Source organism: Streptomyces sp. NPDC040622 (genome assembly GCF_055593965.1).
On sequence record NZ_JBVIXD010000007.1, the window covers coordinates 242,296 to 354,876 of the forward strand.

General features: G+C 71.5%; 101 protein-coding genes and 3 pseudogenes (1 of these 104 only partly in view). 36 read left to right on the top strand and 68 right to left on the bottom strand.

From position 1 onward, the window contains the following. Positions 1-255, bottom strand: a 255-nt coding sequence (locus ACZ592_RS21645) for an SDR family oxidoreductase (RefSeq protein WP_471583500.1), incomplete at its 3' end; no start/stop codon positions are given. Between the two features lie 99 nt (positions 256-354). Here ACZ592_RS21645 and ACZ592_RS21650 point away from each other — a divergent pair. The 3 genes from ACZ592_RS21650 to ACZ592_RS21660 all read left to right on the top strand — a co-directional run bounded on the left by ACZ592_RS21650 (position 355) and on the right by ACZ592_RS21660 (position 2,351). Then, positions 355-828, top strand: coding sequence for a carboxymuconolactone decarboxylase family protein (locus ACZ592_RS21650; protein ID WP_471583213.1), 474 nt, complete (start codon positions 355-357; stop codon positions 826-828). A 67-nt stretch (positions 829-895) separates the two neighbouring features. Next, the gene (locus ACZ592_RS21655) at positions 896-1,840 is read left to right on the top strand and encodes an RNA polymerase sigma-70 factor (RefSeq protein ID WP_471583501.1); all 945 of its coding nucleotides are present in this window, start codon (positions 896-898) and stop codon (positions 1,838-1,840) included. Positions 1,841-1,889: 49 nt separating this feature from the next. Further along, positions 1,890-2,351, top strand: coding sequence for a pyridoxamine 5'-phosphate oxidase family protein (locus ACZ592_RS21660; RefSeq protein ID WP_471583214.1), 462 nt, complete (start codon positions 1,890-1,892; stop codon positions 2,349-2,351). 18 nt (positions 2,352-2,369) lie between these two features. On the opposite strand, the gene ACZ592_RS21665 is transcribed toward ACZ592_RS21660, so the two are convergent. Further along, positions 2,370-3,650, bottom strand: coding sequence for a low temperature requirement protein A (locus tag ACZ592_RS21665; protein WP_471583215.1), 1,281 nt, complete (start codon positions 3,648-3,650; stop codon positions 2,370-2,372). Positions 3,651-3,830: 180 nt separating this feature from the next. On the opposite strand from ACZ592_RS21665, the gene ACZ592_RS21670 reads away from it, so the two are divergent. Further along, the gene (locus ACZ592_RS21670) at positions 3,831-5,036 is read left to right on the top strand and encodes an epoxide hydrolase family protein (RefSeq protein ID WP_471583216.1); all 1,206 of its coding nucleotides are present in this window, start codon (positions 3,831-3,833) and stop codon (positions 5,034-5,036) included. Beyond that, positions 5,033-5,932: a chitosanase gene (locus tag ACZ592_RS21675; RefSeq protein ID WP_471583217.1), complete on the top strand. Its 900-nt coding sequence runs from the start codon at positions 5,033-5,035 to the stop codon at positions 5,930-5,932. Before ACZ592_RS21670 ends, ACZ592_RS21675 begins: the two co-directional genes overlap by 4 nt. Before the next feature lie 25 nt (positions 5,933-5,957). On the opposite strand, the pseudogene ACZ592_RS21680 reads toward ACZ592_RS21675, so the two are convergent. Both ACZ592_RS21680 and ACZ592_RS21685 read right to left on the bottom strand, forming a co-directional pair. Continuing rightward, positions 5,958-6,170, bottom strand: a pseudogene (locus ACZ592_RS21680) (alpha/beta fold hydrolase); the annotation flags it as partial. Between the two features lie 80 nt (positions 6,171-6,250). Continuing rightward, a complete protein-coding gene (locus ACZ592_RS21685; protein WP_471583218.1) occupies positions 6,251-6,667 on the bottom strand; it encodes a DUF5997 family protein in 417 nt (138 codons plus the stop codon). A gap of 57 nt (positions 6,668-6,724) precedes the next feature. On the opposite strand from ACZ592_RS21685, the gene ACZ592_RS21690 reads away from it, so the two are divergent. Beyond that, complete coding sequence (locus tag ACZ592_RS21690; RefSeq protein ID WP_471583219.1) at positions 6,725-7,498, top strand: LysR substrate-binding domain-containing protein; 774 nt, start codon at positions 6,725-6,727, stop codon at positions 7,496-7,498. A gap of 90 nt (positions 7,499-7,588) precedes the next feature. On the opposite strand, the gene ACZ592_RS21695 is transcribed toward ACZ592_RS21690, so the two are convergent. Further along, positions 7,589-9,808, bottom strand: coding sequence for an NADP-dependent isocitrate dehydrogenase (locus ACZ592_RS21695; protein WP_471583220.1), 2,220 nt, complete (start codon positions 9,806-9,808; stop codon positions 7,589-7,591). Positions 9,809-9,937: 129 nt separating this feature from the next. Here ACZ592_RS21695 and ACZ592_RS21700 point away from each other — a divergent pair, with 129 nt between their 5' ends. Further along, positions 9,938-10,546, top strand: coding sequence for a TetR/AcrR family transcriptional regulator (locus tag ACZ592_RS21700; RefSeq protein WP_471583221.1), 609 nt, complete (start codon positions 9,938-9,940; stop codon positions 10,544-10,546). Continuing rightward, positions 10,543-12,045, top strand: a complete 1,503-nt coding sequence (locus tag ACZ592_RS21705; RefSeq protein WP_471583222.1) for an MFS transporter — start codon at positions 10,543-10,545, stop codon at positions 12,043-12,045. Before ACZ592_RS21700 ends, ACZ592_RS21705 begins: the two co-directional genes overlap by 4 nt. Positions 12,046-12,066: 21 nt before the next feature. Here the strand turns inward: ACZ592_RS21705 and ACZ592_RS21710 are convergent, their stop codons facing one another. Continuing rightward, entirely contained in the window at positions 12,067-13,278 is a 1,212-nt protein-coding gene (locus ACZ592_RS21710; protein ID WP_471583223.1) for a serine hydrolase domain-containing protein, read from the bottom strand. Next, positions 13,275-14,798 carry an alpha/beta hydrolase gene (locus ACZ592_RS21715; protein WP_471583224.1) on the bottom strand — a complete coding sequence of 508 codons (1,524 nt, stop codon included), beginning with the start codon at positions 14,796-14,798 and terminating at the stop codon, positions 13,275-13,277. The genes ACZ592_RS21710 and ACZ592_RS21715 overlap by 4 nt, the downstream gene beginning before the upstream one ends. Positions 14,799-15,025: 227 nt before the next feature. Between ACZ592_RS21715 and ACZ592_RS21720 the strand changes: the two genes are divergently transcribed. After that, complete coding sequence (locus ACZ592_RS21720) at positions 15,026-16,015, top strand: aldo/keto reductase (RefSeq protein ID WP_471583225.1); 990 nt, start codon at positions 15,026-15,028, stop codon at positions 16,013-16,015. Positions 16,016-16,117: 102 nt separating this feature from the next. Next, positions 16,118-16,651, top strand: coding sequence for a DUF6314 family protein (locus ACZ592_RS21725; protein WP_471583226.1), 534 nt, complete (start codon positions 16,118-16,120; stop codon positions 16,649-16,651). On the opposite strand, the pseudogene ACZ592_RS21730 reads toward ACZ592_RS21725, so the two are convergent. From ACZ592_RS21730 to ACZ592_RS21740, 3 genes and pseudogenes are all read right to left on the bottom strand, one after another. Next, a pseudogene (locus ACZ592_RS21730) lies at positions 16,593-17,139 on the bottom strand (histidine phosphatase family protein). The gene ACZ592_RS21725 and the pseudogene ACZ592_RS21730 overlap by 59 nt on opposite strands. Positions 17,140-17,255: 116 nt before the next feature. Next, a complete protein-coding gene (locus ACZ592_RS21735; protein ID WP_471583227.1) occupies positions 17,256-17,717 on the bottom strand; it encodes a GNAT family N-acetyltransferase in 462 nt (153 codons plus the stop codon). A 108-nt stretch (positions 17,718-17,825) separates the two neighbouring features. Further along, positions 17,826-19,262 carry an aminotransferase-like domain-containing protein gene (locus ACZ592_RS21740; protein ID WP_471583228.1) on the bottom strand — a complete coding sequence of 479 codons (1,437 nt, stop codon included), beginning with the start codon at positions 19,260-19,262 and terminating at the stop codon, positions 17,826-17,828. On the opposite strand from ACZ592_RS21740, the gene ACZ592_RS21745 reads away from it, so the two are divergent. Both ACZ592_RS21745 and ACZ592_RS21750 read left to right on the top strand, forming a co-directional pair. Further along, positions 19,261-20,220 carry a DMT family transporter gene (locus ACZ592_RS21745; RefSeq protein WP_471583229.1) on the top strand — a complete coding sequence of 320 codons (960 nt, stop codon included), beginning with the start codon at positions 19,261-19,263 and terminating at the stop codon, positions 20,218-20,220. The two genes, ACZ592_RS21740 and ACZ592_RS21745, sit on opposite strands and share 2 nt — an antisense overlap. 96 nt (positions 20,221-20,316) lie before the next feature. Further along, entirely contained in the window at positions 20,317-20,508 is a 192-nt protein-coding gene (locus tag ACZ592_RS21750) for a DUF1918 domain-containing protein (protein ID WP_471583230.1), read from the top strand. A gap of 17 nt (positions 20,509-20,525) precedes the next feature. On the opposite strand, the gene ACZ592_RS21755 is transcribed toward ACZ592_RS21750, so the two are convergent. Beyond that, complete coding sequence (locus ACZ592_RS21755) at positions 20,526-21,761, bottom strand: glycoside hydrolase family 10-like protein (RefSeq protein WP_471583231.1); 1,236 nt, start codon at positions 21,759-21,761, stop codon at positions 20,526-20,528. A 182-nt stretch (positions 21,762-21,943) separates the two neighbouring features. Here ACZ592_RS21755 and ACZ592_RS21760 point away from each other — a divergent pair, with 182 nt between their 5' ends. Together ACZ592_RS21760 and ACZ592_RS21765 are read left to right on the top strand one after the other, a co-directional pair. Beyond that, complete coding sequence (locus tag ACZ592_RS21760; RefSeq protein WP_471583232.1) at positions 21,944-22,804, top strand: 3-hydroxybutyryl-CoA dehydrogenase; 861 nt, start codon at positions 21,944-21,946, stop codon at positions 22,802-22,804. 207 nt (positions 22,805-23,011) lie between these two features. Further along, entirely contained in the window at positions 23,012-23,269 is a 258-nt protein-coding gene (locus tag ACZ592_RS21765) for a hypothetical protein (protein ID WP_471583233.1), read from the top strand. Here ACZ592_RS21765 and ACZ592_RS21770 read toward each other — a convergent pair whose 3' ends face one another. From ACZ592_RS21770 to infC, 10 genes are all read right to left on the bottom strand, one after another. Beyond that, the gene (locus ACZ592_RS21770; protein ID WP_471583234.1) at positions 23,270-23,812 is read right to left on the bottom strand and encodes an NUDIX hydrolase; all 543 of its coding nucleotides are present in this window, start codon (positions 23,810-23,812) and stop codon (positions 23,270-23,272) included. It lies immediately after the preceding gene. Between the two features lie 119 nt (positions 23,813-23,931). Continuing rightward, positions 23,932-25,281, bottom strand: a complete 1,350-nt coding sequence (locus ACZ592_RS21775) for a transcriptional regulator (RefSeq protein WP_471583235.1) — start codon at positions 25,279-25,281, stop codon at positions 23,932-23,934. A 280-nt stretch (positions 25,282-25,561) separates the two neighbouring features. Next, entirely contained in the window at positions 25,562-26,707 is a 1,146-nt protein-coding gene (locus ACZ592_RS21780; protein ID WP_471583236.1) for a PP2C family protein-serine/threonine phosphatase, read from the bottom strand. 191 nt (positions 26,708-26,898) lie between these two features. Then, positions 26,899-29,427: a phenylalanine--tRNA ligase subunit beta gene (gene pheT, locus ACZ592_RS21785; RefSeq protein WP_471583237.1), complete on the bottom strand. Its 2,529-nt coding sequence runs from the start codon at positions 29,425-29,427 to the stop codon at positions 26,899-26,901. Next, positions 29,427-30,560 carry a phenylalanine--tRNA ligase subunit alpha gene (gene pheS / locus ACZ592_RS21790; protein WP_471583238.1) on the bottom strand — a complete coding sequence of 378 codons (1,134 nt, stop codon included), beginning with the start codon at positions 30,558-30,560 and terminating at the stop codon, positions 29,427-29,429. Before pheS ends, pheT begins: the two co-directional genes overlap by 1 nt. Positions 30,561-30,718: 158 nt before the next feature. Continuing rightward, a complete protein-coding gene (locus tag ACZ592_RS21795; protein WP_471583239.1) occupies positions 30,719-31,861 on the bottom strand; it encodes a sensor histidine kinase in 1,143 nt (380 codons plus the stop codon). Positions 31,862-31,994: 133 nt separating this feature from the next. Beyond that, entirely contained in the window at positions 31,995-32,840 is an 846-nt protein-coding gene (locus ACZ592_RS21800) for a TrmH family RNA methyltransferase (protein ID WP_471583240.1), read from the bottom strand. A 192-nt stretch (positions 32,841-33,032) separates the two neighbouring features. Continuing rightward, entirely contained in the window at positions 33,033-33,416 is a 384-nt protein-coding gene (rplT, locus tag ACZ592_RS21805; protein ID WP_471583241.1) for a 50S ribosomal protein L20, read from the bottom strand. A 94-nt stretch (positions 33,417-33,510) separates the two neighbouring features. Beyond that, a complete protein-coding gene (gene rpmI, locus ACZ592_RS21810) occupies positions 33,511-33,705 on the bottom strand; it encodes a 50S ribosomal protein L35 (protein WP_003947156.1) in 195 nt (64 codons plus the stop codon). Between the two features lie 108 nt (positions 33,706-33,813). Then, on the bottom strand, positions 33,814-34,479 hold the full coding sequence (infC, locus tag ACZ592_RS21815) for a translation initiation factor IF-3 (protein WP_471583502.1): 666 nt from the start codon (positions 34,477-34,479) through the stop codon (positions 33,814-33,816). Between the two features lie 392 nt (positions 34,480-34,871). Here infC and ACZ592_RS21820 point away from each other — a divergent pair, with 392 nt between their 5' ends. Then, positions 34,872-35,249 carry a DUF1844 domain-containing protein gene (locus tag ACZ592_RS21820; protein WP_471583242.1) on the top strand — a complete coding sequence of 126 codons (378 nt, stop codon included), beginning with the start codon at positions 34,872-34,874 and terminating at the stop codon, positions 35,247-35,249. A gap of 4 nt (positions 35,250-35,253) precedes the next feature. Here ACZ592_RS21820 and ACZ592_RS21825 read toward each other — a convergent pair whose 3' ends face one another. The 3 genes from ACZ592_RS21825 to ACZ592_RS21835 all read right to left on the bottom strand — a co-directional run bounded on the left by ACZ592_RS21825 (position 35,254) and on the right by ACZ592_RS21835 (position 38,933). Further along, positions 35,254-35,988 (bottom strand): SseB family protein, encoded by a 735-nt coding sequence (locus ACZ592_RS21825; protein ID WP_471583243.1) that lies wholly within the window; start codon positions 35,986-35,988, stop codon positions 35,254-35,256. 75 nt (positions 35,989-36,063) lie between these two features. Continuing rightward, positions 36,064-37,233: a type VII secretion-associated serine protease mycosin gene (gene mycP / locus ACZ592_RS21830; RefSeq protein ID WP_471583503.1), complete on the bottom strand. Its 1,170-nt coding sequence runs from the start codon at positions 37,231-37,233 to the stop codon at positions 36,064-36,066. A 38-nt stretch (positions 37,234-37,271) separates the two neighbouring features. Further along, on the bottom strand, positions 37,272-38,933 hold the full coding sequence (locus ACZ592_RS21835) for a hypothetical protein (RefSeq protein ID WP_471583244.1): 1,662 nt from the start codon (positions 38,931-38,933) through the stop codon (positions 37,272-37,274). A gap of 194 nt (positions 38,934-39,127) precedes the next feature. Between ACZ592_RS21835 and ACZ592_RS21840 the strand changes: the two genes are divergently transcribed. Next, complete coding sequence (locus ACZ592_RS21840; RefSeq protein WP_471583245.1) at positions 39,128-40,378, top strand: amino acid deaminase/aldolase; 1,251 nt, start codon at positions 39,128-39,130, stop codon at positions 40,376-40,378. 16 nt (positions 40,379-40,394) lie between these two features. Here the strand turns inward: ACZ592_RS21840 and ACZ592_RS21845 are convergent, their stop codons facing one another. The 6 genes from ACZ592_RS21845 to ACZ592_RS21870 all read right to left on the bottom strand — a co-directional run bounded on the left by ACZ592_RS21845 (position 40,395) and on the right by ACZ592_RS21870 (position 47,670). Beyond that, positions 40,395-41,345: a DUF2510 domain-containing protein gene (locus ACZ592_RS21845; protein ID WP_471583246.1), complete on the bottom strand. Its 951-nt coding sequence runs from the start codon at positions 41,343-41,345 to the stop codon at positions 40,395-40,397. A gap of 48 nt (positions 41,346-41,393) precedes the next feature. Then, positions 41,394-42,692, bottom strand: a complete 1,299-nt coding sequence (locus tag ACZ592_RS21850) for a haloacid dehalogenase-like hydrolase (RefSeq protein ID WP_471583247.1) — start codon at positions 42,690-42,692, stop codon at positions 41,394-41,396. A gap of 22 nt (positions 42,693-42,714) precedes the next feature. Further along, entirely contained in the window at positions 42,715-44,031 is a 1,317-nt protein-coding gene (locus ACZ592_RS21855; RefSeq protein WP_471583248.1) for an HAD family hydrolase, read from the bottom strand. A gap of 91 nt (positions 44,032-44,122) precedes the next feature. After that, positions 44,123-44,905 (bottom strand): 3-oxoacyl-ACP reductase, encoded by a 783-nt coding sequence (locus tag ACZ592_RS21860; protein ID WP_471583249.1) that lies wholly within the window; start codon positions 44,903-44,905, stop codon positions 44,123-44,125. A gap of 6 nt (positions 44,906-44,911) precedes the next feature. Continuing rightward, entirely contained in the window at positions 44,912-46,297 is a 1,386-nt protein-coding gene (locus ACZ592_RS21865; RefSeq protein WP_471583250.1) for an aldehyde dehydrogenase family protein, read from the bottom strand. 8 nt (positions 46,298-46,305) lie between these two features. Further along, positions 46,306-47,670, bottom strand: a complete 1,365-nt coding sequence (locus ACZ592_RS21870; RefSeq protein WP_471583251.1) for a glutamine synthetase family protein — start codon at positions 47,668-47,670, stop codon at positions 46,306-46,308. Between the two features lie 75 nt (positions 47,671-47,745). Here ACZ592_RS21870 and ACZ592_RS21875 point away from each other — a divergent pair, with 75 nt between their 5' ends. The 3 genes from ACZ592_RS21875 (at position 47,746) to ACZ592_RS21885 (ending at position 50,837) form a co-directional block, all read left to right on the top strand. After that, positions 47,746-48,528 (top strand): FadR/GntR family transcriptional regulator, encoded by a 783-nt coding sequence (locus tag ACZ592_RS21875; protein ID WP_471583252.1) that lies wholly within the window; start codon positions 47,746-47,748, stop codon positions 48,526-48,528. Positions 48,529-48,681: 153 nt separating this feature from the next. Then, positions 48,682-50,127, top strand: a complete 1,446-nt coding sequence (eat, locus tag ACZ592_RS21880; RefSeq protein ID WP_471583253.1) for an ethanolamine permease — start codon at positions 48,682-48,684, stop codon at positions 50,125-50,127. A gap of 5 nt (positions 50,128-50,132) precedes the next feature. Next, a complete protein-coding gene (locus tag ACZ592_RS21885) occupies positions 50,133-50,837 on the top strand; it encodes a gamma-glutamyl-gamma-aminobutyrate hydrolase family protein (RefSeq protein ID WP_471583254.1) in 705 nt (234 codons plus the stop codon). Here ACZ592_RS21885 and ACZ592_RS21890 read toward each other — a convergent pair. Next, positions 50,806-51,771: a phosphotransferase family protein gene (locus ACZ592_RS21890; RefSeq protein WP_471583255.1), complete on the bottom strand. Its 966-nt coding sequence runs from the start codon at positions 51,769-51,771 to the stop codon at positions 50,806-50,808. The two genes, ACZ592_RS21885 and ACZ592_RS21890, sit on opposite strands and share 32 nt — an antisense overlap. A gap of 387 nt (positions 51,772-52,158) precedes the next feature. Further along, complete coding sequence (locus ACZ592_RS21895; protein ID WP_471583256.1) at positions 52,159-53,205, bottom strand: LysR family transcriptional regulator; 1,047 nt, start codon at positions 53,203-53,205, stop codon at positions 52,159-52,161. Between the two features lie 70 nt (positions 53,206-53,275). Between ACZ592_RS21895 and ACZ592_RS21900 the strand changes: the two genes are divergently transcribed. Continuing rightward, positions 53,276-54,415, top strand: a complete 1,140-nt coding sequence (locus ACZ592_RS21900) for a TDT family transporter (RefSeq protein ID WP_471583257.1) — start codon at positions 53,276-53,278, stop codon at positions 54,413-54,415. Between the two features lie 247 nt (positions 54,416-54,662). Next, positions 54,663-55,550: a hypothetical protein gene (locus tag ACZ592_RS21905; protein WP_471583258.1), complete on the top strand. Its 888-nt coding sequence runs from the start codon at positions 54,663-54,665 to the stop codon at positions 55,548-55,550. Between the two features lie 12 nt (positions 55,551-55,562). On the opposite strand, the gene ACZ592_RS21910 is transcribed toward ACZ592_RS21905, so the two are convergent. The 5 genes from ACZ592_RS21910 to ACZ592_RS21930 all read right to left on the bottom strand — a co-directional run bounded on the left by ACZ592_RS21910 (position 55,563) and on the right by ACZ592_RS21930 (position 61,882). Continuing rightward, entirely contained in the window at positions 55,563-56,282 is a 720-nt protein-coding gene (locus tag ACZ592_RS21910; protein WP_471583504.1) for a helical backbone metal receptor, read from the bottom strand. Between the two features lie 22 nt (positions 56,283-56,304). Further along, a complete protein-coding gene (locus ACZ592_RS21915) occupies positions 56,305-56,880 on the bottom strand; it encodes a helix-turn-helix domain-containing protein (RefSeq protein ID WP_471583259.1) in 576 nt (191 codons plus the stop codon). A gap of 105 nt (positions 56,881-56,985) precedes the next feature. Then, complete coding sequence (locus tag ACZ592_RS21920) at positions 56,986-57,975, bottom strand: hypothetical protein (protein WP_471583260.1); 990 nt, start codon at positions 57,973-57,975, stop codon at positions 56,986-56,988. A 168-nt stretch (positions 57,976-58,143) separates the two neighbouring features. After that, a complete protein-coding gene (locus ACZ592_RS21925; RefSeq protein ID WP_471583261.1) occupies positions 58,144-60,753 on the bottom strand; it encodes an ABC transporter permease/substrate binding protein in 2,610 nt (869 codons plus the stop codon). Then, a complete protein-coding gene (locus ACZ592_RS21930; RefSeq protein ID WP_471583262.1) occupies positions 60,746-61,882 on the bottom strand; it encodes a quaternary amine ABC transporter ATP-binding protein in 1,137 nt (378 codons plus the stop codon). Before ACZ592_RS21930 ends, ACZ592_RS21925 begins: the two co-directional genes overlap by 8 nt. A gap of 297 nt (positions 61,883-62,179) precedes the next feature. Between ACZ592_RS21930 and ACZ592_RS21935 the strand changes: the two genes are divergently transcribed. Together ACZ592_RS21935 and ACZ592_RS21940 are read left to right on the top strand one after the other, a co-directional pair. Further along, positions 62,180-63,118 (top strand): 5'-3' exonuclease, encoded by a 939-nt coding sequence (locus ACZ592_RS21935; RefSeq protein WP_471583505.1) that lies wholly within the window; start codon positions 62,180-62,182, stop codon positions 63,116-63,118. Between the two features lie 53 nt (positions 63,119-63,171). Beyond that, positions 63,172-64,008 carry a siderophore-interacting protein gene (locus ACZ592_RS21940; protein WP_471583263.1) on the top strand — a complete coding sequence of 279 codons (837 nt, stop codon included), beginning with the start codon at positions 63,172-63,174 and terminating at the stop codon, positions 64,006-64,008. Between the two features lie 48 nt (positions 64,009-64,056). Here ACZ592_RS21940 and ACZ592_RS21945 read toward each other — a convergent pair whose 3' ends face one another. Continuing rightward, entirely contained in the window at positions 64,057-64,656 is a 600-nt protein-coding gene (locus tag ACZ592_RS21945) for a GNAT family N-acetyltransferase (protein WP_471583264.1), read from the bottom strand. 179 nt (positions 64,657-64,835) lie between these two features. Here ACZ592_RS21945 and ACZ592_RS21950 point away from each other — a divergent pair, with 179 nt between their 5' ends. Continuing rightward, positions 64,836-65,780 carry an RluA family pseudouridine synthase gene (locus ACZ592_RS21950; protein ID WP_471583265.1) on the top strand — a complete coding sequence of 315 codons (945 nt, stop codon included), beginning with the start codon at positions 64,836-64,838 and terminating at the stop codon, positions 65,778-65,780. A 3-nt stretch (positions 65,781-65,783) separates the two neighbouring features. On the opposite strand, the gene ACZ592_RS21955 is transcribed toward ACZ592_RS21950, so the two are convergent. From ACZ592_RS21955 to ACZ592_RS21975, 5 genes are all read right to left on the bottom strand, one after another. Further along, positions 65,784-67,268 (bottom strand): cytochrome P450, encoded by a 1,485-nt coding sequence (locus ACZ592_RS21955; RefSeq protein WP_471583266.1) that lies wholly within the window; start codon positions 67,266-67,268, stop codon positions 65,784-65,786. Between the two features lie 64 nt (positions 67,269-67,332). Next, entirely contained in the window at positions 67,333-67,947 is a 615-nt protein-coding gene (locus ACZ592_RS21960) for a GTP-binding protein (RefSeq protein WP_471583267.1), read from the bottom strand. Next, positions 67,928-68,341, bottom strand: a complete 414-nt coding sequence (locus tag ACZ592_RS21965) for a DUF742 domain-containing protein (protein WP_471583268.1) — start codon at positions 68,339-68,341, stop codon at positions 67,928-67,930. The genes ACZ592_RS21960 and ACZ592_RS21965 overlap by 20 nt, the downstream gene beginning before the upstream one ends. Next, entirely contained in the window at positions 68,338-68,745 is a 408-nt protein-coding gene (locus ACZ592_RS21970; RefSeq protein WP_055556816.1) for a roadblock/LC7 domain-containing protein, read from the bottom strand. The genes ACZ592_RS21965 and ACZ592_RS21970 overlap by 4 nt, the downstream gene beginning before the upstream one ends. After that, positions 68,742-70,448 (bottom strand): ATP-binding protein, encoded by a 1,707-nt coding sequence (locus tag ACZ592_RS21975; protein ID WP_471583269.1) that lies wholly within the window; start codon positions 70,446-70,448, stop codon positions 68,742-68,744. The genes ACZ592_RS21970 and ACZ592_RS21975 overlap by 4 nt, the downstream gene beginning before the upstream one ends. 485 nt (positions 70,449-70,933) lie before the next feature. Here ACZ592_RS21975 and ACZ592_RS21980 point away from each other — a divergent pair, with 485 nt between their 5' ends. Continuing rightward, positions 70,934-72,043: an LLM class flavin-dependent oxidoreductase gene (locus ACZ592_RS21980; protein ID WP_471583270.1), complete on the top strand. Its 1,110-nt coding sequence runs from the start codon at positions 70,934-70,936 to the stop codon at positions 72,041-72,043. A gap of 141 nt (positions 72,044-72,184) precedes the next feature. Here ACZ592_RS21980 and ACZ592_RS21985 read toward each other — a convergent pair whose 3' ends face one another. The 12 genes from ACZ592_RS21985 to ACZ592_RS22040 form a co-directional block, all read right to left on the bottom strand. Beyond that, the gene (locus ACZ592_RS21985) at positions 72,185-74,995 is read right to left on the bottom strand and encodes a DEAD/DEAH box helicase (RefSeq protein WP_471583271.1); all 2,811 of its coding nucleotides are present in this window, start codon (positions 74,993-74,995) and stop codon (positions 72,185-72,187) included. 110 nt (positions 74,996-75,105) lie between these two features. Further along, the gene (locus ACZ592_RS21990) at positions 75,106-76,026 is read right to left on the bottom strand and encodes a diacylglycerol kinase (protein ID WP_471583272.1); all 921 of its coding nucleotides are present in this window, start codon (positions 76,024-76,026) and stop codon (positions 75,106-75,108) included. A gap of 40 nt (positions 76,027-76,066) precedes the next feature. Then, entirely contained in the window at positions 76,067-76,960 is an 894-nt protein-coding gene (gene tatC / locus ACZ592_RS21995) for a twin-arginine translocase subunit TatC (RefSeq protein WP_471583506.1), read from the bottom strand. A 92-nt stretch (positions 76,961-77,052) separates the two neighbouring features. Further along, a complete protein-coding gene (gene tatA, locus ACZ592_RS22000; protein WP_471583273.1) occupies positions 77,053-77,337 on the bottom strand; it encodes a Sec-independent protein translocase subunit TatA in 285 nt (94 codons plus the stop codon). Between the two features lie 209 nt (positions 77,338-77,546). After that, complete coding sequence (locus ACZ592_RS22005) at positions 77,547-77,744, bottom strand: hypothetical protein (RefSeq protein WP_471583274.1); 198 nt, start codon at positions 77,742-77,744, stop codon at positions 77,547-77,549. 9 nt (positions 77,745-77,753) lie between these two features. Continuing rightward, positions 77,754-78,011: a hypothetical protein gene (locus tag ACZ592_RS22010; RefSeq protein ID WP_471583507.1), complete on the bottom strand. Its 258-nt coding sequence runs from the start codon at positions 78,009-78,011 to the stop codon at positions 77,754-77,756. 11 nt (positions 78,012-78,022) lie between these two features. Beyond that, complete coding sequence (locus ACZ592_RS22015; RefSeq protein ID WP_471583275.1) at positions 78,023-79,000, bottom strand: helix-turn-helix transcriptional regulator; 978 nt, start codon at positions 78,998-79,000, stop codon at positions 78,023-78,025. An 18-nt stretch (positions 79,001-79,018) separates the two neighbouring features. Next, on the bottom strand, positions 79,019-79,993 hold the full coding sequence (locus tag ACZ592_RS22020; RefSeq protein ID WP_471583276.1) for a helix-turn-helix transcriptional regulator: 975 nt from the start codon (positions 79,991-79,993) through the stop codon (positions 79,019-79,021). Positions 79,994-80,186: 193 nt separating this feature from the next. Continuing rightward, on the bottom strand, positions 80,187-80,561 hold the full coding sequence (locus ACZ592_RS22025; RefSeq protein WP_471583277.1) for an FKBP-type peptidyl-prolyl cis-trans isomerase: 375 nt from the start codon (positions 80,559-80,561) through the stop codon (positions 80,187-80,189). 59 nt (positions 80,562-80,620) lie between these two features. After that, positions 80,621-81,619: an FKBP-type peptidyl-prolyl cis-trans isomerase gene (locus ACZ592_RS22030; RefSeq protein ID WP_471583278.1), complete on the bottom strand. Its 999-nt coding sequence runs from the start codon at positions 81,617-81,619 to the stop codon at positions 80,621-80,623. Between the two features lie 139 nt (positions 81,620-81,758). Beyond that, complete coding sequence (pafA, locus tag ACZ592_RS22035; protein ID WP_150165878.1) at positions 81,759-83,120, bottom strand: Pup--protein ligase; 1,362 nt, start codon at positions 83,118-83,120, stop codon at positions 81,759-81,761. A 9-nt stretch (positions 83,121-83,129) separates the two neighbouring features. Next, entirely contained in the window at positions 83,130-84,389 is a 1,260-nt protein-coding gene (locus tag ACZ592_RS22040) for an MFS transporter (protein WP_471583279.1), read from the bottom strand. A gap of 69 nt (positions 84,390-84,458) precedes the next feature. Between ACZ592_RS22040 and ACZ592_RS22045 the strand changes: the two genes are divergently transcribed. Beyond that, a complete protein-coding gene (locus ACZ592_RS22045; protein ID WP_471583280.1) occupies positions 84,459-85,556 on the top strand; it encodes a LacI family DNA-binding transcriptional regulator in 1,098 nt (365 codons plus the stop codon). 76 nt (positions 85,557-85,632) lie between these two features. On the opposite strand, the gene prcA is transcribed toward ACZ592_RS22045, so the two are convergent. The 6 genes and pseudogenes from prcA to arc form a co-directional block, all read right to left on the bottom strand. Further along, a complete protein-coding gene (gene prcA, locus ACZ592_RS22050; protein WP_471583281.1) occupies positions 85,633-86,424 on the bottom strand; it encodes a proteasome subunit alpha in 792 nt (263 codons plus the stop codon). Positions 86,425-86,476: 52 nt separating this feature from the next. Next, entirely contained in the window at positions 86,477-87,322 is an 846-nt protein-coding gene (gene prcB / locus ACZ592_RS22055) for a proteasome subunit beta (RefSeq protein ID WP_471583282.1), read from the bottom strand. Then, positions 87,274-87,561: pseudogene (locus ACZ592_RS22060) on the bottom strand (endonuclease VII domain-containing protein); the annotation flags it as partial. The pseudogene ACZ592_RS22060 and the gene prcB, both read right to left, overlap by 49 nt. 89 nt (positions 87,562-87,650) lie before the next feature. Beyond that, a complete protein-coding gene (locus ACZ592_RS22065; RefSeq protein WP_055567240.1) occupies positions 87,651-87,869 on the bottom strand; it encodes a ubiquitin-like protein Pup in 219 nt (72 codons plus the stop codon). A 124-nt stretch (positions 87,870-87,993) separates the two neighbouring features. After that, positions 87,994-89,505, bottom strand: a complete 1,512-nt coding sequence (dop, locus tag ACZ592_RS22070) for a depupylase/deamidase Dop (protein WP_471583283.1) — start codon at positions 89,503-89,505, stop codon at positions 87,994-87,996. Between the two features lie 213 nt (positions 89,506-89,718). Then, positions 89,719-91,485, bottom strand: a complete 1,767-nt coding sequence (arc, locus tag ACZ592_RS22075; RefSeq protein WP_471583284.1) for a proteasome ATPase — start codon at positions 91,483-91,485, stop codon at positions 89,719-89,721. 254 nt (positions 91,486-91,739) lie between these two features. On the opposite strand from arc, the gene ACZ592_RS22080 reads away from it, so the two are divergent. Next, entirely contained in the window at positions 91,740-92,051 is a 312-nt protein-coding gene (locus ACZ592_RS22080; RefSeq protein ID WP_355810294.1) for a ferredoxin, read from the top strand. A gap of 13 nt (positions 92,052-92,064) precedes the next feature. Here the strand turns inward: ACZ592_RS22080 and ACZ592_RS22085 are convergent, their stop codons facing one another. From ACZ592_RS22085 to ACZ592_RS22095, 3 genes are all read right to left on the bottom strand, one after another. Continuing rightward, the gene (locus ACZ592_RS22085) at positions 92,065-92,652 is read right to left on the bottom strand and encodes a hypothetical protein (protein WP_471583285.1); all 588 of its coding nucleotides are present in this window, start codon (positions 92,650-92,652) and stop codon (positions 92,065-92,067) included. 216 nt (positions 92,653-92,868) lie between these two features. After that, positions 92,869-93,771, bottom strand: coding sequence for a tRNA (adenine-N1)-methyltransferase (locus tag ACZ592_RS22090; RefSeq protein WP_471583286.1), 903 nt, complete (start codon positions 93,769-93,771; stop codon positions 92,869-92,871). Between the two features lie 131 nt (positions 93,772-93,902). Further along, a complete protein-coding gene (locus ACZ592_RS22095) occupies positions 93,903-95,522 on the bottom strand; it encodes a site-2 protease family protein (protein WP_471583287.1) in 1,620 nt (539 codons plus the stop codon). A gap of 129 nt (positions 95,523-95,651) precedes the next feature. On the opposite strand from ACZ592_RS22095, the gene ACZ592_RS22100 reads away from it, so the two are divergent. Both ACZ592_RS22100 and ACZ592_RS22105 read left to right on the top strand, forming a co-directional pair. Then, positions 95,652-96,533, top strand: coding sequence for a RecB family exonuclease (locus ACZ592_RS22100; protein ID WP_471583288.1), 882 nt, complete (start codon positions 95,652-95,654; stop codon positions 96,531-96,533). A gap of 14 nt (positions 96,534-96,547) precedes the next feature. Beyond that, a complete protein-coding gene (locus ACZ592_RS22105) occupies positions 96,548-97,219 on the top strand; it encodes a response regulator (protein ID WP_098241447.1) in 672 nt (223 codons plus the stop codon). 107 nt (positions 97,220-97,326) lie between these two features. Here the strand turns inward: ACZ592_RS22105 and ACZ592_RS22110 are convergent, their stop codons facing one another. From ACZ592_RS22110 to metH, 4 genes are all read right to left on the bottom strand, one after another. Beyond that, positions 97,327-98,913 carry an ABC transporter substrate-binding protein gene (locus tag ACZ592_RS22110; protein WP_471583289.1) on the bottom strand — a complete coding sequence of 529 codons (1,587 nt, stop codon included), beginning with the start codon at positions 98,911-98,913 and terminating at the stop codon, positions 97,327-97,329. A gap of 61 nt (positions 98,914-98,974) precedes the next feature. Beyond that, positions 98,975-100,582 (bottom strand): ABC transporter substrate-binding protein, encoded by a 1,608-nt coding sequence (locus ACZ592_RS22115; protein WP_471583290.1) that lies wholly within the window; start codon positions 100,580-100,582, stop codon positions 98,975-98,977. Positions 100,583-100,958: 376 nt separating this feature from the next. Next, positions 100,959-101,654: an HAD family hydrolase gene (locus ACZ592_RS22120; protein WP_471583291.1), complete on the bottom strand. Its 696-nt coding sequence runs from the start codon at positions 101,652-101,654 to the stop codon at positions 100,959-100,961. Positions 101,655-101,754: 100 nt separating this feature from the next. After that, the gene (gene metH, locus ACZ592_RS22125; RefSeq protein WP_471583292.1) at positions 101,755-105,291 is read right to left on the bottom strand and encodes a methionine synthase; all 3,537 of its coding nucleotides are present in this window, start codon (positions 105,289-105,291) and stop codon (positions 101,755-101,757) included. Between the two features lie 269 nt (positions 105,292-105,560). On the opposite strand from metH, the gene ACZ592_RS22130 reads away from it, so the two are divergent. The 7 genes from ACZ592_RS22130 to mtnC all read left to right on the top strand — a co-directional run. Further along, on the top strand, positions 105,561-106,325 hold the full coding sequence (locus ACZ592_RS22130; protein ID WP_471583293.1) for an IclR family transcriptional regulator: 765 nt from the start codon (positions 105,561-105,563) through the stop codon (positions 106,323-106,325). 358 nt (positions 106,326-106,683) lie between these two features. Next, complete coding sequence (locus ACZ592_RS22135; protein ID WP_471583294.1) at positions 106,684-107,475, top strand: MIP/aquaporin family protein; 792 nt, start codon at positions 106,684-106,686, stop codon at positions 107,473-107,475. Between the two features lie 69 nt (positions 107,476-107,544). Then, the gene (gene glpK / locus ACZ592_RS22140; protein WP_471583295.1) at positions 107,545-109,089 is read left to right on the top strand and encodes a glycerol kinase GlpK; all 1,545 of its coding nucleotides are present in this window, start codon (positions 107,545-107,547) and stop codon (positions 109,087-109,089) included. A gap of 5 nt (positions 109,090-109,094) precedes the next feature. Next, positions 109,095-110,705, top strand: a complete 1,611-nt coding sequence (locus tag ACZ592_RS22145; RefSeq protein WP_471583296.1) for a glycerol-3-phosphate dehydrogenase/oxidase — start codon at positions 109,095-109,097, stop codon at positions 110,703-110,705. 132 nt (positions 110,706-110,837) lie between these two features. Further along, positions 110,838-111,902 (top strand): LLM class flavin-dependent oxidoreductase, encoded by a 1,065-nt coding sequence (locus ACZ592_RS22150; protein WP_471583297.1) that lies wholly within the window; start codon positions 110,838-110,840, stop codon positions 111,900-111,902. Positions 111,903-111,961: 59 nt separating this feature from the next. After that, positions 111,962-112,546, top strand: coding sequence for a 1,2-dihydroxy-3-keto-5-methylthiopentene dioxygenase (locus tag ACZ592_RS22155; protein ID WP_471583298.1), 585 nt, complete (start codon positions 111,962-111,964; stop codon positions 112,544-112,546). Continuing rightward, positions 112,543-112,581, top strand: partial view of an acireductone synthase gene (gene mtnC, locus ACZ592_RS22160; RefSeq protein ID WP_471583299.1) — the 5' end (the start) only. Its footprint extends 729 nt past the window's final position; the window shows 39 of its 768 coding nt (coding positions 1-39); its start codon is at positions 112,543-112,545; its stop codon lies beyond the right edge, outside the window. The genes ACZ592_RS22155 and mtnC overlap by 4 nt, the downstream gene beginning before the upstream one ends.

Consider the following 112,581-nt stretch of genomic DNA (forward strand, 5'->3'; position numbering starts at 1 on the left):
GTCCCTCTCTCTCTTTTTTCTTGTTTTTCCCCCCCCCCCCCCCCCCCCCCACCCCCCCCCCCCCCCCCCCCCCCCAACCCCCCCCCCCCCCCCGCCGCCGTCGATGCGGATGGACTCGCCGTTGATGTACGCGGCGTCGTCCGAGACGAGGAACCGGGCGAGCTTCCCGATCTCCTCGGTGGTGGCGTACCGACCCGCGGGGATCTTCGCCAGGAACGCCGGATCCTCGGGCCGGCTGTTCACGTAGCCGGGCATCAGCGGGGGAGACGCAGGTCACATCCGGCCGTGTCACAGGGCGGCGGGCTGCCTCGTCCCAAGGGTCGTAGGCACCGACGACCGCAGAGGAGCTCCACCATGGACGCGCGACTGAACTACTTCGCCGGACCCACCGCCCGCAGGGCGATCAAGCACTTCGTCACGGGCAGCAAGGCCCTCACGGACTCGGCGCTGCCGGCCGCGACGCGGGAACTCGTGGCGCTGCGCGTCAGCCAGATCAACGGCTGCGCGGCCTGCCTCGACATGCACACCAAGGAGGCAACCGCCGCGGGCGAGAGCGCGCTGCGGCTGAACCTGGTGGCCGCCTGGCGGGAGGCCACGGTCTACACCGAAGCCGAACGGGCCGCCCTGGCGCTCGCCGAGGAGGGCACCCGGGTCGCGGACGCGGCCGAGGGGGTCGGTGACGAGGTGTGGGCGGCTGCCGCGAAGCACTACGACGAGGAGCAGCTCACCGCTCTCGTGGTGCACATCTCGTTCATGAACATGGTGAACCGCCTGAACATCATCACCCGGCAGCCCGCGGGCGGCCACGAACCCGGACAGGCGCACTGAAGCGCCCGCCCGGTGGGGCATGATCAACCCCGCCGGGCGGGAGACGTACGCGGAGCAGGGGGTCGGCGTGAGCAAGGTCGAGGAGTTCGAGGAGCTGCGGCCACTGCTGTTCTCGGTCGCCTACCGGATCCTGGGCAGTGTGGGCGAGGCCGAGGACGCGGTGCAGGAGACCTGGCTGCGCTTCGACGCCTCGACGACCCGGCCCACCTCGGCCAAGGCCTTCCTGTCCGCGGCGGTGACCCGGATCTCGATCGACGTGCTGCGCTCCGCGCGGGTGCGCAGGGAGCGGTACGTCGGCCCCTGGTTCCCCGAACCGCTCCTGAACGATCCCTACGAGGATCCCGCGCGCTCCGTCGAGCTGGCCGATTCGGTGTCGGTGGCGGCGCTCCTGCTCCTGGAGCGGCTCAGTCCGCCGGAGCGGGCGGTGTTCGTGCTGCGTGACGTGTTCGGCTTCGAGTTCGACGAGGTCGCCGAGGCGGTGGAGCGGTCGGCGGCGGCGTGCCGGCAGTTGCTGGTGCGGGCACGGCGGCACATCCGGGACGGGCGGCCGCGCTTCGAGGCAGCCCGCGCGGAGCGGGACGAACTGGCGTCGCGCTTCTTCGCCGCCCTGCGTGAGGGCAACGTCGCGGACCTGCGCGACCTGCTCTCCGCCCAGGTGACGATGGTCGGCGACACGGGCGGCAAGGCCCCGCGGCTCGCCCGGCCCGTCGTGGGCACCGACACCGTCGCCAGGCTGCTCGCCACCGCGTTCCCCGCGCTGGACCGGACCGACGCGACGTGCGAGCCGTGTGACATCAACGGGGAGCCGGGTGCGGTCTTCCGCGACCGGGACGGCAAGGTGATCCACACCCTGGAGCTCGACATGAGCGGCGGGCTGATCCGGGTGATCCGCATGGTGGCCAACCCCGACAAGCTCGGGCACCTTGGCCCGGTGGCGGACATCTGGGCCGTCGACCGCGCGACGCGACGGGCGATGCGGTCCCCGGGAGACGGCGTCCGTCCCAGGACGTAGGTCCCGCGCCTCATGCGCGTCGCGATGCCGCTGGCTACTGTCGGCCCTCATGAAGATCACCGGAACCGCTCGCCGCGACAAGGCGGAGCGCAGGCGCGACACGCTGGAACGGCTCGGCACCGAGCGGGACGCATGGGTGTCGACGGCTCATCCCGATCGCGGCCCGCACCAGGTGCCCCTGTGGTTCGTGTGGGACGGGCGGGCGGTGTGGATGTCCACGGGCGCCGACTCCGTGACGGCACGGAACGTCCGTGCCGAGCCGCGCGTACGCCTGGCGCTGCCGGACACCTTCGACGTGGTGCTCGTCCAGGGCGAGGCGGCGAGCTTCCCCGCCGGGGAGGTGCCCGGCGGCGCCGCAGAGGCGTTCGCCGCCAAGTTCGGGTGGGACCCGCGCGCGGAGGAACGCCCCTACGTGTACCTGTGCGTGACGCCGACGGCCGTGCGCGCCTGGCGCGGCGAGCCGGAGCTGCGGGGCAGGCTCCTCATGCGCGACGGGGCGTGGCTGGACTGAGGCACACCGGGGCCGGCGTCAGCCCGCGCTGAGGTCCTGGAGCATCTGCCGCTGGTGGCGGTGGCCGACCGTCTCGTAGCCGATCACGGTGACGAAGGGGGCCAGCATCACCACGAGCAGGCACACCGCGAGGGCGACGTCGGCGAGGGCGAGGAACACCGCCACGGCGAGGACCACGAGCGTCAGCGAGATCAGCAGCAGGTGGAAGCGGTCCACCGCGGACAGCAGCATCGTGTGCAGCAGGTAGACCATCAGCAGGTAGAGGCCGACCGGCAGGGCCAGCGCGAGCACCACGGCGACCTCGCCGATCTTCGTGTGGTGCTCCAGGTAGAGGCCCGCCACGTGCAGCCCGGCGCCTGCTCCGGCGATCCCCACGAAGACCGGGATGTGTCCGTAGCCGAAGAGGTATCCGCGGCGCCTGCGGTGCACGAGGATGTCACCGAAGGGCGTGGCGAAGTAGACCCACCACATGCCGAACGTCAGGCCCACGCCGGCGATGACGACGGTGATCGCGTTCCCCGTCCAGCCCGTGCCGTCCGCGCCGCCCAGGAGGTCCCCCGACGAGGCGACGGTGCCGACCACACCCTCGCCGAGCGTGATGATCGCGAACAGGCCGTACCGCTCCGCGACGTGGTGCGGGTGCCAGGGCGTGCCGCCCGCCTCGCCCTGGGTCAGGACCGGCAGCACCAGTTCCAGGATCCCGAGGACGACGAAGGCGACGAACACGGCCACGATCGGCATGCGGACGAACCCGACCACGATCCAGCCCGCCTGAGCGATCACGGTCCACCGGATGTTCGCCATCCCCACGCGGTGGAACGCCGGGGACTCCCGGGCCGCGCGCCACCACTGCAACACCATCGCGATCCGCATCACGACGTACCCGATCACCATCGCGCGCAGTTCCAGGTGGCCGCCCGCCTCGAGCGAGTGGAACATCGCGGGCAGGCCGAGCGAGAACACGACGACGCCGATCATCTGGACCATGGTCAGCACGCGGTAGAGCCAGTCGTCGGTGCCGAAGGCGGAGGCGAACCAGCTGAAGCTGATCCACGCGACGCTGATCGCGAACATCGCCAGGACGAACGCGGTGGCCGCCTGACCCGCGTGTCCCTCGGCGACCATCTCGGCGAACTGGGAGGCGGCGGTCCCCACGGCGACCACGAAGGTCAGGTCGAACAACAGCTCAAGCGGTGTGGAGACCCTGCCGTGCTCCTGCGGGTCGCGGCCGGTCATCGGCTGGAGTCGGTGCGCCAGGCCGCTCCTGGCGGCCGCGCTCCCGCGTGCGGAGTCGCTCATGAACAGCATGATGGCGGAGGGCACGGACGGCCGCAGGTCGGAGCGACAACCGCGGCCGGGCACGCCGCCCGGCCCGGAAGGGCCATGCCGTGCCCCGGGGCACGGGCCTGCGCGGGGCTGCGCGGGCCTGCGCGGGCCTGCCGATCTTGCTCCGGGCGGCCCGGCATACCATGCGCCCCTATGACGACGACCGCGAGCGACACCGGTGTCCGCCCCTTCCGCATCGACATACCGCAGGCCGATCTGGACGATCTCCACGCGCGCCTGGACCGCACCCGCTGGCCCGACGAGCTGCCCGGGGTGGGCTGGGCGTACGGGATTCCGCGCGGTTACCTCCAGGAGCTCGTGCGGTACTGGCGGCACGTCTACGACTGGCGGGCGGCGGAGGCCGCGCTGAACGAGTGGCCGCAGTTCACCACCACGGTCGACGGCGCGAACCTGCACTTCGCCCACATCCGCTCCCCCGAGCCGGACGCGACGCCCCTGCTCATGACCCACGGCTGGCCCGGCTCGATCGTCGAGTTCAGCAACGTCGTCGGGCCGCTCACCGACCCGCGGGCGCACGGCGGCGACCCGGCCGACGCGTTCCACCTGGTGCTGCCCAGCATCCCCGGGTTCGGGCTCTCGGGGCCGACGACGGAGACCGGCTGGGAGTTCCAGCGGGTGGCCGCCGCGTCCGCCGAGCTCATGGCCCGGCTCGGGTACGAGCGCTACGGCGTCCAGGGCGGCGACTGGGGGGCGGGCATCTCGCGCGAGCACGGCCGCGTCCGGCCGGACCACGTCATCGGCGTCCACCTGAACCTGCTGCCGAACTCGGCCCCCTCCCAGGAGCCCGGCGAGGCGGAGCTCGCCGCCCTCGACGCGTCGGAGCGCGAGCGGACCCTGGCCTCCTGGGACCGCATGCGGGCGTGGCTGAAGGACCGCCAGGGGTACGCCGACCTCCAGTCCACCCGCCCCCAGACCCTGGCCTACGCTCTGACCGACTCGCCGGTGGGCCAACTGGCCTGGATCACCGAGAAGTTCAAGGAGTGGACGGACTCCGAGGACCGGCCCGAGGACGCCGTCGACCGCGACCAGATGCTCACGAACGTGATGCTGTACTGGCTGACCGGCACGGCCGGTTCGTCCGCCCGCATCTACTACGAGCGGGCACACGCCGACTACTGGGGCACGCCGCCCGCCCCCTCCTCGACGCCGACCGCGCTGGCCGACTTCCCCCGCGACAACTTCATCCCCCTGCGCCACATCGCGGACCGCACCAACAACATCGTGCAGTGGACGACGTACGACCGGGGCGGCCACTTCGCGGCGATGGAGCAGCCGGAGCTGCTCGTGGCCGACGTGCGCAGGTTCTTCCGTACGCTCCGAGAGAGCGCCGGTCGATGACTCTCGCGCCGAGGCCCGCCACCGCGCCCCTGCGCCGGCTCGTCCGGTCCGGCACGGTGCTGGCCACCGCCGCGGCCCTCGGTCTCGGCCTCACCGGCTGCGGCGCCGGGGAGGGCGGGGGCGATTCACCCGCGGACGGCGGCCTCACGGCCGAACAGCGGCGCCGGGCCGACCAGTTGGTGAGCGTCTTCGAGAACGGCACCACCAGGATCCAGTACGCGTACGCGGAGAACCTCGACGACGGGCGGGGCGTCACCGCGGGCCGGGCGGGCTTCACCACGAACGACGGCGACGCGCTCGAAGTGATCCGCGCCTACACCGACCGGGTGCCGGACAACCCGCTCGCCCGCTTCGTGCCCCCGCTGGAGCGCCACACGGACGGGGCGGGCGGGGAGGAGGACGCAGAGGGCGAGGAGGACGAGGAGGACACCGGCGCCGTGCCCGACGCCGAGTACATCGCCGCGTGGCAGCGGGCCGCCGCCGACCCCGTCTTCCGCGAGGTGCAGGACGACCAGGTCGACGCGCGCTACTTCGACCCGGCGGCGCGGGCGGCGAAGAAGGCCGGGCTCAGCAGCCCGCTCGCGCTCGCCGAGCTGTACGACGCCTCCATCCAGCACGGCAACGGCTCCGACGGCGACGGCCTGCCCGCCCTCGTCCGGCGGACGACGGCGAAGGCCGGCACGCCCGCCGAGGCCGGTGAGAAGGACTGGCTCGACGCCTTCTTCGACGTACGCGTCCACGACCTGAAGCATCCGGTGAACTCCGCCACCGCCGACGAGTGGCGCACGTCCGTCGACCGCGTCGAGGCGCTGCGCCGCATCGCCGCGAGCGGCAACCAGGACCTCGAAGGGCCCTTCACCGTCACGGCGTTCGGCAGTACGTACACCATCAAGTGAGGGGTGGCGCGCGAGGACGGCGGACTCAGGCGGCTGCCGACAGCTGCCCCGCGAAGCGGCGGACGGCGTCCGTGAAGGCCTCGGGAGTGTCGAAGTCGGCGAGGTGCCGCGCGCGGGGGATCAGTTCGACGCGGGCCTGCGGGTGGGCGCGGGCGAAGTCGCGTTCGCCGGAGCGGAAGACGGGGTCCTTCTCGCCGTTCAGGACGAGGACGGGCGAGCCCACGTGGCGCATCGCGCCGCCACGACTTCCCCCTGGTCGGCGCCCGTTTCCGGACGCCGACCCTGTCGCCGGGGTGGGGCGGGCGCGCGCTCAGGCCTTCAGGAGCGGGAGTCCTCGTCGCGCGCGGCGCGCTTCTCCGCCTGCTCGGCCTGCTTCTCCTTGATGCGCACGGTCTCCTTGCGGACATCGGCCTGGGTGGCGCGCTCCTGGCGCAGCCAGCCGGGCTGCTCCTCCTTCAGCGCGTCGATCTGCTCCGTGGTGAGCGCCTCGGTGACGCCGCCGCGGGCGAGGCCCGCGATGGAGACGCCGAGCTTGGCCGCGACCACGGGACGGGGGTGCGGGCCGTTGCGGCGCAGCTCCTGGAGCCACTCGGGCGGGTCGGCCTGCAGCGCGTTGAACTCGCTGCGCGAAACGACGCCCTCCTGGAACTCGGCGGGCGTGGCCTGGAGGTACACACCCAGCTTCTTCGCCGCGGTCGCGGGCTTCATGGTCTGGGTGGTCTGGTGCGACGTCATGGGACCAGGGTATCGAGCGTGTGCGCTACTCCCGACCACGCCGGGTAGCCTGGCGAGGTGACAGGCTCGGAAGTATCCCCTTCGTTCCGGCTCGCCTACGTCCCAGGGGTGACGCCCGCCAAATGGGTGCGTATCTGGAACGAGCGGCTGCCCGACGTCCCGCTGACCCTCCTCACGGTGTCCGCCGCCCAGGCGCCCGACGTGCTGCGGGCGGGCGAGGCCGACGCCGGTTTCGTACGGCTGCCCGTCGGCGACGCGGACCTCAGCGCGATCCCCCTCTACACCGAGACGACGGTCGTCATGATCCCCAAGGATCACGTCGTGGCCGCGGTCGAGGAGGTGTCCCCCGACGACCTCGCCGACGAAGTCGTCCTCCATCCCCTCGACGAGACCCTCGACTGGGAGCGGCGGCCGGGCGTGCCCGCGAACGAGCGTCCCGCCACGACCGAGGACGCCGTCGACCTGGTCGCGGCGGGCGTGGGCGTCCTCGTCGTCCCGCAGTCCCTCGCCCGGCTGCACCACCGCAAGGACCTCACCTACCGTCCGGTGACGGGCGCCCCCGAGTCGCGGGTCGCCCTGTCCTGGCCCCAGGCGGCGACCACGGATCTGGTGGAGGACTTCATCGGGATCGTCCGCGGGCGGACGGTCAACAGCTCGCGGGGCCGCGCGGGGACGCCGGCGAAGGAGCAGGCCAAGGCCAAGGCGGCGGCCCAGCAGAAGCGGAAGCCCGCACCGGGCAGGTCCGGCGCGAAGCCGGCCGGCAAGGGGCAGCGCGGCACCGCGGCCCGCCCGAAGCCCGCCAAGCGCGGCAAGCCCAAGCGCAGGTCGTAGCCGCGGAACGCAGAGGGGCCTCCCGCCGTGCCGGCGGGAGGCCCCTCTGCGTCGGTGCCGCATACCGGAGGGTCGTCCCCCGGCCCGGGGTCAGCCCAGGATCGACAGCGCCTGGTTGAGCGTGGCCGACGGGCGCATGACCGCGGAGGCCTTGGCCGCGTCCGGCTGGTAGTAGCCGCCGATGTCGGCCGGGGAGCCCTGCACCGCGACGAGCTCGTCGACGATGGTCTGCTCCTGCTCGGAGAGCGTCTTGGCCAGGGCCGCGAACGCCTCGGCGAGCTGCGCGTCGTCGGTCTGCCTGGCCAGCTCCTGCGCCCAGTACAGGCCCAGGTAGAAGTGGCTGCCGCGGTTGTCGATGCCACCGAGGCGACGGCTCGGCGACTTGTCGTTCTCCAGGAACGTGGCCGTGGCACGGTCCAGGGTGTCGGCGAGGATCTGGGCGCGCGCGTTGCCCGTGGTGGTCGCCAGGTGCTCGAAGCTGACCGCGAGGGCGAGGAACTCGCCCAGGCTGTCCCAGCGCAGGTAGTTCTCCTTGACCAGCTGCTGGACGTGCTTCGGGGCGGAGCCGCCGGCGCCGGTCTCGAAGAGGCCGCCGCCGTTCATCAGCGGGACGACCGACAGCATCTTGGCGCTGGTGCCCAGCTCCAGGATCGGGAACAGGTCGGTGAGGTAGTCGCGCAGGACGTTGCCGGTCACCGAGATGGTGTCCTCGCCGCGGCGGATGCGCTCCAGGGAGAACGCGGTGGCCTCGACCGGGGACAGCACCTGGATGTCCAGGCCCTCGGTGTCGTGGTCGGCGAGGTAGCGCTCGACCTTGCCGATGAGCACCGTGTCGTGGGCGCGGGTGTCGTCGAGCCAGAAGACGGCCGGGCTGCCGGTGGCGCGGGCGCGGGTGACGGCGAGCTTGACCCAGTCCTGGATCGGCGCGTCCTTGGTCTGGCACATGCGGAAGATGTCACCGGCGGCGACGGTCTGCTCCAGGACGACGTTGCCCGCGCCGTCGACGACGCGCACGGTGCCGGTCGTCTGGACCTCGAAGGTCTTGTCGTGGCTGCCGTACTCCTCGGCCTTCTGCGCCATCAGGCCGACGTTGGGGACGGAGCCCATCGTGGCCGGGTCGAAGGCGCCGTTGGCGCGGCAGTCGTCGAGGACGACCTGGTAGACGCCGGAGTAGCTGCTGTCCGGCAGGACGGCCAGGGTGTCGTGCTCGCCGCCGTCCGGGCCCCACATGTGGCCGGAGGTGCGGATCATGGCCGGCATCGAGGCGTCGACGATGACGTCGCTCGGGACGTGCAGGTTGGAGATGCCCTTGTCGGAGTCGACCATGGCCAGCTCGGGGCCCTCGGCCAGCTCGGCCTCGAAGGACGCCTTGATCTTCTCGCCGTCGGCCAGCGAGTCCAGGCCCTTGAAGATGCCGCCCAGACCGTCGTTCGGGGTCAGACCGGCGGCGGCGAGGACGTCGCCGTACGCGGCGAAGGTCTTCGGGAAGAAGGCGCGGACCACGTGGCCGAAGACGATCGGGTCGGAGACCTTCATCATCGTGGCCTTGAGGTGCACGGAGAAGAGCACGCCCTCGGCCTTGGCACGGGCGACCTGCTCCTTGAGGAACTCGCGCAGGGCGGCGACGCGCATCACGGAGGCGTCGACGACCTCACCGGCCAGGACCGGTACGGACTCGCGCAGGACGGTGGTGGAGCCGTCGTCACCGAGGAGTTCGATGCGCAGCGAGCCGGCCTCGTCGATCACCGCGGACTTCTCGGTGGAGCGGAAGTCGTTCTCGCCCATGGTGGCGACGTTCGTCTTCGAGTCGGCCGTCCAGGCGCCCATGCGGTGCGGGTGGGCCTTGGCGTAGTTCTTGACCGACGCGGGGGCGCGGCGGTCGGAGTTGCCCTCGCGCAGGACCGGGTTGACGGCGCTGCCCTTGACCTTGTCGTAGCGGGCGCGGATGTCGCGCTCCTCGTCGGTCTTCGGGTCGTCCGGGTAGTCGGGGAGCGCGTAGCCCTGCTCCTGCAGCTCGGCGACGGCCGCCTTGAGCTGGGGGATGGACGCCGAGATGTTCGGCAGCTTGATGATGTTCGCCCCGGGCGTCTTGGCCAGCTCGCCGAGCTCGGCGAGGGCGTCGGAGATGCGCTGGCTCTCCTGAAGACGCTCGGGGAAGCTCGCGATGATGCGCCCCGCGAGCGAGATGTCGCGGGTCTCCACGCCGACACCGGCCGTCGAGGCGTAGGCCTGGACCACCGGCAAGAACGAATGGGTCGCCAGGGCCGGGGCCTCGTCAGTGTGGGTGTAGATGATGGTCGAGTCAGTCACCGGGTGCTCCGCTCCGCGTCTGCAACATTGCTCGACATCAAGATATCTCGTACCTCCCCCCTTACGGACAGGGCCCTGGGGGTCCCGTTCTTCGTAGACACTGTCTACGCACTGTAGTAGACAGTGTCTATGAGCGAACAGGACGCCGGGCTGCGGGCCCGGCTGGTGGACGTGGGCGTGGAGCTCGTGGCGGCCGAGGGCGTGCAGGCGCTGACCCTGCGGGAGATCGCCCGCAGGGCCGGGGTCTCGCACGGGGCGCCCCGGCGCCACTTCCCCACGCACGTGGCCCTTCTCTCCGCCATCGCCCGGCGGGGCTTCGCCGAGCTGGCGGCCGAGGCGGAGCGGGCGGTGGGCGCCGGGGGGAATCAGGAAGCGGGGGCGGCGCCGCACGACGCGCGTACGCGGCTGAAGGCGCTGAGCCGCGCCTACCTCGACTTCGCGGCGGCCCACCGCGGGATGTTCGAGCTGATGTTCCGGCACGACCTGCTGGAGAGCGGTCAGCACGGCCTGCGGGAGACCAGCCTGCCCCTCTTCGACGTCTTGGTCGGGCTCGTCGCCGAGGCCCGCCCGGTCTCCGGCGCCGGGGCACGGACCGTCGCGGGCGCGCTCTGGGCGAACCTGCACGGCATCGCGCAGCTGTGGGGGTGGGGCAGCCTGCGCCTCGCCACGGGCGCGCAGGACGTGGCGCCGCTGCTCGACGCGGCGCTGGTGGCACACCTCGGGCCGGAGGACGCATGACGGCCACGGCTCCCGGCCCTGCCGGGTCCGGGCGCGGGACACCGGGACCGGCCGTCCAGCGGCGCCTCACCCTGGCCTGCAGCGTCGTCGGCGCCATGGTCGTCGCGCTGGACGGCACGGCGCTGACCGCGGTCCAGCCCGCCCTGCGGCGCGATCTGGGCGCCTCGTTCACGCAGGTGCAGTGGATGAGCACGGGCTATCTGATCGCCGTGGCGAGCCTGCTCGTCTTCGCGGGACGGCTCGGCGACCGGTACGGGCACCGGCGCCTCTTCGCTGTCGGGACGCTCGGCTTCGCGGCCGCGTCGGCGGGTGTCGCCCTCGCGCCGGGCTTCGGCCCCGTCCTCGCCCTGCGCGTCGCCCAGGGAGTCTGCGGAGCGCTGTTGCAGCCCGCCACGCTCGGGATGCTGCGGGCCGCGTACCCGCCGGACCGGCTCGGGATGCCGATCGCGGTGCGGACGAGCGCGATCGGCCTCTCGGCCGCGCTCGGTCCGGTCCTCGGCGGGGCGCTCGCCACGCACTTCGGCTGGCGCTCGGTGTTCTTCCTCAGCGTCGTGCCCGCCCTCGCGATCGGCGCGTCGGCCCTGGTCGTACGGGTACCGGCGGCGCGGGCGCAAGGTGCCGCTCCGGGGCTCGATCCGGCCGGTGCCGGGCTGCTCGCGGTGACGCTGGCGTGCCTCGTGCACACGCTGGTCACCGTGCCGGACCACGGTTGGACGGCGGCGGCCGTGGCCGGGGTCCTGGTGGCGGTGGCCGCGGGCGTCGCCTTCGCCCTGCACGAACGACGGGCGGCGAGCCCCCTGATACCGCCCCGGCTGCTCCGCTCCACCGCGGTCGGATCCGCGCTCGGCATCCTCCTCGCGGCCTCCGCAGCGATGTTCGGGACGCTCTTCGTCGCCACGTACTTCCTCCAGGACGTCCTGGACCTCGACCCGCTGGAGGGGGCCCTGAGGGCGCTGCCGCTCGCGGTGATGATGGTGGCGTGCGCGCCGCTGTCGGCCGTGGTCCTGCGCCGCCGGGGACCGCGGCGGACGATCACGACGGCGATGACGGTGCTCGCGCTCGGCGTGCTGGCCCTGTCCCGCCTGGACCGGGCGTCGGGCCCGCTGGCCACCGCAGTCGCGTTCGTGCTCGTCGGGGCGGGGTTCGGCACGGTGATGGTCGCGGCGACGGCCGTCGTCGTACGTCACGCCCCGCCGGCCGACGCGGGAGTGGCGGGCGGCCTCCAGCAGACCGCGATGAACGTGGGCCCCGCGGTCGGCATCGCCGCGGCGACCACTCTGATGACGGCCTTCGCCTCCCCCGCCGCCGGCCCCCGCGGAGGGCCGGACGGCGCGTTCCTCTCGGCGATGGCCCCCACGCTGACGGTCCTGGCCGGGGTCGCCGCGCTCGGCGCGCTGGCCGCGACGCGGCTGCCCCGACAGGTCGCCGCACACGCCGACCGCACAGCGCGGGCCGCTCCGCACCCGGCTCTCCGGGAAGGGCGCGGCACCACCCCCTGAGGAATTCCCCTGAGGCGTCCCTCAGGGGCGACGGCCCCCGGGTGCCCCGCGCAGCGCCGCATCGACCATCCGCAGCGTCGCCCGCGCCTGCCTCTCGTGGACCTCGGGGCTGTCCAGGCGCAGCGTGAAGGCCGCGCTGGTCACGGAGGTCGCACCGTCCGGGGTGACACCTGCCTCGCAGACGCAGCCGAGGCTCGTCCCGCCGTGGAACCAGAGGCCGTCCGCGCGCCCCGCGACGGGACGCCAGGCGATGCCCAGGCCGTAGCGGACGCCGTCGGCCGGGACCCAGTCCTTGACGGGCACGGTCTTCTTCATCGCGGCCAGCTGCGCCGGACGCAGCAGCCGGCCGCCGAGCAGGGCGCGCAGGAAGACGCCGTGGTCACGGGTGGTCGACAGGAGGCAGCCGTCCGCTCCGCCGCCGTAGCCGAGCGTGGTGTCGGTGGGGCGGGTCTCCCCCGGGAAGTACGTGTATCCGGTGGCCGTCGGCCGCGGCACGTACGGCGAGGTGCCGGGCGTGAAGGTGTGGCGCAGGCCGAGCGGCTCGATGATCCGCTCGTGCACCTCCTGGGCCCACGGGTGCCCGGTGACCGCCTCGACGATCAGCCCGGCGACGACGTAGTTGGTGTTGGAGTATCCCCAGCGCCGTTCCCCCACGGGGTCCTCCGCGTCGGGCAGCCACTGCGGCGGGCCGCCCAGGGCCACGGCCAGCTGTTCCTGCGGTGTCTGGGAGCGGAAGCGGTTGCGGAAGTAGGCGTCGGGGGTGAAGTCCCCGCTGTCCGCGGTGATGTAGTCGTTGAGTCCGCTGGTCTGCCGCAGCAGGTTGGCGACGGTGATGCGGCGGCCGTCGTTGCCGTGTCCGCGGACCGCGCCGGGCAGCCACCGCTCCACGGTGTCGGCGAGCTTCAGCCGTCCCTCGCCGACGAGTTGGAGGACGACGGTCGCGGTGAACGTCTTGGTGTCGCTGCCGATGCGGTAGTACGCGTCCCACGGCACCGGCTCGTCGCCCGCGCTGTCGGCGACGCCCGCGCGGGCCCTCGTGCGGCCGTGCGCCCCGCTCAGCTCGGCGACGGCGCCGCTCGCTCCGGTGGCGACGATCGCGTCGACGCCGTGCTGGAGGGTGCGGCCGTGTGGGGAGGGTGCGGCGGGGGCGGCGGACGCGGGGGTGCCGGCCGCTCCCGCGAACAGGGCGGCCGCGGCGACGGTGAGGCCCGTGCGCCTGCTGATGTCGGTCATCGGGGGTCCTCCGGCTTCGTGCGGGACGGGGTCGTCGGGCGTGCGTCGGGCTTCGCGCAGGTGAGGTCCGCGGCGGGCAGCTTGCCTTCGCGCAGGTACGTGTTGACGGCGCGGTCGGCGCACGGGACGGGGGTCAGGCCGTCCCGGCCGCGCCCGTACACGCCGTGCGCGCGGATGTCCGCCGTCAGGAGGCGCGATCCGGTGAGCTTCTCGTGCAGGGCGAGGGCGCCCTCGTAGGGGACGTTGTTGTCGTGGCGGGCCTGGAGCAGCAGGACGGGCACGTCGTTGCCGATCCTCGTGCCGGGTTCGCGGGGCTCGCTCCCCCAGAACGCGCAGGGGGCGATCATCCCGTTGACGTACGGGCCGAAGACCGGCTGCGTGGCGCGGCTGCGCTGCATGTTCTTCCAGTACGTCGCCGGGTTCTTCGGCCAGCCGCCCGCGGGCCAGCCGCCGTCGCCGCACATGAAGATCGCGCCGCCGACCATGCTGTCCGCGAGCTCGGGCGAGGAGAGAAGCTCCAGGAAACCGGTGAGCGCGGGCCCCGGCTCGAACTCCTCGCCCGCGGCGGCCTTCTTCAGGTCACCGACGACGCTGACGAGTTGAGCGTCGTTCTCCTCGTGCTGGACGAGCTGTTTGAAGATGATCCGCAGCAGCTGGGCGTCGAGGCGCCGGCCCGCGACGGGGACGGGGTGCCGCTCGGCGCGGGCGAGCAGCCGGTGGATGTCCGCCCGCACCCGCTCGTCGAGCGCCGCCTCCGCGGGCGCCCCGGACCGCCGGAACAGCTCGTACTGGGTGGCCGCCGGGTCGGTCGAGGAGTCAAGGACGATCCGGTCGGCCCTGCGCGGGAACAGCTGGGTGTAGACGGCGCCCAGGTCCGCGCCGTACGAGACGCCGTAGTACGACAGTCTGGGCTCGCCGAGCGCCGCCCGGACGGCGTCCATGTCTCGGGCGACGTTCCGCGTCGAGGCGTGCGGGAGCAACGCGGCGTTGTCGCCGTGCTCCTGGCACCGGCGGGCGGTTTCGCGCGCCGAGCGCAGCGCGCCCTCGAAGTCCCCGCGGGGAGTGGTGGTCTCGGCGGGCGGCGTCGGCCGCGGGGTCTTGCCGCAGGTGAGGGGGGTGCTCTCGCCGAGGAAGCGGGGGTCGAAGCCGATGAGGTCGTACTGGTCCGCCGCACTCTTCAACGCGGGCCTCAGGGCGAGGGTGTTGGCGAGTCCGGTGCCGCCGGGGCCACCCGGGTTGGAGAGCAGGATGCCGCGCCGCGCGCCGGGCGACTGCGCCTTGACGCGGGAGATCGCGATCGTGATCGTAGGGCCGCCGGGGTCCGCGTAGTCGAGCGGCACGGTCACGTCCGCGCACTGCGCGCCCGCCTCGTTCAGCTCCTTCTGCGCCGGGGAGCAGGGGCCCCAACTCAGCCTCTGCGCCTGCCGGTCGGAGGATGCGGGCGGATCCGCCGCGGCCACCCCGCCCGCGAGTAATCCGACGAGGCCCAGGCCCGCGGCTGCTGCTGACACGACGCGCATCGTGCTCCTTGGTCCGATGGTGCTCGGTCGACGGTGCGGCCGAGGAAGTCGATCACCACGCTAGAAACACGCGCGGCGCCGGACCATCGGGCTACCGGGCGGAACCGCCCTGGGGAAAGCCCCCGCATCCGCGCTCCGGCGCCGCGTCCGCCCCGGTCTTGACCTGGAGTCCGCTCCAGCTCCTAGGGTCGAGCCCGATCACAGGGCACACCCCAGGAGGTACCACCATGACCAGCCTTCCCGTACGCCGCCTCGGCGCCCTCACCGTCTCGGCGCAGGGCCTCGGGTGCATGGGGATGAGCCACGGCTACGGCGCGTCGAACGACACGCAGTCGGTCGCGACGCTCCACCGCGCCCTCGACCTCGGCGTCACCCTGTTCGACACCTCCGACTTCTACGGCACCGGCCACAACGAACGCCTCATCGGCCGCGCCCTCGCCGGCCGGCGCCGCGAACAGGCCGTCGTCGCCACGAAGTTCGGCTTCGCCAACCGGCTCGGCGAGCCCACCCGCATCCGCGGTGACGCGGCATACGTGCGCGAGGCCTGCGACGCCTCGCTGCGCCGCCTCGGCGTCGACCACATCGACCTGTACTACCAGCACCGCGTGGACAAGACCGTGCCGATCGAGGAGACCGTCGGCGCGATGGCCGAGCTGGTCGAGGCGGGCAAGGTGCGCCACATCGGGCTCTCCGAGGCCGGTGCCACCACGATCCGGCGGGCGCACGCCGTGCACCCCGTCGCCGCGCTGCAGAGCGAGTGGTCGCTGTGGACCAGGGACCTGGAGGAGGAGATCGTGCCGGTCTGCCGCGAGCTCGGCATCGGCCTCGTGCCGTTCTCGCCGCTCGGGCGCGGCTTCCTCACCGGCCGCTACACCTCGCTCGACGAGTTCCCGCAGGACGACGTGCGCCGCACCCAGCCCCGCTTCGCCGACGGCAACCTGGAGCGGAACCTGTCGATAGTGGAGACCCTGGACGCGCTGGCCGCCGACAAGGGCGTCACGGCCGGCCAGCTTGCGCTCGCCTGGGTGCAGCACCGCGGCGACGACGTCGTGCCGATCCCGGGCACCCGCCGCGAGAAGTACCTGGAGGAGAACCTCGGCGCCCTCGCCGTCGAGCTCTCCGCCGACGAGCTCGCCGCGATCGACGCGGCGGCGCCCGCGGACCGGGTCTCGGGCACGCGCTACGACGAGCGCAGCATGGCGGTCGTGGACCGGTAGGAAAGCGGGCGGGCGGGCGAGCGGACCAGTGGGCCAGTCGACCCGTGGGCAAGTGGGCCGGCGGGCGAGTGGCCCGGACGGCCGGCCACGTAGCCTGCGGGCATGCCCCTGCCCGATGAACACGCCGACGCCTCTCCCGTGACGGGAGCGGCCGCCCTCGACCCGGCCGGGCCCGGCACGCTGGCCTTCCTCGCGGGCGAGTGGCGCGTGGAGCGTACGGTCCGCGACCTCACGGACGGCTCCGAGGGGCACTTCACCGGTACGACACTGTTCTCGCCACTGCCCGCCCCCGACTCCGGCGGTCTCCTGCACCACGAGTCCGGCACCTTCACCTGGCACGGCACCGCCCGTCCCGCCGAGCGCACGCTCCGCTTCCTCCCCGGCGACGCGCCGGGCACCGCACGCGTGGAGTTCGCCGACGGCCGCTTCTTCCACGACCTCGACCTGCGCTCGGGGTACTGGACGACGGACCACCCCTGCGTGGACGACCTCTACCGCGGCGAGTTCGAGGTGATCGGCACGGACCGCTGGCGCACCCGTTGGCGGGTCGGCGGGCCCGCCAAGGACCTGCTGCTCGTCACGGAGTACCACCGGCCGCGTCGAACGGGAGATTCCAGCGGCCACCGTGCCGGGTGAGGGTGACGGCGGGGAGGGGACGCACATCGATGTTCCCGTTACGTCGACGGGGGCGCCTTCAGGGCGTGGGTGAGCGCGGCGCGCACCACGGCGGGCTCGGCGACGGCAAGCACACGGACCCGTTCGCCGACGCCCTCGCCGGGCGGCCGGGTGTCGAGCCGGCCGCCGACGCGCGAGCGGAACCCGAGCAGCGACTCCCCGCCGTGCGGTGCCGAGTGCGGGTCGCTGGGCCAGGTGTCGACCCCGGCCGGCTCGTGCGCCGTGACCTCGGCGAGCGTGCCGCCGCGCCGACGCCCCATGTCGCAGTCCCGCAGGGCGGGTTGGGCGAGCGGTGGCGCAGCTCGGCCGCCCCCGAGCGGCAGGAGCGCGGGGGCGGCGCGCCGGACGTCGTCCCACCCCGCCCAGTCGAGCGGCCGGTCGTCGCCGAAACGCTCCACGAGCAGCGAGCCGCTCCGGGCGGCGGCGACGAGGGTGACACGAGCGTGCATGCGGTGATCGTGAAGCGCGCAGGAGTGCGGGTCAAGGTTTCGCCGCAGGTGCGGAGCAGCTCACGTACAGCCCGTGCCGCCCGGCCGCCCCGCCCTCACCGCCGAACGCCGTCCCCTCACTGCCGGCCGCGCGCCATCCAGTTCTCCGGCGCCTCCACGGCCGCGAACCCGAACTTCTCGTAGACCCCGTGCGCGTCCCCCGTGGCGAGCAGCGTCCGGCGCACGCCGAGCGGCTCCAGGTGGGCGCAGACCGCGCCGACGAGCGCGGAGCCGAGTCCCTTGCCGCGCACATCGGGCGAGACGTACACGTCGCAGAGCCAGGCGAAGGTGGCCCGGTCGGTCACCACGCGCGCGTACGCGACCTGCTCGCCCGTCGTCCCGTCGTACATCCCGAAGTTCAGCGAACCGGCGATCGCCGCGTCCTGCTTCTCGCGCGTGCGGCCGAGGGCCCAGTACGCGTCGGTGGAGAGCCAGTGGTGGACGCGGGCGGCATCGATGCGCCCGGGGTCGGCGGACACCTGGTAGCCGTCGGGGATCATCGGGTCAGGTGCTTCGGAGGGCATGGCACTGTCAGTCATGAGCGCGAGCGTCGCAGCCCGCACCGGGCGCCGTCGAGCCGTTTACGGCCGGTGGGATCCGGATGTGCCGCCGGACCAAGCCCGCCCCGGCGGCACGTCCGGGCAGCCTCACCCCAGCACCTCGTCGCACGCCGCCCGCAGCCTGCGCACCCCCTCCGTGATCTCCCCGGCCCCGGCGACCGCGGCGAAGCTCAGCCGCACATGACCGGCGGTGGGTTCGGCGGCGAAGTACGGGCGCCCCGGGGCGACGGCCACACCCGCCCGCAGCGCGGCCGACGCCAGCGCGGTCTCGTCCGTACCGTCGGGCAGCCGCACCCACAGGTGGTAGCCGCCCGCAGGGACGTGCTCCACCGTGAGCTCGGGCACGCGCAGCCGCAGCGCCGCCGCCAACGTGTCCCTGCGCTCCTTCAGCTCGACCGCCACCGCCCGCAGATGACGTGGCCAGGCCGGTGAGCCCACCAGTTCGAGGGCCGCCTCCTGCAGCGGCCTCGGCACGAAGAAGTGGTCGACGACCTGGATGGCGCGCAGCCGCTCGAGAACCGGGCCGCGGGCCACGAGCGCGCTGACGCGGAAGCTCGGCGAGGTGGCCTTGGTGAGCGAGCAGACGTGGACGACGACGCCGTCGTGGTCGTCCGAGGAGAGCGGGCGCGGCAGCGGCCCCGCGTCCTCGTGGACGAGGCGGCGCACGAAGTCGTCCTCGACGACGAACGCCCCCGCCTCGCGGGTGATCCGCAGGACCTCGGAGCGGCGCTCGGCGGACAGCACGGCGCCGGTCGGGTTCTGGAACAGCGGCTGGCAGACGAAGACGCGGGCGCCCGTCGCCCGGAAGGCGGCCGCCAGGAGTTCGGGCCGCACCCCGTCGGTGTCGACCGGCACGGGCACCGGGCGCAGCCCCGCGGCCCGGGCGATCGCCAGCATGCCCGGGTACGTAGGTGACTCGACGAGGACCGGCGCGCCGGGCGGCGCGAGCGCCCGCAGGGCCGTCGTCAGCGCGCTCTGGCCACCCGCCGTGATCAGCACCTCGGCGGCCGTGATCGCGCCGCCGATCCCCCGCGAAAACCACTCGCGCAGCTCGGGCAGCCCGTCGACCGGCGGCCGCCCCCACGCCCCGGGCCGCCGCCCCGCCCGCGCGAGGGCCGCCGCCATGGCGCGCTCGGGCTGCAGGGCGGGATCGAGATAGCCGCCGTTGAACTCGATGACGCCCGGCGGCGGCGCGGCCAGCGTGGCGAGTACCCCTGTCGCGTCGACCGTGCGCGGCACCGGCTCGGCGGCGGCGTCGGCGCTCAGCGTCACCTCCTGCCAGGAGGTGTCCCCGGCGGGTGCCGAGGGGGCCGCCGTCTCGGCACGGAAGACCCCGGCGCCGGGCCGGGTGACGACGAGCCCCTCGGCGGCGAGCTGCGCCAGGGCCCGCGACACGGTCACCGGACTCACCCTGAACCGTTCGATCAACGCCCGGCTCGACGGCAGCTTTCCACCAGGTGAGTAGCGGTCGAGCTCGGCACGCAGGGTTTTCGCAAGATCTCCCACACTGCTACTGTCATGCATGACAGCACAGGATAGCGCTACTCGTCCGCAGCGGATAGCAGTCCCCGCCACCGCCGGCCCCGGCCCCGGCCCGGAACCAGGCACGCCGAGCCGGTTCGGCTCCCCTCGCGCGGGCACGGTGACGGCCGCCCTCGGCGTCACCGCCTTCTCCCTCACCTTCCCCGCCACCGCCTGGGGCCTCGAAGGCATCGGCCCCTGGAGCTTCGTGACCCTGCGCGGGGTGCTCGCCGCGCTGGTCGCGGGCGGCTGCCTGCTCGCCCTGCGCGTCGCACTCCCGCACCGCCGCCACTGGGCGGGGCTCGCGGTGGTCGGCGCCGGGGTCGTCGTCGGCTTCCCGCTGCTCACCACGCTCGCCCTGCAGACCTCCACCACCGCGCACGCCGCGGTGGTCGTGGGCCTGCTCCCCCTGACGACCGCCGTCTTCTCGGCGCTGCGCACCGGAGCCCGCCCCTCGCGCACCTTCTGGGGTGCCGCGCTCGCCGGGGCCGCCGCCGTCATCGCGTTCACCGTGCAGCAGAGCGGCGGCGCCCTGTCCACCGCCGACCTCTACCTCTTCGGCGCGCTGCTGATCTGCGCGGCCGGCTACACCGAGGGCGGCAGGCTGGCCCGCGAGATGCCCGGCTGGCAGGTCATCGGCTGGGCGCTGATCCTCTGCCTGCCCCTCAACGTCGTCGGCGCGCTCACGGCCCTGCCCCACGAGTCCTTCACACTCACCGGGCACAGCACGGCGGGCCTGCTGTACTCCGCGATCGGCTCGCAGTTCCTCGGCCTGGTCGTCTGGTACCGGGGCATGGCGGCGATCGGCGTCCCCAAGGCCAGCCAGCTCCAGCTCGCCCAGCCGCTGCTGACCCTGGTCTGGTCGGTGTTCCTGCTCGGCGAGCACCTCACCGTCGCCGCCCCGCTCACGGCCGCCGCCGTCCTCGTGTGCATCGCGGTCACCCAACGCTCCCGCGGCTGACCCGTTACCCGTCCGGGAGGGCCCCAACTCCCCCTACCCGTCGTACACTTGCCGCCACAGATCGCGACCGCTGAGCGGGACGAGGGGGCACTCCAGATGCGTGCAACCGTAGGCGACGAGCTGGTGGTGCACGGCAGGATCGTCGGGCAGCACGACCGGATCGCGCGGATCGTCGAAGTACTGGGCACGGAGGGCGGCCCGCCGTACCGCGTCCGCTTCGAGGACGGCCACGAGACCGTGATGTCGCCGGGCCCCGACACCGTCGTACGGCACCAGGACCCGGCGTAGGACCGGTCCCAGCGGGTTCAGCGCGGCGGCTTCGCCGGCTCCTGATAGTGGTCGGCGACCACCCGCGCCATCGCGCCGATCTTGTCGACGCCGACCTCCTTCGCCGAGAAGTAGACGTGCCCGCGCACCTCGCGGAAGCCCTCCGCGTACGTGAGGTGCCGGGACAGCTCCGCCGGGTCCTGCCACGCGGCGGGCTGCGCCGGGTCGCCGGCCTTGTAGAGGGCCTCCCCGATGTACAGGCGCACGTCCGTGCCGCGCACGACGTCGTTCCACCACGGGATCAGCTTGGCGTAGTCCGCGGCGGCGAAGCCGATGTTCCAGTACACCTGCGGGACGATGTAGTCGATCCAGCCCTTCTTCACCCAGCCCCGCGTGTCCGCGTACAGATCGTCGTACGTCTGCACGCCGGCCCGGGTGTCCGAGCCGGTCGGGTCAGTCGCGATGTTGCGCCAGACCGCGAAGGGACTGATGCCGAACTGGGTGCGCGGCCGGGCCTTCTTCACCCGGCGGGCCATCTCGCGCACCAGCCGGTCGATGTTGTCCCGCCGCCACGCGGCGCGGTCGGGGAAGCCCCCGCCGTACTGCTCGAAGGCGGCGTCGTCGTCGAAGACCTGGCCCGCGACGGGATACGGGTAGAAGTAGTCGTCCCAGTGCACCGCGTCGATCGGGTAGCGGCGCACGGCGTCGAGCATCGCGTCCTGCACGAAGCGCCGCACCGCGGGCAGGCCCGGGTTGTAGTAGAGCTTCCCGCCGTACGGCACGACCCAGTCGGGGTGCACGCGCGCCGGGTGGGTGGCGACAAGGCGCGACGGGTCGGTGTGGTTCGCGACCCGGAACGGGTTGAACCAGGCGTGCAGCTCCAGGCCCCTGCGGTGCGCCTCGTGCACGGCGGTGCCCAGCGGGTCCCAGCCCGGGTTCTTGCCCTGGACACCGGTCAGGTACTCCGACCACGGTTCGTACGGAGAGGGCCAGAGCGCGTCGGCGGTGGGCCGCACCTGGAAGACCACCGCGTTGAGTCTGCGGCTCGCCGCCGAGTCCAGGAAGGCCAGGAGCTCACTGCGTTGCCGGTCGGCCGGGAGCCCCGGCTTCGAGGGCCAGTCGCGGTTGGCCACGCTCGCCAGCCACATGCCGCGCAGCTCGCGGCCCTTCTTGTGCCGCCGGTCGGGAGCGGCGGACGCGTCCCCCGCCGTCGCAAGGCCGGCGACCGCCGCCGCGGCCACCACCGAGAAACCCCGACGTGACATACGCCTCATCTGCATGCCCCCTGAGCTCGCTGTGCACCGGCACCCCTTGCCGGTAGCGGACAGCATGCCCGACCCGGCCCCTCAAGGCGCCCTCATTGCGGAGTAACGTTCACGGCCGAGGCAGGCACCGCATCCGTACGGGGGACCTGCCGGCCCCGTTGATCAGCGAAAGGCACGAGGTGACCGACTCCATGACCGATATCGCACGCGTCGGAGTGGTGGGCTGTGGCCAGATGGGCGCCGGAATCGCAGAGGTCTGCGCCCGCTCCGGACTGGACGTGAAGGTCGCGGAGACCACCGGCGAGGCGCTGGAGATCGGCCGCACGCGGCTGTACAACTCGCTCTCCAAGGCCGCCGAGCGCGGCAAGATCTCCGACGAGGAGCGCGACGCGACGCTCGACCGTCTCAGCTTCACCACCGACCTCGGCGAGTTCTCCGACCGTGACCTGGTCATCGAGGCCGTCGTGGAGAACGAGCAGGTCAAGACAGAGATCTTCCAGGTCCTCGACCAGGTGGTGACCCGGCAGGACGCGATCCTCGCCTCCAACACCTCCTCCATCCCGCTGGTGAAGCTGGCCGTCGCGACCTCGCGCCCGGACCAGGTCATCGGCATCCACTTCTTCAACCCGGCGCCCGTGCAGCAGCTCGTCGAGCTGATCCCCGCGCTGACCACCTCCGAGGGCACCATCAGCCGTGCCCAGGCCGCGGTCGAGAAGATCCTCGGCAAGCACGCGATCCGCGCCCAGGACCGCTCGGGCTTCGTGGTCAACGCGCTGCTCATCCCCTACCTCCTCTCCGCGATCCGGATGTTCGAGTCGGGCATCGCGAGCCGCGAGGACATCGACAACGGCATGGAGATGGGCTGCGCCCACCCGATGGGCCCGCTCAAGCTCGCCGACCTGATCGGCCTGGACACGGTCGCCTCGGTCGCCGACTCCATGTACGCCGAGTACAAGGAGCCGCTGTACGCCGCTCCCCCGCTGCTGCAGCGGATGGTGGACGCGGGCCGGCTCGGCCGGAAGTCCGGCTCGGGCTTCTACACGTACGCCTGACACGTCGAGGCATTCACTCCCCGTACGAACACACTCCGTACGGACGGGCCCGGCACTCCTGCGAGTGCCGGGCCCGCGGCGTTCACACACCGTGTGCGCAGAAGGCTCGCATATGCCCATCGCACACTCTCCCGCCCTGCCCACCACGCGAGTTGACTTTCTGTGCGGATGAAGGGGGGACGCGCCACTACAGAGAGGAGTGCACTCGTGACCACCGACGGCGAGATTGCCGTGGTCCCGGAAGAACTCGCGGAGTTACGCCGTAGCCTGGACGTGGGTCTGGCCCGCGTCGACGGACGGCTGGCGTTGCTCACTCAGCACGACGAACAGACCTCCAAGAACGTGGAGACCATGGAGACCAGGGTCGCCGCACTGGAGAACACGCGCTGGCCACTGCCCACGATCGCGGCCCTGGCCGCGGTCGCGGCGATCGCCGTGGCCGTCTGGCAGGCGATCGGCCATTAGCTAGCGCGCGTCCTGGCTGAGACGCAGATGGTGGAGGAGGAGCAGTGCCGCGGCCATGTTGGCCGCCGGGACCTCCCCGCGGGCGACCATGTCGGGGACCAGCTTGAGCGGGATCCACTCACGGCGGTCCGATTCGAAGTCGTCCTCGGGATGGCCGATGTATGTCCCTTCGTCGGACCAGTAGATGTGGTGCCGGGCGTCGGTGAGCCCGTTGGACGGCTCGACGCTCAACAGGTGCCGCAGCGGCCCCGGCCGCCAGCCGGTCTCCTCCTCCATCTCGCGTGCCGCCGCGTACGCGATGTCCTCGCCGTCCTCGACGACGCCCGCCGCGAGTTCCCAGCCCCAGCTGTCGGTGATGAAGCGGTGCCGCCACAGCAGGAGCACTTCGTTGGCGTCGTTGACGACGGTGGCCACGGCGACGGGCCGCAGCCGGATGAGGAAGTGATCGAGATGCCGGCCGTCGGGTAGTTCGACGTCTGCGAGATTGACGTTGAACCATCGGTTTCCATACACAGTTTGTTCGCTCTGTTTCGTCCACTGCACGGTTCTGCCACCTTCCGCCGAATAGATGGCAATATCGCAGCAGGGAGAACGTCAGAGCAGCGTGTGCGCGGCGCGGGACGGTGTGTGCGCGGGACCGGCGGAACGGCGCCGCGAGCGCGTTACAGCGGTACGCGCAGGGCCCCGTCGATCAGTTCGGCCGCCTCGGCCGTGCCCGCGCAGTCGCTGCGGACGAGGTGCTCGCGGACGGCACGCAGCCGGTCGCGCAGCCGCTGGGACTCCATCCCCCGCGCCTGTTCTGCCATTTCCACCGCGGTGGCCACCGCCTCGTCGGTGTTTCCCTGGCGCAGCTCGATCTGGCTGAGCATCGCGAGCCGGTGCACCCGGCCCCGGTCGTGCGCCGGAGTGTCCACGGCCGCCGCGGCGTGCTCGCGGGCGCTGGCCAGATCGCCGAGGCTGAGCAGCGCCTCCGCCACTTGCACGTTGACGAGCCCGGGCTGGACATAGCCCGTCTCGTCCGGCTCACGGCCGCGCAGGATCCGGTCGGCCGCGGCCTCGGCACGCCGGATGCAGGACAGCGCGCTCCTGCCGTCGCCCAGGTGCGCGTACGCCTTGGCCTGCATCGCGTACAGGTCGGAGGCGAGCGCCGGGGTGAGGTCGCGTCCGGCGGCCCGCAGCGCGGCCTCGGCGAACGCCACCGCCTGGCGGTACTCCCGCATGAACAGCGACTGGTTGACCAGGAGCGCGATGACGTACGCGCCGAGCCCCCGGTCCCCGCTGGCCTTGGCGAGCCGCAACGCCTGGTGGAAGTAGCGCTGGGCGAGGCCGTGCGCGTCGGAGTCGTAGGCGCAGATCCCCGCGATCGCCACCAACCCGCCGGTGGAGCGGTGCAGTTGGCGGCCGGTCTCGTCGGGGTAGCTGCCCCTCAGCAGCGGCGCGGCCTCGGCGTTGAGGAAGCCGACGATGCGGCTGCGGGTCGCGATGCCGCCGGTCTTGCGGTACATCTGCTCGTAGTGGGCGCGGGCGGCCCGCATCATCTCTATGTCGGCCGTGCTGACGGGGTGCCGGCCGCCGCGGGACACATCGACGTCCTCGGGCGGGTTCTCCCACTCCCAGACGGGCATGACGGCGGGTGTTCCGGTGACCGCGGGCGCGCCGAGCAGGTGCGGGCGCTGCTGTTCGTCCGAGCGCCACAGCGCGGTGGCCCGCTCCACGAAGCCGGAGAGCGTGGAGGCCGCGGAACCGGCCCGGGCCGCGGGGACGCCGGGCAGGCCGAGGCCGATGTCGTCGAGCGTGACGGGACGGTGCAGCCGGGCCGCGAGCACCTCGCAGATCAGGTCGGGGACCTGGCCCCGCGGCCGCTGACCTTTCAACCAGCGGGAGACGGCGGTGTGTTCGTACCGCAGTGCGAGGCCTCTGGCTCTGCCCGCCTGGTTCACATGTGCGGCCAGTCCCGCGTGAGAGATGCCCGCTTCGTCGAGGATCGCGTCGAGCAGGGTGTTGGGCTGCATGGATGCCCTCCGATGGCTCGGTGCTGTTCAGCGTAGTGGAGGTCCCTTCACACGGGGTGTGAAGGGAGTGTCCGAATCCGGGGGGTGTGCGCTCTGCCGCGTGGGGTGTGGGCCCGCTTGACTGAGATGCCTCATCAGTTAAGGAGGCCGGCCGGGCCGCCGGCTCCCCCCTCTTGCAGTGCGGCGGCCCTCAGTGGCGCCGTTCGTCCCGCCGTCTGCCCGACAACTCCATGGCGGGGCGGATGGCGCATGCCGTCTCCCGGACTTCCACCCCCACGGCTCAACTCACCGTGCCGGCCCGCCACCCGGGCTCGGACTGCTGGGCGGGCACCCGCGTGCGGTCGTTGCGCAGCACGAGCAGCGCCGCGTCGTCGGACGGCAACCGGCCCGCGTGGCGCACGAGTCGGGCGTACAGCGCGCGGATCAGACCCTGCGGCGAGACCGGCTGGACCCGGGCGGCCTCGGTGAGCGCGGCCTGCAGCGGGAAGAACGCCCCCGCGGCGTCGCGCGCGTCCGTCACACCGTCCGTGTGCAGCACCAGCGCCTCGCCGGGCAGCAGCCGGCCGCAGTGCAGCACCGGCAGGTCGGCGGGGAGCGGGAAGGCGCCGAGCGGCGGCAGCGGCTCGCTGTCGGTCAGCAGCCGGGCGGGTCCGCTCAGCAGATGGGGCCAGGGGTGCCCGCAGTTGAGGGCGGAGATCTCGCCCTCCCGGCTGATCTCCAGGAGCAGGACGGTGGCGAACTCCTCGGCGAGCGGGGCCTCGGGCGCCGCGCCGCCGTTGGCCGGGTGCTCGGCGCGCGAGCGTTCCCGCAGGTGCCGTCCGAGCGCCCGCTCCAGCCTCCGCAGCACCAGGGGCAGTTCGGCCTCGTCGTGGGCGGCCTCGCGGAAGCTGCCGAGGAGGGCGGCGACGGTCCCGATCGCCGAGAGGCCGTGCCCGCGCACGTCGCCGATGACGACGCGCACCCCGTGGTCGGTGGCGGTCACCTCGTACAGATCGCCGCCGACGGACGCGCCGCGCGAGGCGGAGAGCCGCCCGGCGGCCAGCGCGAGCCCCTCCATGCGGGGCGGCAGGGGCCTCAGCAGGACGTTCTGCGCGGCGCCCGCGACCTCGCGCAGCTGCCTCAGCTCCCGCAGCAGCACCCGCCGGACATGGCATATCAGCCCGGTCCCGACCACGAAGAAGACGGCACTGCTGACGATCCGCGCCCTCATGTCCTCCTGCTGCGCGAGCGGACAGGCCAGCTTGTACGTGATCGCGACGGCGCCCCACATGGTGGGCAGGCCCAGCGTGGAAAGGCGCCGGTCCCGGGGGCACCGCACGCGGCGCAGCACCCGGGGAAGCATGCGGGTGACCCGGCGGGGACGCCGGTCGCCCCGCCCCGTGCGGAGCTCGGCCCTGCGGGGTGCCCCAGCTTTGATACCGATCATGCCGTCGGCCCCCTAGGCCCCGTTCAGCGATCAGGCCGGCCGCTACGGCCGGATTGATTCTGTCGACCGCATGGACCGATCGGGCCAGGGTGACGCCACTTGTCACCCAAACGAGTGAGGGGCTTATCCGGTGGTCCGAATAAGCCCCTCTTTGCGCCTCTTGTGCGCCTGTTGTCGCCTACGGGTGGTGACTACGCTCCGCGCAGCACCGCGCCCGTCGCCCCGGCCGCGCTCGCGACGGCCGCGTCACGGGCCGCCGACGCCTCGTCGACGGTCAGCGTGCGATCGGCCGCCCGGAAGCGCAGCGCGTACGCGAGGGACTTCTTGCCCGCGCCGATCTGCTCGCCCTCGAAGACGTCGAACAGCCGGATGGACTCAAGGAGTTCACCCGCGCCACCGCGCAGGTAGTACTCGACGACGGCGGCCGGCACCGCGGAGTCGACCACGAGGGCGACGTCCTGGGTGGCCACCGGGAAGGTCGAGATGCGCGGCGCCCGGACGACACCGTCGCGCGCCGACTCCAGGAGGTCCAGGTCGAGCTCCATCGCGCAGGTGCGCGCGGGCACGCCGAGCGCCTTCACGACGCGCGGGTGCAGCTCGCCCGCGTGGCCGACGGTGACGATCTCCTCGCCGATCAGCACCTTCAGCTCGGCGCAGCGGCCGGGGTGCCACGGGCCGTACTGGCCCTGGTCGACGATGAGCTCGACGCCCGCCTCGTGGGCGATGGTCCGCGCCGACTCGACGGCGTCGGCCCAATCGGCCGACCGGCCCTTGCCCCACCAGCCGGCCTGCTCGCGGGCGCCCGCGAGGACGACGGCGGCGTGCCGGGGCTGGTCGGGCAGCGCCTCGGTGAGGGAGGCGATCTCCTCGTCCGTGGGGCGCCGGTCGACGGGCAGGCGCCCGGCGGCCTTGAGCTCCTCACGGGGGTGGAAGACCAGGCCCGTCTCGAAGAGCGCCAGGTCGTGCGAGCCGCGTCCGTCGTTGCGGCGCAGCGCGGAGAGCAGCCCCGGCAGCAGCGTCGTGCGGAGCGCGGGCTCCTCGTCGGAGAGCGGGTTGACGAGCTTGACCACACGGCGGTTCGTGTCGTCGGCCGCCAGGCCCAGCTGGTCGAAGACGCCCTCACCGATGAAGGGGTAGCTCGGCGACTCGACATAACCGGCGCCGGCCAGCGCGCGGCCCACCCTGCGGTGCAGCCGCTGCCGGTCGGTCAGACCACGGCCGGCCGGCGGCTTGGGCAGCGTCGAGGGCAGGTTCTCGTAGCCCTCCAGGCGGATGACCTCTTCGGCGAGGTCGTTCGGCTCGGCGAGGTCGGGGCGCCACGACGGGACGGTGACGGTCAGGTCGTCCTGGCCGTAGACGTCGCAGCCGACCTCCTGGAGGCGGCGCACGACGGTCTCGCGGCCGTACGCCACACCGGCGACCTTGTCCGGGTGGTCCGCGGGCATGGTGATCGTGCGCGGCGCGGTCGGGGCGATGACCTCGGTGACCCCGGCCTCGGCGCTGCCGCCCGCGAGGAGCACGAGCAGGTCGACGGTGCGCTGCGCGGCGGCCGCGGCGGCCTGCGGGTCGACCCCGCGCTCGAAGCGCTTGGACGCCTCGGAGGCCAGCTTGTGGCGGCGCGCGGTGCGGGCGACGGACAGCGCGTCGAAGTGCGCCGCCTCGACGACGACCTCGGTGGTGCCGCTGACCCGGCCGGTCTCCGGGTCGGTGACGGAGTCGGCGATCTCGGTGTTGGCGCCGCCCATGACGCCCGCGATGCCGATGGGTCCGCGGTCGTCGGTGATGACCAGGTCCTCGGCGTCCAGGACGCGCTTGGCACCGTCGAGCGTGGTGACCTTCTCGCCCTGCTCGGCCCTGCGCACGCCGATCGTGCCCTGGATGCGGGAACGGTCGTACGCGTGCAGGGGCTGGCCGAGCTCCATCATCACGTAGTTGGTGATGTCGACGGCGAGCGAGATCGGGCGCATGCCGACCTTCTGCAGCCGGCGCCGCAGCCAGATCGGGGAGCGGGCCTCGGGCTGCAGGCCCGTGACGGTGCGCGCGGTGAAGCGGTCGCAGCCGAGCGGGTCGGAGACCTTGACCGGGTAGCCGAAGGAGTTCGGCGCGGGCACGTCGAGCAGCGCCGGGTCGCGCAGCGGCAGGCCGTACGCGGTGGCGGTCTCGCGGGCGACGCCGCGCATCGACAGCGCGTAGCCGCGGTCGGGCGTGACGGCGATGTCCAGGACCTCGTCGACCAGCTCGAGGAGCTCGATGGCGTCGGTGCCCGCCTCGTGCTCGGGGGGCAGCACGATGATGCCGCCCGAGCCGTCGTCGCCCATGCCGAGCTCGTCGCCGGAGCAGATCATGCCGTGCGAGGTCTTGCCGTACGTCTTGCGGGCGGCGATCGCGAAGTCGCCGGGCAGGACGGCGCCGGGCAGGACCACGACGACCTTGTCACCGACCCGGAAGTTCCGGGCGCCGCAGACGATCTCCTGCGGCTCGCCGGTGCCGTTGGCCGTGCCGACGTCGACGGTGCAGAAGCGGATGGGCTTCTTGAAGCCCTCCAGCTCCTCGATGGTGAGGACCTTGCCGACGACGAGCGGGCCCTTGAGGCCCGCGCCGAGCTGCTCGACGGTCTCGACCTCCAGGCCGACGTCGATCAGCTTGGCCTGCACGTCACGGCCGGTCTCGGTGGCGGGGAGGTCGACGTACTCCCGCAGCCAGGAAAGCGGGACCCGCATCAGATCTCCATCCCGAACGGCCGGGTGAACCGGATGTCACCCTCGACCATGTCTCGCATGTCTTCGACGTTGTGGCGGAACATCAGCATCCGTTCGATGCCGAACCCGAAGGCGAATCCGCTGTACTTCTGGGGGTCGACGCCGCAGGCCGTCAGGACCTTCGGGTTGACCATGCCGCAGCCGCCGAGCTCGATCCAGCCCTCGCTGCCGCAGGTGCGGCAGGGGCGGTCCGGGTTGCCGACGGACTCGCCGCGGCACACGTAGCAGACCATGTCCATCTCGGCGGACGGCTCGGTGAACGGGAAGTAGTTCGGCCGCAGGCGGGTCTTCATGTCCGGGCCGAAGAGCGACTGGACCATGTGGTCCAGGGTGCCCTTGAGGTCGGCCATGGTGAGGCCCTCGTCGACGGCGAGCAGCTCGATCTGGTGGAAGACCGGGGTGTGCGTCGCGTCGAGCTCGTCCGTGCGGTAGACGCGGCCGGGGCACACGACGTAGACCGGCGGCTCGCGGCGCTCGAGGAGCGCGCGGGCCTGCACGGGCGAGGTGTGGGTGCGCAGCACGACACCGGACTCTCCCCCGCCGTCGGTCCCGTTCGGGCCCTGGACGAAGAAGGTGTCCTGCATCTGCCGGGCCGGATGGTCGGGCGTGAAGTTGAGCGCGTCGAAGTTGAACCACTCCGCCTCGACCTCGGGGCCCTCGGCGACCTCGTAGCCCATCGAGACGAAGACGTCGGCGACGCGCTCCATCATCGTGGTCAGCGGGTGCCGGGCGCCGGCGGGCGTGCGGTCGTACGGCAGCGTGACGTCCACCGCCTCCTCGACCAGGACGCGGGCGTCGCGCTCGGCCTCGAGCTCGCTCTGACGGGCGGCCAGGGCCTTGCTCACGGCGCCGCGGGCCATGCCCACGCGCTTGCCCGCCTCGGCCTTGGCCTGCGGGGGCAGCGCGCCGATCTCGCGGTTGGCGAGGGCCAGCGGCGAGGTGCCGCCGGTGTGCGCGACCTTGGCCTCCTGGAGCGCGTCGAGGGAGTCCGCGGCCACGAAGGCGGCGAGCGCCTCGTCCCGCATGCGCTCGATCTCTTCAGGTTTCAGTGCCTCGACCTCAACAGGGTCGTACGACTTGTTCGGTGCCGACATCTCTTCCCGTGCTTCCGGTTGGCTGGCGGATGGGTCCCCGTCAACGACTCGGAGACAAGCTGTCCCAGGTGTGGGGACACAAAGTGCCAACGACCGAGTCTAACGGGGGTGCGGTGAACGAATGAGCCCGCGGGCCGCTCGGGGCGTCCTCACAGCGGTCACTGGAGATACGCCGGAGCCCCCACGGGCAACGTAAATCGGAACTGGGCGCCGCCGCCGGGCGCGCGGCCGACGGTGATCGTCCCGCCGTGCGCCTCCACGATGCCCTTCACGATGTACAACCCCAGTCCCGTCCCGCCGCGCTTGCTGCCCCGCCAGAAGCGGGTGAAGACGCGGCCCATCGACTCCTCCGGAATACCGGGACCTTCGTCGCTCACGGTCACGGCGGTCTCGGCGCCGCCCCGCTCGCGCGGCGAGGAGGAGGGCGCCACCTCGATGGTGACGGTTCCCTCGCCGTGCCGCACCGCATTTTCCAGCAGGTTGCTGAGCACCTGGTCGATCTTGTCGGGGTCCGCCCAGCAGTCCGGCAGCGGCTGCTGGACGCGGACGAGGAAGCGGTCCGCGTCCTGGCCCGCGGCGACGTGCGCCTGGATGTGCCGGCCGACGGCCGCGCCGATGTCGACGGGCTGACGGCGCAGCTCCAGGCGGCCGGAGTCGATGCGGGAGATGTCCAGGAGCTCGGCGATCAGCCGGGTGACGCGGTTCGCGTCGGCGTCGACGGTCTCCAGCATCAGCTTCTTCTGGTCGTCGGTGAACCGCTCCCACTTGGCGAGCAGGGTCGCCGTGAAGCCCTTGACGGAGGTGAGGGGCGAGCGGAGCTCGTGGGCGACCGTGGCGATCAGCTCGGCGTGGCTGCGCTCGGTGCGGCGACGGGCCTCGGTGTCCCGCAGGCAGACGACGACGCGGCGTACGGGCCCGGTGCGGGTGGTGCGCACGTAGCGGGCGGAGACGAGGACCTCACGGCCGCCGGGCAGCAGCAGATTGCGCTCGGGCTGGCCGACGCGGATGGCGAGGCCGCCGTAGGGGTCGGTCAGGGGCCACCAGCGGCGGCCTTCGAGGTCTTCTAAGGGGAGCGCGTGCTCCAGGGGGGTGCCGAGGGCGTCCGCCGCGGCGACCGCGGTGATCCGCACCGCCGCCGAGTTGAAGCAGATGACGTGGCCCGTCTCGTCCGCGACGACGAGGCCGTCGGGCAGCTCGTCGGGATCGAGTCCGAGGCCGCCGAGGTCACCGGGACCGCCGTGGTCCGCGTGAGGACGGACGACGTCCGCCACCCCCGGTGCTCCGCTCGTGCCGACACTCATTCCCCGTACCCCACCTCTCGGACTGCCGGTGGGGGGTTCCTCCCTGCTCGGAGGTCCCCGTGTCCGGGCGGAGCCGAGAACGTGGGGGACGTGCCGAGAGCCTGGAGGGAGGCCCCCCGAGCCCGTCACACTACTAGCTCGATGTGACGGAGCGGCACCCTCCAGCGGCACGCTGTGCACGGGCGGACGCATAGAGGCACACCGCGGCGGCCGTCGCGAGGTTGAGGCTCTCGGCTCTGCCGTGGATCGGAACACGCACCACCGCGTCGGCGAGTGCGCGGGTCTCCTCCGGCAGCCCCCAGGCCTCGTTGCCGAAGACCCAGGCGGTGGGGGTGCCCATGGTGCCCCTGTCGAGTTCCGTGTCGAGGTCGTCCTCGCCCGCCCCGTCGGCGGCCAGGACGCGTACGCCGACGTCCCCCAGCCTCTGGACGGCCTGCTCGACGGGGACTCCGACGGCGACGGGAAGGTGGAAGTGCGAACCGACCGACGCGCGCACCGCCTTGGGGTTGTAGAGGTCCACGGAGGCGTCCGTGAAGATCACGGCGTCGGCGCCCGCGGCGTCCGCGCAGCGCAGCACGGTCCCGGCGTTCCCGGGGTCGCGGACGTGCGCGAGGACGGCGACGAGCCGGGGCCGGGCGGCGAGGATCTCCTCGAAGGGGGTGTCCAGGAACCGGCAGACGCCGACGAGGCCCTGCGGGGTGACGGTCGTCGAGATGTCGGCGATGACGTCCTCGTCGGCGAGGTGCACGCGGGCGCCGGCCGCGCGGGCCTCCCCCACGATGTCGGCGTACCGCTCGGTGGCGTCGACGGTGGCGAACAGTTCGACGAGCGTCTGCCCGTGCCCGGCGGCCTCCCGCACGGCCTGCGGCCCCTCGGCGAGGAACAGCCGCTCCTTGCCCCGGAAGTTCCGCTTGGCCAGCCGCCGCGCGGCACTGACGCGAGGTGACTTGGGGGAGATCGGCTCAGGGGCGGCAGGCATGGACTCACCTTCGGGGAAACGGTGCGGGCGTCCCGCGGGGACAGCCCGCGGGGGCGCGGGGAACTGCGCGACCAGCCAGTCACGATCCGCGGACGGCAGACAGGAGCAGGGGGCGGACGAGAGCCCGAACAGAAGCGGACCCGCAAGCCAGGCGGCCTGCGGGTCCGACATCACGCTCAGCTCAGCGCAGCGTCACGCGGCCTTCGGCGCGTTGACGTCCGACGGCAGCGCCTTCTGCGCGACCTCGACGAGCGCGGCGAACGCGTTCTCGTCGTGGACGGCCAGCTCCGCGAGGATCTTGCGGTCCACCTCGATGTTGGCGGCCTTCAGACCCTGGATGAAGCGGTTGTAGGTGATGCCGTTGGCGCGGGCAGCGGCGTTGATGCGCTGGATCCACAGCTGACGGAAGTCGCCCTTGCGCTTCTTGCGGTCGTTGTAGTTGTAGACCAGGGAGTGGGTGACCTGCTCCTTGGCCTTGCGGTACAGGCGCGACCGCTGGCCGCGGTAGCCGCTGGCCGCTTCGAGGATCGCCCGACGCTTCTTGTGGGCGTTGACTGCCCGCTTGACGCGTGCCACTTGTTAACTCCTTGTAGCGGGGCCGTGGTTGGACTCACACGGCCCGGTATCGATTGGGTCCCGGTCAGAGTTCAGGCGCGGTGTGCGCCCGGACTCACTTGCCGAGAAGCTTCTTGATCTTCTTGGCGTCGCCCGGGGCCATCTCGGCGTTGCCGGTGAGGCGACGCGTCAGACGGGACGACTTGTGCTCGAGCAGGTGGCGCTTGCCGGCGCGCTCGCGGAGCACCTTGCCGGAGCCGGTGATCTTGAAGCGCTTGCTGGCACCGCTGTGCGACTTGTTCTTCGGCATAGCGCCGTTCTCTCCTCGTCAGTGGCACTCCGATGCCCGGTCGTGAAACCGGGCATCCGGGAGGACCCTATGTGTCAGTTGGCATCCTCTGGACTCGCGTCCAGCGGATCAGGCCTCGGCGGGGGCCTCGGCCGGGGCCTCGGCGGGAGCCTCGGAGAGCTCGTCGTCCCCCTCGGCGGAGTTCTGCGAACGGCCCGGGTTGGCCTTCGCGTCCGCCTTGCGGGCCGCCTGGGCCTCACGGGCCTCGGCCATCGCCTCGGTCTTCTTCTTGTGCGGACCGAGAACCATGATCATGTTTCGGCCGTCCTGCTTCGGGTTCGACTCGATGAACCCAAGGTCCTCGACGTCCGAAGCGAGACGCTGCAGCAGTCGGAAGCCCAGCTCGGGGCGGGACTGCTCACGACCACGGAACATGATCGTGATCTTGACCTTGTCGCCCTGCTTGAGGAACCGGACGACATGACCCTTCTTGGTGTCATAGTCGTGCGGGTCGATCTTCGGCCGGAGCTTCATCTCCTTGATGACCGTGTGCGCCTGGTTCTTGCGCGCTTCACGGGCCTTCATGGCCGACTCGTACTTGAACTTCCCGTAGTCCATGAGCTTGCACACGGGCGGACGGGCGTTCGCCGCGACCTCGACCAGGTCAAGGTCGTACTCCTGCGCAAGCTCCAGGGCCTTGGCAAGCGGAACAATCCCGACCTGCTCGCCGCTGGGACCGACAAGTCGCACCTCGGGAACGCGAATCCGGTCGTTGATGCGGGGCTCGGCGCTGATGGATCCTCCTCGGTAGCACCACGCGACCGTCTGGCGGACAGCCGCGTTACGTCTGTTATCTGGACCAACCGCGCCGGCGCACAAAAAATGCCCCGACCGATCACAGGAAGGGGCTCCACGTACTACCGGAGCACCTCCGCGGTGATCGCGGGGCGCACATCGGGCGACCCGAAGCCTCGGGGACTTCGGCCGCCTGACCGGTGACCCGCCGCTCCGGGGAGCGGTCAGGTGGGAGATCGGAGCCTCCACTTGTGGGCCGGATCCTTGCGTTGACACGCGGGCATCCAGCCGGTCGTTACACAAGGTTAGCAGCTCCCGGGGGGTGGAGCGAACCGGTGTGCACAGCCGCTCCCGCGGGTCGGGCGATCCGGGGCGCGGCTTATCGTGTGGACATGAGCGACACGACCCCCACCCCCGAGTCCCCCGCCGGCGGCTCCCCCGACTTCGACACCCTGACCCGTGACATCGCGGACGTCCCCGCGGTCGAGGTGATCACCACGGTGGCGGTCCACCTGATGAGCGCCGCCGCCGTGAACCTCGGCCTCGCCGAGGGCGGCGAGGGCCACAAGGACCTGGACGAGGCCCGCAAGCTGATCCACTCGCTGGCCGGACTGCTCGACGCGAGCGCCACGGAGGTCAGCTCGTTCCACGCGGCGCCGCTGCGTGACGGCCTGAAGTCGCTGCAGCTGGCGTTCCGCGAGGCGTCGGTGGTGGCGGACGAGCCGGGTCAGGGTCCCGGCGAGAAGTACACGGGCCCGGTCTTCGGCTGAGTCCTCACACCGTACGTACGTAGAGGGGCTCGCCCGGTGGCGTCGCCTCGGCCGGCAGGAGTGCCAGGTCGAGGCCGCGCACCAGGCGGGCCCTCAGTGTTTCGTCGGCGGCGATCCGCCGGGCCACCCGCTGGGCGGCCTGCGCGGGGTCCGCGACCGGGTCGAGGACCAGGGCGAGGGTGCCGTCCGCCTGGCCGGGGCCGAGGTGGGCGCGGAGCACGTCGGGCTCGGCGGCGACGGCCGCGCGCACCGCGTCGGTGACAGCCGGGTCGGAGAGCGGGTCGGCGCTGGCGCGGCCCTCGGCGAGGGCGAGCAGGGCGGAGCGGCCCAGCTCGTAGGGGACGGGTCCCGCGAGGTCGAGGACGATGGTGTCGGCCTGCTCGTGCGCGGCGGCCTGCAGTGCCTGGGGCAGCGGGACGGCTACCGGACGTGCGGCCGGGTCCCACAGGGCGAGGGCCTCGATGGACGTGAAGGCGGGCAGCGCCTTGCGGTCGCCCGCCTTGAGGGTGGGGACGGCCATGTCGCTGGTCTTCTCGCGGCGCAGCCCGTTCTCGTCCTCCTCGACCTCGCCGAGCACGGCGACGACGGGCACGAGGAGGCGGGCGCCGGTCAGGGCGGCCAGGACGGGACCGTGGGCCGTGCGGTCCTGCGACCAGGCGGCGAGCGCCGCGGCCAGCCGGGGGTCGGCCGTCCCGTCGTCGTCGGAGAAGCCGGGGTCGGGAATGCTCTTGTTCGCCATGTTCGCCACGGTGTCGACCCTACAGAGTGGGCCCGGCGCCGCGATCAGTCGCCCGGGGCACCGCCACCCGGCGCCTCAGCCCCGCCGGGACGTCCCCGACCTGGTCCGCCAGAGCTGGACCGCCGCCGCGAGCAGGGCCACGCCGAGGGCGCCCGCGACCGGGCCGACCCAGCCCGCGGGGCCGTCGTCGTCCATCGGCTCGTCCGGGCCGGGACCGAAGTACTCGGTGCCGTAGGCGGCCGTACGCGGCGCATCGGGCTTGAGCCGTGCGCCCCGGTCGAGCGCCGCCGCCGGGTCGATCAGGCCGAAGCCGCGGGAGTCGTCACGGCCGCCGGACGGGGCGTCGCGGGCGGTGTCCTCCAGGAGCTGCTTGATCTGTGCGGGCGTGAGGCCGGGGTGGGCCGCGCGGATCAGGGTGACGGCGCCCGAGACGAAGGCGGAGGCGGCGCTGGTGCCCCAGCCCTCGTAGTACTTGCCGTCGGGGTCGGCGATGACGATGTCGTCGCCGGGGGCGGCGACGGTGGCGTACCAGCGGCGGGTGGAGAAGGAGGCGCGGGCGCCGTTCTCGTCCACGGCCGTCGCGGCGATCACGCCGGGGTAGGCGGCCGGGTAGGAGACGTGGTCGCCGCGCTCGCCGCCGTTGCCCGCGGAGGCGACGACGGCGACGCCCTTCTTCAGGGCGTACTGCACGGCCGCGTCCTCGGCCGGTTCGGGGTGGGCGGACTTGGAGTCGTCGCCGAGGGAGAGGTTGATGACGTCGGCGCCGTGGTCGGCGGCCCAGCGGATGCCTTCGGCGAGCGCGTTGCCGCGGGTGTTGCGGGCCTTCTTGCGGGACGGGTCGCCGTCTTCGAGGATCACCCGGACCGGCAGGATCTTCGCCTCGGGCGCGATGCCGAGCACGCCGTCGCCGCGGCCTTCGCCGTGTCCGTGGCCCGCGATGATGCCGGCCATGGCGGTGCCGTGCCGGGCCCAGGGGCGGTCGCCCCTGCGGGAGCCGAAGCCGACCATGTCCTGTCCCTGGAGGACGTTGCCCTTCAGGTCCGGGTGCTCGGCGTCCACGCCGGTGTCCAGGACGGCGACGGTGATGCCCTTGCCCTGGGTGGTCTGCCAGGCCCGGCCGGTGTGCATGGCGTCCAGGGCCCACTGCTGGGCGCGGATGCCGTCGTCGGCGCGGGCGGTGGCCGCCGGGGCGAGGACGAGGGCCGCGGCCGCGACGACGGCGACGAGCGACTGACGGGCCCGCACGGCGCCACCTCCGCGGGAGCCGTCCCGCGCACGACTGTTCACGATGTCTTCTCCGCGGCCGCGATGGTCTTGCGCAGGCCGCGCTCGACGCGGTCCGCGATGCCCTTCGCCTCGTGGCCGAGGCCGGACTGGGCGGGCGCCGACGTGGTGTTGGTGCCCATCGCCTCGGTGGCGGGCTCGGGGTCGGTGACGGCGCGGCCGTCGGCGAATCCGGCGACGGCGTACGCGACGACGGGCGCGTCCGGGAGCACGGACACGGTCCAGGAGGCCCGCTGCGCGTCGCCGAAGTCCTTGGCGGCGGTGCCCCTGGCGGCGTAGGGCCGGGGCATGAGGTCGGGGCGCCGGTCGAGCCCCTCCTCCGTGAAACGGTTCCGCAGGGTCTGCATGCCGTCGGCGTCCGCCTTGGTGAACAGCAGGCCCACGGTGGTGACGTGGCTGCGCGTGGCGTCCGTGTACGTGGCACGCAGCAGCCGCAGACAGCCGGCCGGGGCGAGGGCCTTGTACAGCAGGGGGTCGAAGGCGCCCCGGCAGCCGCTGTCCGGGGCGACGGCTATCCGGGTCCAGGAGCGGTCGGCGCCGCCGGGGCCCGCGCCCTCGCCCTTGAGCTCGGGCGGGAACAGCCGGTCGACGGGGACGCTGTGCCACAGCCCGCCGGTGACCGTGTACGCGCTGCGGGCGGTACCGCCGGCCGCGGACTCGCCGGTCAGCCAACTCCCGGTCGCGGCGCCGCCGATGAGGCCGAGCCCGATGACGACACAGGCAGCGGCGGCGGCCGCGCGCGGGCGCGCCCAGGCGCCGACGGGGCGCAGCCGGGTGGTGCTGTCGTCGTACAGCGCGGGCCGCGCGAAGGACACGAAGGGCCGCCCGGCGCCGGGCGCCGGCGTCAGGTCGACGGCTCCGAGCGCGCGACGGGCGGCGGTTGTCCGGCGGGGGGCCTCCGCGGGGCGTGGGGGCGCGACCCGGGGCGGGGCCGCGGGCGCGGTCGGTGCGGTGGTGGGCGACGGCGCCTCGTCGGGTACGGGGCGCAGCCGCGTCGTGGTCTCCCCGGGCGGCACCGGCCGTTCGTCCCCGGGGGCCGGTGCCGTGGTGGGCGGGGCGGAGGGCTGCGGAGGGACGGCGGGGCGCGGGGGCAGGGACGGGCCGGCGGCGACGGAGGGAGTGGCCGTCGCCTCTTCGGATCCGGGCTCGTCCGCTTCGTCCATGACGTCCAGGTCGTCCATGACGTCCAGGTCGCCCGCACCGGCCACGTCGGCGTCCCGACCCCCGACCTCGTCGGGAACGCGCAGCGTGCCGGTGACCGCCGGCGGGGCGTCGGGCAGGCGTGCCGAGGCCGGAGGCGGCGGGGGCGGCGCGGTGGCGCCGGACGCCTCGCGCTCCGCCCTGGCCTGTTCGAAGGGCGCCATCAGGTCCTCTATGAGGGCCTCTTGAGCGGGCTCGGCGACGTGGGCGTCCGCGGGGTCGAGGGCATCTGCGCGGTCGTCGGCACGCTCGTCGGCGTCGGCGGCCTCCCGGTCCGTACGCGGGCTTTCGAGCACCCAGTCCCGGTCGACCGGCGGCCTGACGTCGGGAAATCGGGCGGACGGCACGGGCGGCGGTTCGGCCGCCGCGCCGGTCCGTTCGGCGGGGGACGGCGGCGCCGTGGGCCGGGGCGGCGTGCCGGGGCGCGGGGGGATGGGGCTGCGAGGCGCCTCCGTGCTCATGCTCCCCCGTTTCCTCGCGCTCGGCCGGCCGGAGCGCTCGGCCGGCGAGGCTCGGCGCGCGCCGCTCTGCCAGGCTCCGTGCGCGTCACTCTACGGGCAGACACACGGCGTACGGGAACTCAGTCCGCACCCCCGGGCGATCTGCCCGGATCATCCCCCTACCCTCGGGTAATCGTGTCTGGCAGGCTTCGGCCATGACTGCCCGTCCGACTCCCGGCCACCGCCCCTCGACAGGGCTCGTCGCGCCGCAGCTCGCAGCAGACCGGGCCCGCTACGACCGGGCCACCGCACATCTCGACGCCCCCGTCGCCATCGTCGACCTGGACGCCTTTGACGCCAACGCGGACGATCTCGTGCGCCGCGCCGCCGGCAAGCCGATCCGGGTCGCGAGCAAGTCCGTGCGCTGCCGCGCCCTGCTCGAACGGGTCCTCGCCCGGGACGGTTTCGCCGGGATCATGTCGTTCACGCTCGCCGAGTCGCTCTGGCTGGCCAGGTCCGGCTTCGACGACGTGCTGCTCGCCTATCCGTCGGCGGACCGCGCCTCCTTCGCCGAACTGGCCAGTGACCCCAAGCTCGCGGCCTCCGTGACGGTGATGGTCGACGATCCGGCCCAGCTGCGGCTGATCGACGAGGCCAGGGGCGGCGGTGCCGAGGAGGTGCGGGTCTGCCTGGAGCTGGACACCTCCTTCAAGGTGCTGGGCGGGCGGGTGCGGATCGGGGCGCTGCGTTCGCCGCTGCACTCCCCCACGCAGGTCGCCGCCCTGGCGCGCGCCATCGCCCGGCGGCCCGGCTTCCGGCTCGTGGGCGTCATGGCCTACGAGGGGCACGTCGCGGGGGTGGGCGACTCCGTCGAGGGGCATCCGGCGCGTTCGCGGGCGATCCGGATGATGCAGGCAGCGGCCCGCAAGGAACTCGTCGCGCGCCGGGGACAGACGATCGCCGCCGTCCGGGCGGTCGCCCCGGACCTGGAGTTCGTGAACGGCGGCGGGACCGGCAGCGTGCAGCACACCGCGGCCGAGCGCGCGGTGACCGAGATCGCCGCGGGGTCGGGGCTCTTCGTGCCGCGGCTCTTCGACAACTACACGTCGTTCAGCGGGCGTCCGTCCGCGCTGTTCGCGCAGCCCGTGGTGCGGCGGCCGGGCGTGGGGACCGTAACGGTGCTCGGCGGCGGCTATCCGGCGTCGGGGGTCGCGGGCGCCGACCGCTCTCCGGTGCCGTACCTCCCCGAAGGGCTGCGCTACGACGCACAGGAGGGCGCGGGCGAGGTGCAGACGCCGCTGCACGGTCCGCCCGCGGACGATCTGCTGATCGGCGACAAGGTGTGGTTCCGGCACGCGAAGGCCGGGGAGCTGTGCGAGCGGTTCGCGACGCTGCACCTGGTCGAGGGCGACGCGGTGACGGCGAGCGTGCCGACGTACCGGGGCGAGGGCCACACGTTCCTGTGACCCCGCGGCCGCCCCTCTAGGGCGTCGCCCCGGGGTCGTTGCCCACGCCGCCGCCCGTGGCGCTGTCCTCGACCGAACGGATCCCGTGGGTGATCTCGTCCATGACGGAGACGGGCGGCGCGTCGTCGCCCGCGCCGACGGCGAAGCGGACGGTGATCATCGACTCGGACCCGACGCTCGACGCGAACGCGAGGGACTGGACGTATCCCCCGGCGCCCTTCTCGGTGTGGACCCGCCAGCGCACGAAGTAGCCGGTGCGGCCCGCGACCGCCACCTGGCCTTCCTTGACCTTCTCGTGGCGCGTGATGCCGCCGTAGGGCTGCTGGTCCAGCTTGTCCTTGTCGTAGGCGGCGTCCGCGGCGTCCTGGATGTCGGTCAGGGCGAGGGCCTTGGGGTCCGTCTCGTCGGTGCCGGTGACGGTGCTCGACGTGACGGTGCCCTCGCGGCAGAGGCCGGAGTCCCCCGGGCAGTCGACGATGTCCGGGGTCTGGATGGTCGCGCCGCCGCCCAGGGAGTCGTCGTCCTTCTCCCAGCCCTCGGGGACGGGCAGCGTGATGCCGTTGAGGTCGTCGACGAGGGTGTCCGGGTCGGCGTCGGTGGTCGGGGACGCCGAGTCGTTCGCCGCATCGGTCGGCGAGGTGTCGGACTTCGCGGGCGTGCTGGGCGCGGGACCGCCGCCCTGCGGCTCGCCGTCGTCCCGGGTCAGGACGACGGCGCCCGCGACGATCGCCCCGAGGAGGACGACTCCGGCGGCGGCCAGCGCGGCGGCTTTCGTGCGGCCGCCGCCCCGCGACACCGGTTCCATCACGGTGGTGGTGGCCGGCGGGCCGAAGCCCTGCGTCGCCGCGGGCACTCGGGTGTGCTCGGGGCTCCGCCGGTGCTCGGTCCAGGTGGCCCCGTCCCACCAGCGCTCGACGGAGGGCTGGTGGGGGTCCGGGTACCAGCCGGGCGGCGGCGACATGCTCATCCCGGCACTCTAGGGCCTGCCTTCACACTGCTGTCGTCACCCCGGAGGTCAGTACACCGCGTCCTGCTGGTCGGGGACCACGGAGCCGTCCTCGCGCAGGACGGGGCCCTTGCTCCCGTCGTGCTCGTTGTACGCGCTCGTCGAGCACGGGTACGGGTCGCTCTTCTGCTCCAGCGGCTCGATGAACATGGGGTTCACGACCCAGCGGCCGTCCGCGTCGTCGTAGGCGCGGCACATGAACTCGCCCTTGTTGCGGTTCAGGACGAGGTGCGCGCCGGTCGCGTCGGCGACGAACGTCACGTCCGTGTCGGCGTCGCCGCCGCCGAGCGCGATGCGGTGTGTGAAGTCCTGCTGCTGCCAGGCCTTCTTGCCCTTGACGCCGAAGATCTCCTGGTTGATCCAGCAGCGCTTCCCGTCGATGTAGGGGATGGCCTCGCCCTTGTTCACGGGGACGCCGCCGCAGCCCTGGTTCCAGGGGGTGATGCGGCCCTTGCGGTCGAGCACCGAGCGGATGGCGACGGTGTGCTCGCGGTCGATGCCGACGCTCTTGGACCAGACCTCCGTCACCGGCTCCGAGCCCGCGGAGACGATGTAGACGTCGAAGCCGGCCTTCTTGAGCGTGCGGATCAGGTCGCGCTGCTGGTCGTAGTAGCGGACGTAGCCGGGGATCTCGTGGGTGCCGACGGTCTGGGTGGCACCGACCGGGGCGGCGAGGGCTTCCTTGCGGGCCTTGGCGGCGTACGACTCCAGCTCGGGGACGGTGTGCCCGGCGAAGAGCTGCGGCACCCAGGCGTACTGCGGGACGGTGTGGCGGTGGTCCCACGTGCCCGCGAAGGCCGCGTCGCCGCTCATCGTCTTCCCGTCCTCGCGGACCTCGAAGATCTCGTCGGCGCAGGCGGTGTCCCTGGACGTCGGCAGGGGCTTGCCGACGGGGACGTCGGTGCCGCAGGCCTCGGTGAGCGCGCGGTCGGCCTCGTCGGTCATCCACTTGCTGGTGGACTTCCAGCTCTTGGGGCGCAGGATCTTGTCGTGCCGCAGGGACCAGGCGATGGTCGCGTCGGTCACGTCGTTCTTGGTGACCGTGTTGTCCCAGTCGAAGGCGGCGACCGGGCGCTTCTCACCCTTGCCCAGGTGCGGGTGGGAGCAGCGGCCGCGCTCGTCGATCGTGCGCTGCAGCTTGGCGCGGTTGTGGCCGTACCAGGTCAGCTTCTTCGACAGCTGCGGGCAGTGCCCCGCAGCCGCGGGGGAGTTCGCGGGCGTGGCGGCGGCCGCGGGGAGAGCTGCCGGGACGGCCGCCAGGGCGGCGGCCGCGGCCAGGGTCAGCGCCAAAATGTTTCTGTTACGCATGTGAGTGGACCGTACATCAGTCCTACGAGGCTGACGATGCCGTCGACGCCCCGAAAATCGTGTCCTTCTGATCGGGGATCACGGAGCCGTCCGAACGCCGCACGGGGCCCTCGCCGCCGTCCCGTTCGGTGTAGCCGGTGGTGGCGCAGGGGTAGGGCGCGGCCTGCCGGCCCTTGGGCCCGATGAACATGGGGTTGACGAGCCAGCGGCCGTCGCCGTTCTCGTAGGCGCGGCACATCAGCTCGTTCTTGTTGCGGTTCAGGACGAGCCTGAGGCCGGTGGCGTCGCGCAGGAACGAGACGTCGGTGTCGGAGTCGCCGGCGGCGAACACCTGGCGGCGCGCGGCGGGTTGGACCTTCTCGGCGGCCGCGCCGCGCACGCCGAAGATCTCCTTGTTGATCCAGCAGCGCTTGCCGTCGATGTACGTGATCATCGAGTCGTCGCCGTCCGCGACGGTGCCGCAGCCCTGCAGGCGCGCGGTCAGCTTCCCGTGGGCGGTGACGTTGCGGATGCCGAGGGTGTGCCGGGCGTCGATGCCGACGGCCTTCGCCCACACCTCGGCGACCGGCTCGGGCGACGCGGAGACGATGTGGACGTCGAACCCGGCCTTCTTGAGCGTGCGGATCAGGTCGCGCTGCTGGTCGTAGTAGCGGACCCAGCCGGTGACCTTGCCGGTGCCGACCCGCTGTTCGGCGCCGACGGGCGCGGCGAGGTTCTCCTTGCGGGCCGCGGCGGCGAACTCCTTGACCTGGCGGGTGGACCAGCCGCGGGTGAGCTGGGCGAGCCAGGCGTACTGCGGTTCCATGCGGCGGTGGTCGAACCCGTCGAAGGCCGCCCGGCCCGCCGTCGTGGTGCCCTCGCTGTAGACGGAGCGGATCTCGTCGGCGCAGGCGGTGTCGGTGCGGGTGGGCAGCGTGCCGCGGGTGGCGGGGCAGGCCTTCGCCAGGGCCCTGGCCGCGGGGGCGGTCAGGTAGCGGCTCGTGGTGCGCCAGTCGCCGTGCTCGGGCGCCCGTATCCTCCCGTTGCGCAGCAGCCAGAACATGGTGGCGTCGCCGATGTCGTTCTTGATGACGGTGTTGTCCCAGTCGAAGGTGGCGACCGGCTTGGCGCCGCCCCGGTGCCGCTGGGGGCCGCAGTGGCCGTGGGTGTCGATCATCCGCTGGAGCCGCGCCCGGTTCTCGCCGTACCACCCCTGGGTGACGGCGAGGTCGGGGCAGGCCTGCCGCCGTGCGTGGGCTTCGGGCTGGGTGGCTTCCGCGGTGGCCTGGACGGTGGCGAGACCGGCTGAGGCGACGGCGAGTACGGCTGCGGCCGCGACGGCGCGGCGCTTGAAGTTCACGAACACACTCCACTTCTTACGCAGGCCGGCCGGGCGTCGTGCGACGCCCGGCTGACGGATGGGTGGCTGCTGGGTGAACTGCGTGGACGCTCTAGAGCGGCGTGACGTACGCGCCGGAGATGCCGCCGTCGACGAGGAAGTCGGTGGCGTTCACGAACGAGGAGTCGTCGCTGGCGAGGAACGCCACCGCGGCGGCGAGCTCGTCCGCCTCGGCGAAGCGGCCCACGGGGATGTGCACGAGGCGGCGCGCGGCGCGCTCGGGGTCCTTGGCGAACAGCTCCTGCAGGAGCGGGGTGTTGACCGGGCCCGGGCAGAGCGCGTTGACGCGGATGCCCTCGCGGGCGAACTGCACGCCCAGTTCGCGGGACATGGCGAGGACGCCGCCCTTGGACGCGGTGTACGAGATCTGCGAGGTGGCCGCGCCCATCCGCGCCACGAACGAGGCGGTGTTGATGATCGAGCCCTTGCCCTGGCGCCGCATGTAGGGGATGGCGGCCTTGCAGCACAGGTAGACGGAGGTGAGGTTGACCTCCTGGACGCGCTTCCAGGCCTCCAGGCCGGTGTCCAGGATGGAGTCGTCGTCGGGCGGCGAGATGCCCGCGTTGTTGAAGGCGATGTCGACGGAGCCGTAGGTGTCGTACGCGGTCTTGAAGAGCGCCTCGACCTGCTCGGCGTCGGTGACGTCGACCTTCACGAAGGTCCCGCCGACCTCCTCGGCGGCCTTCTTGCCCGCGCCCTCGTCGATGTCGCCGCAGACGACGTGGGCGCCCTCGGAGGCCAGGCGGCGCGCGGTGGCGAGGCCGATGCCGCTGCCCGCGCCGGTGATGACGGCGGTGCGGCCGACGAGGCGGCGGCAGATGTTTTCTTCGGTCATGGGTGCTCAGGCCTCCGTGCTGATGAAGACGTTCTTGGTTTCCGTGAAAGCGGCGAGCGCGTCCGGGCCGAGTTCACGGCCGAGTCCGGACTGCTTGTAACCCCCGAAGGGGGTCCAATAGCGCACGCTGGAGTGCGAGTTGACGGAGAGGTTGCCGGCCCGGACGGCCCCGGAGACGCGCAGCGCCCGGCTCACGTCCCGGGTCCAGATCGAGCCGGACAGGCCGTACTCGGTGGCGTTGGCCAGCCGGATCGCGTCGGCCTCGTCCTCGAAGGGCAGGACGACGGCGACGGGGCCGAACACCTCTTCCAGGGCCACCGGCGAGTCGGCGGCGGCGTCGGTGAGCAGCGTCGGCGGGAACCAGAAGCCGGGACCCTCGGGCGCGGAGCCGTGGATTCCGGCGCCGGTCGGCACGTAGGACCGTACGCGCTCCAGCTGGGACCTGGAGATCAGCGGGCCCATCTGGGTCTTCTCGTCGGACGGGTCGCCGACGACGATCGACTCGATGACCGGCGTCACGACCTCCAGGAAGCGCTCGTACACCGAGCGCTGCACCAGGACGCGGGTGCGGGCGCAGCAGTCCTGGCCCGAGTTGTCGAGGTACGACATGGGGGTGGCGAGCGCCGCGGCCTCCACGTCGGCGTCGGCGAAGACGATGTTCGGGCTCTTGCCGCCGAGTTCGAGGGTCAGGCGCTTCACGCGGTCGGCGCACTTGGCCATGATCTGCTTGCCGACGCGGGTGGAGCCGGTGAACACGATCTTGGCGACGCCGGGGTGCTCGACCAGGGCGTTGCCCGCGACGTCGCCGGCGCCGGGCAGGACCTGGAAGAGGCCCTCGGGAAGCCCTGCGGCCAGGGCGAGTTCGGCGAGGCGCAGTGCGGTGAGCGGGGTCGTCTCGGCGGGCTTGAGGATCACCGCGTTGCCGGCCGCGAGGGCGGGGGCCGTGCCCCAGGCCGCGATCGGCATGGGGAAGTTCCAGGGGGCGATGACGCCGACGACCCCGAGGGGTTCGAGGACGGTGACGTTCAGGCCGCCGGGGACCGGGATCTGCCGGCCGTTCAGGCGCTCCACTCCCCCGGCCGCGAAGTCCAGGAGGTCTCGGACGTTGCCGGCCTCCCAGCGGGCGTTGCCGATGAGGTGGCCCGCCTCGCGCACTTCGAGGCCGGCCAGCTCTTCGAGGTGTTCGTCGACCTGGGCGGCGAAGCGGCGCAGGAGCCGGGCGCGGTCGGCGGGGGCCGCCGCGGCCCACTCGGCCTGGGCCCGCGCGGCGCGGGCGACGGCCGCGTCGACGTCCTGCGCGGTGGCGGCGGGGACGGTCGCGACGACCTCCTCGGTCGCCGGGTTCAGCACGTGGTGCTCGTGCGGCTGCTCGGGGGCGTGCTCGTTCGACAAGAAGGACCTCACATGCGTTCGAAGGAGCGGCGGAGCTCCCAGTCGGTCACCGCGGAGTCGAAGGCGTCCAGCTCGACCCGCGCCATGTTGCGGTAGTGCGCGACCACCTCGTCGCCGAAGGCGGCCTTGGCGATGGGGCTGTTCTCCCAGAGCTCGGCGGCCTCGCGCAGGGTGGCGGGAACGTGCTCGTAGTCGCCGGTGTAGGCGTTTCCGGTGCACTCCTCGGGCAGTTCGAGCTGGTGCTCTATGCCGTACAGGCCCGCGGCGACCAGGCCCGCGACCGCGAGGTGCGGGTTCACGTCGCCGCCCGGCAGACGGTTCTCGAAGCGCATCGAGCGGCCGTGGCCGACGACGCGCAGCGCGCAGGTGCGGTTGTCGTGGCCCCAGGCGGCGGCGGTCGGCGCGAACGTGCCGGGCCTGAACCGCTTGTAGGAGTTGATGTTGGGCGCGTAGAGGAGGGAGAAGTCGCGCAGGGCCGCGAGCTGGCCCGCGAGGAAGTGACGCATGACGGGCGACATGCCGCCGGGGCCGTCACCGGCCATGACGTTGGTGCCGTCGGCGTCCTGGAGCGAGAGGTGGATGTGACAGGAGTTGCCCTCGCGCTCGTTGAACTTGGCCATGAAGGTGAGTGAGACACCCTCCTGGGACGCGATCTCCTTGGCGCCGGTCTTGTAGATGGCGTGCTGGTCGCAGGTGACGAGGGCCTCGTCGTAGCGGAACACGATCTCGTGCTGGCCCGGGTTGCACTCACCCTTGGCCGACTCGACGACGAGCCCGGCGGTGGCCATGTCGTTGCGGATGCGGCGCAGCAGGGGCTCGATCCGGCCGGTCCCGAGGACGGAGTAGTCGATGTTGTACTGGTTGGCCGGGGTGAGGTCCTTGTACCCGGCGTCCCAGGCCTGCTCGTAGGTGTCCTTGAAGACGATGAACTCGAGCTCCGTGCCCACGTGCGCGGTGAACCCGAGCTCCGCGAGGCGCTCGAGCTGGCGGCGCAGGATCTGCCGGGGCGCGGCCACGACGGGTGAGGCGTCATTCCAGGCGAGGTCCGCGATGAGCATCGCGGTGCCCTCGTTCCAGGGGACCCGGCGCAGGGTGGAGAGGTCGGCGTGCATGGCGAAGTCGCCGTAGCCGCGGTCCCAGGAGGACATCGCGTAGCCGTCGACGGTGTTCATGTCCGCGTCGACGGCGAGGAGGTAGTTGCAGCCCTCCGTGCCGTGCTCGAGGACGTCGTCGAGGAAGAAGCGGGCGGCGAACCGCTTGCCCTGGAGCCGCCCTTGCATATCGGGGAACGCCAGGACGACAGTGTCGATCTCGCCGCTCGTGACGAGGGCGCGCAGCTCCTCGACGCCGAGCGGGGGTGTGCGGTCTGCCACGGGAAAAGCCTCCTTGGGTCAGCCGGGAGCCATAAGGTATTGCGGAGAACCATTGCTTGGGAAGGGGGTACGGGCATGTCGCACACGGAAGAGAACACGGAAGAGAACGCCGCGGAGGGCACCCGGGGCGGCGTCTCGCCCGCGCAGGACGACGACCGGCTGACACCGGTACTGCGCACGGTGCGGGCGGGCAACGGCTTCGAGGAGGCTCTGGAGCAGATCCTCCAGGTCGTCCGCCTTGGCCTGGTGCCCGGCGGCGAACGCCTGCCGTCGGAAAGGGAGTTGGCCGACCGCCTCGGCATCAGCCGGGTCACCCTGCGCGAGGTCCTGAAGGTGCTGCAGGACCAGGGCCTGGTCGAGTCGCGGCGCGGACGGTACGGCGGCACCTTCGTGCGGCCGCGCCCGGAGGCGCCCGGCGAGGACGAGCTCCGCCGCCGCATCCGGGGCGTCGACGTCGAGGACGCGCTGCGCTTCCGCGAGGTCCTCGAGGTCGGCGCGGCCGGGCTCTGCGCGGCGCACGGCCTGAGCGACGAGCAGGCGGAGCGGCTGCGCACGGCCCTGGCACAGACGCACGACGCCCCCCTCTCCGCGTACCGCAGGCTGGACACCCTGCTGCATCTCACGCTCGCCGAGCTGTGCGGCTCGCCGACGCTCACCGCCCAGTACGCGGCGGTCCGGGCGACCGTCAACGATCTCCTGGACTGCATCCCGCTGTTGGTACGGAACCTGGAGCATTCGCAGCGCCAGCACACCGCACTCGTCGAGGCGGTGCTCGACGGGGACGCCGACGGAGCGCGGGAGATGATGCGCGAACACTGCGCGGGGACGGCCGCCCTGCTGCGGGGCTTTCTGACGTGAGAGGGGGCGCGGCGCCCGGTTCGGTGAGCACGCGTTAACCACGTAGTAACGCACGGGTCTTGATTTCCGCCACCCGGCACGGCAAAGGTATGGATCCGTTCCATTGAGTCACCCCGCCGCCACATCCCAGTGCCGCCGCATAGGAGCCGTGCCATGACCGTGGAGTCCAGCAAGCCGGGTACCGCCGAACCGGCGGACGACTATCTGGAGCGCAGAACGCTCCGCAGGGGCAACGCGGGCTGGGTACTGCTCACCGGCCTCGGCGTCGCCTATGTCGTCTCCGGCGACTACTCCGGCTGGAACTCGGGGCTCGCGGAGGGAGGCTTCGGCGGCCTCGGCATCGCGATGGCCCTCATGGGCGTGATGTACGCCTGCATGGTCTTCTCGCTGGCCGAACTGTCGTCCGTGCTGCCCACCGCGGGCGGCGGCTACGGCTTCGCGCGGCGGGCGCTCGGCCCGTGGGGCGGCTTCCTGACCGGCACGGCGATCCTCATCGAGTACATCCTGGCACCGGCCGCGATCTCCATCTTCATCGGCGACTACGTCGAGTCGCTCGGCCTCTTCGGCCTCACCTCGGGCTGGCCCGTCTACCTGGCCTGCTTCGTGATCTTCATAGGCATCCACCTGTGGGGCGTCGGCGAGGCCCTGCGGTTCAGCTTCGTCGTCACCGGCATCGCGGTGGTCGCGCTGCTGGTCTTCGCGGTCGGCGCGTTCATGGACTTCGACGCCTCCAAGCTCAACGACATCGCGGTCGACCACGACGCGTTCGGCGCCAACTCCTGGCTCCCGCTCGGCCTGTTGGGCATCTGGGCGGCCTTCCCGTTCGGCATGTGGTTCTTCCTGGGCGTGGAGGGCGTACCGCTGGCCGCCGAGGAGACCAGGGACCCGGCGCGCACGCTGCCGCGCGCCATCCGCTGGTCGCTGTTCATCCTGGTCGTCCTGGCCCTGCTCACCTTCTTCGCGTCGGCGGGCGCCCGCGGCTCCGCGGCCATCCAGTCGGCCGGCAACCCGCTGGTGGAGGCCCTGCAGCCGGACGGCAGGGCGACCGGCCTGAGCCGCGTCATCAACTACGCGGGCCTCGCGGGCCTGGTCGCCTCCTTCTTCTCCCTCATCTACGCGGGCTCGCGCCAGCTCTTCGCGCTCTCGCGGGCCGGCTACCTCCCCCGATTCCTCTCGCTCACCAGCAGCCGCAAGGCCCCCTACCTGGGCCTGCTCGTCCCGGGCGCGATCGGCTTCGGGCTGGCCGCGGCGACCGGTGACGGCGCCCGGATGCTGAACGTCGCCGTGTTCGGCGCGACCATCTCGTACGCCCTGATGTCGCTCTCGCACATCGTGCTGCGCCGCCGCGAGCCGGACCTGGAACGGCCCTACCGCACCCCCGGCGGCGTGCTGACCTCGTCCGTCGCGCTCGTCCTCGCCTGTGCGGCGCTGGTCGCCACCTTCCTGGTGGACGTCACGGCCGCGCTCATCGCCCTCGCCGTGTACGTGGTCGCCATCGCCTACTTCGGGATGTACAGCCGCAAGCACCTCGTGGCGCGCGCGCCGGAGGAGGAGTTCGCGGCGCTCGCGGCGGCCGAGGCAGAGTTGGCACGCGACTGATGACCATGACGAGGGAGAGCGCAGTGAGCGGCAAGCCGCTGATCGGGGTCAGCACCTACCTGGAGTCCACGGTGAGCTGGGGCGTGTGGCGGTTGCCCGCCGCCCTGCTGCCCGCCGGCTATCCGCGCCTCGTGCGGGCGGCGGGCGGCATCGCCGCGATGCTGCCGCCGGACGACCCCGCGCTCGCGGCGTCCGTCGTCGCCCGGCTCGACGCCGTGGTCGTCGCGGGCGGCCCCGACGTCGAGCCCGCGCGGTACGGCGCGGTGCGCGAGGAGCGCACCGGGCCGCCCGCACCGGAGCGGGATGCCTGGGAACTCGCCCTCATCGAAGCCGCGTTGGCGTCCGGGACGCCACTGCTCGGCATCTGCAGGGGCATGCAGCTGATGAACGTGGCACTCGGCGGGACGCTGGTCCAGCACCTGGAGGGGCACACGGAGCGGCTGGGCGTGTTCGGCACGCACGCGGTGAAGCCGGTGCCCGGCACGCTCTACGAGTCGATCGTGCCGGACGCCTCCACGGACGTCCCCGCCTACCACCACCAGGCGGTGGACCGCCTGGGCAGGGACCTGGTGGTGTCGGCGTACGCGGAGGACGGCACCGTCGAGGCGGTCGAGCTCCCCGGCCCCGCCTGGGCGCTCGGCGTGCAGTGGCACCCGGAGATGGGCGAGGACACCCGCGTCATGGCAGCACTGGTCCGAGCCGCGTCCTGAGCCAGGCCACGGCGGCGGCGCCCTGGGCGGCCTGGAAGGCGCGCAGCGTCGGCAGGCCTGCCGGGGCGGGCCGCAGGGACTGCCGCACGAAGTACCCGGCGAGCCCGGCCAGCGTCGCGGTGACGCCCCGCGGGTCGGCGTCCGCGCCCAGCCGCCGGCCGGTGAACACCTCCTCCGGGTCGGGCCCGCCCTGGGCCCGCACACACGGCAGCATGAGCAGCAGGTCGAACCAGGGGGCGGCGCGCAGGGCGTGCGGCCAGTCGACGAAGACGACCCGGCCGTCGGCCGTGAGCAGCATGTTGTCGGCGCGCAGGTCGCCGTGGGCGAGGGTGTCGCCCGAGGCGAACTCGCTCCACGGGGCGGCCAGTCGGGCGAGCGCGGGCAGATTGCGGCGGACCCAGGGATCCAGCCTGTCGTCGGCCCGCGCCCCCTGCTCGGCCAGTCGCTCCCATCCGCGGAAGATGCCCGTCACCGCTTCGGCGACGGGCGGCGCGGCGGACGGCGCGGACGTCAGGGTCCGTGCGAGCGATTCCACCGCGTCGAGCACGCGCCCGAACTCGTCGGCACGCCAGGGCACTTGGGGCTGCCTGCCGTCGATGTCCTCGAAGGCGAGGGCGACCCAGGTGCCGTCGTCGTGGGCGGCGAGCAGCCGGGGCGCGGGCACGGCGTCCGGCAGGGCGGCGGCGTTGCGCGCCTCGGCGCGGTGCAGGAGGGGGCTGCCGGGGTTGACCTCGGCACTGACGGCCTTGACGAACGCCCGCCGGCCGTCGGCGAGGCGCACCCGCGCGGCGACGCCGGGCGAGAACCCGCCGCGCTGGGTGACCGCCTCGACGACGGGCGCGCCGAGCGCGGCCTCCACCGCTCCCCGTACGTGCGCGGGGAGTTGACGCCACGGCGTCCGGACGCCGGTCGCGGGAGGCGCGGTCACGTTCATGCCCCCATGGTGGGCGGGTGCCCGGGCCGACGCCAGACACGTGCCCCCACCTCCCCGCGCGCCACTCCGCGTCGCCCGCCGTGCGCGACACCGGTCGCTCGTACCGCTGCGGGCCGCCTGCGGGGTGCCGGGCCCGATCCGCGAGGCGATCTCGGGCCAGGTCGGACCCGCCCCGCGCCCTCTGGAGGAGACCCGTCTCCAGCTCGCCCATCTCCCTCCTCCCCCGGCCAGCGGCCAGCGGCCAGCGGCAGCAGGCTCAGGGTGGCGGTGATGTTGGCGTGACCCTCCGCGGGCTCCCCCTCGACGGGCCGCGCGGCACCGCTTCGCTTACCCACCTCACTTGTCTCACCTCACCTGCCTCACCTCACTTGCCTCACGCCATGTGCCTTACGGTTCGCGTCGCCCGCTCCGCGCCCTCTCCCCCGCGCCGCCTCGGGTCCCTCCAGCGCCTCGGGTCCCCCCACCGGCTCGGGTCCCCGACCCGCTCCTGGTCAGCGCCAGCAGATCCCGGCCCGGGCCCGCGGGGCGGTGGCCCGTCGGCCAGACCGCTCGCAGCTCCCTGCGCAGCCGTACGTCCGCCAGCGGGATCTCCACCAGGCGCCGGGCCGCCAGCTCCTCGCCCACCGCGAGCTCGCTGAGGACCGAGGGGCCCGCGCCGCTGACCGCCGAGGCCTTCACCGCCGTCGTCGACGACAGCTCGATCAGGGGGCGGGCGAGGCCGCCGAGCGCCGCGTGCAGGACCTGCCGGGTGCCCGAGCCCTCCTCGCGCAGGATCAGGGGTGTCGCCGCGAGCTCCTCGGCGGCGAGCGGCTTCCTGCGCCGCGCCCACGGGTGCCCCGGCGCCGTCACGACGACCAGGCGGTCGTGGGCGACGACCACGTCGTCGAGCCCGGCGGGGACCGTGAGCCCCTCGACGAAGCCGAGGTCCGCCTCGTCGGCCAGCAGCCGGGCGGCGACGGCGGTGGAGTTGCCCGCGAGCAGCGAGACGGCCGTGTCCGGCCGCTGGGTCCGCAGGGCGATGAGCCAGCCCGGCAGCAGGTACTCGGCGATCGTCATGCTCGCCGCGACCCGGAGCCGCGAGTCCCGCCGGACGCGCAGCGCCTGCGCCCCCGCGTCGAAGGCCTCCGCCGCCTCCACGATCCGGCCCGCCCAGTCGGTGACCAGGGCGCCCGCGTCCGTGAGGCGCGAGCCCCTGGGCGACCGGTCGACCAGCGCGACGCCCAGCTGCCGCTCCATGGCGCGCACCCGGCTGCTCGCCGCGGGCTGGGTGATGCCCAGTTCCCGCGCGGCCCGCCCGAGGCTGCCGAGTCTGGCCACGGCGAGCAGCAGCTGGAGCGCGCCGAGGTCGGGCACGCGGTGCGCGAGCGATACCTCCGTGACGTCGGGAGGGGCGGTGGGTGCGGCGGGCTCCGGGGACGCGGGCGACGTACTCATAAAGTCAGCTTATGCCCCCATAGAAGAGTGCTCCCTGGTCGCGGCCCCCACCCCGGAGGACCGTGGTCTCATGGTCACCACCGCACACCCCGCGCATCCCGCACACCCCGCACCCGCCGCCACCGCCGTCGTCGCCCGCGCCCTCCCGGTCCGTCACCTCGGGCCGAACTGGTACGCCTCCGTCATGGGCACCGCCATCATCGCCAACGCGGGCGCGACGCTGCCGTACGGGTTCACGGGGCTGCGCACGGCCTGCACCGCCTTCTGGGCGCTCTCCTTCGCGATGCTCCTCGTCCTGCTCGCCGCCCGTGCCGCGCACTGGACCCACCACCGCGACCAGGCCCGCGCGCACCTCCTCGACCCCGCGGTCGCGCCCTTCTACGGCTGCCTGTCGATGGCACTGCTCGCGGTCGGGGCGGGCACGCTGACCGTCGGCAAGGACTGGATCGGCGCCCCGGCCGCCCTCGCCGTCGACCTCGTGCTGTTCGCCGCGGGCACGGCCATCGGCCTGGCGGCCGCCGTCGCCGTCCCGTACCTCATGGTGGCCAGGCACCGCATCGCCGCCGACCAGGCCTCCCCCGTGTGGCTGCTGCCCGTGGTGGCCCCCATGGTGTCGGCGGCCGTCGGCCCGCTGCTCGTCCCGCACCTGCCCGCGGGCCAGGCACAGCAGACGATGCTGTACGCCTGTTTCGCGATGTTCGGCCTGAGCCTGCTCGCGACCCTGGTGATGCTGCCGGTGATCTTCGCCCGCCTGGTGACCGCGGGCCCGCTGCCCCTGGCGCTCACCCCCACCCTGTTCCTGGTGCTCGGCCCGCTGGGCCAGTCGACGACCGCGGCCAACAAGTTCGCCGATTTCGCACCGGGCGTCGTCCCCGCCCCGCTGGAGAGCGGCTTCCTCGCCTTCGCCGTGCTCTACGGCGTACCCGTGACGGGCTTCGCCCTGATGTGGCTGGCGCTCGCCGCGGCCCTGGTGGCGCGCGCCCGGCGCCGCGGGATGGGCTTCGCGATGACCTGGTGGGCGTTCACCTTCCCCGTCGGGACCTGCGTGACGGGCGCGGAGGGCCTGGCCCTCCACACCGGCCTCGCCGTGTACGAATGGCTCGCGACGGCCCTCTTCGCCCTCCTGGTGACGGCCTGGACCGTGGCCCTGACCCACACGGCACACGGCCTCCTCACCGGGAAGCTGCTCGCAGCGCCCGCACGAAAGTAGCTTCCGTCCCTGCCGAGGCGTGACGGCTTTCGGCCACGGGACGCCGAGCCAGGTCCACGAGTGACGGTGGATGGCGCGGCTCGCGAGCACCCGGCCGTATCACGGAGGCGTTTCAGCACCCGGCTTTCGTGGCGCAGTCAGGGCTTGTGACGGCTGAAGGTTGCATTGCCCGCGCCCTTCTCACCCGATGGGATTCAGCGACCGGTCCTTTCAGCGAGGACTCGACCGCTTCTCCATGGAGGCTCACATGAAGCATGCCGAGATCTCCACACATCCGATCGCGAAAATCTTCACCAGCATTTTGATCATTCTTCTCCTGGGTGGTCTCGCTGCGATCTTCTTCTCGGTAAAAGTATGCGAGGAGCAGGTCACGAGCAGGGGTGCCGTGGTGAACGTATGCCGCCACGTCTCAAGCACCGATCCACCGGTCATGGGGATTGTGCTGGCCGCCATCGCCCTCCTCACGGGTGTCTTCTTCTCGGAGGTGTCGGTTTTCGGGATCACTTTCAAGAAACAGATAGAGCGAATACAGGAAGAGACCAGGGAGGCGAAGGAACAAGCTGAGGAGAGCGGGCGTTCGGCGGAGGAAATCCGAGAAGCACTGCACGTGACGGAGACGGACCTCTACGAGAGCGTGCAGCGCCTCCGCTCTGGGAACGCAGAAACCGAACCGGCGGCCGGCGACGTCCTGGGCCTGATGGCTCAGGAGTACAACGAGATTCGGCTTGCCATGCCGAGCGGCGTCGAGCGCACCGAGGCGATGACAGAAATCGTCAGCCGCATGAAGGCAGAGACAAGGGAACGCGCCAATTTCGATCCCGTACCTTTCCTGGAATCGACGGACCGAGGCCTCAGGCTCGTCGGCTTCGCCGCAATGTGCGTGCATTCCCACACAGATTTGATTCCCCGCCTCGTGGAGATCGCCATTCTCGAGGACAAACCGTTCGGCCAGCTCTGGGCCCTCAACGCACTGGAAAAACAGCTGACCTTCTCGCCGTTCGCCCTCGACGCCACGTCCGCAGAACGCCTGCAGAACTTCTTGACGACCCTGCCATACAGGTCCGACCGGGCGGTACGCATCCGTCACCTGCTGCAACTCTTCGCAAAACACCTCGGCATTCGGCCGGCCGAGTAGACGGCCCGGGGGCTAGCGAACCGCTGCTCGCAGCGCCGCGCTGAGAACCACGGGCGCCTCCGTCAGCGACGGCCCGTACCAGGTGAGGTGGCGGCCGCTGACGAGAGCTACCGGTGTGCGTGTCGGGAACGCCTCGGGGCCGTCGTCGCGCGTGAAGCGGTACGGCTCGTCGGGCAGCACCACCAGGTCGAGATCGGCCGAGGTCAGGTCCTCGATCGGCACGCGCGGATAGCGCTCGGCGTGAGCGGCGTACGCGTTGTCGACGCCCATGCGGGCGAGGAGGTCCGCCGCGAACGTGTCGCGTCCGAGGACCATCCAGGGCCGCCGCCAGATCGGGATCGCCGCCCGCAGCCGGACGGACGGGCAGGGCGGATCCCACCACGCCGCCTCGGCCTCCTCCAGCCACCGGGGCCGCTCGGCCCCGCACGCCGCGAGGACCCGGGTCAGCTCCCGGAAGGCCTCGGGCAGGGTGCGCACCTCGGTCACCAGGACCTGGAGGCCTGCCGCGCGCAGCGCCGCGAGGTCGGGCGCCCGGTTCTCCTCCTCGTTGGCCACGACCAGATCGGGGGCGAGGGACACGACGCGGGCCACGTCGGGGTTCTTGGTGCCGCCCACCCGCGTCACGTCCAGGTCCGCCGGGTGGCTGCACCAGTCGGTCGCCCCGACCAGCGCGCCCGGCACGGTCACGGCGACCGCCTCGGTCAGCGAGGGCACCAGCGAGACGACCCGCAGCGGGCCGCGCGCGAGCGGCACGTCAGCGCCCCTTGTCGTCGACGGCCTCGATGTGGTCCCCCACGGCGACCACCAGGACCCGGGTGTCGGGCACGGTGGCCCGCCAGCGGTGGCGCACCCCGCCCGAGAGGAAGAGGGTGTCGCCGCGCCCGAGACGGTAGGCGCGGCCCTCGGCCTCCATCTCGACCGCGCCCTCCAGCACGTACATCAACTCGTCGTTGCGGTGCTGGAACTCGCGCCCCTCGTCGTGGTCCCCGATGAACTCCAGGGCGTGCAGTTGGTGGTGCCCGCGCGCCAGCTCGCGCACGCGGGCGGCGGGCGTGGAGCCGTCCAGGTCCGTGTCGTCGCCCGCGCGGACCACCTCGACGGTGCGGGCGGGGTCGGCGGCGGCGAGGAGTTCGACGTCGGTGGTGCACAGGGCGTCGGCGACGCGCTGCAGGGAGCGCATGCTGGGGCGGGCGCGCTCGTTCTCGATCTGGCTGAGGAACGGCACCGAGAGGCCGCTGCGCCGGGCGACGACGGCGAGGGTGAGCTCCAGCTGCCGGCGGCGTCGCCGCACGGCCGAGCCCACCCGGAGGGTCTCCTTGTGCTCGTCCATCGCCCCGGCTCCCTTCAGCGCGTCGGCCCGCTCTCAACCCTGAGGGGTTTTCTGCACCCTACGCATGTTCGCCCAACGGTTTTGCCCCGTTGCCGAGACGGCCTCCTACAGCTCGTGCCAGTAGAGCAGTTGCCCGGACTCGCCGGGGGCCGAACCTTCACTCGGCACGAACAGGCTGACGAGCAGGGCGGGTTGGCCCCGCGGATCGGTCAGCAGCGTGGCCGAGGGATTGGCGAAGGCGCGGCTGCCGCCGTGCGTGCGGATGTCGAGGCGGTCCGCGCGGCCACTCGAGGGGTCGTACGCGTAGGTGGCCCAGCTGCCGAAGTCACCGCGGCGCCCCTGCCCCTCGATCAGCACCACGCGCTGCCCGCCGAGCTCGACGGGCGCCCGGTCGCCGATGTTGCCGCCGTTGCCCCGGCTCTGCACGGCGCGGTCCAGGCGCCGGTCGGGCTCGGCGTGCCAGTGCCGGAAGCCGGTGAGGGAGGCCCGCAGCTGGCGGTCGGTGTCGCAGCCCGCCCGGTAGTGCCCGGTGAGGTGGATCGTGGCGCCGCGCACGGCGGTGATGCTGGGGGTGCCCTCGGCGCAGCGCGAGAGGGTCAGGGGCGCGTCGAAGGCCCGGTGGGCGTGCCCGTGCAGGAGCGCCGCCAGGTGCGGGTAGGCGCGCACCGCGATGTGGTTGCGCGGGTCCTTCTCGTAGGCGAGGACGTATCCGCCGCGGCCGTCGTGCGCGAGGGACGCCTGGTGGGTGCCGGGCCCGAAGTCGTGGCGGCGCTGCCAGTGGCGCAGGTCGGCGGAGGTGGCGACGGCGGCGTGGAAGCGGCCGTCGGCCAGGAGCGTGTGGTAGACGGCGAGGTAGCTGCCGTCCGGGGTCTGCTGGATCTGGGCGGCGTCCATGGTGCGCCCGGTGTGGTCCCGCGTGTCGTAGCGGTGGCCGTCGGCGGCGGTGACGTCCCCTGCGAGCGCGGCGAGGCGGGCGGTGCCCGCGGAGGCGGGGTCCGCGTCCGCCCGCGCGAGCTGCGCGAGGAGCAGGGCGGCGGCCAGGGCCAGCGCGACGGCGGCGGCGAAGAGGGCCGTCCTGGGCTGCCTTGCGGTCACGGGTGGGTACTCACGTTCGGATGTCCGGGGGCCGGGGCCCGGTCGCCCGCGCCGGACGGGCGGGGTCCAGTCGAGGTTAGGCAGCGCGCGGGCCCGCCCGGAACGCCCCGAGGGGTGGGCTTCGCCACACGGCGATGCCCACCCCTCGGGGACGGTGGAGGCTGCGGCCTACTTCGTGGCCGTCATCTTCTCCTCGAAGCCCGGGTTCTTCTTCAGCCAGGCGTCGACGGCCTTGGGCTCATTGCCCTTGCCCGCCTTGTTGATCTCGTTCTCCAGACCGGCCAGCTGCTGCTCGCTCATGTGGAAGTTCTTGAGCCACTTGGTGAGCTGCGGGTACTGCTGGGGGAAGTCCTTGTTGGAGAGCGTGCGGATCGTGTCGCCCTTGCCGAAGCCACCCTTGGGGTCCTTCAGCTTGGTCAGGTCGTACTCGTTGTACGCCCAGTGCGGCGACCAGAGCAGGACCGCGACCGGCTCCTTCTTCGCGTACGCGGTCTTCAGCTCGGTGAGCATCGCCGGGGTCGAGCCCGCGGCGATCTCGTACTCCTTGTCGAGACCGTAGCCCGGCAGGACCTTGTCCTTGAGGGCCTGCATCACGCCGGTGCCCGGCTCGATGCCGATGATCTTGCCCTTGAACTTGTCGCCCTTGCCCTTGAGGTCCGCCAGGGACTTCACGTCCTTGACGTAGGACGGGACGGCGACCTCCAGGGACGTCGGGCTGTACCAGGAGCCGAGGTCCTTGAGGTTGGCCTTGTTCTTGTCCCAGTACGTCTTCTGGGCGGTGGGCAGCCACGCGTCGAGGTTGAGGTCGATGTCGCCCTGTCCGAGACCGGTGTAGGCGGGGCCCACGTCGGCCGGCGTCAGCTCCATCTTGTAGCCGCGCTTCTCCAGGACCCGCTTCCACAGGTTGGTGACGGCGATGTTCTCGTCCCACGCGAAGTAGGCGGCCTTCAGCGGGCGCTTCGACTCGCCGTTGCCCGAGTTCTTGGGCAGCGGAGCCAGCTTGTCGACCAGCTTCGGGTTCTTCTTCAGCCAGGCGCGGACGGCGTCCTGCTGCTTGCCCTTGCCCGCCTTGTTGATCTCCGCCTCAAGGCTGGTGAGCTGCTTCTCGTCCAGCTTGAAGTTCTTCAGCCACTTGCCGACCTCGGGGTTCTCCTTGGAGAAGCCCTTGCGCGCCAGCGAGTGCACGCCGTCGCCCTTGCCCCAGGCACCCTTCGGGTCCTTGAGCTTCTTCAGGTCGAAGTCGTTGTAGGCCCAGTGCGGCGACCACAGCGGGACGACGATCGGCTCCTTCTTGGCGTACGCGGCCTTCAGCTCGGCCAGCATCGCCGGCGTCGAGCCGTCGACGACCTTGTACTCCTTGTCGAGGCCGTACTCCTTGAGCACCTTGCTCTTGAGCAGCTGCATCTCGCCGGCGCTCGCCTCGATGCCGGTGATCTTGCCGTCGAACTTGCCGCCCTTGCCCTTGAGGTCGTCGAGCGAGTCGATGCCCTTCATGTACGAGGGGACGGTGAGCTCGAGGGACGTCTCGCCGTACCAGGGACCGAGGTCCTCCAGCTGCTTGCCGTACTTCTTCCAGTACGTGGCGTGCGTGGTCGGCAGCCAGGAGTCGGTCTGGAAGTCGACGTCGCCCTGCGAGAGCGCGGTGTAGAGCGGGCCCGCGTCGAGCTGGCTGGCGTTCACCTTGAACCCGCGCTGCTCCAGGATCTCCTTCCAGAGGAAGGTGGAGGCGACGCCCTCGTCCCAGGGGATGTAGCCGATCTTGAGTTCCTTGCCCTGGCCCACGTTCTTGGAATCGGCCACGGACTCGGACTTGGTGCCGCCGAAGATGCCCATGCCGCCCGCGACGAGCGCGAGGACGACGACGCCGACCATGGCGACGACGGGCCGGGGGCGGTAGTTCCAGACGTTCAGGCCCTGTGCGGCCCGCAGCTTGGCGAGCGTGCGCCGGCCCAGCGGGGAGACCTGGCCGCCCAGGCCGCTGGTGACGCGGTCCAGGTAGATGGCGAGGATCACGATGGAGACGCCCGCCTCCGCGCCGAGACCGACGTCGAGCTGGCCGATGGCCACGTTGACGTCGGCGCCCAGGCCCGGGGTGCCGACCATGCCGGTCAGGGCCGCCATGGAGAGGCCGAGCATGATGACCTGGTTGACACCGGCCATGATCGTCGGCAGCGCGAGGGGCAGCTGAACGCGCAGGAGCGTGTTGCGGGGCGTGGTGCCGAACGCGTCGGCCGCCTCGACCAGCTCCTTGTCGACCTGCCGGATGCCGAGCTCGGTCATGCGCACGCCGGGGGCGAGCGCGAAGACGAGGGTGGCGACGATGCCCGCGGGGGCGCCCATCCGGAAGAACAGCAGGGCCGGGATGAGGTAGATCATCGCGGGCAGCGTCTGCATGAAGTCCAGGACGGGCCTGACTATGCCGCTGACCGTCTTGGAGCGTGCCGCCCAGATGCCGAGCGGCACGGCGATCACCAGTGCCACGAAGGTCGAGACGAGCACCAGGGACAGCGTCATCATCGCGTTGTCCCACAGCTCCAGGGACACGATGAACGCGAAGCCCGCGAAGGCGAGCACACCGCCGACCACACCGCGCAGCCAGAACGCGATGACGGCGAGGATGCCCGCCATCAGCAGCGGCTCGGGCGCCGAGAGGACGTCGTTGACGCCGTCCCACATGTCCTGGAACACGGTCTTGATGAAGTCGAACAGCCAGTCCATGTGGGTTCTGAGCCATTCGACCGAGTCATTGACCCAGTCGCCGAAGGGAATCCTAGGCACCGCTGCTCACCTTGCCCACGTTCTTGCCGCCGTTGTCCTGCGTGCCGTCGCCCTTCGCGCCGTCCTGCGCGGGGACGGCGGCCGCGTCCTGCGGCTCCGGCTCGGAGCTCATCGGCTCGCCCAGTACGGCGAGCAGACGCGCCCGCGGCACCACACCGACGAGCTCGCCGTCGGCGTCGGTCACGGCGACCGGCACGTCACTGGTGGAGCAGGGCGTGAACAGCTCGATGATCGGGGTGTCATCGGTGACCGTGGCGGGCGCGTCGGCCCGCACGAAGCCCTGGTCGGGGTCGGCCATGATGGCGCCCGCGGTCAGGACCCGGGACCGGTCGACGTCCTGCGTGAACGAGGCCACGTAGTCGTTGGCCGGGGTGACCAGGATGTCCTGCGAGGTGCCGATCTGGACGATGCGGCCGTCGCGCATGACGGCGATCTGGTCGCCCAGGCGCATGGCCTCGTTCAGGTCGTGGGTGATGAAGACGATGGTCTTCTTCAGCCGCTTCTGGAGCACCAGGAGCTGGTCCTGCATGTCACGCCGGATCAGCGGGTCGAGGGCGCTGAACGACTCGTCCATGAGGAGCATGTCGGCGTCGGTGGCCAGCGCGCGGGCCAGGCCCACGCGCTGCTGCATGCCGCCGGACAGCTCGTCGGGCCAGGACTTCTCCCAGCCCTTGAGGCCCGCGAGCTCCAGTGCCTCGGTGGCGCGCTTCTCGCGCTCGGCGCGCGGGACGCCCTGCACCTCGAGCCCGTATCCGGCGTTCTCCAGAACGCTGCGGTGGGGGAAGAGCGCGAAGTGCTGGAAGACCATGCTGATCTTCTTGGAGCGCACCTCCCGCATCTCCTTGGCGCTCAGCTCGGTCAGGTCCTGACCGTCGAAGCGCACGTGACCGGCCGTCGGCTCCGACAGTCCGTTGAGCATGCGCAGCAACGTGGACTTGCCGGATCCGGAGAGACCCATGACGACGAAGATCTGGCCCGGCTCGACCTCGAAGGAGGCGTCGATGACGGCAGCGGTGGTGCCCTCGTCGCGCAGTTCCTCTCGGTCGGCTCCGTGGCGGAGTCGCTCCACCGCGTCATCGGGTCGTCTGCCGAACACTTTGTACAAGTGTTCGGCCTGCAGCCTGGACACATACACCTCTCGGGTTGAACCAAGACGGCCCGCCTCCCCCGCCGGCGGGCCGTGGAGCATCGCGGGGTCTGCCCACTTACCCGATCGAAATGTTGAATCCTCGACCTGGTTGGCTCCGGATGCGCGCCTTCCCGCACTTACACAGAACAAACCAAGGAGTGGCCCAGGTCACATTTGTTGCGTGCACCGGCACGGCACTGCGCGATGCGCAACGTGATCCACCCGGCGGCCCCGTGCCGCCGCTCCGCGGGTGTCGCCGTGCGCAGCGCGGCCGCACTGTCGGTGCGGTGCGGCATGATGCCCGATGTGACTCAGCGAACTCGACGGCTCATGCTCCTCGACACGGCGTCCCTCTACTTCCGGGCCTACTTCGGGGTCCCGGAATCGGTGAAGGCCCCGGACGGCACTCCGGTCAACGCCGTGCGCGGACTCCTCGACTTCATCACCCGCCTCGTCCAGGACCACCGCCCGGACGACCTGGTCGCGTGCATGGACGCGGACTGGCGCCCGCACTGGCGGGTCGAGCTCATCCCCTCCTACAAGGCGCACCGCGTCGCCGAGGAGGTCCCCCAGGGCGCGGACGCCGAGGAGATCCCGGACACGCTCTCCCCGCAGGTGCCGATCATCGAGGCCGTCCTCGACGCGCTCGGCATCGCGCGCGTGGGCGTCGAGGCGTACGAGGCCGACGACGTGATCGGCACCTTCGCGGGCCGCGCGAGCGGCCCGGTCGACATCGTCACCGGCGACCGCGACCTCTACCAGCTGGTCGACGACGAGCGCGGCATCCGCGTCCTCTATCCCCTCAAGGGCGTCGGCACCCTCCAGATGACGGACGAGGCGTGGCTGCGCGAGAAGTACGGCGTGGACGGCTCCGGCTACGTCGACCTGGCGCTGCTGCGCGGCGACCCCAGCGACGGCCTGCCGGGCGTGCCCGGCATCGGCGAGAAGACCGCCGCCAAGCTCCTGGACGCCTTCGGCGACCTGGCCGGGATCATGGCCGCGGTCGACGACCCGAAGTCGAAGCTCACCCCCTCCCAGCGCAAGCGGCTCGATGAGTCCCGCGCGTACGTGGCGGTCGCGCCGAAGGTCGTACGGGTGGCGGGCGACGTCCCCCTGCCGGAAGTGGACCTCGCTCTTCCGCGGGCGCCCCGCGATCCCGCCGCCCTCGACGGGCTCGCGGACCGCTGGGGCCTGGGCGGTTCGCTGACGCGCCTGCTCTCCACCCTCCACGAGTGAGGTGTTAGCTTAGGTAAACCTAAGTACTTGTTGGATCAGGGGAGGCCGCCGCCATGGCAGAACGTCCGGCACGCAAAGCACCGAAGGCCCACGTCGCGCAGGTCGTGCGCACGGAACGGCTGACCCCGCACATGCAGCGCGTGATCCTCGGCGGCGAGGGCCTCGCCGCGTTCACCACCGCAGGGTGCACCGACCACTACGTGAAGCTGCTCTTCGACGCCGAGGGCGTCAGCTACCCCGAGCCCTTCGACCTCCAGCGGATCCGCGAGGAGCTCCCGCGCGAGCAGTGGCCGGTGACCCGGACGTACACGGTGCGCTGGTGGGACGCCGAGACCCGTGAACTGGCCCTCGACTTCGTGATCCACGGCGACGAGGGCCTCGCGGGACCGTGGGCGCGGGACGTCGAGCCGGGCGCCACGGTGCGCTTCCAGGGTCCGGGCGGTGCGTACGCCCCGGGCGCGGACGCCGACTGGCACCTCCTCGCCGGCGACGAGAGCGCCCTGCCGGCGATCGCCGCGGCGGCCGAGGCGCTTCCCCGGGACGCCGTCGCCCACATCTTCATCGAGGTCGAGGGCGCCGAGGAGGAGCAGAAGATCGCGACGGACGCGGAGATCGTCTGGCTGCACCGCGGCGACCGCCCGGTCGGCGAACTCCTCGTCGAGGCCGTGCGCTCCCTGGAGTTCCCCGCGGGCGAGCCGCAGGCCTTCGTGCACGGCGAGGCGGGCTTCGTGAAGGAACTCCGCCGCTACCTGCGCGTGGAGCGCGAGATCCCCCGCGAGCAGCTCTCCATCTCCGGCTACTGGCGCCTCGGCCACAACGAGGACGGCTGGCAGGCCTCCAAGCGGGAGTGGAACGCCCAGGTGGAGGCGGAGCAGGAGAAGACGGCGTAACCGCGCCCGGCCACCGCGGAGGCGACCGGGCCCGCCGCCGCACCGGCGTCACGCCGACGCGGCAGGCCCGTCCTCCCTGATCCGCGCATGCAGATGCATGTCGTGCCAGCCGTCCTCGTGCAGCAGGGCGCTGCGCTTCGTGCCCTCCGCCGCGAAGCCGGTCTTCAGGGCGACGCGGCAGGACGCCTCGTTCGCCGTCGAGTGGCTCAACTCCAGGCGGTGCAGGCCCACCTCGTCGAAGGCCCACTCTGCGAGGGCGGTGACCGCGCGCGGGGCGACGCCCTTGCCGCGCGCCGACGGCATGGTCCAGTACGCGACTTCGGCCTGGCCGTCACCGAGGACGATGAAGTGCAGGGCGACCCGGCCGACCACCTCGTCCGTGTCCGCGTCGGCGACCGCCCAGTACGCGTCGCGCTCGTCCGCCCACACCGTGCGCCAGCCCTCTATCCAGCCGCGCACCTCGCTCTCCGAGTCCGCCACGCGCGCGTGCCAGCGCTGGATCACGGGATCCTGGAACGCCTCGTACACGGCCGGGGCGTCGGCGGCCTCCCAGGGGCGCAGTACCAGGCCGCCGGGGGCGGGGAGCGTCGGCTGCTGACGTCGGGCCAGGGTGCCGGACGCGACGATGTCGGAGATCTTGAAAGGCATGGGCGCATGGTGCCAGCGGGCGCATGCGCGGCGGCAGTGGTTTTCCGGGGCGCACATGAGCCTGCGGCCCCGGCGCCCGCGCGCCCGGCACACCCGCCCACCCCCCGAGGCCGGCGGAAGCTCCCGCCGCCCCCGCACCGCCCCCGATGACCTGGGGCGCCCCGTACGCTGACCCCCTGATGACACGCAAGCCCCGCATTCCCCCCGCCCCGCTCCCCCAGCGCGAAGGCGTCGACCCCGTCCGGGTCAAGCTGCCGCTCGACGGGGCGTGGCCGACCGTCCGCGACCACCTGGTGGAGCGGCTCTCGGCGGGGCCCGGCGTCGTCGACGCGATGCTGCGGGACGGCAGGATCGTCGGCGCGGACGGTGTGCCGGTGACCCCGCACACGCCCTACGCGCCGGGCGTCTTCCTCTGGTTCCACCGCGACCTCCCTGCGGAGGTCACCGTGCCGTTCCCCCTGGAGATCGTGCACCGGGACGAGCACATCGTCGTCGTGGACAAGCCGCACTTCCTCGCGACCATGCCGCGCGGCAGCCACGTCACCCAGACCGCCCTCGCCCGCCTGCGCGCCGGGCTCGGCCTCCCGGCCCTGGGCGCCGCCCACCGCCTGGACCGGCTGACCGCCGGGCTGCTCCTGTTCACCGTGCGGCCGGAGGAACGCGGTGCGTACCAGACGCTGTTCCACGACCGCCGCATCCGCAAGGAGTACGAGGCGGTGGCGCCGTACGACCCGCGGGTACCGCTCCCGAGGACCGTGCGCAGCCACATCGAGAAGGTCCGCGGGATCATCGCGGCCTACGAGGTCGAGGACGCCGAGCCGAACAGCGAGACCCGGGTCGAACTCGTCGAGCACCGCGCCGGCCTCGGCCGCTACCGCCTCACCCCGCACACCGGCCGCACCCACCAGCTCCGCGTCCACATGAACGCGTTGGGTCTGCCCCTCCTCGGCGACCCGGTCTACCCGGTGGTGACCGAACCCGTCCCGCCGGACGACTTCCGGAGGCCCCTCCAACTCCTCGCGCGGTCACTGGAGTTCACGGATCCGGTCACGGGCGTCGAGCACCGCTTCGTGAGCGGCCGGACGCTGGGCGCCTGGGCGTCGTACGACACCTGGGCGCGGTAGCCGTCAGTAGCCGCGCCACCAGGTGAGGAAGCGCTGCCAGGCACCCTTCGGGCGGTCGCTCCCGGACGGCGGGGCCGCGGCGGGCGCGGCCGACGGCGGCGCGGTCGGGGCCGCGGGCTCCGGGCGGCGCGGCGGCGGGGACGACACGTGCCAGTCCCTGCGCGGCGCGGGCATCTGCGCCGAGGGGCGCGCCATGACGTCCTGCGGCGGACGCGGCGCGAACTGCACGGGCAGCTCCACCAGGTGCCGGGACAGGATCGACGACGTCCACCGCAACTCCCGCTCGTCCACGGCCAGTTCCACGTCAGGAAGCCGCATCAAGAGCGCGTCGACGCCGGTGTCCGCGATGGCGCGGCCGATGTCCTGGCCCGGACACTCGTGCGGGCCGCCGCTGAACGCGAGGTGCGAGCGGTTGCCCTGCATGTTGGCGGTGAGGTCGGGGCGCACGACCGGGTCGACGTTGCCGGGCGCGATGCCCAGGATGAGGCCGTCGCCCGCCCGGATCCGCTGGCCGCCGAGCTGGGTGTCCTGTTTGGCGAAGTAGCCGACCATCGCGCTGAACGGCGGCTCGTCCCACAGGGACTGCTCGACCGCCTCGGGGACCGTCATCTGGCCGCCGCTGAGCTGGGCGCGGAAGCGCGGGTCGGTCAGGACCATCCGCAGGACGTTGGCGATGAGGTTGGCGGTGGCCTCGTAGGCGGCGATGAGGACCAGGCGCAGATGCGCGCCCACCTCGTCGTCGGTGAGCGCGGCGGGGTGCGCGATGAGGTTGCTGGTGAAGTCCTCCTCGGGGTTGGCCCGGCGCCGCGCCACCAGTCCCATCAGGACTTCCATCACGTACGCGTTGCTGGCGATGGCGGTCTCGGTGCCCTTGATCATGTCGCGGGCGGACTGCACCATGCGCTCGTTGTACTCCTCGGGCATGCCGAGGACGTGGCACATCACCATCATCGGCAGGTGCTCGGCGAACTGGCTGACGAGGTCGGCGCGGCCGTCCTGGCAGATGTCGTTGAGCAGGTGGTTGGTGTAGCGGTTGATGTAGCGGCGGATCCCTCGGTGGTCGATGCCCGACATGGCGCCGGTGACCGCGCCGCGCAGCCGCTGGTGCTCGTCGCCCTCGACGAAGCTGGCCATCGGCTGCCAGGTGAAGACGGGCGCGAGCGGGTGGTCCAGGCCGGCGGTGCCGTCCTGCACGGCCCGCCAGCGCCGCGAGTCGCGGTTGTACTGCGAAGGGGTGCGGACCATGTGGAGGTTCTCGCTGTGGCCGAGCACCGCCCAGATCGGCACGTCGTTGTGGATCAGCACGGGCGCGACCGGGCCGTGCTCGGCGCGCAGCTTCTCGTACAGGCCCGCCAGGTCGGCTTCCGCCTCGGGGCCGTAGAGGCGGCGCAGTCCGCCGGGGCCGAGGCCGTGGGCCGGACAGCCCGGCGGCGGCGAGGCGGTGGGGTCGTCGGTGCCGGGCCAGGAGGGGGAGGCAGGAGTCGTCACGGTCGTCGCTCCGGGTTTCGCTGAAGGGTTCCGGGTTGGTGTTCACGGGGGAATGCGGGTGCGGTCACACGCGGGCCACCGTCAGGGAGTGCAGGTAGCGCATCAGGGTCATCAGGACGTCCCTGCTGGATTCCTTGCGGCGGGCGTCGCACGCCATGATCGGCACCGCGGGCTCCAGGTCGAGGGCCCTGCGCAGGGTCTCGACGGGGTGGTGGGGCGCGTCGGGGAAGTCGTTGACGGCGACGACGAACGGCACGCCGCGCTCCTCCAGGCGGCCGATCACGTCGAAGCTGACTTCGAGGCGGCGGGTGTCGATGAGCACGACCGCGCCGAGCGCGCCTTCGAAGAGGCCGTTCCACAGGAACCAGAAGCGTTCCTGGCCGGGGGTGCCGAAGAGGTAGAGGACGAGCTCCTCGGAGATGCTGATGCGCCCGAAGTCCATCGCCACGGTGGTGGCCGTCTTGGAATCGGAGCCGTAGTTGTCGTCGACCCCGATGCCCGCCTGCGTCATCGTCTCTTCGGTGGTCAGCGGGCGGATCTCGCTCACCGAACCCACCATCGTCGTCTTGCCGACCCCGAAGCCACCCACGATCACGACCTTCACGGCGGCGGTGGCCGTGTGCGGCAGGACGTCCTCACTGCGGGGACCGGTGATCGTGTCAGAGCTTTTGAAGTCCATGCATCACCGCTTCGAGGAGGGATCGGTCGGGGAGCGCGGAGCGGACGATGGGCGCGCGCGCCTGGACGAGTTCGGACCCGAGCAGCTCCGTCAGGACGACGGTCACGACGCTGAACGGCAGGGCCATGTAGGCCGAGAGCTCGGCGACGGACAGCGGTGTCGTGCAGAGCCGCAGGACCGCGGAGTGCTCGGGCTGCGCGGTGGGCGCCGCCTCTCCCTGCGCGACGATCAGGGTCACGAGGTCGAGCGGGGCCCGCTCGGAGCCCTCACCCGTGAGGATGTACAGCCGCTCGGGGTTGTCGGGGCTGCGGCGCTCGCGCTGCGGGGGCGTACCGCGCTGCGGCGGGATGTCCCCCGGCTCCGAGCCGCGGGGGGTGTCGTGCGGAGGAGTCATACGGCCTGCCCGTCACGCCGGGGCGGGCTCGTCAGGTGCGCCCCGATGCGTACGACGAGGTCGCGCATGCGGGTGCCGATGAGGCCCGCGTCGACGGTCTCGTCGGCGAGCACGGCGAGGTAGGCGCCCGCACCGGCGGCCATCAGGTAGAAGTAGCCGCCGTTGATCTCGATGATCACCATCTTCATGCCGCCGTCGCTGTGCGGGATCTCGGTGGCCACGGCGGCCGCAAGGCTCTGCAGCCCCGCGCAGGCCGCGGCGATGCGGTCGGCCGCGTCCGGGTCGCCGCCGTAGCGGGCGATGCGCAGACCGTCGGCGGAGAGCACCACGATCTGCCGTGTCTGTGGCACCCCGTCGGCGAGCTCCTTCAGCATCCAGTCGAAATTGGCGCGTTGCTGGATCACTGCCAGTCCCTCTCGTCGGCGCTGCCGTGGTTGTTCTGGGTGGTTCCGTGCGGCGGGAAGTAGTCCTCGGCGACGGATCCGTCCGCGGCGGATCCGTGCAGAGGCACCTGGCCGGGGTCGGGGCGGCCGGAGTCGGGGCCGCCGGAGCCAGGGCCGCCGGGGTCAAGGCTGTCGGGGTCCTCGCCCTTGACGCCCTTCATGAACGCCTCGATCCACAGGCCCGGTTCGGGCTCCTCCCGCTTCGGCGCGGGCACCGGCGGGGCGGTCGCGGCCGCGTGGGCCTCGGCGATCCGCTGGGCCTCGGCCTCCTGCGCGTACCGCTCGCTGAGGGAGACCTTGACGCGGCTGCGGCGCTGCGGCAGACCGCCCGGGGTCCACTCGGTGACCTCGGGAACGTCGTCCTCCATGGCCGCGGTGAGCGGGGAGCGCAGCGGCGGTCCCGCGGTGACCACGCGCGGCTTCTTGCGGCGGATGTTGCGGGCGGGTTCCTCGATGAGGCGGCCGCCGTTGTCCACGCGCGGCACGGCGGAGGCGCCGATGCCGTGGGCGAGGCCGGGCGCGGGCCCGGTGGTGATCATCTCGCGCGGCACGATGAGGACGGCGCGGACGCCGCCGTACGCGGACTGCCGCAGCGAGACCTGCAGGTTGTACATCTGCGAGAGGCGGCCGACGACGGCCATGCCCAGCCGGGGCGTCTCGCCGAGGTCGTTGAGGTCGATGCCGGCCTGCGCCTGCTCCAGCATGCGCTCGGCACGGGCCCGCGCCTCCTCGCTGAGGCTGACGCCGCCGTCCTCGATCTCGACGGCGATGCCGGTCTGCACCTCGACGGCGGTGACGTGCACCTTGGTCTGCGGGGGCGAGTAGCGGGTGGCGTTGTCGAGGAGTTCGGCACAGGCGTGGATGAGCGGTTCGACGGACGTGCCGTGGATGGCGACGTTGGCGATCGAGTGCAGCTCGACGCGCGGGTAGTCGAGGATCCGGGACATCGCGCCGCGCAACACGCTGAACAGCGGTACGGGCTTGGGCCACTGGCGGCCGGGGCGGGCGCCGCCGAGCACTGCGATGGAGTCGGCGAGACGGCCGATCAGCGCGGTGCCGTGGTCGATGCGGAGCAGGTCGTCGAAGACCTCGGGGTTGCGGCCGTGGAACTCCTCCATGTCGCGCAGTTCCGCGGCCTGTTGGTGCACGATCGACTGGACGCGCCGGGCGATGTTGACGAAGGCGCGCTGCGCGGACTCGCGCATCGCTTCCTCGCGGTCCAGGGTGTCGAGGACGGAGCGGAGCAACTCACGCTGGGAGTCCGGGAGATCGCGGTAGGCCTCGTCCTTGTCCACGACGTTGCGGACGACTTCGACGGGCGATTCGCCCTGCCGCAGCCGCCAGAGCGCGTCGGGCAGGATCTCCCGGCCCAGGCGGACGGTCTCGTCGTCGTGGGACGCGATGCGCCGCTCGAGGAAGGCGAGTCGCTGTGCGTACTGCGCGCGCAGGCCTCGGACGGTCCGGCCGCGCCGTACCGCCTCGGCGCCGACCGCGATGATCATCAGGGTCGCGACGGCGCCGCACCAGGCGACGGCGGTCCTGGCCGGTTCCGTCACCGAGGCGACGGCGGCTCCGGTCGCCGCCGCCATCAGCATGGCGGGCAACAACAACACGCGCGCGTAAGGGACTTCTCGGCCACCGGGAGGCGATTGAACACTCACCATGTATGCCCTCTGAACACTCGGCTTGGGGGAAAGGACGTCTTTGGGGGATGACGGACCATATGCGTGGGGGTGGTGAAACGTACGATCGAAACATTTGGGAACAAGCGCGCGAATCTATCGCAACTCGTTTCAACTCAACGCGCTCCGGGCGAGCTTAGTCCGCCGAAATCATCGCCGAGTCATATTCGGCAACCCCCTGCAGCGGCCCCGCCGACAGGCATACACTCTCCCCTTTTGCACACGTGGCGATCGCTCGAACACATGGCGTGACCCCTTCGAACGGCCGTGGGGAGACCGGGAATTGCCCGGCCGGAGCCGTGGTTGACGCCTCGTATGGACGCCTGTTCCACTGAGCCCATGCGACCTCAGCTGCGGCTGGTCACCCGCGACCACATCGACTTCGGTCGAGTGTGGTCCGCCGCGTGTTGCCTCTCACGGCACCGCTGACCACTCCACGCCACCGCAGCAAGAGATGAGGCTCCGCCATGCCCGTCGAGTTCCTCGGCATCGCAGCGACCAACGAAGGCTCCGAAGTCACCGCCCGCTCGGGCGCGTCCTTCGACAAGGACTACACCCTCAGGCTCGCCCGGGCCCACGAGGACCACGGCTGGGACCGGGTCCTGTTCGCCTACGGCTCGGGCTCGCCCGACCCCTCCCCCGCCGCCGCCTACATCGCGGCCCGCACCGACCGGCTGCAGATCTTGGTCGCGCACCGCCCCAACGTCTCCTACCCGACGTTCGCGGCGAAGACCTTCGCGACGCTGGACCGCATCAGCGACGGCCGTCTCGCGGTCCACTTCATCACCGGCGGCAACGACCACGAGCAGCAGCGCGAGGGCGACTTCCTCACCAAGGACGAGCGGTACGCCCGCACCCGCGAGGCCATCCAGATCATCAAGAAGGCCTGGACCTCGCACGAGCCGTTCGACCACGAGGGCACGCACTACCGCTTCAAGGACTTCGTCAGCGACACCTTCCCCGTGCAACAGCCGCATCCGCGCGTCTCGTTCGGAGGTTCCTCGCCCGCCGCGTACGCCGCCGGGGGCGCCGAGGCCGACATCTACTGCCTCTGGGGCGAGCCGCTGGCGCAGACCGCCGAGCAGATCGAGTCGGTGAAGGCGGCGGCGCGGGCCGCGGGCCGCACGGACCTCCCCACCATCCAGGTGGCCTTCCGCCCGATCATCGCGCCGACCGAGGAACTCGCCTGGGAGAAGGCGTACGCGACGCTCGACCGCATCAAGGCCCGCAAGGCCGGCGCCCCGCTCTCCCGCCGCCACCCGCTGCAGAACCCGGAGAACGCCGGCTCGCAGCGCCTCCTCGCGGTCGCCTCGTCCGGGGAGCGGCACGACCGCGCCCTGTGGACGCCGACGGCGGCGGAGACCGGCGGCGCGGGCAACTCGACGGCGCTGGTGGGAACTCCGGAGACCGTCGCGCAGGCCCTCCTGGACTACTACGACCTGGGCGTGGAGATCCTCTCGGCCCGCGGCTACGACCTGCTCGACGACGCGATCGACTTCGGGCGGCACGTCATCCCGATCGTGCGCGAGGAGGTCGCGAAGCGGGACGCGGCGAAGGCGGCGGCGCCCGCCGCCTGACGGACACCGCGCGTTCGACGTCCACAGGATCGAAAAGCGCACCCGCGTTCGTGACCAGGTACCGCGGTCCCCGCACGACGAAGGCCCCGCCGGGACGCACCCGGCGGGGCCTTCGCGGCGGGGGGCGCGGCCCGGTGTGCCTCAGCCCACCGAGCTGTACGCGACGACGCCCCGGAGCAGCTGGTCGACGGCCTTGCGGGCGTTCTTCGCGACCGTGCTGCCCTCGCGCGGGGCCGCCGCGGAGATCTGCCCGAGGACGTCGATGACCTGCTTGCACCAGCGCACGAAGTCACCGGCCGGCATCTCCGCCTCGCGCAGGACCTCGTCCAGACCCTTGTCGTTGGCCCACATGTAGGCGGCCCAGGCGAAGCCGAGGTCCGGCTCGCGCTGGCCGACCCCTTCGGTCTGGCTGATCCCGAACTCTTCCTCCACGGCGTCGAGACGGCCCCAGATCCGCACCATCTCGCCGAGCGCCGTCTTCACCGCGCCGGACGGCACCTTGGGCGCGAGCGCGTCGTCACCGACCCGCGACTCGTACACCAACGCCGAGACGCACGCGGCCAGTTCGGCCGGGCTCAGGCCTTCCCAGACGCGGTCGCGCAGGCACTCGCTGGCCAGCAGGTCCAGCTCCCCGTACAGCCGGGCGAGCCGCTTGCCGTGCTCGGTGGCCTCGTCGCCGCGCAGGTAGTCCAGCTCCGTGAGGAGGGCGACGATCCGGTCGAAGGTGCGGGCGATGGTGTTCGTCCGGCCCTCGATGCGGCGCTCCAGCTGCGCGGTGTCGCGCTTGAGGCGGTGGTACCGCTCGGCCCAGCGCGCGTGGTCCTCGCGCTCGTCGCAGCCGTGGCAGGGGTGCGCGCGCAGCTCCGCGCGCAGCCGTGCGATCTCCTGGTCGTCGGCGGCCGCCGCGCGCCCCTTGCGGTGCCGCTCGGGGACGATGTGCCCGGCCTTGGTGCGCAGCGCGGACGCCAGGTCGCGGCGGGACTGCGGCGAGCGCGCGTTGAAGGACTTGGGGATGCGCATCCGCTCCAGGGCCTCGACGGGCACCGGGAAGTCCATCGAGGCCAGGCGCTTGACCTGCCGCTCGGCGGTGAGGACCAGCGGCCGCGGCCCGTCCACGTGGTCGAACCCGCGATGCCCGTTGGCCCGTCCCGCGGGCAACCCCGGGTCGAGGACGAGGGCGAGGCCCGCGTACTTCCCGGTGGGGACGTGGATGACGTCGCCCGGCTTGAGCTTCTCCAGGGCCGCGGCGGCGGCGACCCGGCGCTGGGCCGCGCCCTGCTTGGCGAGCTCGGTCTCGCGGTCCTTGAGCTCGCGGCGCAGCCGCGCGTACTCCTCGAAGTCGCCCAGGTGGCAGGTCATGGAGGCCTGGTAGCCCTCCAGGCCCTCCTCGTTCTTCTGGACCTGCCGGGAGATCCCGACGACCGACTTGTCGGCCTGGAACTGCGCGAAGGACGTCTCCAGGAGCTCGCGCGAGCGGTGCCGCCCGAACTGCTCGACCAGGTTCACCGCCATGTTGTACGACGGCTTGAAACTGGAGCGCAGCGGATACGTGCGGGTGCCGGCGAGGCCGGCCAGGTGCTCGGGGCTCATGGCGCGCTGCCACAGGACCACCGCGTGGCCCTCGACGTCGATGCCGCGCCGCCCGGCCCGGCCGGTCAGCTGGGTGTACTCGCCCGGGGTGATGTCGGCGTGCTGCTCGCCGTTCCACTTGACGAGCTTCTCAAGGACCACGCTGCGCGCGGGCATGTTGATGCCCAGGGCGAGGGTCTCGGTGGCGAAGACGGCCTTGACCAGGCCTCGCACGAACAGCTCCTCGACGACCTCCTTGAAGGTCGGCAGCATGCCCGCGTGGTGCGCCGCGATGCCGCGCTCCAGGCCCTCCAGCCACTCGTAGTACCCAAGGACGTGCAGGTCCTCGTCCGGGATGGAGGACGTGCGCTCCTCGACGATCTCCCGGACCCTCGTCCGCGCCTCGTCGTCGTTCAGCCGCAGCCCCGCGTACAGGCACTGCTGCACGGCGGCCTCGCAGGCCGCGCGGCTGAAGATGAACGTGATGGCGGGCAGCAGGTCTTCGGAGTCGAGCCGCTCGATGACCTCGGGGCGGCCGGGCGTCCAGATCCGCGAGCGCTGGCGGCGCTCGCGCTCGCGGTCGGCCTCGCGGACCATCTTGCCCTTGCGCCGGTCGCGCGGGTTGTACGAGCGGCTGGCCTCCATCCGCGCCATGCGCGTGAGGTCGGGGTTGACCGCCTTCTTCTGGCCCTCGCCCTCCTCGAAGAGGTCGTACATCCGGCGTCCGGCGAGCACGTGCTGGAAGAGCGGCACGGGCCGGTGCTCGGAGACGATCACCTCGGTGTCGCCGCGCACGGTGTCGAGCCAGTCGCCGAACTCCTCGGCGTTCGACACCGTGGCCGACAGGGAGACCAGCGTGACGGACTCCTGGAGGTGGATGATCACTTCCTCCCAGACGGCACCGCGGAAGCGGTCGGAGAGGTAGTGCACCTCGTCCATGACCACATAGCCGAGGTTCAGCAGCGCCTGGGAGCCCGAGTACAGCATGTTCCGCAGGACTTCGGTGGTCATGACGACCACCGGGGCGTCACTGTTGACGCTGTTGTCGCCGGTGAGCAGGCCGACCTTGTCCGCGCCGTACCGCTTGGCGAGGTCGGCGTACTTCTGGTTGGAGAGCGCCTTGATGGGCGTGGTGTAGAAACATTTCTTGCCCTGCAGCAGAGCGAGGTGGACGGCGAACTCGCCGACGATCGTCTTGCCCGAGCCCGTGGGGGCGGCGACGAGCACGCCCTTGCCCGCCTCCAGCGCCTGGCAGGCCTCGATCTGGAAGGGGTCGAGGCCGAATTCGTACATCTCGCGGAAGGACGCGAGTGCGGTGGCCTGCTCGACAGCGCGCTGACGCGCCGCCGCATACCGCTCGGCCGGTGAGAGGTCCTCTGTCATCGTGCTTTCGAGACTACCGGCCACCACTGACAACGGACGATCATTATCGAAACGGGGTGGAACGCGGCAGCTCACGGGGCGTGCGCGCGGCGCTCACGCCCTCGGCGCGCTCACGGACCCAGCACGCGCACGGCCCCCGGCACGCACTGCGCGGTCAGCGGCAACGCGCCCATCGGCTCCCCGTCCGCGTACCCCGTGATGCCGGGCGCGGCCAGCTCGACGCGGGCGGCGCGGTACACGGTGACCTTCGGGTGGTCGAGGTGCGTGCCCTTGTAGACCCGCGGGAAGACCTTGAGCAGCGTCGTACGGCTGCAGTCCCCCACCACGGTGACGTCGAAGAGGCCGTCGCCCATGTCGGCGCCCGCACAGATCCGCATGCCCCCGCCGTACGAGGTGCCGTTCCCGACGGCGACGAGCGTGGCCTCCACCTCGTGGACGACTCCACCGGCCCCACCGGCTTCGCCGACATCACCGCCGTCCAGGGTGATGCGGTACGGGATCGGCTTGAACGCCGCAAGCTCCGCGACCATCGCCAGGTCGTACTTGAAGCGCCCGGTGGGCCACCGCATCCGGTTGCCCCGGTCGTTCACCCGCGAGTCGAAGCCGGAGGCGAGCACGGTCCCGAACCAGGTCCCGCCGACCCGCCCCAGATCGACGTCGCGCGTGCGCGCCCCCTTGAGCGCCTCGGCCACGGTCTCCCCCGCGGCGGCCGGGTCGCGCACCGGCAGGCCCAGCGCCCGCGCGAAGTCGTTGCCGGTGCCCACCGCGATCACGCCGAGCGGGGTGCCGGTCCCCGCGACGGCCTGCAGGGCGAGGCTCGTCATGCCGTCGCCGCCGACGGCTATCAGCGCGCCGGTGCCGCCCTCGACGGCCGCGCGGGCCCGGCGCAGCGCGTCGGGGGCGTCCTCACCTATCACCGTGCGCACGGAGAAGCCGCGGGCCCGCAACGCGGAAGCGGCCGGCTGCGCCGCGTGGGCGCCCCGGCCGCGGCCCGCGGTGGGATTGACGAAGAGGGTGATCTCGCTGGTCACTGGGGTCCCCCCGAACGAAGTTTGGGGGGACCCTACAAGATCAGGTGACGTCGTCGAAACCGTTCACACGGTGATCGGTCCTTCCGGTGCCCGCCTGCTCGGGCAGCGCCCTGGGCGGCCGCACCGATTCGACCTCGCCGACCCCCTCGGGGGTGAGGTCGATGTCGGACGCCTCGTCGTCGTCGAGCTCGGCGTCGGGGTCGTTGCGGCGGCGGCGCTTGTCGTTGAGCAGCGAGATGCCGACGGCCATGAAGTAGAGGACGACGATCGGTCCCGCGAGGGCGATCATGCCGACCGGGTCCGTGGTCGGCGTCGCGACCGCGCCGAAGATGAAGACACCCATGACGACACCGCGCCACCAGGTCATCATGCGGCGTCCGGTCACCATGCCGGTCATGTTGAGCATCACCAGGAGCAGCGGGAGCTCGAACGAGGCACCGAAGACGAGGACCATCCTGACGGTGAAGTCGAGGATCGTGTCCATCGGCAGAAGGTTCTGGGCCCCGTCCGGCGTGATGCCGAGCAGCACGCGCATGCTGACGGGAAGGATCGAGTACGACAGCCAGGCGCCGCCCAGGAAGAGGGGCACGGCCGCGGCGACGAACCAGTAGGTGTACTTGCGCTCGTGCTTGTGCAGGCCCGGGGCGACGAACGCCCACAGCTGGTACAGCCAGACCGGGCTGGACACGATGATGCCGACCATGAGGCTGACCTTCACCGTGGTGGTGAAGGGCGACAGCAGGTCGTTGAACGTCACCGTCGCGCAGTGGCCGCCGGTCTGCTTCATGCCGGGCTCGCAGCGCGGCACCGGATCAGCCAGGAACTCCATCAGCTCCTGGCTGTAGAAAGCGGCCACGATCGACACGATCGTGATCGCCAGGAGCCCCTTGGCGAGCCGGTTGCGGAGCTCGCGCAGGTGCTCCGCGAGGGGCATCCGCCCCTCGGGGTCCTTCTCCTTCTTGCGGGCAGACTTGAGCAACCCACGTCCTCATCTCGTGCGGCAGGCCGGCCGGCGCCGGCCTTGGATCAGCGCTGCGTCGTACGGTCGGTCGGCTCGGTGACCGGGCGCGAGCTGGTCACGTCGCCGGGGGCGGCCTTGATCGTGCGCTGCTGGACGGCCGGGTCGCTCGGCGGGTCGGCCGGAGCGGCGGAGTCGTCCTTGGAGTCGGACTTCATGGCCTTGGCCTCGCTCTTGAGGATGCGGGCCGACTTGCCGAGGGAGCGCGCCATGTCGGGCAGCTTCTTGGCTCCGAACAGCAGGACAATGACGACGAGGATGAGGATGATCTCGGTGGGGCCGAGCCTACCCATAGCTGTATACCTTCTTCACCGAGGCGACAGGAGTCTGGTTGCTCGGCAGACCGGACATACATCCGATCTCCCGCGCTGGCAGCGATCGTAACCCCCCGGGGTAAACGCTCGGCAATCCCCGCGCATACTCCGAGTACGGCCCCCGCCTCGATCCCGGGCCGTATTCGCAGCGTACCCGTCCACCTCAGGCCGTTGACAGGTCGCGAACGCTAAAGAGCGTCCCTCCCGGCACGGGCCACACCGGCCGCCGCCTTCTCCAGGTCCTCGGCGGCCCGGTTGATCTTCCCTGTGGTCTCGGTCACTTGACGTGCGAGGCGCTGCGCCTCCACGAACACCTTGACCGCCAGTACGCCGAGCACGGCGAGGCCCAAGAAGCCCGCCGCGATCGCGAGCATCGCCCAGAACATGCGCCGAGCCTAGACGGTCGAGTGCAGGCGCAGTGTCCGCACCCCGCCGCCGGTGAGGAGTTCGACGATGCGTTCGCCCGCGGGCTTGCGCACCGCCGCCCCGCACTCGGGGCAGGTGAAGGAGTAGAAGGTGGTGCGGGGGCTCGCGCCGATCGCGAGCCGAAGGGCCCCTGCCGAGAGCTCGAAGCGGGCACGGCAGTCGGGGCAGGCGGCCGTGAAGAAGACGGGGGCCTGCCGCTGCGCGGGCACCCCTGGCAGCCCGGACACGGTCGGTGTGCTCAACGCCCTTGCTCCTGCCTGTCGCCGGCCCTCTCGTACGCCTCGAGGGCCTCGCGTGCCGCCTGCCGCGCGCTGTCGGCGAGCCCGGCCGGGGAGACGATCCGCCCGTCCCCGCCGAGCCGCAGCGCGAGCCGGCGCAGCGAGGCGGGGTCGGGGGTGCGCAGCGTGATCCGCAGACCGCCGTCGGGCAGTTCGTCCGCGCTGTCGTGGGGGTAGTACTCGGCGACCCAGCGGCCGCCCGGGCCGACCTCGACGACCACCTCGGGGTCCTCGGCGGCGGGCTGCACGAGCCCTTCGGAGAGGTCGCGCAGCTCCACCTCGGGCGGCGCGGACGGCTCGTCCAGGATCTTGATCTCGGCGACGCGGTCGAGGCGGAAGGTGCGGCGCGCCTCGGAGCGGCGGCACCACGCCTCCACATAGGTGTGGCCGACGCTCACCAGGCGGATGGGGTCGATCTCGCGCTCGGTGACCTCGTCACGCGCGGGCGAGTAGTAGCGGATCCAGAGCCTGCGCCGCTCGGAGATGGCGCGGTCGACGTCCGCGAAGACGCCGCCCTCGGACTCGAAGGTGACCGACAGGCGGGAGCTGGCGCCCGCCGCCTCGCCGGCCGCGGTCTCCAGTTTCGCGGTGGCGCGCAGGAGCGCGAGGCGGTCGCTCTCGCGCAGGCCCGGCAGGGTCGCCACGGCGCGGGCCGCGACGAGCAGCGCGGTCGCCTCGTCGGCGGCCAGGCGCAGCGGGGCGGCCACGTCGTCGGGGTTGTGCCACCAGATGCGGTCGCCGTCGGTGTCGATGTCCAGGAGGTCGCCGCCGCGGAAACTGGTCCCGCACAGCGGCAGCACGTCGAGGTCGGAGATCAGCTCGTCCGGAGTGATGCCGAAGGCGCGGGCGACGTCCCCGACGTGGGCGCCGGGGCGCTCGCGCAGGTAGGTCACCAGCGACAGCATGCGCCGCGTCTGGTCGATGGCGTTCGAGGCCATTGCTCTGTCCGCTCCCCCTCAGCCCTTGGCCACGGCGCGCAGCCGGTCCACGACGTCGTCCCGCAGCTCGGCGGGCTCGAGGACCACCACGTCGGGCCCGAACTCCACCAGCCAGGCATCGAGCCCGTGGCCGTACGGAATCTCCAACTCGTCCCACCCGTCGCCCAGTTCCCGCACCGCGCCGGCCTTGGCCCGCAGCGGGTAGCCGGCGCCCGTGCGCAGCCGGATCAGGGCGGTGCGGTCGGCGGTCTCCCCCGCCCAGCTCGCGACCGTCTCGCGGACCGTGACGACGTCCGGGACGTCGGCGGTGTACCTGCCCGCGCGGGCGCGCACCTTGCCGGTGATCCGCGAGAGCCTGAAGACGCGCTCGGCGCCCCGGTCCCGGTCCCATCCCGCGAGGTACCAGTGGCCGCGCCAGCACTCCAGCGCCCAGGGCTCCACGTGGCGCTGCTCGGGGCGGGCCGCGGTGGCCTTGCGGTAGTCGAAGACGACGGGGCGGCGGTCGCGGCAGGCGAGCATCAGCGGCTCGAAGGACGCCTCGTGCGCGGGGATCCGCGGCTCCAGGGCGCTGTGTGCCCCGTACGGGTCGGCGTCCTCGGGCAGGCCCGCTGCGCGCAGCTTCTGCAGGGCGCCGCTGGCGGCCCCGGCGAGGCGGGCCTGCTGCCAGACCTTGGCGGCGAGGCCGAGGGCGGCGGCCTCCTCGGCGTCGATGGTGATGGGCGGCAGGCGGTTGCTGTCGCGGCGGGCCAGGTAGCCGACCTCGCCGTCGAGGTTCTCGACGGTCTCGATGACCAGGCCGAGCTCGCGCAGGTCGTCCTTGTCGCGCTCGAACATCCGGTTGAAGGAGTCCTCGGAGCCCGCTCGTCCCCCGGCCCCGAAGGCCTCGACGTACGCCTCGATGGAGTCGCGGAGCTCGCGCTTGCTGAGCGGCCGCCGGGTCCCGAGCAGGCACAGCGCCAGGTTCATCAGCCGCTCGGCCTTGGCAATGGCCATCGACGCCCTTTCTCGGCCATACAACACACAATGCTTCCGACCGATGACCGTACCGCCCCGGGGTGTCGTGGCAAAAGCCAAGGGCATAAGGGGCATCTCGAAGGGTCACACCTCGGAGGGCATGCGGAGCGACGGAAGGGCCCATGCCGAACAGGCATGGGCCCTCACCGATCGGATCAGGTCAGAGACGGTCTCAGACGGAGACCAGGTCGCAGACGAAGATCAGCGTCTCGCCGGGCGCGATGCGGCCGCCACCGGCGCCGCGGTCGCCGTAGGCGAGGTGGGCCGGGATGGTCAGCTCGCGCCGGCCACCGACCTTCATGCCCTGCACGCCCTGGTCCCAGCCGGAGATGACCTGGCCGGCACCGAGCTGGAACTCCAGCGGGTTCCCGCGGTTCCAGCTGGCGTCGAACTCCTCGCCCGTGCTGAAGGCGACGCCCACGTAGTGGACCTTGACGAAGTCGCCCGCCTTGGCGACCGCGCCGTCACCCTCCCAGATCTCCTTGATCTGGAGATCGGCCGGGGGCTCGCCGACCGGGAAGTCGACCTCGGGCTTGTCAATGCTCACGAAAATGCTCCTGCTTTGATACGAAAGGTCAGCGCGGACAGTCTTACATCCCCGAAGGGTCACATCTTCGCGAGGATGTCCACGGAGAAGACGAGCGTGGAGTCCTTCTTGATCGTGCTGCCCTGCGGCGGCTGGTCGCCGTACCCCAGCTCCGGCGGGATGACGATGAGGACGCGGCTGCCGACCTTCTTGCCGGTCAGACCCTGCGCCCAGCCCTTGACGACCTGCGCGAGCTGGAACGAGGCGAGCTGCTTGCGCTTGTACGAGGAGTCGAACTCCTTGCCGTCCGCCCAGAGCACCCCCTCGTACTGGCACAGGAGGCTGTCGGTCTCCTTGACCTCGTCGCCGTCACCCTCCAGGACGTACGAGGCGACGAGCTTCTTGGGGGCGTCGGTCTTCGGGACGTCGATGGAGGGCGCCTTGCCGTCCGTGTTCGTGCCGACCTTGGGCAGGTCCTTGTTGGACTGCGCGACCTCCTTGCCCTTCGCCGAGCTCTTGGCGGTGAAGGTGCCCACGAGGTCGACGACGAACACGAGGGTGTCCGAGCCCTTGATCCCCGCCTGCTTGTTGCCCTCCTTGCCGTACCCCATCTTCGGGGGGATGGCGAGCTCCACGCGGCTGTCCAGCTTCTTGCCGACCAGGGCCTGGTCCCAGCCGGGGATGACCTGGCCGACGCCGATCGGGAAGACCGTGGGGTTGCCGCGGTCGTAGGAGTTGTCGAAGACCTTGGCCGTCGCCCAGATCTGGCCGAGGTAGTTGGCCTGCAGGTAGTCGCCCTTGACGACCTCCTTGCCCTTGCCCTCGATCAGCGTCTTGACCGCGAGGTCGGAGGACGGCTTGCCGGAGCCCTTGGCGACGGTCGGCTTCTCACCGAACTTGTCGCCCTTGGTGATCTCGGGCAGCGGGCCGTCCACGATCTTCGCCGTCGGCGGGGCCGACGAGGAGTTGGGGCTGTCGCTGGGCTTGGACTTGGCCTTGTCTGCCTTCTTGTCGTCACCACAGCCTGCCAGCGTGAGCAGGCCGGCCGGAACGGCAAGGAGAAGTGAGCGTCGGCGCACGGTGGGGGCCTCGTATCGGTCGATCTTGTGGGTTGGCGTGCGCGCAACTCTACGGCGTGAGAAGGGCGCCGTACGAGGAACGTACGGCGCCCGCGTTGCGTTCCCACAACGCCACTCACATCACAGGGCTCCCACCGGCTCACATCCCGGCGATGAGCTTCTCCACGCGGTCGTCCACGGACCGGAAGGGGTCCTTGCACAACACCGTGCGCTGTGCCTGGTCGTTGAGCTTGAGGTGCACCCAGTCGACCGTGAAGTCGCGGCGCTGCTCCTGGGCGCGTCGGATGAAGTCGCCCCGCAAGCGCGCGCGGGTGGTCTGCGGCGGCACCGACTTGCCCTCGAAGATCTTCAAGTCGTTGCAGATACGGGCGGCTTGCCCCTTCTTCTCCAGGAGGTAGTACAGCCCTCGACGACGGTGGATGTCGTGGTAAGCGAGGTCTATCTGCGCGACACGCGGGTGGGACATGGTCATGTTGTTCTTCGCGCGGTACCGCTCGATGAGCTTGTACTTCATGACCCAGTCGATCTCGGTGCCGATGCGGTCGAGGTCCTCGGCCTCGATCGCGTCCAGCGTGCGGCCCCACAGCTCCAGGACCTGCTCGACGGTGCCGGTGCGGATGCCCCGGCGGTCGACGAAGTCCACGGCCTTCTCGTAGTACTCGCGCTGCACTTCGAGGGCGGAGGCCTCACGGCCGCTGGCCAGGCGCACCTTGCGGCGGCCCGTGATGTCGTGGCTGACCTCGCGGATGGCCCGGATCGGGTTCTCCAGGGTGAGGTCCCGCATGACGGTGCCCGCTTCGATCATGCGCAGCACGAGGTCGGTGGCGCCGACCTTGAGGAGCATGGTCGTCTCGGACATGTTCGAGTCCCCGACGATGACGTGGAGCCTGCGGTAGCGCTCGGCGTCCGCGTGCGGTTCGTCGCGGGTGTTGATGATCGGTCGGGAACGAGTGGTCGCGGACGACACGCCCTCCCAGATGTGCTCGGCACGCTGGCTCACGCAGTACACGGCGCCGCGCGGAGTCTGCAGCACCTTGCCCGCGCCGCACAGCAGCTGCCGGGTCACCAGGAACGGGATGAGGATGTCCGCGAGCCGGGAGAACTCCCCGTGCCGGGCCACCAGATAGTTCTCGTGGCAGCCGTAGGAGTTTCCCGCCGAATCGGTGTTGTTCTTGAAGAGATAGACGTCGCCCGCGATTCCCTCCTCGTGCAGGCGGCGTTCGGCGTCGACGAGCAGGCCTTCCAGAATGCGCTCGCCTGCTTTGTCGTGGGTGACCAGCTCGGTCACGTTGTCACATTCGGGTGTTGCGTATTCCGGATGTGAGCCCACGTCGAGATACAGACGGGCGCCGTTCCGCAGAAAGACGTTGCTGCTGCGGCCCCATGACACAACACGGCGGAAGAGGTAGCGCGCCACCTCGTCAGGAGACAGGCGGCGCTGTCCCCTGAACGTGCATGTGACGCCGTACTCGTTCTCCAGCCCGAAAATGCGGCGGTCCATGACTGAACATTACGCCTGATGCCCTGCACTGAAACCGGGTTCGACGGCACCGTTTCGATCATTTTCCGATGAACCCGCAACAACCCCGGTTTCCTCGGCCGCTACCAGTACCCGGCCTGTGGCCAGCAAAACTAGGAGGGCGCCCGCACCGGCGAGTCCGGGGACGGCGAAGCCCCACACGGTCCCGCCCCACTCGACGACGGGCCCCGCGGCGGCCGTGCCCAGCGAGGCGCCGACCGTGAACGTGGTCACGAGCCAGGAGAACGCCTCGGTGACCGTCCCGCGCGGGGCGTGCCGGTCGACGATGATGAACGCGCACGCGAGCGCCGGGGCGAGGAAGACGCCCGCCAGGGCCGCGAGGGCCGTCATGGCGACCGCGCCGGGGGTCAGCATCAACGGGGCGTAGCACAGGGCGAGCAGAGCCACGAGCACGGTCAGCCGCCGCTCCGGCGCGCCGCTCCAGGGCCGCGCCCCGTACACGGAACCGCCGACGAGGGCGCCGAGTCCGAGCGCCGCCATCATCCAGCCGTAGACCGCGTCGCCGCCGTGCTCGTCGGCGTAGGACACGCCGGCGACGGTGATGGAGCCGAGCGCCACGCCGACGAAGAGGAACGCGCCGAGGAGCGCGAGGAGCCCCGGCGAGCGCAGGGCCCCGAGCCAGTGCGCCTCCCGGGGCGCCGAGCGCCAGGCGCGCGAGGGCTGGGACATCACTACGGAGAGCGCCCCCAGCACCCCGACGGCGTTCACGACGAGCAGGGCGGCCTGCTCCGACCAGAGGGCGACGCAGCCCGTGACGAGCAACGGCCCGACGGTGAACATCACTTCCTGGGCGATGGCGTCCATGGCGTACGCCGTATGGACCTGCTCCTCCTTGCCGAGGACGCTCGGCCACAGGGCGCGCAGGCCGCCCTCCAGGGGCGGTGTGAGGAGTCCTGCGGCGCCGATCGCGACGTAGGCGAGGGCGAGCGAGTCCGGTCCCGTGAAGGCGAAGACGGCCATGCCGAGGGCGGAGAAGAGGGCTGCGGGCAGCTGTACGCGCGGCTGGCCGTGCAGGTCGACGAGGCGCCCCAGGAGCGGCTGGCCGATCGCGTTGGCGACGCCGTACACCGCGGCGAACGCGCCGGCCAGGCTGTACGTGCCGCCCTCGGCGCGGACGAACAGCACGACGGCGATGGCGGCGGTCGCGTTCGGCAGCCTGCCCACCAGCGTCCCGGCCAGCAGCCGCATCGCGTATCTCGTCCGGAGGATCTCCGCGTATCCGGCTGCCATGGCGTCCCGCCCCTTCCCCCGGCGCCGTCGCCCGGGGTTTTACGTATAACTTCGAGCGTCATACGTACCATGAGCGCTGTCCACTGTCCACCGTCCCCGGGGCTCACCACCGCGCCCCCCGCGGACACGATCCAGGAGGTGTCCGTGGCCGGCCCGCTGCAGGAAGCCGGGGGCGCCCGCCCCACGAGCCGCGACGTCGCCCGCGCGGCCGGGGTCTCCCAGGCCACCGTCTCCCTGGTCCTCGGCGACAAGTGGCGCGGCCGGGTCGCCGAGCCCACCGCCGAACGAGTGCGCTCCGCCGCCCGCGAGCTCGGCTACCGACCCAACCTCGCGGCCCGCAACCTGCGCCTCGGCAGGACCAGGACGGCGCTCCTCGTCGTCCCCGAGCTCACCAACGAGTTCTTCGCACACGTCTACACCGGCGTCGCCCGCATCGCCGCCCGGCACGGCTTCGGCGTCGTGCTCTACCCCTCCCCCGACGGCATCGGACCCGCCCGCGACCCCTTCGCCTCCGCCCGGGCCTCCCTGGACGGCGTCCTCGCCTCCTCCATGGCCTCGGACGCACTGGCCTCCATCCGCGGCGACGACCTGCCCCTGGTAATGCTCGACAGCGACCCGGCGGGCAGCCTGGGCGCCGCCACCGTCAACCTCGACCTCGCCGACGGCATGCGCCAGGTGACGGAGCATCTGCTGGCCCTCGGCCACCGCGACTTCCTGCACCTGGCGGCGGACGTCGACTCCTGGACCTTCGACGTGCGCGCCGAGGCCCTCGGCCGGGCCCTGCGCGGCACGGACACCGCCGTGCGCCGGGTGGCCGCACCCCTGAACGTCGAGGGCGCCCGCGTCGTCGCCGAGGCCGCCCTGTCGGCCCCGGGCCCCCGGCCCACCGCGGTCGTCTGCGACGACGACTTCCTCTCCGCCGGAGTGTGCAAGGCGGCGCGGCGCCTCGGCCTGCGCGTCCCCGAGGACGTGTCGGTGACCGGATTCGACGACCTGACCCTGGCCACCGCCGTCGAGCCGGAGCTGACGACGGTCCGGCTGCCCGCCGAGCGGTTCGGGGAGCGCGGCATGGAATCCCTGGTCGCCGTCCTGGAGGGCCGCGCCCCGGACGCCGCCCCGCTCCCCGTCCACCTGGTGGTACGCGGCTCCACGGGCCCGGCCCGCTGACCCCCGACACGCGGGAGCGCCCCGGCCCCGGCCCGAGGGCCGGAACACGGGGCGCTCCCGTACTGAGTGGGCTGCGCTACTCGACGTCGCCGCCGGAGGTGGGCGTGGCCCCGCCGTCCGTGTCCGTGGCGGCGTCCGCCTCCGTGTCCGAGGCCGCGTCCGTCGCGCCGCCCTCGTCGAGCAGCCGCGAGAGCTGGCGCCCCACGATCCGCTTGAACTTGCGCTGCTGCGGCCGCGTCCGGTCGAGGACGGCCACTTCGAGGCGCTCCGCGGGGATCTCCCGCTCGCTGCCGTTCGTGTCGCGGGAGAGCGACTGGACCGCGAGCTTGAGAGCCTCGGCCAGCGTCATGCCGTCCTGGTGGCGCTGATCGAGATAGGTGCTGATCTGTTCGGCGTTGCCACCGACCGCGACCGAACCGTGTTCGTCCACGATCGATCCGTCGTGCGGCAGCCGGTAGATCTGATCGCCGTCCGGCGTGGTGCCGACCTCGGCGACGACCAGTTCGACCTCGTACGGCTTCTCGGCATTGCTGGAGAAGATCGTGCCGAGGGTCTGGGCGTAGACGTTGGCGAGCCCACGGGCCGTCACGTCGTCGCGGTCGTAGGTGTATCCGCGAAGGTCGGCGTAGCGAACGCCGCCGATGCGCAGATTCTCGTACTCGTTGTATTTGCCGGCGGCGGCAAAGCCGATCCGGTCATAGATCTCGCTGAACTTGTGCAGCGCACGGGACGGGTTCTCGCCGACGAACACGATGCCGTCGGCATACTGCATCACGACAAGGCTGCGGCCGCGGGCGATGCCCTTCCGGGCGTATTCCGCCCGGTCGGCCATGGCCTGCTGAGGGGAGACATAGAACGGCGTCGACACCGGATCCGTCCCTTTCTGTCAAAAACTTCAGTCAGTGGCGAATTCGGGGCGCTCAGAGCAGCGCGGCCCGCGGGCCGTCCGGCTGCTCCAGACGCTTCTCCAGGATCGCGCGCGCGATGGCGGAGGACTCGTCCTCCGTCAGCCTGCGGAATCCCTCGTCGGAGATCACGGTGACGATGGGGTAGATCCGACGGGCCACGTCCGGGCCGCCGGTCGCCGAGTCGTCGTCGGCGGCGTCGTACAGCGCCTGGATGACCAGCGTCGTCGCCTGCTCCTCCGTCAGACCGGAGTGGTAGAGCTTCTTCATCGCACCGCGCGCGAAGACCGAACCCGAACCGGTCGCCGCGTAGCCGTGCTCCTCCGAGCGACCGCCCGTGACGTCGTACGAGAAGATGCGCCCCTTCTCGCGGTCCACGTCGTACCCCGCGAAGAGCGGCACCACGGCGAGGCCCTGCATGGCCATGCCGAGGTTGCCCCGGATCATTGTGGACAGGCGGTTCGCCTTGCCCTCCAGGGAGAGCGTGGCGCCCTCCACCTTCTCGAAGTGCTCCAGCTCCAGCTGGAAGAGCTTGACCATCTCCACGGCCAGGCCGGCGGTGCCCGCGATGCCCACGGCCGAGTACTCGTCGGCCGGGAAGACCTTCTCGATGTCGCGCTGTGCGATCACGTTGCCCATCGTCGCCCGCCGGTCACCGGCGAGGACGACACCGCCCGGGAACGTCACGGCCACGATGGTCGTGCCGTGCGGCGCCTCGATCACACCCTGCGTGGGCGGCAGTTGGCGATTGCCGGGCAGGATCTCGGGCTGATGCTCGGACAGGAAGTCCATGAAGGACGACGAACCGGGCGTCAGGAAGGCAGCCGGTAGACGCCCGGTGCTACGAGTGTTGGCTTCCACGCGTTTCCTTCCACGTATGCGGCCGCTCGCCTGGTGGAGTCCGGCCGATCCTCGAATTGCCCCAGCGCCGCGTTACAGCTGAAGCACAGTACGCCTCGGACCTTACCCGTGTCGTGACAATGATCAACATGCACGGCTGGGGCGTCCAAGCAGATACAGCGGGCGCCCACTTGAGATGTGAGCAGTCCCTCGCGTTCGACCTCGGTCATGCCGTACTGCCGCTTCGGCTGGCCCGCCCGCAGAACTCATGCCCTGCGGGCGCCGCGCACGGAGCCGCTACTGGCGAGCTCCCGCCCACCGGAGAGTCACCTTCGATGTGAGGGTGAAGTCACTCTCCACCCTTCTGAACGAAGGAGCGCACAAAGTCCTCTGCGTTCTCCTCAAGTACGTCGTCGATCTCGTCCAGGACGGAGTCGACGTCGTCGCTCAGCTTCTCCTGGCGTTCCTTGAGGTCCTCGGAGCCCTGCGCGTCCTGCGTCTGCTCCTCGGTCTCCTCGGTGGGACGCGTCGCCTTCTGCTGCCCGCCGCCGGTGTCCTTGGTCGCCATCTACCTCACCCCGCTCGCTCGGTTAGACGTTCTTGATCAGACCCTACGCTTCGGGTCCGACATCGGCCCCGCAGTTCGTTCAACGTGCGGGACCCACCTCTGTGATTCCCCCGGCGATGACCTTTCAGCCGCCGGAGAGCACCCGAACCAGATCCTCTGCCGTGCGGCAGCGGTCCAGAAGTTCCTTGACGTGGTTCCTCGTGCCGCGCAGGGGCTCCAGCGTGGGGACCCGTTGCAGAGAGTCACGGCCCGGGAGATCGAAGATGACAGAGTCCCAGGACGCCGCCGCCACGTCGTCCGCGTACTGCTCGAGGCAGCGGCCGCGGAAGTACGCGCGGGTGTCCTCGGGCGGCTTGGCGGTGGCGCGCTCGACGTCCGCCTCGTCGAGGAGCCGCTTCATCTTGCCCCGGGCCACCAGACGGTTGTACAGGCCCTTCTCGGCCCGTACGTCCGCGTACTGGAGGTCCACCAGGTGGAGCCGCGCCGCGTCCCAGTCGAGGCTGTCACGGCGGCGGTAGCCCTCCATGAGCTCCCGCTTGGCGACCCAGTCGAGCTCTCCGGAGAGGCTCATCGGATCGCTCTCCAGGCGGCCGAGGACATCCTCCCAGCGGGCCAGGACGTCCTTGGTCTGGGCGTCCGCGTCCGCGCCGTACCGCTCCTCGACATACTTGCGGGCCAGCTCGAAGTACTCCATCTGGAGCTGTACCGCCGTCAGCGAGCGGCCACTGCGGAGCGTGACGAGGTGCTTGAGCGACGGGTCGTGCGAGACCTGGTGCAGCGTGCGCACCGGCTGGTCCACCGCGAGGTCCACCGCGATGAAGCCGTCCTCGATCATCGCGAGGACGAGCGAGGTGGTGCCGAGCTTCAGGTACGTCGAGATCTCCGACAGGTTGGCGTCGCCGATGATGACGTGCAGCCTGCGGTACTTCTCGGCGTCGGAGTGCGGCTCGTCGCGCGTGTTGATGATGGGCCGCTTCAGCGTGGTCTCCAGGCCGACCTCGACCTCGAAGTAGTCCGCCCGCTGGCTGAGCTGGAAGCCGTGCTCGTGGCCGTCCTGGCCGATGCCGACGCGCCCCGCCCCGGTGACGACCTGACGGGAGACGAAGAACGGCGTCAGGTGGCGCACGATGTCCGAGAAGGGGGTCTCCCGCTTCATCAGGTAGTTCTCGTGCGTGCCGTACGAGGCGCCCTTGTTGTCGGTGTTGTTCTTGTAGAGGTGGATCGGCTGGGCGCCGGGGAGCTGGGCGGCGCGCTCGGCCGCTTCGGCCATGATGCGTTCGCCGGCCTTGTCCCACAGGACGGCGTCCATCGGGTTGGTGATCTCCGGCGAGCTGTACTCGGGGTGTGCGTGGTCGACGTACAGCCGTGCGCCGTTGGTCAGGATGACGTTGGCGAGGCCGATGTCCTCGTCGGTCAGCTGGCTGGAATCGGCGACCTCCCGGGCGAGGTCGAAACCCCGCGCGTCCCGCAGCGGGTTCTCCTCCTCGAAGTCCCAGCGGGCGCGTCGCGCCCGGTGCATCGCCGCGGCATAGGCGTTGACGATCTGGGACGAGGTGAGCATGGCATTGGCGTTCGGGTGGCCGGGGACGGAGATGCCGTACTCCGTCTCGATGCCCATTACTCGCCGTACGGTCATGCGGCCCTCCTTGCCCGGCGGCGCTCCCGTTCGGGAACGGCGCTCAAGTACCGCTGGTTCTCCGGTGCGTGTGCGGTGCCCGTCCCCGCACTGCGCGACTCGGCGGTACCGAAGAGCCTAGAACGCCTTTGCGCTGGTGGGGAGATCATTGCGGTCATTGAAAAACAGACGGCCGCGGGTACCCGTGAAGGACACCCGCAGCCGCCCTGGGTATTACAGGTACTGACCGGTGTTCGCCACCGTGTCGATGGAGCGTCCGGTGTCCGCGCCCTGCTTTCCGGTGACAAGGGTGCGGATGTACACGATCCGCTCGCCCTTCTTTCCGGAGATCCTGGCCCAGTCGTCCGGGTTGGTGGTGTTGGGCAGGTCCTCGTTCTCCTTGAACTCGTCGATGCAAGCCTGGAGGAGGTGAGCGACCCTGATGCCCTTCTGGTCCGCCTCGAGGAAGGCCTTGATGGCCATCTTCTTGGCGCGGCCCACGATGTTCTCGATCATGGCGCCGGAGTTGAAGTCCTTGAAGTACAGGACTTCCTTGTCCCCGTTGGCGTACGTCACCTCGAGGAAGCGGTTCTCCTCGGATTCGGCGTACATCTGCTCGACGACGGACTGGATCATGCCGTCCACGGTGGTGCGCCGGTCGGCACTGTGTTCGGCCAGGTCGTCCGCGTGCAGCGGCAGCCGGTCGGTGAGGTACTTGGCGAAGATGTCCTTGGCCGCCTGGGCGTCCGGGCGCTCGATCTTGATCTTCACGTCGAGTCGTCCGGGGCGCAGGATCGCGGGGTCGATCATGTCCTCGCGGTTGGAGGCGCCGATCACGATGACGTTCTCCAGGCCCTCCACACCGTCGATCTCGGCGAGCAGCTGCGGGACGATGGTGTTCTCCACGTCCGAGCTGACACCGGATCCGCGGGTGCGGAAGAGGGACTCCATCTCGTCGAAGAAGACGATGACGGGTGTGCCCTCGCTCGCCTTCTCACGGGCACGCTGGAAGACCAGGCGGATGTGGCGCTCGGTCTCGCCGACGTACTTGTTGAGGAGCTCGGGGCCCTTGATGTTGAGGAAGTAGCTCTTCCCCGCGGGCTGGCCGGTCACCTCGGCGACCTTCTTGGCGAGCGAGTTGGCGACGGCCTTCGCGATCAGCGTCTTGCCGCAGCCGGGGGGCCCGTACAGCAGCACGCCCTTGGGCGGCCGCAGTTCGTGCTCCTTGAACAGGTCGGGGTAGAGGTACGGAAGCTCGACCGCGTCCCTGATCATCTCGATCTGACCGCCGAGGCCGCCGATCTTCTCGTAGCTGATGTCGGGGACTTCTTCGAGGACGAGCTCTTCGACCTCGCTCTTGGGCACGACCTCGTAGACGTACCCGGAGCGCGGTTCGAGCAGGAGGGCGTCGCCGGGGCGGATGGTGACGTCGAGGAGGGGTTCGGCGAGCCGCACCACTCTTTCTTCGTCGGTGTGTCCGACCACCAGGGCTCGATCGCCGTCCTCGAGGATCTCCTTGAGGGTGACGATGTCGCCGACGCTCTCGTACTCCATGGCCTCGACCACGTTGAGCGCTTCGTTGAGCATCACTTCCTGGCCGCGCCTGAGCTCTTCGAGCTCCACGCTCGGGCTGACGTTCACCCGGAGCTTGCGGCCCCCGGTGAAGATGTCCGCCGTGCCGTCCTCGTTCGCCACGAGGAAGACACCGAAGCCGGCCGGTGGCTGTGCGAGCCGGTCGACTTCCTCCTTGAGGGCCACGATCTGGTCGCGGGCCTCACGGAGCGTGTTGGCGAGCCGCTCGTTCTGCGCGGACACGCCGGCCAGGTTGGTCTGCAGCTCGACGATCCGCTCTTCGAGAATCCTCGTATGACGCGGAGAGTCGGCGAGCTTGCGTCGCAGGACGGCGATTTCCTGCTCGAGATAGGCAACCTGACCGGCGGGGTCTTCAGACCCTCGCCCGGGCCGGATGCCGCGGTTGATGTCGTCGTCGTGGGCTGCCACGGTCCTCACCTCCTCCAAGGGGAGCTGGACGCTTCCAGACCCTACCTGGGTGGGTGTCGATTGAAACCCCTAGATCACAAAGACGATGGGGGTGTGTCCGATCTTCACCCTTGCGCTCTCCCTCACGCCAGGTGAATACCCACCCAACAACATCGGAAAGCGGGCGGTTGTATCGTCGAAGCGTTCAACACCCGTCAGGGCTGGCCCGACTTGCTGCAGAGCCGGGGCGTCCGGCGCAGCCACAGGCAGGAGAGATGACCGTGCGGCACGAGGCCGAGACCGGTAGTGAGGGCCACGACCTGGAGGTCTGGATCGACCAGGACCTCTGCACCGGGGACGGCATCTGTGCGCAGTACGCGCCTGAGGTCTTCGAGCTGGACATCGATGGTCTGGCCTATGTGAAGAGCGGCGACGACGAGCTGCTGCAGGCCCCCGGGGCCACAACGCCCGTGCCGCTGCCGCTCCTCACCGACGTCGTGGACTCGGCCAAGGAGTGCCCCGGCGACTGCATCCACGTGCGACGGGTTTCGGACAGGGTCGAGGTCTACGGCCCCGACGCGGCGTGACGCCGCTGACCCGTCAGACGCTGCGTTCCCCGGCGGGCGTGGCCCGCTCGAAGGCGCCGTCCTTCCACTGCCACTTGGCCTTGTCCTCCTGGTCGGGGCAGCAGCGGGGCACCTCGGGCGAGGAGTAGCCGAGCAGGGTGGCGGTGATCACACCGCTCCGTACGGCGAAGTCGGTCACGTTCTGCCGGTCCTTCGGGTCGACGAGCGTGGCGACCACGCGCGGCGTGCCGGAGCCGGACCTGGTGATCACGTAGATCCCGTCGGGCGGGGTGCCCGAGCCGGCCTCGCAGTGCACGACGGCCACGGTCTCCGGCCTGCCGTCGCCGTCCAGGTCGCCGGTGGCCTTCTTCTTGACCACGGACTTCACCGGGCCGCAGGCGATCGGGGAGTCGACGGACCCGGGGTCGGGCGCGGGGGCCGGGGCAGGTGCGCCCGAAACGGCGTGTGACCGCGGCCCGGCGCCCTTCTGGGCGGCGGTGGCGGCGTCGGGCTGCAGGACGGCGGAGGCCGCGACGACGGCGGCCAGCGCGGCCGCGGTGGCCAGCCAGTGGATCGGGCGGGTGGTGGTGTGTGCCAGTTCCGGGACGACGGGGTGCTGCACTAGGAAGCGTCTCCTGCAAGGGCGTGCCGGTGGGGAGGTGGCCAGCATCGTGCCATACGTCACAGTGAGGTGGAACACCGGGGTCCGATGGTTCTCGCGGTACTTCCGGTACGCGGCTGGTGCCTGGTCAACGAAACGGCGCCGCCGCCGAGTTCCCTGGTCGGTCAGGGAACTCGGCGGCGGCGCCTGCTCATTGGCCGAGGGCGGCCGCGCGGGTCAGCGCGGGCTGCCGCCGTCGGCATTCGGGCCCGAGTAGTCCTCGCCGTACGCGCCCTTGGCGGGGCGGCGGCGGCGCATGGGCGGCTCCACGCCGTCCGCGAGACGGCGGGCGGTGAGGAGGAAGCCGGTGTGCCCGATCATGCGGTGGTCCGGGCGGACGGCGAGACCCTCGATGTGCCAGTTGCGGATCATCGACTCCCAGGCGGTCGGCTCGTTGAAGCCGCCGATCTCGCGGATGGACTCGACGGTCCTCGCGAGCTGGGTGGTGGTCGCGACGTAGCAGCACAGGATGCCGCCGGGGACGAGCGCCTTGGAGACGCCCTCAAGGCACTCCCAGGGGGCGAGCATGTCCAGGATGACCCGGTCGACCTCGGTGTCGCTGAGGTTGTCCTGGAGGTCGCCGACGGTGAGCTGCCAGGCGGGATGCGGGCCGCCGAAGTAGCGCTCCACGTTCTGCTGGGCGATCTCGGCGAAGTCCTCGCGGCGCTCGTAGGAGTGCAGCATGCCCTGGTCGCCGATGGCGCGCAGGAGGAAGCTGCTGAGCGAGCCCGAGCCCACGCCCGCCTCGACGACGCGTGCGCCGGGGAAGATGTCGGCGAAGGCCAGGATCTGCCCCGCGTCCTTGGGGTAGACCACGGCGGCACCGCGGGGCATGGACAGGACGTAGTCGGGGAGCAGGGGTCGCAGCGCCAGGTAGGCGACGTTTCCCGTGGTACGGACAACACTGCCCTCGGGAGCGCCGATCAGCTCGTCGTGGGGGAAGGAACCCTTGTGGGTGTGGAAATTCTTCCCGGCCTCGAGCGTGAACGTGTAGTGGCGTCCCTTGGGATCGGTGAGCTGGACCTGGTCCCCGACCTTGAAGGGCCCGCGACGGCGGGCGGCACCGGTCGGTTCGGACATGTGACCAGCCTACCGGCCCCCGCGCGGCCCGCCGACCACGGCGGCGGCGGGCCGGTCGGCGGCCCGGTACGGGTCCTGGGAGGGCGTTCCCAGGAGGGTGATCCCCAGGAGGGCGTTCCCAGGAGGGGGCCCTAGGAGGGGCGGGCCATCGCCTTGACGAAGGCGCGCTCCACGTCGGCGGCGGACAGCACCCCGTAGATCTCGCCGGACTCCTCGACGACCAGGTACTCCGTGGCGGGGGTGGCCCGGAGCGTGTCGAGCAGTTCCTCCCCGGCGAGCTCGGCGGAGATCCGCATGCCCTCGGTGATGTCCTGGGCGAGGCCGCCGACGCCGACCCAGGGTCGGCGGTGCTGGGGCACGGAGACGATGGCCGCCTCGCGGACGACGGCCATCGGGTCGCCGTCGGCGTCGACCACGACCAGGGCACGGGCCCCGGCGTCGTTGGCCCTGCGGAGCGCCTCGGAGAGCGGGGTGTCGCCCTCCACCGGAACGGCGCGGCGGGTCAGGGTCCGGGCGCGGAGTTCGGGCAGGTGTTCGCGCAGGCGAGCCATGCGCAGGCTGTTCCCCGCACCGGTCCAGATGATCGCGGCGAGGATCGCGGCGAGCAGGGCGTCGGTGACGGTGTCCATGCCGCCGATGTCCTGGGCGTCGCCGCCGAGGGCTCCCGACTGGTTGAGCAGGGGCAGCCCGACCAGGACGGAGATGGCCAGGGCGCGGCCCACCCAGGCGGCGGCGACGGTGCCGCTCATGGGCTTGCCGGTGATCTTCCAGACGACGGCGCGCAGCATGCGGCCGCCGTCCAGCGGCAGGCCGGGCAGAAGGTTGAAGGCGGCGACGATGAGGTTGGAGATCATCAGCCCCGCGAGCAGGACGCCGGGCACGGTGCCCGGCTCGACGGCCTGCATCCCCGCGTAGAACACGCCGGCGAGGACGAGCGAGAGGAGCGGGCCGACGAAGGCGAGGACGAACTCGCGGCCCGGGGTCTCGGACTCCTTCTCGATCTCGGAGACGCCGCCGAAGAACTGCAGCTGGATGCGGCGCACCGGCAGCTTGAAGCGCAGGGCCGCGACCGTGTGGGCGAGCTCATGGACGAGTACGGAGGCGTAGAAGGCGACCGCGAAGAAGAGCGAGACGAGGTAGCGGGCGCCGCCGAGCTCGGGCAGAACGCGGTCGAGCTGATCGCCGAAGACCCAGGTGATGAGGGCGGCGACGAGGAACCAGCTGGGCGCGACGTAGACGGGCACGCCGAACGGCCTGCCCATGAGCAGTCCGCCGCCGGGCCCCTTGCGGGTGGTGGGCGGCGTCGGGCCGCCCTTGCCGGTGGGCCCTCCGTGCGCGGCGCGGGGGCGCTCGGACTCGGTGGGCCGGGGCGCGGCCGGGGTGGGCCGGTCCTGCGGTGGCGTCGTGGCCTGCGGCGGCGTCTTGGTGAGGGAGGCGCGCGGTCCGGGCTCGGGGTCCGGCGCCGTGTCGGACGCGGGAGTCTCCGGTCTCCGGGGCGCGGCCGGGGGCGTGTCCGTGGCGCCGCGCTGGTCGTGGTCTGCGCGGTCACCGGTGTCGCCGTGCCGCACCGGCGCGGGCCCGTCGGCCGTGCCGGTCTGCCGCGCCGGCTCGTCGACCGCCTCCGCCGGGCGCGTCGGCTCCTGGGCCGTGCCGACCGGGCGCGTGGGCTCCTGGGAGCCTTCCGCGTCGTCCGGTCGCACGCTCTCGGCGCCGTCGGACTGCGGCCTGCCGCTCCCGCCGCGTTCGTCCACGATGTCCCCTCGTTCGAAGCGTCCCTCGCCCCAATATGGCGTGGTTACCCGCACGATCATGCAGGGCGAGAGGGTCTGTCGTCGATGGTATGCGGCTGTTGTCGGTGTCGGGTCGTAGGGTCTGTCCTCATGGAAACCAGCTCCGACGGTGCCGCGGCGGCCGTGCGCCCGGCGTCCCTGTCGCCCTCGCGCGCGGGCGACTTCATGCAGTGTCCGCTGCTGTACCGGTTCCGGGTGATCGACAAACTGCCCGAGAAGCCGAGCGAGGCGGCCACCCGGGGCACCCTGGTGCACGCGGTCCTCGAGCGGCTCTTCGACGCGCCGGCGGGCGAGCGCACGGCGCCGCGCGCCAAGTCGCTCATCCCGGGCCAGTGGGACCGGCTGCGCGAGTCGAAGCCCGAGCTGACGGAGCTGTTCGCGGACGACCCGGAGGGCGAGCGCATGACGCGCTGGCTGTCCGACGCGGAGAAGCTGGTGGAGCGCTGGTTCACGCTGGAGGACCCGACGCGTCTGGAGCCGGCCGAGCGCGAGCTGTTCGTGCAGGCGGAGCTGGAGTCGGGCCTGAAGCTGCGCGGCATCATCGACCGGGTGGACGTGGCCCCTTCGGGCGAGGTCCGCATCGTCGACTACAAGACGGGCAAGGCCCCGCGTCCGGAGTACGCGGAGGGCGCGCTGTTCCAGATGAAGTTCTACGCCTTGGTGGTGTGGCGCCTGAAGGGCGTCGTGCCGCGCCGCCTCCAGCTCGTCTATCTGGGCAGCGGCGACGTCATCACGTACGACCCGGTCGTGGCGGACCTGGAGCGGGTCGAGCGCAAGCTGCTCGCGCTGTGGGAGGCGATCGAGCTGGCCACGGAGACCGGGGAGTGGCGGCCGAGGCCGACCAAATTGTGCGGTTGGTGCGATCACCAAGCGGTATGTCCCGAGTTCGGGGGGACTCCCCCGCCGTATCCGCTTCCTGTGAGGGCGCCCGAGTCCGCGGGGGGCGAGCAGGGCAGAATGGGCCCGGTCTAGCTAAGGAGAGACACGTGGCCATCCGCGTCCTACTGGTCGACGACCAGCCGCTGTTGCGCACCGGCTTCCGGATGATTCTGGAGGCCGAGCAGGACATCGCGGTCGTCGGCGAGGCCGGAGACGGCCTGCAGGCTCTCGACCAGGTGCGGGCCCTGCAGCCCGATGTGGTCCTGATGGACATCCGCATGCCGCGGATGGACGGTGTCGAGGCGACCCGGCAGATCACCGGGCCCGGCCGGGACGGTCCGGCGAAGGTGCTGGTGCTGACCACCTTCGACCTCGACGAGTACGTGGTGGAGGCGCTGCGCGCCGGTGCCAGCGGCTTCCTCCTCAAGGACGCCCCGGCCAACGAGCTGGTGCAGGCGATCCGGGTGGTCGCGGCGGGCGAGGCGATGCTCGCGCCGAGCATCACCCGCAGGCTCCTCGACAAGTACTCCGCGCACCTGCCGTCGGGCGACGAGCCGGTGCCGGACACCCTGCACACCCTGACCGAGCGCGAGGTCGAGGTCCTGAAACTGGTCGCGCGCGGGCTGTCGAACGCCGAGATCGCGGCGGACCTCTTCGTGAGCGAGACGACCGTGAAGACCCACGTCGGCCATGTGCTGACGAAGCTGGGGCTGCGCGACCGGGTGCAGGCCGCGGTGTACGCGTACGAGAGCGGTCTGGTGCGCCCCGGGGCCCAGTAGCCGCCGCCCTTCCCGAGGTCTCCTGACCTTCCCGAGGTCTCCTGACGAAGGTGGCCGTCCCCGTGCGGGGGCGGCCACCTTCGTCGTGTCGTCTGCCGGGCCGGGCGTCAGCCCTTGCTGATCTCCCAGAAGCGGAAGACCGTCGAGGCGTCGAGGCAGGACTCCAGGCCGTAGACGCTGTCGCGGACGACCGCGTACTGCTTGGCCTGCCACACCGGCAGGACGGGCAGCTCGTCGGCCACGATGTCCTGCAGCTCGCCGTACTGCTTGTCGGTCTTGGCGCGGTCGCTCTCGGTCGCGGTGCGGGGGATGATCTTCCCGGTGATGTCGCTGTTCTCGAAGTGGTTGCCGAGGACGTTGCCCTTGCCGAAGAACGGCTGCGTGAAGTTGTCCGGGTCCGGATAGTCCGGCACCCAGCCCTTGACGTAGACGCCGTACTTGCCGGCCGCGATGTCCTTCTCGTACTGCTCGATCTCGACGGACTTCACGTCGGCGTCGAAGAGGCCGGACGCGTTCAGCTGCTTGGCGACGGTCCTCAGGGCCTGGTCGGTGGCGGGGCCGTAGCGCGTGGGCGTGGACCAGAGCGTGAGCTTGGCCTTGCCCTCGATGCCGTCGCCGCGCAGGGCCGCCGCGGCCTTCGCGCGCTGCGGGCGGGCGCCGTAGGTGTCGAAGAACGCGGTGTTGTGGCCGCCGATGCCCGCGGGGACGATCGAGTACAGCGGCGTGGCCGTGTCCTGGTAGACCTCCTTGACCAGGGCGTCCCGGTCCAGGAGGTACGCGATGGCCTTGCGCACGCCGAGCTTGCCGGCCACCGGGTCCTTCATGTTGAAGACCAGGTGCTGCACCTCGGCGCTCGTGCCCTCGACGATGTCGACGTCCCGGCCCGCCTTCGAGGTGTCCCGCTCGATGTCCGCGATGTCCGCGGCGGCGAGTCCTCGGTAGGCCAGATCGATGTTCCCGTCCAGGAGCGCCTTCTTGAGGCCCTTCTGGTCGCCGTGGAAGAACTTGATGGCCACGCCGTCGTTCTTGGCCTTGGCGGTGCCCCGGTAGGCGGAGTTGACGGAGAAGACCGCCTGCTCCTTGGTGAACGAGTCCAGCTCGTAGGGTCCCGAGCCGACCGCCTTGCCGTCCTCGCGCAGTCCGTTCATGTCGTACTCGCGGTGGTCCACGATCGAGCCCGCGCCCGAGGCGATCTTGCTGGGGAAGGTCGCGTCGGAGTACTTCAGCTTGAAGACGACCGTCTTGGCGTCCGGCGCCTGCACCCGGTCGAGCATCGGGAACATGATCGCCGGGCCGGCCGCGTCGTTGATCCGCCGCATGCGGTCGAAGGAGAACTTCACGTCCTTCGAGGTCAGCTCGTTGCCGTTGCTGAACTTCAGCCCGTCACGCAGCTCGCACTTGAAGACTCTCGCCTCGGTGTCGGTGAAGCCGCACTCCTCGGCCGCCTCCGGCTCGGGCTCGGTGGCGCCCTTGGGGAAGCTCAGGAGCGACTGGAAGACGTTGTTGAACAGGAGCCAGGACCCGGGGTCGTAGCCGGCCGCCGGGTCGGTGGCGAGGACGTCGTCGGACATCCCCATCACGACCGCGTCGCCCGTGTCCCCCGCACCGCCCTGCTCCGTGCCGCAGCCGGTCAGCAGGGCGGCGGCCAGCCCTCCCGTGAGGGGAAGGGCCAGCCACTGGTTACGACATTTCACGTACGTGCCTCAGTTGTTGTGGTCGTTCGGTGGAACGGGGAAGTGCGTCCGGCCGCGGAGGTCAGCCGCTCACGCCGCGGCCGAGCTCCCACAGCTGCAGGTTCGACGAGGAGTTCAGGGCCCACTCGACACCCGTGATGTCGTCGCGCGCCGCGATGTACTGCTTGCCCTGCCACAGCGGGAGGATCGGGACGTCCTCGGCGATGAGGTCCTGGATCCTGCGGATGGGCTTCGAGGCGGCGAGCCGGTCGGCCTCACGACGGGACGTCGGGATCAGCTGGTCGTTGATCGTGTCGTTCTTGTACGGCGAGCCGAGGAAGTTGTCCTTGTCGAGGAACGGCGCGAGGAAGTTGTCGGCGTCGGGGAAGTCGGGGAACCAACCCATGCCGTACGCCGCGTACTTGCCGTTGCGCTCGGCGGCACGGAAGGTGCTCCACGGCACGCCCTTGATCGACACGTCGAACAGGCCGGACGCGTTCAGCTGCTTCTGCAGCAGCTCGAACTCCTTCTTGGTGCCCGGGCCGTAGTGGTCGGTCGTGTAGTGCAGGGTCATCTTCACCGGCGTGGAGATGTTCGCCTTGTTCAGCAGCGAACGCGCCTTGGCGGTGCTGGGGTTGCCGTACTTGTTGAAGAACGAGTTGGCGTGCCCGGTGATGGTGGAGGGCACCAGGGAGAACAGCGGTTCGGCCGTCGAGCCGTACACCTGGGAGGCGAGCGCGCCGCGGTCGACGACCTGTGCCACGGCCTGGCGCACGGCCTTGTTCTTGGCCGTGGGGGCGTCGGTGTTGAAGGCGAGGTAGCGGATCTCCAGGCCTTGCATCTCGACCAGGTCGATCTTCTTGCTCGAACCGCCGTCGAGCTCCCTGACCTGCTCGGGCGACATGGTGCGCGTCATCAGGTCGATGTCGCCGTCCTCGAGCGCCTTGCCCATGGCGCCGGTGTCCGCGAAGTTGCGCAGCTCCACCTTGTCGCTCTGCACCTTGAAGGCGCCCTTGTACTTGGGGTTCTTGGTGAACACCGTCTTGACCAGACGGTCGTCCTTGACCTCCTGCTTCGCCGTGTACGGCCCGGAACCGTCCACGTCGAAGCCGTCCCGCAGCTTGTTCTTGCCGTAGTGCTCCTTGCTGATGATGCCCGCGGTGGGCGTCGCCAGCTTGAACGGGAAGGTCGCGTCGGGGGTCTTGAGGTGGAAGACGACGTTCCGGTCGCCCTGCACCTCGATCTCGTCGACGTTCGACACCAGGCCGTCGGAGCCGCTGGGATACTTCATCTTCATGTCGCGCACGCGCTCGATGGAGAACTTCACGTCGGCGGCCGTCAGCGGCTTGCCGTCGGAGAACGTCAGCCCCTTGCGCAGCGTGCAGGCGTAGCGCTCGTTGCCCGTGTCGGTGAAGCCGCACTTCTCGGCGGCCTCGGGCTGCGGGTCGCCGCCGCCGCGGGGCATGGCCATCAGCGTCTGCACGGTCTGGCGCAGCAGGTTCCATGACCCGGCGTCGTACGCGTACGCCGGGTCGAAGGGCGCCGGCACCTCCTTGGAGATGGCGAACGCGTCCGTGGTGCCGACCGCGACCGGCTTGTCGCCGTCACCGCCGTCCGAACCACCGCACGCGGCGAGCGCGGGGGCCAGCAGACCAATGACTGCCGGCAGCACCAAAGTCTTGCGGTTCATGCTCGACGTTCTCCAGAGCTCTTGATCCCGTGAATCCCGCAACGCGGGGTGAGGGTTGATGGGGCACGGGGGGTGGGGCGGTGTTCTCGCGACGAGATTAGTCCGCACCTGTTGAGCTTCGGAGGGGGCATGAACCGGGCATCAATCACGCTGCGAAACCGGGCGTGGACACACTGATAACCCGACACCGGAAGGTTTCGTGCACGCTCCCCCCAATCGGGACACAACGTCACGTCACCCGGAGCCCCAGGAGGGCGCACTGCACACGTGCACCCCACTGTCGACCCCCGGTCGAGTGGGAAAGGTCACACCCCCGAACAGGCTTGAGTCGGAACTACCGCCGGAGCTCTCAGAGCCGGCAGAGCTGTCAGAGCTGTCAGAGAGTCATCAGGCCTTGCAGGAAAGGAAGGTTGACGTTCTCCAGGGAGGGGACGACGGTGCGGCCTGCGGCGGGCGGGATGGGCGCGACGGACGGCACGGCCACCACGCGGCACCCCGCGGCCTCCGCCGCGGCGACACCGGTCGCGGTGTCCTCGATGACGGCGCACCTGGCGGGATCCACGCCGAGCCCGCGGGCCGCGAGGAGGTAGGGGTCGGGGTGGGGCTTGGTGCGGGCCACCTCGTCGCCGGCGACGGTGAGTTCGAAGTGGTGGGCGCCGATCGAGCCGAGGACGCGGTCGATGATGCGGCGGTGCGACGCGGACACCAGGGCCATCGGGACGTCGTGCGCGGTGAGTTCGGCGAGCAGGCGGGCGGCGCCCGGCATCAGCGGCAGGGAGCGGCTGATGCGGTCCTCGAAGCCGTCATTGAGCAGCACGGTGAGCTCGTCGACGGTGATGTCGGCTCCGGTGGCCTCGATGAGGAAACCGGCGCTGCGCGTCATGGGTCCACCGACGACGACATCGCGCCAGGCCTCGTCGAGGGCGTGCCCGAGGGAGGCGAAGACCGCGACCTCGGCGTCCCACCAGAAGCCCTCGCTGTCCACGAGGGTTCCGTCCATGTCGAGCAGCACACCCTGCAGTGCCGAGCCTTCGGCCGTTCGGGTGCCGAGCGCGGGAACCGTACTGGTCATGCGACCACACCTTCCATGAGGGACGAGAAGGCCGGTCGCCCCCTCGTGACGGGGAGGCAACCGGCCTGCACTGGACCGACCAGTGTACGACTGCGCCGGATCAGCGCGCGTTGAAATATTTCGCCTCGGGGTGGTGGATGACGATCGCGTCGGTGGACTGCTCCGGGTGGAGCTGGAACTCCTCGGAGAGCTGCACGCCGATCCGCTCCGGCTGGAGCAGGTCGGCGATCTTGGCGCGGTCCTCCAAGTCGGGGCAGGCGCCGTAGCCGAGCGAGAAGCGGGCGCCGCGGTACTTCAGGGCGAACATGTCCTCCACGTCGGAGGGGTCCTCGCCCGCGAAGCCGAGCTCGGCGCGCACCCGGGCGTGCCAGTACTCGGCGAGCGCCTCGGCCAACTGGACGGACAGGCCGTGCAGTTCGAGGTAGTCGCGGTAGGAGTCGGCGGCGAACAGCTCCGCGGTGACCTCCCCGATCTTCGAGCCGACGGTGACGACCTGGAGGCCCACCACGTCGGTCTCGCCGGACTCCTGGGGGCGGAAGAAGTCCGCCAGGCACAGGCGGCGGCCACGGCGCTGCCGCGGGAAGGAGAAGCGGGTGCGCTCCGAACCGTCGTCGTTGAGGATGATCAGGTCGTCGCCCTTGGACACGCACGGGAAGTAGCCGTGCACGACGGCGGCCTCCAACATGTTCTTGGTGTGCAGCTCGTCCAGCCAGCCGCGCAGGCGGGGCCGTCCCTCGCTCTCCACCAGCTCCTCGTACGAGGGGCCGTCGCCGGTACGGGCCTGCTTGAGGCCCCACTGCCCCTTGAACAGGGCGCCCTCGTCCAGCCAGGACGCGTACTCCTTCAGCTGGATGCCCTTGACCACGCGGGTGCCCCAGAACGGCGGGGTGGGGACGGGATTGTCGACGGAGACGTCGGAGCGCGCGGGCCCTTCCTCCTCCGCCACCTCCAGCACCGCGGCGGACGCCTTGGAGGGCACGCGGCGCTGCTTCAGCTCGGGCAGCGTGGCTCCCGGCACGCCCCGCTTGACCGCGATCAGCGCGTCCATCAGGCGCAGGCCCTCGAACGCGTCCCGGGCGTAGCGGACTTCGCCCTCGTAGATCTCGTGCAGGTCCTGCTCGACGTAGGCACGGGTCAGGGCGGCGCCGCCCAGGATGACGGGGAAGTCGGCGGCCATCTTGCGCTGGTTGAGCTCCTCCAGGTTCTCCTTCATGATCACCGTGGACTTCACCAGCAGCCCCGACATGCCGATCACATCGGCGCGGTGCTCCTCGGCGGCGTCCAGGATCGCCGCGACCGGCTGCTTGATGCCGAGGTTGACGACGTTGTAGCCGTTGTTCGACAGGATGATGTCGACGAGGTTCTTGCCGATGTCGTGGACGTCGCCGCGGACCGTGGCCAGCACGATGGTGCCCTTGCCCTCGGAGTCCGACTTCTCCATGTGCGGCTCCAGATGGGCCACCGCGGTCTTCATCACCTCGGCGGACTGCAGCACGAACGGCAGCTGCATCTGGCCGGAGCCGAACAGCTCACCGACCACCTTCATGCCCTCGAGGAGGGTGTTGTTGACGATGTCCAGCGCCGGAGTGTCCTGAAGTGCCTCGTCCAGGTCGGCCTCCAGGCCGTTCTTCTCCCCGTCGATGATGCGGCGCTGCAGCCGCTCGTCCAGCGGCAGTGCGAGGAGCTCCTCGGCCTTGCCCGCCTTCATCGACTTCGTCGAGACGCCCTCGAACAGCTCCATCAGTCGCTGCAGCGGGTCGTAGCCCTCTTCGCGACGGTCGTAGATCAGGTCGTGGGCGACCTTGACCTGCTCCTCCTCCAGGCGCGCGATCGGCAGGATCTTCGAGGCGTGCACGATCGCCGAGTCCAGGCCGGCCTTGACGCACTCGTCCAGGAAGACCGAGTTCAGGACCACGCGGGCGGCCGGGTTCAGGCCGAAGGAGATGTTCGACAGGCCCAGGGTCGTCTGGACGTCGGGGTGACGGCGCTTGAGCTCCCTGATGGCCTCGATCGTGGCGATGCCGTCGCCCCGGGACTCCTCCTGACCGGTGCAGATCGTGAAGGTCAGCGTGTCGATGAGGATGTCCGACTCGTGGATCCCCCAGTTCGACGTCAGATCCTCGATGAGGCGCTCGGCGATGGCGACCTTGTGCTCGACGGTACGGGCCTGGCCCTCCTCGTCGATGGTCAGCGCGATCAGTGCCGCGCCGTGCTCCCGCGCCAGCGCCGTGACCTTCGCGAACCGCGACTCGGGGCCGTCGCCGTCCTCGTAGTTGACGGAGTTGATGACCGCACGCCCGCCCAACTTCTCCAACCCCGCCTGGAGCACGGGCAGTTCGGTGGAGTCAAGGACGATCGGCAGCGTGGAGGCGGTCGCGAAGCGGCCCGCCAGCTCCGCCATGTCGGCGACGCCGTCACGGCCCACGTAGTCGACGCACAGGTCGAGCATGTGCGCGCCCTCGCGGATCTGGTCGCGGGCCATCTCCACGCAGTCGTCCCAGCGGGCCTCCAGCATCGCCTCACGGAACTTCTTGGACCCGTTGGCGTTGGTGCGCTCGCCGATCGCCATGTACGAGGTGTCCTGGCGGAACGGCACCGTCTGGTACAGCGAGGCAGCGCCGGGCTCGGGGCGCGGCTCGCGGACCGTGGTCTCGACGCCCCGCACCCGCTCGACGACCTGGCGCAGGTGCTCCGGAGTCGTACCGCAGCAGCCGCCGACCAGGGAGAGGCCGTAGTCCCGTACGAAGGTCTCCTGTGCGTCGGCCAGCTCGGGGGCCGTCAGCGGGTAGTGGGCGCCGTCCTTGCCCAGGACCGGCAGGCCGGCGTTGGGCATGCAGGAGATCGGGACGCGGGAGTGGCGGGCGAGGTAGCGCAGGTGCTCGCTCATCTCGGCCGGGCCCGTGGCGCAGTTCAGGCCGATCATGTCGATGCCCAGCGGCTCCAGGGCGGTCAGGGCCGCGCCGATCTCCGAGCCGAGCAGCATGGTGCCGGTCGTCTCGACGGTGACCGAGCAGATCAGCGGGAGGTTCGTGCCGGTGGCGTCCAGGGCGCGGCGGGCGCCGAGGATGGCGGCCTTGGTCTGCAGCAGGTCCTGGGTGGTCTCCACCAGGAGCGCGTCGGCGCCGCCGGCGATCATGCCCTCGGCGTTCACCTGGTAGGCGTCGCGCAGGGTGGCGTAGGGGGCGTGGCCGAGGGTCGGCAGCTTGGTGCCGGGGCCCATCGAGCCGAGGACCCAGCGCTGCCGGCCGGTGTCCCGGGTGAACTCGTCGGCCACCTCGCGGGCGATGCGCGCGCCGGCCTCGGAGAGCTCGAAGTTCCGCTCGGGGATGTCGTACTCCTTCAGGGCCGCGAAGTTCGCGCCGAAGGTGTTCGTCTCCACGCAGTCCACGCCGACGGCGAAGTACTCCTCGTGCACCGAGCGCACGATGTCGGGGCGGGTGATGTTGAGGACTTCGTTGCAGCCTTCGAGCTGCTGGAAGTCGTCGAGGGTGGGGTCCTGCGCCTGGAGCATCGTGCCCATCGCGCCGTCGGCCACCACCACACGGGTGGCAAGGGCCTCGCGGAGGGCGTCGACTCGGGTCCTGCTCTCGGACGAAACGGGCGTGGACTGCGACGACGGGGTTGGCGACGAGGCCATGAAAGAGCTCCCTGGAGTGCGACGGCTGTCGGCTTTGCGCCTTCTCGGTGGAGGGCGCACCCGGCCAGGGTAGCCGGGACCAAGGTCCCTTTGTGAAGGAGTCCACGAGACGGACGTGCCGGACGGGCTTGGCCCGATCTGATCCTTGACAGGGATGGCGGCCGCAACACGGACGGTCCATGCATTAGCGGGAGGTCGACAACGACCGATAGTGTTCAGCATTGTCGAACGTGGCAATCAGGTGCGAGGGGACGGAGGTCGGGGCTGCGATGGCACGCAACATCCAGTCGCTCGAAAGGGCCGCGGCGATGCTGCGGCTGCTCGCGGGCGGCGAGCGACGGCTCGGTCTCTCGGAGATCGCCTCCGCCCTCGACCTCGCCAAGGGCACGGCCCACGGCATCCTGCGCACCCTCCAGGCGGAGGGCTTCGTCGAGCAGGACTCCGCGTCGGGCCGCTACCAGCTGGGCGCCGAACTGCTGCGCCTCGGCAACAGCTATCTGGACGTGCACGAGCTGCGCGCCCGCGCCCTGGTGTGGACCGACGACCTGGCCCGGTCCAGCGGCGAGAGCGTCCACCTCGGCGTCCTGCACCAGCAGGGCGTGCTGATCGTCCACCACGTCTTCCGGCCCGACGACAGCCGCCAGGTCCTGGAGGTGGGGGCCATGCAGCCGCTGCACTCCACGGCGCTCGGCAAGGTCCTCTCCGCCTACGACCCGGTCGCGCACAACGAGGCCGTCGAGGCCGAGCGCAAGACCTTCACCGTGCACACCGTGATCGACCCCGAGGACTTCGAGGGCGTACTCGACATCACCCGCGCGCGCGGGTACGCGGCGGACGTCGAGGAGACCTGGGAGGGCATCGCCTCCGTCGCCGCCCCCATCCACGACCGGCGCCGCATGCCGGTCGGCGCGGTCGGCGTCACCGGCGCCGTGGAGCGCGTCTGCCGGGACGGGGAACTGCGGCCCGAGCTGATCGCCGCCGTGCGGGACTGCGCGCGCGCCGTCTCCCGGGACCTGGGCGCCGGGCGCTTCTGACCCGCCCCGCGCCGCCCGCGGGGCGGCGCCCGTGACACCCCGCTCCGCCGCGCCGACGTGCAGGTGCCCCCTATCCGCGCGACGATCTGTGCACGCCCTCGGACCGCGGGATCGGCGGCCGGAGACCGATAGGGCAGAACGATCAATAACGATCGTGTTTTCAATAACAGAACTCTTGACGAGTGAGTAACCCCGGGGTGAGACTCGCGTCCATCGGTCGGCATTGTCGAACACCTACCGGCATTACGCGCTAGAGTGTGACAAGGCCAAGGGCCGGCAACGACCTCACCTGAGGTCGCGGACCACCGGAGGGACCCGGGGTTCGCCTTCCCCTGGACGAAGGACAAAGGAGTCGCGGGTGTCCAGCTCCGACATCTTCATCGGCGAGACCATCGGTACCGCCGTGCTCATCCTGCTGGGCGGTGGCGTGTGCGCCGCCGTCACGCTCAAGCGCTCAAAGGCCAAGGACGCCGGCTGGCTCGCGATCACCTTCGGGTGGGGCTTCGCCGTCCTGACCGGCGCCTACCTCGCGGGGGGCGTCTCTGGCGCCCACCTGAACCCGGCGGTCACGCTCGGCCTCGCCATCGAGGGCGGCACCAAGTGGAGCGACGTTCCGCTCTACCTGGGCTCGCAGCTGCTCGGCGCGATGATCGGCGCCTTCCTGGTGTGGGTCGCCTACATGGGCCAGTTCAAGGCCCACCTGACCGACCCCGAGGTCCTGGCGGCGCAGCCGCAGTCGGAGGGCATGGTCGACCAGAAGGCCGCCCCGTCGGCGGGACCGGTGCTCGGCGTCTTCTCGACCGGCCCCGAAATCCGTAACTACGTCCAGAACGTGCTCACGGAGATCATCGCCACGGTCGTCCTGGTCCTCGCCATCCTGACGCAGGGCCTCAACGACGGCGGCAACGGCCTGGGCACCCTCGGCGCCCTGATCACCGCGCTCGTCGTGGTCAGCATCGGCCTCTCGCTCGGTGGTCCCACGGGATACGCGATCAACCCGGTCCGCGACCTCGGCCCGCGCATCATCCACTCCGTGCTCCCGCTGCCGAACAAGGGCAGCTCGGACTGGTCGTACGCCTGGGTGCCGATCGTCGGCCCACTGATCGGCGGCGCCATCGCCGGCGGTCTCTACAACGTCGCGTTCAAGTAGACCCGCGACAGCGACCGATGAACGCCTCAGACGCCTGAGACCGCCAGCACAGAACTTCTGGAGCACACCGTGACCGACGCACACACCGCAGGCCCCTTCATCGCGGCCATCGACCAGGGCACCACCTCGAGCCGCTGCATCGTCTTCGACAAGGACGGCCGGATCGTCTCCGTCGACCAGAAGGAGCACGAGCAGATCTTCCCGAAGCCGGGCTGGGTCGAGCACGACGCCGCCGAGATCTGGACCAACGTCCAGGAGGTCGTCGCCGGAGCCGTCGCCAAGGCCGGCATCACCCGTGACGACATCAAGGCGATCGGCATCACCAACCAGCGTGAGACCACGCTGCTGTGGGACAAGAACACCGGCGAGCCGGTCCACAACGCCATCGTCTGGCAGGACACCCGTACCGACGCGCTCTGCAAGGAGCTCGGCCGCAACGTCGGGCAGGACCGCTTCCGCCGCGAGACCGGCCTGCCGCTGGCCTCCTACTTCGCCGGTCCCAAGGCCCGCTGGCTGCTCGACAACGTCGAGGGCCTCGAGGAGCGCGCCCACTCCGGCGACATCCTCTTCGGCACCATGGACTCCTGGGTCATCTGGAACCTGACGGGCGGTGTCAACGGCGGCAAGCACGTCACCGACGTCACCAACGCCTCGCGCACCCTCCTGATGAACCTGCACGAGATGGAGTGGGACGAGCGCATCTGCCACTCCATCGGCATCCCCATGGAGATGCTCCCCGAGATCCGCTCCTCCGCCGAGGTCTACGGCGAGGTCACCGGCGGCGAGCTCGGCGACCTGCTCGGCGGCATCCCCGTCGCCTCGGCGCTCGGCGACCAGCAGGCGGCCCTGTTCGGCCAGACCTGTTTCGACGAGGGCGAGGCCAAGTCCACGTACGGCACCGGCACCTTCATGCTGATGAACACCGGTGACAAGGCCATCAACTCGTACTCGGGCCTGCTGACCACGGTCGGCTACCAGATCGGCGACCAGAAGCCGGTCTACGCCCTCGAGGGGTCCATCGCCGTCACCGGTTCGCTGGTGCAGTGGATGCGCGACCAGATGGGCCTGATCAACTCCGCCGCCGAGATCGAGACGCTCGCGTCCTCGGTCGAGGACAACGGCGGCGCCTACTTCGTACCGGCCTTCTCCGGCCTGTTCGCCCCGTACTGGCGCTCCGACGCCCGCGGTGTGATCGCCGGTCTGACCCGGTACGTCACCAAGGCGCACATCGCGCGCGCCGTCCTGGAGGCCACGGCCTGGCAGACCCGTGAGATCACCGACGCCATGACGAAGGACTCCGGCGTCGAGCTCGCGGCCCTCAAGGTCGACGGCGGCATGACCTCCAACAACCTGCTGATGCAGACCCTCTCGAACTTCCTCGACGCACCCGTGGTGCGCCCGATGGTGGCCGAGACGACCTGCCTCGGTGCCGCCTACGCCGCCGGTCTCGCCGTCGGCTTCTGGTCCTCGACCGACGAGCTGCGCGCCAACTGGCGCAGGGCCGCGGAGTGGACCCCCCACATGGACGCGGGCACCCGCGACCGTGAGTACAAGAGCTGGCTCAAGGCCGTCGAGCGGTCCATGGGTTGGCTCGACGAGAGTGGCGAGGAGTAAGAACGATGACCACCCTGCAGAGCGTCCCTGCCCTCGGGACGCATCCGGCTGCCGGTTCCAACCCGAGCCGAGCCGAAACCCGGGAGCAGCTTTCCAAGGCGACGTACGACCTCCTGGTGATCGGCGGCGGAATCCTGGGCATCTCCACTGCCTGGCATGCCGCGCAGTCGGGACTGCGGGTGGCCCTGGTGGACGCCGGTGACTTCGCCGGCGCCACCTCCTCCGCGTCCTCCAAGCTCCTCCACGGCGGTCTGCGCTACCTGCAGACCGGCGCGGTGAAGCTGGTCGCGGAGAACCACTTCGAGCGTCGTGCGGTGTCCCGTCAGGTGGCCCCCCACCTGGCGAACCCGCTCACCTTCTACCTGCCGGTCTACAAGGGCGGGCCGCACGGCGCCGCCAAGCTCGGCGCGGGCGTCTTCGCGTACAGCGCGCTCTCCGCGTTCGGCGACGGCGTCGGCCACCTGCTCTCCCCGGCCAAGGCCGCGCAGGACGTGCCGGAGCTGCGCACGGACAACCTGAAGGCCGTCGCGGTCTACGGCGACGACCAGATGAACGACTCCCGCATGGCCCTGATGACGGTCCGCGCGGCCGTCGAGGCCGGCGCCGCCGTCCTCAACCACTCCGAGGTCACCGGACTGCGCTTCACCAAGGGCCGGGTCACCGGTGCGGAGCTCAAGGACCGCATGACCGGCGACGAGTTCGGCGTCAACGCCCGTCTGGTCCTGAACGCGACCGGCCCCTGGGTCGACCACCTGCGCAAGATGGAGAACCCGGACGCGGCGCCCTCCATCCGCCTCTCCAAGGGCGCGCACCTGGTCCTCAAGCGCACCGCGCCCTGGAAGGCCGCGCTGGCGACCCCGATCGACAAGTACCGCATCACCTTCGCCCTCCCCTGGGAGGACATGCTGCTGCTGGGCACCACGGACGAGGAGTTCGAGGGCGACCCCGCGGACGTGCGCGTCACCGAGCAGGACACCGCCCAGATCCTGGACGAGGCCGCGTTCTCCATCCGCGACCAGCAGCTGTCGCGCGACCTGATCACGTACTCCTTCGCGGGTCTGCGGGTGCTGCCCGGCGGCCCCGGCGACACCTCGAAGGCCAAGCGCGAGACGGTCGTCTCCGAGGGCACCGGCGGCATGCTGTCGGTGGCCGGCGGCAAGTGGACGACGTTCCGCCACATCGGCCGGACCATCATGAAGAAGCTGGAGGCGCTGCCGGGCCACCCGCTCGGCGACGACTACGAGCCGATCTCCTCGCTGCCGAAGAAGCTCCCGCTGCCCGGCATCGCCAACCCGCGCGCCGTCGCCCACCGCCTCCTGGTGGACGGCCCGGCCCCCGGCCCGCGCATGGCGGCCGACACCGCCCAGCACCTGGCGACGCACTACGGCTCGCTCTCCTTCGACATCGCCCGCCTCGCGAACGAGAACCCGGAGCTGGCCGAGCGCGTCCACCCGGACGCCCCGGAGATCTGGGCCCAGGTCGTCTACGCCCGTGACAACGAGTGGGCCGAGACGGCGGACGACGTGCTGCGCCGCCGTACGACGCTGACGATCCGCGGCCTGGCCACGGACGACGTGCGCGGCAAGGTCGAGGACCTGCTGGGCAAGAAGGCCTGACGGCCTTCTTCGTAGCGGACCGGTTCGCACAGCACCGGCACTCGGTAAGGGGCGACCGCCATTGGCGGTCGCCCCTTACTCATGCCATGCCGCTGCCACAGCGCCGCAATGTTCGGCGCGCAGTGTTGAATCATGAAGTTTCAGGTGCTCTCCCTCATCTCCCACTCCCCGCACCCGCTGACCGGTGAACTTCCCTCCCCCGCCGACCGGTTCGAGGAGGTCATCGAGGTCGGCGTCGCCGCCGAACGGCTCGGGTACGACGCGTACGCCGTGGGCGAGCGGCACGCGGGCGCGTTCCTGTCGTCCAGCCCGACGGTCGTGCTCGGCGCCCTGGCCGCCCGCACCTCCCGCATCCGGCTGCTGACCGGCGTGACCGTCGTCGCGATCCTCGACCCCGTGCGGGTCGCCGAGGACTACGCGACCCTGGACCAGCTCTCGCGCGGCCGCGTCGAACTCGTCGTCGGCAAGGGCGCGGAGGCCGGCCACTTCGACCTCTTCGGGCTCGACGAGGCGCGCCAGTGGGACCTGCAGCGCGAGAAGTACGAGCTGCTGCGCCGCCTGTGGGACGAGGAGAACGTCGACTGGCAGGGCGAGTTCAGGCCCCCGCTGAAGAACGTGACGACGGTGCCGCGCCCGTACGCGGGAACCCCGCGCGTGTGGCACGGCTCGGCGACCTCGCTCAACTCCCCCGAACTGGCCGCCAAGCACGGCGATCCGCTCTTCACCGCCAACGCCGTCCAGCCGCGCTCCGCGTACGCCTCGCTCATCGGCCACTACCGCGAGCGGTTCGAGGCGTACGGCCACGACCCGGCCGACGCACACGTGGCGGCGGGCTCCGGCGGGCTGCTCATCGCGGACACCGCCGAGCAGGCCGTCTCCCGCTACAAGGAGCTGTACGAGGCGAAGACCGCGCAGAACTTCCGCCCTCATCTGGAGGGGAAGGCGGGCTACAACACGCCGTTCCGCACCATCGAGGACGCCATCGCGGACGGGCCCCAGCTCATCGGCTCCCCGCAGCAGATCATCGACAAGATCCTCGGCTACCACGAGGTGTACGGACACGATCTGCAGTCGGTCACCGTGGACGGGTTCGGGCTCCCGCGCGCGGAGCAGATCGAGACGCTGCAGCGGTTCGCCGAGGAGATCGCGCCGGTGGTGCGGCGGGCGGCGCCGTCCACGCTGTGGGACACCCTGTGACGCGTCCACGCCGCGGACTACGATCCGAAGAACACCCCTGACCTGCCCTGGAGTGATCCATGACCCTCCTGACGACCTGGCCGGAGACCGGCCCCGAGACCGTCGTGCGCCGCACGTCGGACCCGGTCGAGATCGCCGCCGCGCTCGCGCCGATCGGTGTGCGCTACGAGCAGTGGCCCGTGCGCGAGGACGTGCCGGCCGACGCCGACAGCGACACGGTCTTCGCCGCGTACCGCACGGAGATCGACCTGCTCAACTCCGAAGAGGGCTTCCAGACCGTCGACGTGGTGGCCCTGCACCCCAGCGACGACCCGGCGTGGCCCGACAAGGCGAAGGCGGCCCGGCAGAAGTTCCTCGCGGAGCACACCCACGACGACGATGACGAGGTGCGCTTCTTCGTCGCGGGCGCCGGGATCTTCTACCTCCACGTGGCCGGCGAGGTGCACGCCGTGTACTGCGAGAAGGGCGACCTGCTGGGTGTGCCGCGCGGCACCACGCACTGGTTCGACATGGGGACGTCCCCGGCCTTCACCGCGATCCGCTTCTTCCACGAGGAGGACGGCTGGATCGGCACCTTCACCGGCAGCCCGATCGCGGACCGCTTCCCCGACTTCGACACGATCCACGCGGGGTACGCCGCGTGAGTCCGGGCCCTTCCTCTTCGCCCACCGGTGCGCCC

What these genes read in the sequence shown, in the direction of transcription:
- ACZ592_RS21650 (WP_471583213.1), top strand. Translation starts at nt 355, where the DNA reads ATGGACGCGCGACTGAACTACTTCGCCGGACCCACCGCCCGCAGGGCG.
- ACZ592_RS21660 (WP_471583214.1), top strand. Translation starts at nt 1,890, where the DNA reads ATGAAGATCACCGGAACCGCTCGCCGCGACAAGGCGGAGCGCAGGCGC.
- ACZ592_RS21665 (WP_471583215.1), bottom strand. Translation starts at nt 3,650, where the DNA reads ATGAGCGACTCCGCACGCGGGAGCGCGGCCGCCAGGAGCGGCCTGGCG.
- ACZ592_RS21670 (WP_471583216.1), top strand. Translation starts at nt 3,831, where the DNA reads ATGACGACGACCGCGAGCGACACCGGTGTCCGCCCCTTCCGCATCGAC.
- ACZ592_RS21675 (WP_471583217.1), top strand. Translation starts at nt 5,033, where the DNA reads ATGACTCTCGCGCCGAGGCCCGCCACCGCGCCCCTGCGCCGGCTCGTC.
- ACZ592_RS21685 (WP_471583218.1), bottom strand. Translation starts at nt 6,667, where the DNA reads ATGACGTCGCACCAGACCACCCAGACCATGAAGCCCGCGACCGCGGCG.
- ACZ592_RS21700 (WP_471583221.1), top strand. Translation starts at nt 9,938, where the DNA reads ATGAGCGAACAGGACGCCGGGCTGCGGGCCCGGCTGGTGGACGTGGGC.
- ACZ592_RS21705 (WP_471583222.1), top strand. Translation starts at nt 10,543, where the DNA reads ATGACGGCCACGGCTCCCGGCCCTGCCGGGTCCGGGCGCGGGACACCG.
- ACZ592_RS21710 (WP_471583223.1), bottom strand. Translation starts at nt 13,278, where the DNA reads ATGACCGACATCAGCAGGCGCACGGGCCTCACCGTCGCCGCGGCCGCC.
- ACZ592_RS21715 (WP_471583224.1), bottom strand. Translation starts at nt 14,798, where the DNA reads ATGCGCGTCGTGTCAGCAGCAGCCGCGGGCCTGGGCCTCGTCGGATTA.
- ACZ592_RS21720 (WP_471583225.1), top strand. Translation starts at nt 15,026, where the DNA reads ATGACCAGCCTTCCCGTACGCCGCCTCGGCGCCCTCACCGTCTCGGCG.
- ACZ592_RS21725 (WP_471583226.1), top strand. Translation starts at nt 16,118, where the DNA reads ATGCCCCTGCCCGATGAACACGCCGACGCCTCTCCCGTGACGGGAGCG.
- ACZ592_RS21735 (WP_471583227.1), bottom strand. Translation starts at nt 17,717, where the DNA reads ATGACTGACAGTGCCATGCCCTCCGAAGCACCTGACCCGATGATCCCC.
- ACZ592_RS21745 (WP_471583229.1), top strand. Translation starts at nt 19,261, where the DNA reads ATGACAGCACAGGATAGCGCTACTCGTCCGCAGCGGATAGCAGTCCCC.
- ACZ592_RS21740 (WP_471583228.1), bottom strand. Translation starts at nt 19,262, where the DNA reads ATGCATGACAGTAGCAGTGTGGGAGATCTTGCGAAAACCCTGCGTGCC.
- ACZ592_RS21750 (WP_471583230.1), top strand. Translation starts at nt 20,317, where the DNA reads ATGCGTGCAACCGTAGGCGACGAGCTGGTGGTGCACGGCAGGATCGTC.
- ACZ592_RS21755 (WP_471583231.1), bottom strand. Translation starts at nt 21,761, where the DNA reads ATGAGGCGTATGTCACGTCGGGGTTTCTCGGTGGTGGCCGCGGCGGCG.
- ACZ592_RS21760 (WP_471583232.1), top strand. Translation starts at nt 21,944, where the DNA reads ATGACCGATATCGCACGCGTCGGAGTGGTGGGCTGTGGCCAGATGGGC.
- ACZ592_RS21775 (WP_471583235.1), bottom strand. Translation starts at nt 25,281, where the DNA reads ATGCAGCCCAACACCCTGCTCGACGCGATCCTCGACGAAGCGGGCATC.
- ACZ592_RS21780 (WP_471583236.1), bottom strand. Translation starts at nt 26,707, where the DNA reads ATGATCGGTATCAAAGCTGGGGCACCCCGCAGGGCCGAGCTCCGCACG.
- pheT (WP_471583237.1), bottom strand. Translation starts at nt 29,427, where the DNA reads ATGCGGGTCCCGCTTTCCTGGCTGCGGGAGTACGTCGACCTCCCCGCC.
- pheS (WP_471583238.1), bottom strand. Translation starts at nt 30,560, where the DNA reads ATGTCGGCACCGAACAAGTCGTACGACCCTGTTGAGGTCGAGGCACTG.
- ACZ592_RS21795 (WP_471583239.1), bottom strand. Translation starts at nt 31,861, where the DNA reads ATGAGTGTCGGCACGAGCGGAGCACCGGGGGTGGCGGACGTCGTCCGT.
- ACZ592_RS21800 (WP_471583240.1), bottom strand. Translation starts at nt 32,840, where the DNA reads ATGCCTGCCGCCCCTGAGCCGATCTCCCCCAAGTCACCTCGCGTCAGT.
- rpmI (WP_003947156.1), bottom strand. Translation starts at nt 33,705, where the DNA reads ATGCCGAAGAACAAGTCGCACAGCGGTGCCAGCAAGCGCTTCAAGATC.
- ACZ592_RS21820 (WP_471583242.1), top strand. Translation starts at nt 34,872, where the DNA reads ATGAGCGACACGACCCCCACCCCCGAGTCCCCCGCCGGCGGCTCCCCC.
- ACZ592_RS21825 (WP_471583243.1), bottom strand. Translation starts at nt 35,988, where the DNA reads ATGGCGAACAAGAGCATTCCCGACCCCGGCTTCTCCGACGACGACGGG.
- ACZ592_RS21835 (WP_471583244.1), bottom strand. Translation starts at nt 38,933, where the DNA reads ATGAGCACGGAGGCGCCTCGCAGCCCCATCCCCCCGCGCCCCGGCACG.
- ACZ592_RS21840 (WP_471583245.1), top strand. Translation starts at nt 39,128, where the DNA reads ATGACTGCCCGTCCGACTCCCGGCCACCGCCCCTCGACAGGGCTCGTC.
- ACZ592_RS21845 (WP_471583246.1), bottom strand. Translation starts at nt 41,345, where the DNA reads ATGAGCATGTCGCCGCCGCCCGGCTGGTACCCGGACCCCCACCAGCCC.
- ACZ592_RS21850 (WP_471583247.1), bottom strand. Translation starts at nt 42,692, where the DNA reads ATGCGTAACAGAAACATTTTGGCGCTGACCCTGGCCGCGGCCGCCGCC.
- ACZ592_RS21860 (WP_471583249.1), bottom strand. Translation starts at nt 44,905, where the DNA reads ATGACCGAAGAAAACATCTGCCGCCGCCTCGTCGGCCGCACCGCCGTC.
- ACZ592_RS21875 (WP_471583252.1), top strand. Translation starts at nt 47,746, where the DNA reads ATGTCGCACACGGAAGAGAACACGGAAGAGAACGCCGCGGAGGGCACC.
- eat (WP_471583253.1), top strand. Translation starts at nt 48,682, where the DNA reads ATGACCGTGGAGTCCAGCAAGCCGGGTACCGCCGAACCGGCGGACGAC.
- ACZ592_RS21885 (WP_471583254.1), top strand. Translation starts at nt 50,133, where the DNA reads ATGACGAGGGAGAGCGCAGTGAGCGGCAAGCCGCTGATCGGGGTCAGC.
- ACZ592_RS21890 (WP_471583255.1), bottom strand. Translation starts at nt 51,771, where the DNA reads ATGAACGTGACCGCGCCTCCCGCGACCGGCGTCCGGACGCCGTGGCGT.
- ACZ592_RS21895 (WP_471583256.1), bottom strand. Translation starts at nt 53,205, where the DNA reads ATGAGTACGTCGCCCGCGTCCCCGGAGCCCGCCGCACCCACCGCCCCT.
- ACZ592_RS21900 (WP_471583257.1), top strand. Translation starts at nt 53,276, where the DNA reads ATGGTCACCACCGCACACCCCGCGCATCCCGCACACCCCGCACCCGCC.
- ACZ592_RS21905 (WP_471583258.1), top strand. Translation starts at nt 54,663, where the DNA reads ATGAAGCATGCCGAGATCTCCACACATCCGATCGCGAAAATCTTCACC.
- ACZ592_RS21915 (WP_471583259.1), bottom strand. Translation starts at nt 56,880, where the DNA reads ATGGACGAGCACAAGGAGACCCTCCGGGTGGGCTCGGCCGTGCGGCGA.
- ACZ592_RS21935 (WP_471583505.1), top strand. Translation starts at nt 62,180, where the DNA reads ATGCCCGATGTGACTCAGCGAACTCGACGGCTCATGCTCCTCGACACG.
- ACZ592_RS21940 (WP_471583263.1), top strand. Translation starts at nt 63,172, where the DNA reads ATGGCAGAACGTCCGGCACGCAAAGCACCGAAGGCCCACGTCGCGCAG.
- ACZ592_RS21945 (WP_471583264.1), bottom strand. Translation starts at nt 64,656, where the DNA reads ATGCCTTTCAAGATCTCCGACATCGTCGCGTCCGGCACCCTGGCCCGA.
- ACZ592_RS21950 (WP_471583265.1), top strand. Translation starts at nt 64,836, where the DNA reads ATGACACGCAAGCCCCGCATTCCCCCCGCCCCGCTCCCCCAGCGCGAA.
- ACZ592_RS21960 (WP_471583267.1), bottom strand. Translation starts at nt 67,947, where the DNA reads ATGGACTTCAAAAGCTCTGACACGATCACCGGTCCCCGCAGTGAGGAC.
- ACZ592_RS21965 (WP_471583268.1), bottom strand. Translation starts at nt 68,341, where the DNA reads ATGACTCCTCCGCACGACACCCCCCGCGGCTCGGAGCCGGGGGACATC.
- ACZ592_RS21975 (WP_471583269.1), bottom strand. Translation starts at nt 70,448, where the DNA reads ATGGTGAGTGTTCAATCGCCTCCCGGTGGCCGAGAAGTCCCTTACGCG.
- ACZ592_RS21980 (WP_471583270.1), top strand. Translation starts at nt 70,934, where the DNA reads ATGCCCGTCGAGTTCCTCGGCATCGCAGCGACCAACGAAGGCTCCGAA.
- ACZ592_RS21985 (WP_471583271.1), bottom strand. Translation starts at nt 74,995, where the DNA reads ATGACAGAGGACCTCTCACCGGCCGAGCGGTATGCGGCGGCGCGTCAG.
- tatC (WP_471583506.1), bottom strand. Translation starts at nt 76,960, where the DNA reads ATGCCCCTCGCGGAGCACCTGCGCGAGCTCCGCAACCGGCTCGCCAAG.
- tatA (WP_471583273.1), bottom strand. Translation starts at nt 77,337, where the DNA reads ATGGGTAGGCTCGGCCCCACCGAGATCATCCTCATCCTCGTCGTCATT.
- ACZ592_RS22005 (WP_471583274.1), bottom strand. Translation starts at nt 77,744, where the DNA reads ATGTTCTGGGCGATGCTCGCGATCGCGGCGGGCTTCTTGGGCCTCGCC.
- ACZ592_RS22015 (WP_471583275.1), bottom strand. Translation starts at nt 79,000, where the DNA reads ATGGCCTCGAACGCCATCGACCAGACGCGGCGCATGCTGTCGCTGGTG.
- ACZ592_RS22020 (WP_471583276.1), bottom strand. Translation starts at nt 79,993, where the DNA reads ATGGCCATTGCCAAGGCCGAGCGGCTGATGAACCTGGCGCTGTGCCTG.
- pafA (WP_150165878.1), bottom strand. Translation starts at nt 83,120, where the DNA reads ATGGACCGCCGCATTTTCGGGCTGGAGAACGAGTACGGCGTCACATGC.
- ACZ592_RS22040 (WP_471583279.1), bottom strand. Translation starts at nt 84,389, where the DNA reads ATGGCAGCCGGATACGCGGAGATCCTCCGGACGAGATACGCGATGCGG.
- ACZ592_RS22045 (WP_471583280.1), top strand. Translation starts at nt 84,459, where the DNA reads ATGAGCGCTGTCCACTGTCCACCGTCCCCGGGGCTCACCACCGCGCCC.
- ACZ592_RS22065 (WP_055567240.1), bottom strand. Translation starts at nt 87,869, where the DNA reads ATGGCGACCAAGGACACCGGCGGCGGGCAGCAGAAGGCGACGCGTCCC.
- dop (WP_471583283.1), bottom strand. Translation starts at nt 89,505, where the DNA reads ATGACCGTACGGCGAGTAATGGGCATCGAGACGGAGTACGGCATCTCC.
- ACZ592_RS22080 (WP_355810294.1), top strand. Translation starts at nt 91,740, where the DNA reads ATGACCGTGCGGCACGAGGCCGAGACCGGTAGTGAGGGCCACGACCTG.
- ACZ592_RS22090 (WP_471583286.1), bottom strand. Translation starts at nt 93,771, where the DNA reads ATGTCCGAACCGACCGGTGCCGCCCGCCGTCGCGGGCCCTTCAAGGTC.
- ACZ592_RS22100 (WP_471583288.1), top strand. Translation starts at nt 95,652, where the DNA reads ATGGAAACCAGCTCCGACGGTGCCGCGGCGGCCGTGCGCCCGGCGTCC.
- ACZ592_RS22115 (WP_471583290.1), bottom strand. Translation starts at nt 100,582, where the DNA reads ATGAACCGCAAGACTTTGGTGCTGCCGGCAGTCATTGGTCTGCTGGCC.
- ACZ592_RS22120 (WP_471583291.1), bottom strand. Translation starts at nt 101,654, where the DNA reads ATGACCAGTACGGTTCCCGCGCTCGGCACCCGAACGGCCGAAGGCTCG.
- metH (WP_471583292.1), bottom strand. Translation starts at nt 105,291, where the DNA reads ATGGCCTCGTCGCCAACCCCGTCGTCGCAGTCCACGCCCGTTTCGTCC.
- ACZ592_RS22130 (WP_471583293.1), top strand. Translation starts at nt 105,561, where the DNA reads ATGGCACGCAACATCCAGTCGCTCGAAAGGGCCGCGGCGATGCTGCGG.
- ACZ592_RS22145 (WP_471583296.1), top strand. Translation starts at nt 109,095, where the DNA reads ATGACCACCCTGCAGAGCGTCCCTGCCCTCGGGACGCATCCGGCTGCC.
- ACZ592_RS22150 (WP_471583297.1), top strand. Translation starts at nt 110,838, where the DNA reads ATGAAGTTTCAGGTGCTCTCCCTCATCTCCCACTCCCCGCACCCGCTG.
- ACZ592_RS22155 (WP_471583298.1), top strand. Translation starts at nt 111,962, where the DNA reads ATGACCCTCCTGACGACCTGGCCGGAGACCGGCCCCGAGACCGTCGTG.